Consider the following 115343-nt stretch of genomic DNA (forward strand, 5'->3'; position numbering starts at 1 on the left):
AATTAGAAGATGCGCAAGCTATTCGTGAAGGAAAGAAAAAAGCAACCGATTTATCAGAAGCGGAAAGAGATTATTTCTTAGAAAGAAGGTATCCTGCTTTTGGTAACTTAGTGCCTCGTGATGTAGCTTCTCGTGCTGCCAAAGAAAGATGTGATGCTGGTTTTGGAGTAAACAAAACAGGAGAAGCAGTTTATTTGGATTTTGCCGCAGCTATTCAACGTTACGGAAATGAGCAAGCTTATGTAAAAGGATTGGATACTAAGGACACTAAATTAGTAACTAAATTAGGTACTGAACTTGTAAAAAGTAAATACGGGAACTTGTTCCAAATGTATTATAAAATTGTAGATGAGGATCCTTATACTTCTCCAATGATGATTTACCCTGCGGTACATTATACAATGGGAGGTACTTGGGTTGATTATAACTTACAAACTACAATTCCGGGTTGTTTCTCTATTGGGGAATCAAACTTCTCAGATCACGGAGCTAACCGTTTAGGAGCTTCGGCTTTGATGCAAGGTTTAGCTGATGGCTATTTTGTATTGCCTTATACAATAGGTGATTATTTAGCTCCAGATATTAAAATGGGAACAATTTCTACAGATTTACCTGAGTTCGTAGCTGCTGAGAAAGCGGTTAAAGACCAGATTGATAAATTCATGAACAATAACGGAACACATTCAGTTGACTATTTTCATAAGAAATTAGGAAAAATTATGTGGGACAAAGTTGGAATGGCTCGTAATGAAAAAGGACTTAATGAAGCAATTGTAGAAATTGCTGCTTTACGTGAAGAGTTTTACAAAGATGTTAAAGTTCCTGGAACGGATAAAGGTTTCAATCAAGAATTGGAAAAAGCGACTCGTGTTGCCGATTTCCTTGAATTGGGTGAATTGTTCGCTAAAGATGCCTTACATCGTAACGAATCTTGTGGAGGACATTTCCGTGAAGAATACCAAACCGAAGAAGGTGAAGCGCAACGTGACGATGAAAATTTCGCTTACGTGGCAGCATGGGAATACACAGGAAAACCAAGTGAAGCTGTTTTGCATAAAGAGCCGTTGGTATTTGATAACGTGAAATTAGTTCAAAGAAGTTATAAATAATAGTCTATTGTCTAACGTCTAAAAGTCAAATGGCTCAATGTCAATCGACTTTCGACTTTCGACTTTATGATTTTCAAACTAAAAATATGAAACTTACATTAAAAATATGGCGTCAGAAAAATGCCGCTGCAGAAGGAAAAATAGTTGAATATCCGATAGATCATATTGAACCAGACATGTCGTTTCTTGAAATGCTTGACATTTTGAATGACGAACTAATCATGAAAGGGGATGAGCCAGTTGCATTTGATCACGATTGTCGCGAAGGAATTTGCGGAATGTGTTCTTTGTACATCAATGGTGAAGCTCACGGACCGGACAGAGGTGTTACAACGTGTCAATTGCACATGAGAATGTTCAAGGATGGTGATACTATTTTTATCGAGCCATTCAGAGCTAAAGCTTTTCCTGTAATTAAAGATTTAGTTGTTGACAGAAGTTCTTTTGACAGAATTCAACATGCGGGAGGATTTATATCTGTAAATACATCTGGAAATACAATTGATGCAAACACAATTCCAATTAACAAGAAAGATGCTGATACTGCTTTTGATTCAGCTGCTTGTATCGGTTGTGGAGCTTGTGTAGCGAGTTGTAAAAACTCATCGGCAATGTTATTTGTTGCTGCAAAAGTATCTCAATATGCTTTATTACCACAAGGACGAATTGAAGCTACCGACAGGGTTTTAAATATGGTTAGTCAAATGGATGCCGAAGGTTTTGGTAACTGTACCAATACTGGAGCTTGTGAAGTAGAATGTCCAAAAGGAATTTCTCTTGAAAATATTGCTCGTATGAACAGAGAGTATATGTCAGCAAGTTTGAAAGGATAATAAGCTAGTCTTAAGGTCCAAACTCTAAGGCCGAAAGATTAAAAAAAAAACGCATTCATTAAGTTGAATGCGTTTTTTTATGACTAAATGTTAGGTTTCAGCATTTTTTTAGTCTTTCCATCCCCAAGGTGCGGAAGGTGTTGGAACTGTTTTTGTAATGTCAAATTTTACGGTAAACAATCGGTCTGAACCGATACGTCTTAGGTTATAAGTAAAAGAAGTTTCGTCTAAAGTAATCCACCAGACATTTGCAGCGGCATTTGGGATTAAATCACAAGTTTGTTGATCTGCGGGGAAAAACTGAAGTGTAGATGAACCAGAATTAGAAGTTGTTCCGCCGTATTGTGTGACTTTATCCTCGGAACCATCTTCGTGGCGGTGGTCGTGTTTCAATTGAATACGGTCATTTTTGTATGATAATACCCAAGTTCTGGATTTATCCTCTCCTACAAAAAACGGAATCCGAATCGTGTTTTCGTCACAATTGCGAATGTGCATTATTAGTTTTTTATCTCGAAAAGTGTCATTGGCAGCGCCTTCTTTTACTTCACCTTCAAATGATTTGCCGCATTGTTTTTGTAAATTTTCCCAAAATTGTTTAGCTCCTGATTTTTCTTGTCCAAAAATCAGAATAGAACATAACAGTGAGCAGACAAGAAGTATTTTTTTCATAAAGTTGTTTTTTGCTAATATAATGAACTTATGGTATTGTGATATTTCTTATTTTTATAAAAAATAAAACAATGCAAGTCATCCTTATCCAAGCTCCTTTAATTTGGGAGAATCCAAAGTTAAATCGCGATTATTTTGAGACCAAAATAAATGAAATTGCTTCGGCAGTTGATTTAATTGTATTACCGGAAATGTTTACGAGCGGTTTTACAATGAGTCCTGAAAATGTAGCTGAAACAATGGAAGGGGAAACAATAACTTGGCTTAAAGGATTGGCGAAAGCCAGAAACTGTGCCATTACAGGAAGCTTAGTTATAGTGGAAAACGGAAATTTCTACAATCGATTAGTGTTTGTATTTCCTTCCGGAGAAATGCAATTTTATGATAAAAGGCATTTGTTTACTTTGGCTGGCGAAGACAAAGTCTATACAAGTGGGGACCAAAAAATAGTGGTGGATTATTTGGGTTGGAAAATTTGCCCATTGATTTGTTATGATTTACGATTTCCTGCTTTTTCAAGAAATTCAGAGGATTATGACGTGTTGATTTATGTGGCAAGTTGGCCAAAAATCAGAACGAATGCTTGGGATGCTTTATTGAAAGCCCGAGCGATAGAGAACATGAGTTATGCGATTGGTGTGAATAGAATAGGAACTGATGCGAATGATTATGAATATATTGGTCACTCGCAAGCAGTCGATTTTCTTGGAAACTATGTCTTGGCACCAGAAGAATCTGAAGGTTTATTTTCAGTGGTTTTAGACAAAGAAAAAATGCTGGAAACTAGACAAAAATTAGGTTTTTTGAACGACAGAGATGCTTTTGAAATAAAAAACAGGTAATTTTAGTTTCGCTTATCGGTTTTCTTGTCTGTTTTCTTTTTAGGTTCAGGAATGTAAGGAATGCTCAAATCAAAAACTTGATTTACATCCCAATTAGCACGAACATCAATTTCCTTGGAAAAATAAATCACTTCTTCGGCTTGGCGTTTTTCTAAAAAATTACCGGAATCCCATTCCTTATTTTTATTGGTGTCATAAATAGCACGTAATGTATAAAGCGCAGGTTCGATTAAATTAAATTCTAATGTGGTGTTTTTTTCGCTGTATTCAGTCGCTAAAACATCGCCTTTTAGATTCGTCAGTTCTACAATGACAGGAAATTGTTTTACATTTTCCAATACCACTGTTAGATTTCCATAATCGGAGTTGTTTCTCGTATTTAGTTTATAGGTCAACGTATCATTCGATTTTTCGAAAAAATCAGTTAACGCTCCAGGCAAAATTTCAAAAGTGTAATTTTCTGAGGGTTCCTTTTTAAAGTCAAAATACAATTTTTGATTAAATTCGTCATATTCAGTGGTAAAAGGCACTGCGGTTTTTGCATTATTGATTAAATTTATTTTAGAATTCTCAATGCGAATTAATGGAGTTGAGCTTTCTAAAGTAAAACGCTCTCGGGATTTTAAGTTCCCGATTTGTAAGGCAGAAATACTCAAAGTGTCTTTTTTCTGGTCTTTTATTTTAAAGGTGAAATTGGCTTCGTATTTGTCTTTGGCTACAGCCAAATTTAGCGAATCTACTTTGATGGGTTTGTACCAAACTTGAAGGGAATCCTTTTTTGGTAATTTAGTAATGATATTGGAAAGGACTTCCGTGTTGTTTTTTAAGATTAATTTTGGTCGGGCAGCAGCAGAATTTACAACGCCTTCATATCCTAAAAACAATCTGTTTCCAGATGCTTGAGTTGGTTTGAACGTTTTGAAAGGCAATATTTCCTTGAATAATTCTAACTCGTAAAGGGTGTCGTTTGGAATAGTGATAAACGCTTTGCTGAATCCAATTTTATCCGTTTTTGGATTGTATTTGTTGTTGCTGTTGTAGTCTTTCATAGCCACAAGAAGATACTTTCCGGCTTTTAGATTCTCAAAACGAAAGGTCTTCAAGCTGTCTAAAGTATTGGTCACATATCTTGGGTTCTCATTATAGACTACTGAATCTTTAAAAGTATCATTCACGTCATAAAGCATAACCGAAACGAATGATTCTACTTCTTTATCATAAGCGCTTTTTACAGTTCCGCCAAGGCTTAAAGAGTCAATATAATCGCCAGTTGAAAACACATATTTGAATTGATTTAACGGATTTCCTTCGTTATTGTCAGCGATACTTTGGCCAAAATTAAAGCTGTAAGTGGTATTAGGCTGTAATGTATCTTTGATTTTTATAGTAATCGTTTTGCTTGGAGTGGTAGGCAGAATTGACGGTTCGTATTTCATTGGTGGTGAAATAATCAATTGCTTGTTAAGATTTTTGAGTTTAATGTTCTCGTCAAAAACTAGTTTGATCTCGTTTCCTTTGAAATTTTTGTTGAAATTTTCAGGAAAACTTACTTTTAAAACAGGGGCAATGGTATCTTTCAAACCGCCAGTGATGGAGCCTCTTTTTGCGCATCCAACAATAATTAAAAGCAATAAAAAGAAGGAGTATTTTAAATTGTTTTTCAACATATCAAATCATAATTAGAATCTACAAAATAACAATTATAATTCATGCAATCGAAATTTTTTATAGAATTATTATGAGCGATTTAATTCCGCTTACTTTTTAGAATGCTTCCCTTTTTTTGTTTTTAATGTTTAATTTTACATCAAATAAGTTTTGTTACGGCTGGCTTACTGCTTAAATTTAAAACCAACGTTGAATTGATAGTATAAATAATGAGAAAAATAGAACATATAGGGATTGCTGTTAAAGATTTAGAAGTATCAAATTTAGTTTTCGAAAAGCTCTTCGGTGCTCCGGCTTATAAATTTGAAGATGTAGAAACCGAAGGGGTGACAACTTCTTTTTTTATGAACGGACCCAATAAAATTGAACTCCTTGCTGCAACCAATCCAGAAAGTCCCATTGCCAAGTTTATAGAAAAAAAAGGAGAAGGGATTCATCATATTGCTTTTGATGTTGAAGATATTGTTTCAGAAATAGCGCGTTTGAAAAAGGAAGGGTTTGTAGTCTTGAATGAAATTCCTAAAAAAGGAGCTGATAATAAGTTAGTTGCATTTTTGCACCCAAAAAGCACTAATGGTGTTTTGATTGAATTGTGTCAGGAAATAAAATAATTTAAGTCCATATAAATGAGTAGTATTCTAATATTCAGTTGGTTTCTGTTTGAAATAAGTTAATAATTGAACTATATTAAAATCTAAGTCAAAAATATTTGGAGCAAATGAAAAATAGTAGTAATATTGCACACTCTTAACCGGTCCTATAGCTCAGCTGGTTAGAGCACCTGACTCATAATCAGGTGGTCCCTGGTTCGAGCCCAGGTGGGACCACAAAACCCTTTAAAACATTTGTTTTAAAGGGTTTTCTTTTTTACTAAAAACCAAGTTGGACTAAAACACGTATCTTTGTTATGATGTTAGGGATAAGACTTTCTTATTTGTGATTTTATAGATTTTTTTATTTCAGTAAATTTACTATTTTTGAAGCCGATGAAAATTGAGTCAAACAAATTTTATTTTTTAATCATTTTCCTTTTTGGGATTATGGATGTTTTTGCTGGCCCTGGAGGTTCTGGTCCTCCTGCGCCGACGGCTAAAAAACCGCCACCACCACCTGGATTGTCTATTGATGAAAATAGTGTTATAATAATTGCAATTTCATTATTATTTGGAATTTATATCATTTACACCAATATATTAAAAACAAAAACCCCAATTTAAATTGGGGTTTTTGTTTTTAGTATGGTTACGAGTTATTTGTTAGCGTATAGTCTGGAAACGTATTTGCCAATTACATCGAATTCAAGATTTATTTTTGTGCCAACTTCAAAGGTTTTGAAATTAGTGTGCTCATACGTGTAAGGGATTATGGCTACGCTAAATTCATTTTTTTTAGAATTCACCACGGTTAAGCTTACACCATTTACGGTAATTGAACCTTTTTCGATGGTAATGTTGTTTAATTTTTCGTCGTATTCAAAGGTGTAAAGCCAGCTACCATCGGTTTGTTCTGCAGTAGTGCAGGTTCCCGTTTGGTCTACGTGTCCTTGAACAATGTGTCCGTCAAGTCTGTCGCCAAGTTTCATTGCTCTTTCTAAGTTAACGCTGTCTCCAACTTTCCAATCCGCTAGATTTGTTTTTTTTATCGTTTCGTCTATGGCGGTCACGGTATAGAAAGTATCATTGATAGCGACAACAGTAAGGCAAATTCCGTTATGAGCAACGCTTTGGTCAATTTGTAGTTCGCTCGTAATCGATGAATTCATCGTTATGTGAACATTACTGTTCTCTTTTTTTATTTCTTGGATGGTGCCAAGGGTTTCTATGATTCCTGTAAACATTTCTTGTTTTATTTTACTAAATTTGCACTTCAAAATTAGCAATAAATAACGTTAGGTCATGATGAAAAAAGCAGAAAATATAATCGTTGGGATTTCTATAGGAGATTTAAACGGTATTGGAAGCGAAGTTGTTTTAAAAACATTCGAGGATTCTCGTATGTTAGAGTTGTGTACTCCTGTTATCTTTGCTAATGTTAAGTTGTTGTCTTTTGTAAAGAAAAGTTTTCAATCGGCTTCTTTATTACATGGAATTGATAAACTGGATCAAATTGTTCCTGGAAAGATTAATGTTTTAAATGTTTGGAGAGAAGGAGTTGATTTGAATCTTGGAGTAAATGATCCTAAGGCAGGTGAATATGCTATAAAATCATTTGTTGCGGCTACCAAAGCTTTAAAGGATGGTCTTGTAGATGTATTGGTTACTGCGCCTATAAATAAGTATAATATCCAGTCAGAGGATTTTAAATTTCCTGGGCATACGGATTATTTAGACCAAGAGCTTGAGGGAAATGCACTTATGTTGATGGTTCAGGATAATTTAAGAGTAGGGCTCTTGACGGATCATATTCCGTTAAGTGAAGTGGCTTCTCATCTTACGGAAGAATTGATTAAAAGAAAAATCGAAACGGTAAAGCAATCATTGATACAGGATTTTAGTATTAATAAGCCTAAGATAGCTGTTTTGGGATTGAATCCGCATTGTGGTGATGGAGGTGTTATTGGTACCGAAGATGATTTGGTTATAAAGCCAACATTGAAAAAGATATTTGACAAAGGAACCTTGGTTTTTGGTCCTTTTGCTGCGGATGGTTTTTTTGGAAGTAGTCAATATGAGAAGTATGATGCTATTATAGCGGCCTATCACGATCAAGGATTAATTCCTTTTAAAACATTATCTTTTGGTAATGGCGTGAATTATACTGCGGGTTTGAATAAAATAAGAACCTCGCCGGATCATGGTACTGCATACGATATTGCTGGAAAAGGAGTGGCTGATTTTAACTCATTCAAAGAGGCTGTATATCTTGCAATTGATATTTATCATTCGAGAAATCAATATGCCGAAATCAGTGTGAAGCCATTGAAAACAAAAGAAAAACAGTTGTGAACAAAAAAAAGTGAATAACATTATTAGATTTGCAATAATTTTATATCTTTGCACTCCCGAAGTTTAGGGTCAAATTGTTGTTGAAATGAAGAAGACAAAAGATTTTTTAATACCTTTTATAGGATTAAAGCTAGGAAAACATCATTTTGAGTATCAAATAAATAATTCGTTCTTTGAAATCTTTGATTATAATGAATATCAAGATTCAAATATCAAAGTAAATGTAGTTTTAGAGAAAAAAAGTACGCTGTTAGAGTTAAGTTTTAAGCATAAAGGAGTCGTAAATGTACCTTGTGATTTGACAAGCGAAGATTTTGACTTACCGGTTAAAGGCAAAATGAAATTAATAGTTCGTTTTGGCGAGGAATATAATAATGACAATGAAGAATTGTTGATTTTACCTCATGGAGAGTTTGAAGTAGATATTGCACAATATATCTATGAAATGATAGTGTTGTCAGTGCCTCTAAGACGAGTTCATCCAGGAGTTAAAGATGGAAGTTTAAAAACCGAAGCTTTGACTAAACTTAATGAACTGATAGTAAAAGAAGAAAAAAAGAGAATAAACAAGAAGAAAATATTGACCCGCGTTGGGACAAATTAAAGCAACTATTAACGGATAAATAATATAGTAAAATGGCGCATCCTAAGAGAAAAATCTCCAAAACAAGAAGAGATAAAAGAAGAACACATTACAAAGCTACTGTAGCACAGATTGCTACTTGTCCTATTACAGGAGAAGCGCATTTATACCATAGAGCTTACTGGCACGAAGGTAAAATGTATTACAGAGGGCAAGTTGTTATAGATAAATCTGTAGCTGTTGCTTAATACATTTTTGTAAATGATATTCGAACTCTCACATCGTGAGAGTTTTTTTGTTGTTTATAATTTTCATTAAATAAGAAGTTCCAAATCAAATGAGAATGGAATTTTTTTTGTAATTTTCAAGTCTTTTAAAAATTTTTCAAATGGCAACATTTGACAAAAAATAATCGCATACAATGAATACAATTACAGCCGCAATAACCGCTGTTGGAGCCTATGTTCCAGACTTTGTTTTAACTAACAAAGCTCTTGAGACCATGGTTGACACCAATGACGAGTGGATAACCTCTCGTACAGGAATAAAGGAAAGAAGAATCCTCAAAGAAGAGGGTAAAGGAACTTCTTTTTTAGCAATAAAAGCTGCACAAGATTTATTAGCTAAAGCCAATATCGACCCTCTAGAAATAGACTTGTTGATAATGGCAACTGCAACGCCAGATATGCCAGTTGCTTCAACAGGTGTATATGTAGCAACCGAAATAGGAGCTTTAAATGCTTTTGCATATGATTTGCAAGCTGCATGTTCCAGTTTCTTATTTGGGATGTCAACTGCAGCAGCTTACATACAGTCCGGAAGATACAAGAAAGTGCTATTAATTGGTGCTGATAAAATGTCTTCTATCGTAGATTATACAGATAGATCAACTTGTATCATTTTTGGAGACGGAGCTGGAGCAGTATTGTTTGAACCTAATTATGAAGGATTAGGATTGCAAGACGAATACTTACGCAGTGATGGAATCGGAAGAGATTTTTTGAAAATTGATGCCGGTGGTTCTCTACTTCCTGCCTCTTACGAAACGGTAAGAGATAATAAACACAATATTATTCAAGACGGAAAAACAGTATTTAAATATGCTGTAACTAACATGGCTGATTCAAGTGAATTAATTCTGAAAAGAAATAATTTAACCAATGAAAATGTTGATTGGTTAGTTCCTCATCAAGCCAATAAACGTATTATCGATGCAACAGCAAATAGAATGAATTTAGAAGATTCTAAAGTGCTGATGAATATTGAAAAATACGGAAACACAACTTCTGCGACTTTACCATTAGTCCTTAATGATTTTGAACATTTATTCAAAAAAGGAGATACGATAATTTTGGCTGCTTTTGGAGGTGGATTCACTTGGGGATCTATATATCTAAAATGGGCATACGATAAAAAATAAATTTAAACTAAAAACAAATAATTATGGATTTAAAAGAAATTCAAAATCTAATCAAGTTTGTAGCAAATTCAGGAGTTGCAGAAGTTAAATTAGAGATGGATGATGTAAAAATTACCATCAGAACAACTTTAGAAGGGAATGTAACTGAGACCACGTATGTTCAACAAATGCCAGCTCAAGCTACACTTCCACAAGCAGCAGCACCGCAACAAATTGCTCCGGTTGCAGCAGCTCCAGAAGTTCCAGTAGTAGAAAATGCGCACTATATCACCATAAAATCTCCAATTATTGGAACTTTTTACAGAAAACCATCTCCAGATAAACCAATGTTTGTTGAAGTAGGTAAAACAATTTCTAAAGGTGACGTACTTTGTGTAATTGAAGCCATGAAATTATTTAATGAAATTGAATCTGAAGTTTCTGGTAAAATTGTAAAAATATTGGTTGACGATATGTCTCCAGTAGAATTTGACCAACCGTTGTTCTTAGTAGATCCATCATAAGAAATTATAAATTATAAATTATAAATTTTGAATGATGAGTTTTCGTTATTTGAAGTAATTTAAAATTTAAAATTCAACATTTAAAATTTCAAATAAAGATGTTTAAAAAAATATTGATTGCCAATAGAGGGGAAATTGCGTTACGCGTAATTAGAACATGCAAGGAAATGGGTATAAAAACAGTAGCCGTTTATTCTACTGCTGATGCCGAAAGTCTACATGTAAAGTTTGCTGATGAAGCGGTTTGTATTGGACCACCTCCAAGCAACTTGTCCTATTTAAAAATGTCAAATATTATTGCCGCTGCCGAAATTACAAATGCAGATGCAATACACCCAGGATACGGATTCCTTTCTGAAAATTCTAAATTTTCTAAAATTTGTCAAGAGCATGGTATCAAATTCATTGGAGCCTCTCCAGAAATGATTGATAGAATGGGAGATAAAGCTTCCGCAAAAGCTACGATGATTGAAGCAGGTGTTCCTTGTGTTCCAGGTTCAGTAGGAATTTTAGAATCGTATGAGCAAGCCTTACAATTATCAAGAGATTTTGGCTACCCAGTAATGCTTAAAGCAACTGCTGGTGGTGGTGGAAAAGGAATGAGAGCCGTTTGGAAAGAAGATGAATTGTTGAAAGCTTGGGAAGGTGCACGTCAGGAATCTGCGGCAGCTTTTGGAAATGACGGAATGTATCTTGAGAAATTAATCGAAGAGCCACGCCACATTGAAATTCAAGTAGTAGGCGATTCTTACGGAAAAGCCTGTCATCTTTCTGAAAGAGATTGTTCCGTTCAAAGACGTCATCAAAAATTAACCGAAGAGACTCCATCTCCATTTATGACAGATGAGTTGCGTGCAAAAATGGGTGAAGCAGCTGTAAAAGCAGCCGAATACATTAAATATGAAGGTGCTGGAACAGTAGAATTTTTGGTGGATAAACACCGTAATTTCTACTTTATGGAAATGAATACCCGTATTCAAGTAGAGCACCCAATTACAGAGCAGGTTATTGATTATGACTTAATCCGTGAGCAAATTATGGTTGCTGCTGGAATACCTATTTCGGGTAAAAATTACTTGCCACAATTACACGCGATCGAATGCAGAATTAATGCAGAAGATCCTTATAATGATTTCCGTCCGTCTCCGGGGAAAATCACAACATTACATATGCCGGGTGGACATGGAGTTCGTTTAGATACTCATGTGTATTCAGGCTATACTATTCCGCCAAATTACGATTCAATGATTGCAAAACTTATTACTACTGCTCAATCTCGTGAGGAAGCTATTAGTAAAATGAGAAGAGCCTTGGATGAATTTGTAATCGAAGGAATAAAAACGACAATTCCGTTTCATAGACAATTGATGGACGATCCTCGTTACATAGCAGGAGAGTACACAACTGCATTTATGGATACTTTCAAAATGAACGATCCAGAATAGTAAAATATTCAAAATATAAAAAAACCTCACTGAAAAGTGAGGTTTTTTGTTTTTCATCGATATATAAATCTACAAAGTTTCTTTCAACCATTTGAAAAATTCACTTTGCCAAACCTGAGCATTCTGAGGTTTTAATACCCAATGATTTTCTTCTGGGAAATACAAGAATCTACTTTTTACTCCTCGTAGTTGTGCCGCTTGAAAAGCTTCTTGTCCTTGTCCAGTTGGTACACGAAAATCTTTTCCGCCTTGAATAATTAAAATAGGTGTATTCCATTTTTGTACCAGCGTCATTGGATTGAATGTTGTGTAAGCTTTTTGCGCAACAGCATTGTCTTTTTCCCAATAAGCACCACCAAAATCCCAGTTAGTAAAGAAAACTTCTTCGGTAGTTCCATACATACTTTGAGTATTAAAAATACCGTCATGGGCAATAAAAGTTTTGAATCGGTTGTTGTGTATTCCAGCTAAATAGAAAACAGAATATCCGCCGTAACTAGCGCCAACACATCCTAAACGTGTTGCATCAACATATTTTTCCTTTGCTACATCATCAATTGCAGATAGGTAATCATCAATTACTTGTCCGCCCCAATCTTTACTGATTTGCTCATTCCATTCTACGCCATGACCTTGCATACCGCGTCGGTTTGGAGCAACAACAATATACCCATTGGCAGCCATCAACTGTAAATTCCATCGGTAAGAATAAAATTGTGTCAATGGAGATTGTGGTCCGCCTTGACAATATAAAAGTGTTGGATATTTTTTTGTGGCGTCAAAATTAGGCGGAAGTACCACCCAAACTAACATTTTTTTACCATCCGTAGTCGTTACATATCGTCTTTCTGTTTTGCTTAACGCCAAAGAATTATAGGTAGCTGTATTGACATTGGACAATTGTTTCCAAGTGCTTTTCTTTAAATTATACGAATAAATTTCCGCCGCATGATTCATGTCGGTTCTCGTTACAATAATGTTGTCACCAGAAAAACCAACTAAATCATTGACATCAAATTCTCCAGTGGTGATTTGGCGAACGTTGATTGCTCCCGAAGCTTCGGGATTGGTCAGAGCCGGAAAATTAACTTCAAATAACTGTTTTGTTCCGTCTATTGGCGCCACAAAATAGATTTTTTTCCCGTCAGGGCTCCAAATGAAATGATCGACTGTTCCATCCCAATTCGCCGTTAAGTTCATTTTCATGCCTTTGAAACTAACAATCAGGTCGTTTTTATCGGCTTCATAACCGTCTCGTTTCATTTGTAACCAAGTCAAATTTCCTGTAGGAGAAAATTGAGGAGCTGTATCATATCCGAGATTTTCTTCGGTTCGATTGCTAGTTTTTCCAGTTTCCAGATTGTATTCGAAGATATTGGTGTTGGTAGAAACTGCATAATCGGTCCCTGATTTTTTCTTACTTACATAAAGGATACTTTTGCTGTCTGGTGACCAAATATAATCTTCATCCCCACCAAAAGGTTTTTGTGGACTGTCGAAATTTTCTCCTTTTAGAATGTCAATTCCCACTGCGCCTTCTTTGTTTTCTTTGTAAAAAACATGATTGTATTTGCCTTCGTTCCAAGTATCCCAATGGCGATAATTCAAGCCATCGTAGATTTGAACATCTGATTTTTCCAGTTCAGGATAAAAATCTTTTCCGTGAATATTTTCGATTTTCACTTCTTCATTGTAAACAATATATTTCCCGTCTGGAGAAATGTTCTTGTCTTTTAATAGATCTTTAGTCTCTTTTACTTCGGTTGGATTTCCACCATTTACGGGTAAAATGTAGAATTTTGTTTCCGATTTGTTTTCTTGAACAGAAGGAGTTGCGACTTTATAAACTATATTTTTTCCATCTTTGGAAATACCTAAAGGAGTTACTCTTCCTAGTTTCCAAAGTAGTTCTGGAGTCATTACATTTTGTGCTATAGCATTTAAACTCATCATTAATAAGGGTATAAGCAGTATTTTTTTCATTTTAATAATTGATTTTTCAAGCTATAAAATTAGCCAATTTAATTTGATGTTTTTTCGTTTTTAACACTTGCTTTTTAGCCCTGATACTAGTGGAAATCCTTTTATTTTTTTCTTTAAAAAAATAAAAGATTACTTCACACTACTTTTATTTTAATTGGAGTTCAGTGAATTTATTTGCAACGGATAGCGGGATTAGCTCCTGAAATAAATTCAGAATAAATCCAAAAAATTATTATTTTTATGAAAAAAATTGAACATGGATTTGAGCTATTGGGAATTAAAAAACTGGTTTACTGATGTAGATTATACCATCGTAGGAAGCGGTATTGTAGGTTTACATGCTGCATTACGCTTGCGCGAAAGATTCCTTGAAAGCAAAATTCTAGTGTTGGAAAAAGGAATGTTACCGCAGGGAGCGAGTACGAAAAATGCTGGCTTTGCCTGTTTTGGAAGTCTTTCAGAAATCATAGACGATTTAAAATCCCATTCGGAAGAAGAAGTGATTCATCTTGTTCAAAAACGATGGAAAGGCTTGCAATTGTTGCGAAAAAGACTCGGTGATGACACGATAGATTTCAAACCGTATGGTGGATATGAGTTGTTTTTAAAAGACGATGAAAGTTGTTACAGTGAGTGTGTTGGGAAATTGCCCTTCATCAATGAAATTTTAAGACCACTATTTAAGGCGAATGTTTTTGCCAAAGAAGTAGACCGTTTTGGGTTCAACGGCATACAGGAATATTTAGTTTTCAATCCGTTTGAAGCACAAATAGATACCGGAAATATGATGCAGGCGTTGTTAAAAGAAGCAGTTTCTAAAAATATTTTAATTCTAAACCAGCAAACCGTTACTTCTTATTTCGATAAGGGAAATGGAGTAGAAGTGGCACTTGGTGATTTCAGTTTTAGTACCAAAAAAATATTGTTTGCGACTAACGGTTTTGCAAATACATTGACAACTGGAGCTGTTAACCCGGCCAGAGCGCAAGTTTTAATCACTGAACCTATTAAAAACTTAGATATAAAAGGAACTTTTCACTTGGATAGAGGGTATTATTATTTCAGGAATATTGGCGACAGAATATTATTGGGAGGTGGAAGAAATCTGGATTTTGAGACGGAGAACACAACCGAATTTGGACAAACAGAAATTGTCCAAAAAAAATTGGAACAATTATTAAAAGAAGTAATTTTGCCTCATCAGGATTTCCAAATTGCACACCGTTGGAGCGGCATCATGGGTATTGGTAACAGCAAAAGTCCCATTGTTTCACAATTATCTGATAATGTCTATTGTGGTGTACGATTGGGCGGAATGGGAGTAGCAATAGGAAGTTTAATTGGAACAGAATTAGCAGATTTAGTATAATGGCAACGAAAATAACACCAAGAAAATCAAGACAACCCGTTAAAAAAGAACCTACCTCTCTTATGAGCAAAATAACTCGTTTTTTATTCAAAGCATTGCTATGGTTCTTTGGACTCTCTTTGTTTTTTGTGGTACTATTTAAATTTGTTCCGGTTCCGTTTACGCCTTTAATGGTGATTCGGGCGATTGAAAACAAAACTGCCGGAAAAGAAGTTTTTTTCAGTCACGACTGGGAACCAATTGAAAACATCTCCATGAATCTTCAAAAAGCCGTTATTGCCAGTGAAGATGGAACGTTCCTGAAACACAATGGTTTTGATTTTGTCGCGATGCAAAAAGCATATAAAAGCAATGAAAGAGGACGAAGAATAAAAGGAGGAAGCACCATATCGCAACAAACCGCCAAAAATGTATTTCTTTGGCAAGGACGAAGTTATTTGAGAAAGGGACTTGAAGCGTATTTCACAGTTTTAATCGAAATCATTTGGGGAAAAGAACGCATTATGGAAGTGTATCTGAATAGTATCGAAATGGGAAATGGTGTTTATGGAGCACAAGCAGCCGCAGAACATTGGTACAGAAAAGGAGCTTCCAGTCTCACGCCGATGCAAGCAGCAGGAATTGCAGCCATTTTACCCAATCCAAGAAAATATTCGGCAACCAGTTCTTCTTCGTATATCAACAGACGAAAAGCTAAAATCGTTCGTGTGATGCGACAAGTGGGGAAAATAGATTATTCTAAATAGTTTTTAGCAGTCTTAAAAAGTAATCAAACAATTTCTAAAAATAAAAAACCGTAAACTCTTAATTAAAAGATTTTACGGTTTTGTTTTGTGGAGAATATCGGATTCGAACCGATCACCTTCCCGAATGCTTTCGGGACACTCTATTCAGATGATTCTTTTGATATTAAAAATTCAATATATTTTCTACTTTTCTTCTTTTTGATTTCCATTTCTCTTTGTACAGCCAATGAGCGTGAATCAAAACTTTCAAAATAAACCATTATCCAATCTTTAGCCACTTTTGTGTAAGTACTTCTGCTATTTAAATGGTCATTAAGTCTATTTTCAATATTTTCACAGGAACCAGTGTAATATTTGTCTAAAGTTTTAGAGAAAATGATATAAGTATAAAACATAGGATTTAAAATAAAAAAGCCTCACATCTCTGTAAGGCTTGATTTTACTGGTGGAGAATACCGGATTCGAACCGGTCACCTCTTGCCTGCCAGGCAAGCACTCTAGCCAAATGAGCTAATCCCCCCAATATTATTTATAAAGTAATTAAGAACTTCGAACTAATTGCCCTCCCGAAAGCTTTCGGGATACTCTAACCAAATGAGCTAATCCCCCAAACGTGTTCGCAAATATAACATATAAATTTTCCAAAAAGCAAATTTCAAAATACAAATCCATTCTATTTGAAAAAAAGCCAAATCCTCCTTTACTTTTTTTAACTTTACATCAAAATCCCCGCTATGGTATCAGAAAACCCAACAGGTTCGCTCTTCACAACAATCGAAAATAAAATTGCAACCGTTTCATTTGGTCATCCTTCGAGCAATTCTTTTCCAAGAGAATTATTGAATCGTTTAACAAATGAGTTCGCTATTTTAAGCACAAATCCAGCTGTTTCGGTGATTGTTATTCAAAGTGAAGGCTCGGGAGCTTTTTGTGCAGGCGCTTCTTTTGATGAACTTTTGGCTGTTTCTGATGAAGCAGCAGGAACCCATTTTTTCTCTGGATTTGCGCATTTAATCAATGCGATGCGTTCGTGTTCCAAGCTTATTGTGGGCCGCGTTCACGGAAAAGCAGTTGGCGGCGGCGTAGGAATTGCGTCAGCTTGTGATTATACATTGGCGACAAAAAATGCATCAATAAAACTATCAGAATTGGCAATCGGAATTGGTCCCTTTGTAATAGAACCTGTAGTTTCCAAGAAAATCGGAAAGACGGCAATGGCCGAAATGACGCTTGCAGCCCACGAATGGAAAACCGCTGATTGGGCTGCAGCCAAAGGATTGTACGCCAATACTTTTGAAACCGTCGAAGAACTGGATGCCGCAATAGCTGATTTCAGCGCTAAATTATCCAGTTATAACCCTGAAGCTTTACTGGAAATGAAAAAAGTGTTGTGGGAAGGAACGCAACATTGGGATACATTGTTGCTGGAACGCGCCGCGATTTCGGGTAAATTGGTGCTGTCTGATTTTACCAGAAAAGCGTTGTCCCAATTCAAAAAGTAATTTTTTCAGGATTTATTCTGTCCCGACGCTTCGGGATATTTCAGGAGCTATTTCCTGCTATCCGTTGCAATCTTTTAGTACCCTGTCAGGGTTCGAAACCCTGACAGGGTAACAAAAGGATTTTCACTCCTATCAGGGCTAGGTCTCAGTGGAATCCGAATATTTTTTTGACTAATTTTTGTTTTGTTTACCATTAAGAAATTAAGTTTCATCAAGATCTTAACTTAATTTTTCTTAATTTCTTAATGGTTTAATTATTATATTTTTTATGCTTCTTTGTAAAACTACGTGTAATAATTCCTTAAAATCGTTTGCCCTACATTTACATCCCATTTCTCATATCAATTTGCTAAATTTGCATCAAAATTAAACTCCGATGAGCAATATCAGAATTACAAAACAATTTAGTTTCGAAACCGGACACGCTTTATACGGTTATGACGGGAAATGTAAAAATGTTCACGGACATAGTTATAAATTGTCAGTAACGGTAATTGGAACTCCAATTACAGATCGTTCCAATGTGAAATTTGGAATGGTGATTGACTTCACGGATTTAAAGAAAATTGTAAAAGAAGAAATTGTAGATCAATTTGACCATGCAACTGTTTTCAACGGAACGACTCCGCATATCGAATTGGCAAACGAATTAATGAGCCGCGGACACCACGTTATTTTGGTAGATTACCAACCAACAAGCGAAAATATGGTAGTCGATTTTTCTCAAAGAATCATCAGCCGATTACCGGAAGGAATCACTCTTTTCTCTTTGAAATTACAAGAAACCGAATCTTCTTTTGCAGAATGGTTTGCTAGTGATAATATGAAATCCATACTGTAACTTCATGCAATTACCCAATAACAAAAAAATATATTTCGCCTCCGACCAGCATTTTGGCGCACCAACACCTGAATTGAGTTTTCCGAGAGAACAAAAATTTGTGGCTTGGCTCGATGAGGTAAAAGGCGATGCCGAAGCTATTTTTCTATTGGGCGATTTATTTGATTTTTGGTTCGAATACAAAACTGTAGTCCCAAAAGGATTTATTCGTGTTTTAGGCAAACTCGCCGAAATCCGAGACAGTGGAATCCCTATTTATTTTTTCGTGGGAAACCATGATTTATGGATGGAAGATTATTTCCAGAAAGAACTGAATATTCCCGTGTTTCATGACAATCAAGAATACACTTTTGCAGATAAAACATTCCTTATTGGTCACGGTGACGGAAAAGGTCCTGGAGATTTAGGATACAAACGCATGAAAAAGATATTTACAAATCCGTTTTTCAAATGGCTTTTTAGATGGCTTCATCCGGATATTGGCGTGAAACTGGCGCAATACCTTTCCGTAAAAAACAAATTGATTTCTGGTGATGAAGATGTGACTTTTCTTGGCGAAGACAACGAATGGCTAATTCTCTATTCCAAAAGAAAACTGGAAACCAAACACTACAATTACCTTATTTTTGGCCACCGCCATTTGCCTATGAAAGTAACCGTAGGTGAAAATGCCGAGTACGTAAATCTAGGCGACTGGATTACGTATTTTACTTATGGCGTTTTTGATGGCGAGAATTTTGAGATTAAAAAGCATTAAACCCTAATTCATTCCCTCTCCATACAAATATTCATCTAGATTTATTTTAAACAAAGTACCTTCCACCAAGTCTTTTACGGCATCTAATTCTTCCATGGAAACAGCCAAATCAATTTGGGAACAAGGCGTTTTTAGTAAAAATTTGTGACATTTGTTTTTCAGTTCACAATCCTCGCAGCATTTATTTTGGAAATAGCTGTCCTCAATACAGCGCTTAAATAGTTGCAGTTCCTGTTGGGTAAAATAAAAACCCATTTCTCTAAAAACCAGTTGGACTTTGTCCAGTACAATGCCATTATCCTTTCTCCAGTAAAAAGAAGTACCTAAATTGTTATGATATATTTGTTTTATTTCTTGCATCTGTCATCAGTTTGAAACAAATATAAGTATTATTTATATTTATTCTAAATAATAAAACATAAAAAAGACATAAAAAAGTCGGTAAGTAATCTTGAGATTATTTTACCGACGAGCTATAGCAAGTGTTTTTTCTAAAAAACTATTTATTACTCGCTCTTTTCGTGTTCTTCAATATCTTTTTGTAAGTCTAGTTTTCTAAAAGTAGGCGATACGGCTCCGGTAAGAAATACGGTAATCAATGTCATGCTTCCGCCAAAGACCACTGCGCTAACAGTTCCCATTAGCTTTGCAGTTAAGCCGCTTTCAAAAGCTCCTAATTCATTAGAGGAACCTACAAATATAGAATTCACAGCTGCAACTCGGCCTCGCATGTGATCGGGAGTTTTCAATTGCAAAATAGTTTGGCGTATCACCACCGAAATCCCATCGAAAACACCGCTTAAAAATAAAGCAATAACTGATAACCAAAAAATCGACGAAAGTCCAAAAACGATAATACAAATCCCAAACGCAAAAATTGCCGACAGCAGTTTCATACCCGCATTTTTAGTAAAAGGAATATAAGCGGAGATTATCAGCATTAAAAAAGCTCCAACAGCAGGAGCGGCTCTCAAAACACCAAATCCCTGCGGTCCCACTTTTAAAATATCTTGTGCAAAAATGGGTAATAAAGCAACGGCTCCACCAAAAAGAACGGCAATCATATCTAATGATAAAGCGCCTAAAATCGTCTTATTGTTGAAAACAAATTTTACGCCTTCTTTCAAACTTTCCATAATAGGTTCCCCAATTTTTGGATTCAAAATAGGCTTCGTTGCTATTTGGGTTAAAGCGATTAAAGCAAAAAGTGAACATCCCAAAACGATAGACATTGACCAATGAACGCCAATCCAATTGATGGAGAAACCAGCTACTGCAGGTCCTAAAACCGAACTTATTTGCCATACGGAACTGCTCCATGTGGCAGCATTTGGATATATTTTTTTAGGAACAATCAATGCCAAAAGAGAAAATATCGTCGGGCCAAGAAAAGCACGGACCAATCCTCCTAGAAACACGAAAAAGTAAATGGAGTATAAAATAGTTTGGGTAGAAAAATCTTTGATAAACGGTGGCCACGTAAATAAAAACAAGCCCAAACTAATGATTGAAAACCCTAAAATACATTTGAAAAGCAATCCTTTTTTCTCCTTTTGATCAACAATGTGTCCGGCAAATAATGCCATCGAAATAGCTGGAATGACTTCCATTAATCCAATAATTCCTAATGATAACGGATTTTTAGTCAAACTGTATACTTCCCATTCAATCACGATAAACTGCATCGACCAACCAAAAACCATGGCAAAACGCAATAATAAAAAAATGTTGAATTCTTTATAACGCAGGGCTGAGTATGGGTCATTTTTTTTCATAGCAACAGAATCATTGTTTAATATCTCGCAATCGCAATTGCAAACTTAATTTACCTTTCCATTCGTTTTCATCAATGCAATACACGGCTTGAAAAGGTTTTTGATGGGTAGTCAGTTCGATTTTGTTACCCAAATTAAAACCAATTGCAGTGATGCCTTCGGTCCCGAGGCTACGGGATTGTTTGACAAAAAGTTTTAAGTGTTCGTCTTCTTGTCCAAGCGGTTTTCCATAACCGGTATCTTTGATGTTTTTAGTCAGGAAAATTGGAGTCATATTTTGTGGTCCGTACGGTTCAAATTGTTTCAGGATTCTAATTAATTTTGGGGTAATATCCGCAAAATCAATTTCGGCATCAACCGCAATTTCGGGCGTCAACATATCCGGATGAATGGTTCTTTCGACTTCTTTTTCGAAAGCATCTTTGAAAATTTGGTAGTTTTCTTCCTTTAAAGTCATTCCCGCAGCATACATGTGACCACCAAATTGTTCCAAATGTTCGGTACACGCTTCGAGCGCATTATACACATCAAATCCTTTTACGGATCGTGCCGAAGCCGCATATTTATCGCCACTTTTGGTAAAAACAAGTGTCGGACGATAATAGGTTTCTATCAATCGGGAAGCTACAATTCCAATCACACCTTTGTGCCAATCTTCTTGAAAAACTACCGAGGTAAAACGTTCTTTTTCATTGTTTTCCTCAATTTGTTTTAACGCTTCTTTGGTGATTAATTTGTCTAAATCCTTTCGCTCCGAATTATAGGCTTCAATTTCGGAAGCAAATTGTTGGGCTTGCTCAAAATCAAATTCGGTTAATAATTCCACCGCATGATTCCCGTGTTTAATGCGTCCGGCGGCGTTTATTCTGGGTGCGATGATGAAAACAACATCGGTAATATCTAAAGTTTGTTTTTTTATTTGGTGAATGATGGCTTTGATTCCCGGTCTTGGGTCAGAATTGATGACTTGCAATCCAAAATAAGCCAGTACCCGATTTTCTCCGGTCATCGGGACAATATCAGCAGCAATCGCAGCTGAAACCAAATCCAAATACGGAATCAAATCATCGATTGTCTGGTTTCTGTTTTTTCCCAATGCCTGAATCAATTTGAAACCGATTCCGCAACCGCATAATTCATCATAAGGATAAGTACAGTCGTCTCGTTTTGGGTCGAGAACGGCAACGGCTTCGGGTAAAAAATCTCCCGGTCTGTGGTGATCACAAATGATAAAATCGATGTTTCGTGCTTTGGCGTAAGCCACATGATCGATAGACTTTATACCGCAATCCAAAGCAATGATGAGTGAAAATCCATTGTCATCAGCAAAGTCAATTCCCTTAAAGGATATTCCATAACCTTCGTCATAACGATCGGGAATGTAGGTCGCCACGTTTGGATAATAGGTTTTTAAATAGGAAGAAACGAGTGAAACCGCAGTTGTTCCATCGACATCATAATCGCCGAAAACGAGAATATTTTCTTGATTGGCTATCGCTTTTTCAATTCGTTCCACTGCTTTTTCCATATCTTTCATCAAATATGGATCGTGCAAATGGTCTAATGAAGGTCTGAAAAAAGCCTTAGCTTCTTCGAATGTTTCAATACCGCGCTGCACTAATAACGTAGCCACAAAATCTTCCACATTCAAAGCTTTCGCCAAATTTTTCACGGTATCTTCGGAAGGTTTTGATTTGAGGGTCCAACGCATATTAGTTTAGGATTTTAGATTTTGGAATTAGGAATTTGAAAAAGGAATAACCGCAAATTCGCGGTTCAACTATTTTTATTTCAATACTAAAGCACTTCCGTAAAATGCAATTCCATCCCAACCGGTTTTCATGAAATTGCGAATATTCTGGTGATCGGTTCCTTCTGGGTTTTTCAAAACGTCCTCAAAATAATAGGCTCCAAAACAAGACAATGTTTCTTTCTCAGTTAAATCTTGCAATTGGGCAAAAGCAAATAATTTGCAAGAGCCGGAATTTTCTCCTGCGGCATTGTGTTGCAAACCGTTTTCAAATGCCGTTGGAGTAAAGTCGTAGTCTTGTTCAATGGTTGCAATAGTTTCTGTAAATGCTATTGCTTCTGGAGTTTGTTTTAATTTTTCTAAGAAAGATGCTGGACTCATAATTATTTTATTCTTCAGATGAGAATTTGGATTTTTTAGGTTCTTTTGTTATTGGTTTTCCGCCTACAACCACAACAATTTCTCCTCTTGGAGCTATTTTTTCAAAATGAGTCAAAACTTCTCGTACAGTTCCTCGAACATTTTCTTCGTGTAATTTTGATAATTCTCTGCAAACACAAATCGGTCTGTCTTCTCCAAAATAAGTAATAAACTCCATTAAAGTTTTTAGTAATTTATGAGGAGAAACATACAAAATCATCGTGCGTGTTTCTTCGGTTAAAGCCAAATAACGGGTTTGTTTCCCTTTTTTGTCAGGCAAAAAACCTTCAAAAACAAATTTATCATTAGGTAAACCACTATTCACTAATGCAGGTACAAATGCTGTTGCGCCTGGCAAACATTCTACTTCAACTCCATTTTCGACACAAGCGCGGGTTAATAAAAAACCAGGATCCGAAATGGCAGGCGTTCCTGCATCTGAAATTAAGGCAATATTTTCTCCGGCTTTTAAACGGGAAATTAAATTCTCCACGGTTTTGTGCTCGTTGTGCATGTGATGGCTATACATGTGCGTGCCAATTTCGAAATGCTTCAGTAATTTACCGCTCGTCCGAGTATCTTCGGCGAGAATCAAATCGACTTCTTTAAGAATTCGAATGGCTCGAAAAGTCATGTCTTCGAGATTGCCAATTGGCGTAGGAACGATGTATAATTTTGACATAGATAAAATAATTAAATACAAATTCTATAGAAAATCTGTATTTGTTCAAATGTATATTCAGAAAGTTTAAGGAAGTTTACAAGAATTTCTTCTCTATAATATCCATAAAACGTTCCTCATATTCTTGTTTTCCTTCCCAGTTATTGTAGTCCGGTTTTACCATTTCCTGAATAAAATCTCTGGTTTCGTAGAACGTATCAAACGTGATTAATTGATTTAAAACGCGGTTGTAATCTTCGCTGCTGTTTCCAAAAAGGTGTTTTATAAAAGCAATGCGATCATTCAAATCGATGTTGATTCCTTTGGCTAATTTTTCGTTCAGCGAAACTGTTTTTGGTTCAACAGCTTCTTCTTTGACAGGTAATACTTTTTCTTCCTCCGCAACGATTTCTTTTGGAGTTTCGATTACTACTGCAGTGGGAATATTTTCAATTTGTTGCACTTTTACAAACTGGGTGTCATGGTAATTTCCGCCCAATAAATCTTCGAAAGAAATTTGTACCGGTTCCATTTTCTTTGGAGCTTCCACTTCCGTTTCTACTTCCTCCTCTTGAGATAATTCAAAAGCCGGAGTGAACGCTGTCGTTTCAGGTGCTGAAGTTTCTTTTTCCTCCACAACTATTTCTTCCTCAATAATGGCTTCTTCTTTTTCTTCTTCCGGAGTTACTTCTTCATTAGAAATTGTCTCTTCCAAAGGAACTTCAACAGTTTCTTCTTCCACAATATTTGTTTCAGATTCAGATTCATCAGCAGTTGTTGTTGCTTGTTCCAAAGGCGTTTCAGCAATTTCTTCGACAACAGTTTCTTCGATTACTGCTTTAGCTTCCGGTTGAACCGATTCTGTTTTATCAAAAATGGATTCAATTTTCTGCTCTATTTCAGCAGCGCCAATAGTTGGTTTCGCCTCACTAAAGTGCTCGTCTACAAATCGTAAGACAGAAAGTTTTTCATATAATTTCTGCGTTTCCAGATATAATTGATTGATGTCAGATTTATTTTTTAATTGTAATATTCTGTGTGCAATGCTGATTAAATCGGCTTCCAATTTTTTTTTCATAACTTTTGAAATTATAGTGTGTTAGGCGGGTCTTTTTAATAAATATCTTCCTATTTTTATTTAGCATAAGGAAGAAGGAACCTTTGCTCGCATGATTTTATTTTTTAAATAAGAGCTCGCGAATCTCCGATTCAATAAAAATGTTATACTTTTGAAACGACGTAAAAGTATAAAATTTTTAAGTCGGTTTTATCCATTACAAAGTAATAAAAACTATTCATTTTTTAAGTCAGAAAAATACAAAATGTTTCTCGAAAATACAGTAAATCATAAAGAACAATTTGGTTGGATCGAAGTCATTTGTGGCTCCATGTTTTCGGGTAAAACCGAGGAATTGATCCGTCGTTTGAAAAGAGCGCAGTTTGCCAAGCAAAAAGTAGAAATTTTCAAACCGGCAATCGATACGCGCTATGATGATGAAATGGTCGTATCGCACGATGCCAATGAAATCCGTTCTACGCCCGTTCCTGCTGCCGCAAATATTGCTATTTTGGCGCAAGGTTGTGATGTCGTAGGAATTGACGAAGCACAATTTTTTGATGACGAAATTGTCAAAATTTGTAATGATTTGGCCAATCAGGGAATACGAGTAATTGTTGCCGGATTAGATATGGATTTCAAAGGAAATCCTTTTGGTCCGATGCCCGCATTAATGGCAACTGCCGAATATGTTACCAAAGTACATGCCGTGTGTACCCGCACCGGAAATTTGGCGAATTACAGTTTCCGAAAAACTGACAATGATAAACTGGTCATGTTAGGCGAAACCGAAGAATACGAGCCGTTAAGCCGTGCCGCTTATTATCATGCGATGAAGAAGGATCAGGAGAAAAAATAGAAATCCTCTCCTCTCCCGACGCTTCGGGACTCTCCGAAGGAAAGGGAGCTGAGACAGGATTGAAATATTAAAGTTTTGAAAATTAAAAACCCTTTCAGAGTTTAGAACTCCGAAAGGGTTTGTCTTTTTATAAAATCATTTTTTAGCAACACTAAATCTTAAATCGTTAATCAGCATTCTAAAATCAACATTCTTACATTTTCTTCCTCATTCTCGCTACCGGAATATCGAGTTGTTCCCTGTATTTTGCAATGGTTCTTCTCGCGATTGGATAGCCTTTTTCTTTAAGAATTTCGGCTAGTTGATCGTCTGGAAGTGGTTTTTTCTTGTCTTCTTCCTCAATAGTGTTCTGGAGAATTTTTTTGATTTCCAATGTCGAAACATCTTCACCTTGGTCATTTTTCATCGCTTCCGAGAAGAATTCTTTAATCAGTTTCGTGCCATAAGGCGTTTCTACATATTTGCTGTTCGCAACACGTGAAATTGTCGAAATATCAAGACCCACCATATCGGCAATGTCTTTCAGAATCATCGGTTTCAACTTGGTTTCATCACCATCCAGAAAATATTCTTCCTGATAATGCATAATCGCATTCATGGTTACATAAAGTGTTTCCTGACGTTGGCGAATCGCATCGATAAACCATTTAGCCGAATCCAGTTTTTGTTTGATAAACTGCACCGCATCTTTTTGCTGCGCTGATTTATCTCTGGAATCCTTATAGGTTTGCATCATTTCCTGATAATCTTTGGAAACGTGCAGGGAAGGAGCATTTCGCCCGTTTAAGGTAAGTTCCAGTTCGCCGTCCACAATTCTGATGGCAAAATCAGGAACTACATTTTCCGTTACTTTGTTGTTTCCGGTAAACGACCCGCCTGGTTTTGGATTCAGTTTTTCTATTTCGTGAATCGCTTTTTTAAGTTGCTCATTCGAAACATTGTATTTTTGTAACAGCTTGTCGTAATGTTTTTTGGTAAACGCATCAAACTGATTTTCGATAATATCAGTGGCTAGCTCTACGTATTCCGTTGGTGTTTTGTGTTTCAATTGCAACAATAAACATTCTTGCAAATCACGCGCTCCCACACCGGATGGTTCCAGTTCATGAATCACCTGCAGCATTTTCTCCACCATTTTTTCATCGGTGTAAATGCCTTGTGTAAACGCCATGTCGTCTACCATATCTGGAACGCTTCTGCGGATATAGCCCATGTCATCAATACTTCCTACCAGAAATTCGGCAATTTCCCGCTCTTCATCATTCAGGATAAAAGTATTCAACTGATTGATTAAATCCTGATGAAAACTTACTGGCGCAGCAAAAGGCGTTTCGCGATCTTCATCGTCGTCACTGTAATTGTTGGCCTGTGTTTTATAATCTGGAGTTTCGTCGTTGCTTAAATATTCGTCAATGTTGATGTCTTCGGCTTCAATTCTATCTGATTCCGAATCATCATAATCGTCATAATCTTCGTTTTCGAACTCGTCCTTTTCATACTCATCTTCTTCTTTTCCGGCTTCCAAAGCTGGATTCTCGTTCATTTCTTCCAATAAACGTTGTTCGAAAGCTTGCGTAGGCAATTGAATTAACTTCATCAACTGAATTTGTTGAGGAGATAATTTCTGTGATAATTTTAAATTTAGAAATTGCTTTAGCATTAAGTTTAATCGTTTATTTGTTTAATCGTTTATTCGGGATGATCGGTTAAACAAATAAACGATTAACCGAATAAACCTTTTTAGAATTCCGCATTCATTGGTGTTCTAGGGAAAGGAATTACGTCACGAATGTTTGTCATTCCTGTTACAAATAATACCAATCTTTCGAATCCAAGTCCAAACCCTGAGTGAACCGCTGAACCGAATCGTCGAGTATCAAGATACCACCACAATTCTTCTTCATCAATTCCTAAGGCTTTCATTTTTTCAACCAAAACATCAAAACGCTCTTCTCTTTGAGATCCTCCCACGATTTCTCCAATTCCTGGGAAAAGGATATCCATCGCACGAACCGTTTTTCCGTCTTCGTTCAAACGCATGTAAAATGCTTTGATATTTGCCGGGTAATCAAACAAGATTACTGGACATTTAAAGTGTTTCTCCACCAAATAACGTTCGTGTTCTGATTGTAAATCAGCACCCCATTCGTTAATGATATAGTTGAATTTTTTCTTTTTATTTGGCGTACAATCTCTTAAAATATCAATTGCTTCGGTGTATGAAACACGCTTGAAATTGTTTTCCAAAACAAAGTTTAATTTGTCAAGCAAAGCCATTTCGCTTCTTTCAGCAACTGGTTTTGATTTCTCTTCGTCCAATAATCGCGTTTCTAAGAATTTCAAATCTTCCGGACATTTGTCCATCGTATATTTGATTACATACTGAATAAAATCTTCGGCCAAATCCATGTTGTCATTCAAATCATTGAAAGCCACTTCTGGCTCAATCATCCAAAATTCCGCAAGGTGGCGCGAAGTATTCGAGTTTTCCGCTCTAAAGGTTGGCCCAAAAGTATAAATCTGACCCAAAGCCATGGCGAAAGTTTCTCCTTCTAATTGTCCCGAAACCGTAAGGTTCGTTTCTTTCCCAAAGAAATCTTCTTTGTAATTCACTTTTCCGTCTTCTGTTCTTGGCGTTCCGTCAAATGGCAAAGCGGTAACTTTAAACATTTCACCAGCACCTTCAGCATCCGAACCCGTGATGATTGGCGTATTCACATACACAAAACCTTTCTCTTGAAAATAACTGTGAACCGCATACGACAATACCGAACGTACTCTCATAATTGCTCCAAACATATTGGTACGAACTCTTAAATGCGCATTTTCACGCAAGAAATCCAAGCTCGGTTTATTTTTTGGTTGTATCGGGAATTTCTCTGCATCTGAATCTCCAAGGATTTCTAGTTTAGCTACCTGAATTTCAAATTTTTGTCCGGCACCTTTACTTTCTACCAAAGTTCCTGTTACTGAAATCGCAGCTCCAGTTGTAATTCTCTTCAAGGTTTCGTCTGGCGTGTTCTCAAAATCGACAACACATTGTATATTATCAATGGTTGAACCATCGTTTAAGGCAATAAATTGATTGTTTCTAAAAGTTCTCACCCATCCTTTTGCATTCACTTCATGAAGCGTTGTTGTGCTGTTTAGTAAGTCTTTAACTTTTGTATGTCTCATTTTATGTATATAATTGATATTAAAAATTGTCTCGTGACTGAACTGCAAATATAAATGATTTGTTTGAAAAGTCATTGTAAGAAATAGGGTAATCAGGAGCTATTTCCCGCTATTCGCTATATCTTTTACTTTTTAAAGGAAAAAGTAAAAGGATGTCGCTATTATCGGGGCTAGGGAATAGTGGAATTATATTTTTTAAACGGATTTATTACTCATGCAAGTTTTTTAGGCACAATAATCAAGCTAGGTAATGTTGAAAATATTCTCTAGAATCATTTATGTGAGTTTTTAGCTATATTTGCGGATATTAAAAATAAAACTGACTTTGGAAAAATTTGAAATAGATGTAAAATGGGCGAGCTATTTTGTTATAGTTAATGTAATAGTTTCAAATGTAGTAGCTTTATTTGCTGTAGTTTTCTTTTCGTTAAGTTTTGAAGACAGGTATAATACAAAATTTGTGTCTAGTGTTCTTATATTGTTTTTTGTAATTCAGCTGTTTTATTTTGTTCGAAAAGCAATTAAAGAAAACAAAAAACATCAAACAATTAGAGCTTTTATAAAGGTGTCAATTTTTTTTCGTGTTTTGGGTTTTTATCTATACATTATTTTTTTGATTAATTATTCTCCTGTTTCTAGTTGGGACACCAACTTTGTTAATTTACAATGTAGAAAAAATGATCTTTCAGAATTTTTAATAGATGAGGATGAAATAAAAGATAATAAAAGTAATTGGTTGAATGATGTAGTAATCGCAATTAATAGAAGATTTAGCAAATAGAACATTTTGAAGAAATTTGTAATATTTTGTTTTTAAAACATAAAAAAATCCCGCCTTACTAGACGGAATTTTCAATTTTAGTGTAATAAAAATGTAACCCTGACAAATTGGATTAGACAATTTACTCTTTCGTCAAAGCGTCAATTTCGGTATCGCTTGGTTCGATGTCAATTTTGGGTTTTTTAAGTAAAAGTAGATGCTTCCCCAACTACAAGCTGCATAAATATTTTAAAAACTTGACAAACCTAGTAACAGTTTGTATTTTTGCCCTATGAACGACAATTTTGTAACAGAGTATTTTGGTATTGGAATTCAAAACGGTAAAACTCCTGAGAACTTGGGTGTATTATGGCGTACGGCACAAAACTTAGGGGCAAGTTATATATTTACCATAGGCAATCGCTACGCTAAACAGGCTTGCGATACGCACAATGCTGTAAAGTCAATTCCTTATTTTCATTATGAGTCGTTCGAAGACTTTTATAAAAACTTGCCAAAAGGTGCCCGATTAGTAGGTGTCGAATTAGATGAAAACGCAACTGATTTAGAAACTTTTGAACATCCAAGACGATGCGTATATCTATTGGGCGCTGAGGATAACGGACTATCAAAAGCAGCCATTGCCAAATGTCATTACCTCGTAAAATTCAAATCCGAAAAAAGTTTAAATGTATCTGTTGCAGGCAGCATTGTCCTTTACGATCGAGGACTTAATAAACCCAGATCATAAAAAAAGCTGTTTTTATGTCTTATTTTATATCTACTTTACAACTAATTCTGTCAGGGTTTTGAACCCTGACAGGATTGAAAAAGATTGTAGTGTAAAGCGGGAACGAACGAAGTAAACAGCGTCTAATTTTCTTATTTATTTTTTTCGAAATTGTCAATCTCCTCATCGGTATGTTCGATGATGTCAATTTTTGGTTCGATGAATTCCTGTTCGTTTGCCAATGTTTTATTCAACGTCAATACCAAAGCCGGCAATAACATCAAATTCGACAGCATTCCGAACAATAATGTCAACGAAATCAATCCGCCAAGAGCAATTGTTCCTCCAAAACTGGACAACATAAATACCGAAAACCCGAAAAATAACACGATAGAAGTATAAAACATGCTCAAACCGGCATCTGTAAATGTGGCGTAAACAGACTTGCGGATTTTCCAGTTGTTTTTCTTTAATTCCTCGCGGTATTGCGCCAAAAATCGAATCGTATCATCTACCGAAAGTCCAAACGCAATCCCGAAAACCAAAATCGTTGATGGTTTCAGCGGAATATCCAGAAAGCCCATAATTCCTGCCGTTAGCAACAACGGCAATAAATTCGGGATAATAGAAACCAGTACCATTTTGAACGAACGGAACATAAACGCCACCAAAAGTGAGGTTAGGAAAAAGGCAAAAACCAAAGAGGAAAGCAAATTATCCAGCAGGTAACCGGTTCCTTTTTGGAAAACCAATGCTTTTCCGGTAATGCTAACGTTGTATTGACTTGGTGGAAAAAGCTTATCTGCTTTTTTACGAATTTCAGCTTCAATTTTGGCAATATTATCGCCGTTTTCATCGCGCATAAAAGTTGTGATTCGGGCAAATTGTCCAGTAGAATCCACATAACTTTTCATCAGATTGTCTTTCGAGTTTTTTGTGGCATTTTTAGCATATGACAAAATAAACGACTGTTCCTGTGACGTCGGCAATTCATAATATTCCGGATTTCCGTTGTAGTATGCTTGCTTGGAATATTTAACCAAATTGACAATGGAAATGGGTTTTGATAGTTCCGGGATTTCGTCAATGGTTTCCTCGAGTTCTTCCATTCGCCTCAGCGTAGACAATCTCATGACTCCTTTTTTACGTTTGGTGTCAATCATGATTTCCAGCGGCATAACACCATCAAATTCTTTTTCGAAGAAAACAATATCTTCAAAAAAGGCTTCTTTTTTAGGCATGTCTTCAATCAAACTGCCGGAAATACGCATTTCATAGATTCCGATAATACTAATTACTAAAAGTAGAATTGCAACGACGTAAATCGAAAAGCGATTGTATTTTACGTTTCTCAGAATCCAATCCATGAAAACCTTAACATAATTTCGGTCTAAATGCTCAATGTGGCGCTCTTTTGGCGCTGGAATATAACTGTGAAAAATAGGGATAACAATGATACACAAAAAGAAAAGTGCCATAATATTGATGGAAGTCACCACCCCAAATTCTAATAACAATTGATTATTTGAAGCGACAAACGTAGCAAAACCAATAGCTGTGGTAAGATTTGTCATTAGTGTTGCCATTCCCACTTTGGTAGTAACACGCTGTAAGGCTTTGGCTTTATTGTGGTGAACTTTGTATTCCTGATGGTATTTATTGGTCAGGAAAATACAATTCGGAATTCCGATTACGATGATTAATGAAGGAACTAAAGCCGTTAAAACCGTGATTTCGTAATTCAATAATCCTAAAAATCCAAAGGACCACATCACGCCGATAATAACAATTACCATTGATATTAAGGTGGCTCTAAAACTTCTAAAAAAGAAGAAGAAAAGCAATGAAGTGACTAATAATGAGGCGCCAATGAAGATGCTTATTTCATCTGTAATGGTTTTTGCATTCAGCGTTCGGATGTAAGGCATTCCCGAAACACGCAGGTCGATTCCGGTTTCTTTTTCGAATGTTTCGACTGCAGGAACTAATTTATCAAGAACAAAATCTTTTCGGGCCGCCGTGTTTACAATTTTTTTATCCATGTAAACGGCTGAACGTATGCTTCCCGATCTTTTGTTGAAAAGCAATCCTTCGTAAAACGGTAAATCATTGAAAAGTTCTTTCCTTATTTTTTGAAGATAGGCTGGATCAACGGTTTTGCTTTGGTCCACAAAAGGAACCAATTCAAAGGTTGCCAACGAATCATTTTTTTGTAATTTCTTTAAGTCATTTAATGAAATTACTAAATCTACCGCTTGGTCTCCTTTCAGGGTATTCATCAGTTTACTCCAGGAAGCATAAGCTTTTGGGGTAAATATGGCATTGTCTTTTACACCTATGATGACTAGATTTCCTTCTTCACCAAATTTATTTAAAAAGGCATTGTACTGAATGTTTACAATATTGTCATCCGGTAATAAATTGGCTTCGGTAAAGGTGAAGTGGATATTCTTCCATTGCATTGCTAAAAGAGCTGTTATCGCTACAATAATGGATAACATCAAAATTCTATTTCTAAGGACAATTCGGGCTATTAATTCCCAAAATCCTAAACTAAACCACTTAATCATAATTCATATTTAACGGCGGTAAAGGTAGTCAAAACCGCTATAAATCATTTGTTTTAACTAAAACTTTTTGTTGTTGTATGGGACTGATTATGCCGGTTTTTTATTTTACAATTAAATAATTTTGTGGGATATAAATTATACATTTGAATTTCTCATCTTTGTTTTTTTAGAGTTGAGCATGAATACATAAAAATGGATATGAAGAATTATAAAAATACATTGTTTTATTTAGGTGTAACAGGCGGTTTCACTGCATTAATGTATTGGATTATTAGTAAAGGAAAAAAATTAGAAGCAAGTGAAGTTATTGTAATGCCTGAAAGCGGAAACGGTTCTTGGGGTGATTTTATAGCTTCTATGCAACACAATTTTCAGGATCCTTTAGCCATCCTTTTGGCACAAATTATAACGATAATACTTGTTGCCCGAGTTTTTGGTTGGATTTTCAAGAAAATTGGACAACCATCAGTAATTGGGGAGATTATTGCGGGAATTGTTCTTGGACCGTCCTTATTGGGATTGTATTTTCCTGAATTTTCCGGGGCATTATTCCCGGCTGAATCCTTAGGAAATTTAAAATTTTTGAGTCAGATAGGATTGATACTTTTTATGTTCGTCATAGGAATGGAACTCGATTTGAAAGTGCTGAAAAACAAAGCTAATGAAGCGGTGGTAATCAGTCATGCCAGTATCGTTATCCCTTTTGCACTTGGGATTGGATTGGCTTATTTTGTTTACAATCGATTTGCTCCCGAAGGAGTCAAATTTCTTGCTTTCAGTTTGTTTATGGGAATAGCCTTGAGTATTACTGCTTTCCCGGTTTTAGCAAGAATTGTTCAGGAACGAGGAATTCATAAAACAAAATTAGGTGCTATTGTCATTACGTGCGCCGCTGCCGATGATATTACCGCTTGGTGTATTCTGGCCGTGGTAATTGCAATTGTAAAAGCGGGAACTTTCGTCAGTTCATTATACATTATTATGTTGGCAGTACTTTATGTTGTTGCCATGATTTTTATTGTAAAACCATTTTTGAAAAGAATTGGGGATTTGTATGGTTCAAAAGATACTATAATTAAACCAGTTGTAGCTATCTTTTTTCTGGTACTGATTCTTTCGTCCTATGCTACTGAAGTTATTGGGATTCATGCACTTTTTGGAGCGTTTATGGCGGGAGCTATTATGCCGGATGTTCCAAAATTCAGAACGATATTCATAGAAAAAGTAGAGGATGTTGCGTTAATACTTTTACTGCCTTTGTTTTTTGTTTTCACGGGTTTGAAAACCGAAATTGGCCTTATTAATGATCCTTACTTATGGAAAGTTACCGGTTTTATTATTTTGGTAGCCGTAGTGGGAAAATTTTTAGGAAGTGCTTTAGCAGCCAAATTTGTAGGTCAGAATTGGCGAGACAGTTTGACTATTGGCGCCTTGATGAACACCAGAGGATTGATGGAATTGATTGTTTTAAACATCGGTTTAGAACTTAAAGTTTTAACTCCCGAAGTGTTTACAATGATGGTAATCATGGCTTTGGTTACTACTTTTATGACGGGACCTGCTTTGGATTTAATCAATTATATTTTTAAGACTAAAGATGGTGTTGAAATTATAGAACAAACAAACCATAATAAATATCGAATTTTAATTTCATTCGGGAACAACGAAAAAGGAAAATCCTTGTTGCGATTGGCCAATAGTTTAATAAAAAGGCAAAAAAATACTTCCAGTATTACCGTGATGCATTTATCTTTAAGTGATGAGGTGCATACTTTTAACATGGAAGACAAAGAAAAAAATAGTTTTTACCCTATTGTTGAAGAATCCCACCTACTTAAACAGGATATTACCACCATTTTTAAAGCAACGATGGATATTGAAACCGAGATTGCCGATGTTGCCAATCAAGGGGATTATGATTTACTGCTGATAGGTTTGGGAAAATCAATATTTGAAGGAACCATTCTTGGAAAAGTAATTGGTTTTACCACAAGAATAATCAATCCGGATCGATTGATTGATAAGTTCACCGGAAAAGAAGGGTTGTTTGAAAATTCCCCTTTTGACGAAAGAACCAGACAGATTATTTCTAAAACCAAGATGCCAATAGGGATTTTGATCGATAAAGATTTGCAGCAAGTAAACCATGTTTTTATTCCAATTTTCAGCCCAGAAGATTCTTTTTTGATTGATTATGTGCAAAAATTAATTTACAACAACAATTCTAAAATTATTCTTTTGGATGTAAATGGACATCTTACGACTAATTTTGTGATGAATAGCGCTATAGATTCTTTGGAACAAAAACATCCAAACAACATTAGTTTGATAACCAATAAAATAATTAAAAAGGAATTTTTGGATCAACAGGATTTAATGTTAATCAGTCTTGAAAGCTGGAAAGAACTCGTTGATTCCAGAAGTACTTGGTTGAGCGGCGTTCCTTCGGTATTAATTATAAAGCATTAACATGAACTGGATTTTATTAATTATAGGTGGTCTTTTTGAAGTGGGTTTCGCGACATGTTTGGGCAAAGCCAAAGAAAGTTCAGGAACGACAGCAACATTATGGTTGGGAGGATTCTTAATATGCTTGGTAATAAGTATGGTGTTGCTTTACAAAGCCACACAAACATTGCCTATTGGAACGGCTTATGCGGTTTGGACAGGAATTGGGGCAGTAGGAACAGTTCTTGTTGGAATTTTTGTATTTAAAGAACCGGCCGATTTCTGGCGAATATTTTTCATTACCACTTTAATCAGTTCGATTATTGGTTTGAAATTCGTTTCGAGTCATTAAAGTCCCAGATTAAGGACGAAACTTATTTTTACCGCAATATTATCTTGAAATTTACTCAGCTGGTTTGGACCGTATCGGTAAAATCCGCCTAATCCCAAGCCATTGTAAATTTGGTTTAGCTCTATTCCAGATTCGAAATAACCTTTGTCCAAGGTTTTGTAATCCAATCCGACATGTTGTTCCGGTTTTCGTAAATTTCCCCAAGCCATTCTGGAAACAAGAACTAATGAAGGTTTTACTTTTTTGAATAATGTTACGCGGCTAAAGCCATGTTTAAATTGAAAATAGGCATATTCACTGGAGAAAAATTCATTGAAAAACATGGTTTCAAAACTGTTTTTTCCTGCAAAAGTGATTCTCTGCATAATAGTTTCTTTGGTGATATTATTAGGAGACGTATTGTACAAATGTGTCAGCGGTACATCGCCAAGTGCATAACCGGCTTCGAAAAGTAGACTTGTTTTTTGCCCGTTTAAATATTTCTTTTCATACTCTGTTTTGAAATCAAATTTGCTGAATTCAAAATCATTTTGCATAACCTTAGGCAGGGATTGTGTGTATTGAAAAGTGAATTTCGGGAAACGTTTTTCTACTTCAATTCGTCCCGTAGGCGTTTGCATGTAATCGCTGAATGGATTCCATCGTAAAGAAACCATTGCGGTTGTCATTACATAACTCGAGTATAATTTATCGTTTAGGTTAAATATATAATTGAATTTTGGTTCTATTGCGGCACGGGAAAGTTCCCAGAAACTTTCTGTTTTCGGAATGATTTTGGTTTCTATAAATGTTTTCCAACTCACATAATTGTAAAATGTACTGATGTTTATTGGTCTTGGATCATAGATTTTGAACGCTTTTTTATCAATTGTAAACACGGTGCTTGCAATTTCCCGAACATCATCGGTATAAGAAACGCCAATCCAGGAATTAGAAAATTTGCCAACCCGAGTCGCCATTCCCAAATTGTATTTGAAATTCCCATCCTTAGTTCCATAAGCGGTGTAGCCTTCGATTCTGAATTTTTTTGAAAATTGTTCATTGGTGACTCCGCCAATTCCCAATCTGAATCCTTCGTAATTATTATAACTGAATAATTTACGTAAGTCTAAATCGAATTTTCCTATTGGTAAATATCCGTTGATGATTTTTCGACCAAAACGAATGCGGCTTTCAATTCGTTTTTTGGAAGAAATACTGTCCAATGCCAAATACGTTTTTTGGCTTCGACTGTCTAAGCTGTCTTTTCTGTAAGTGTTCCAAAAATGTTCTGGTTTGTTAATTGCATCGTCTTTGATTTCGATGTAAATCGCCGATTTTTTAATTTGTATCGGAATGTTATATTGAATTTCAAAATTATTCGTGTGCGAAAGCAAATAAGTAAAATCTGAAGCAACCTTTTTTCTTTCTTTAAAATCTTGTTCTACATCGCCATCAAATTGAATCGTTCCGCCAAGAATTTTTATATCGTCATCATTCTTGCCCTTTACAATTTTAAACGTTTTGTCTGTTGGAAACCATAATTTTTCATTGGGAATGTACTTGAAATCATGAATTCCGCTAATGTCAAGAACGCCTTTTATGCGCATTACCGCTTTGGCAACAGCAAAATTATTTTGGTCAATATAAAGTACACCTTCCAGTCCTGATGCTTTTCTTTTTTTCTTGTTTTTGAAGTAAATCATATAGGTGTTTCTGCCGTCAATGATAAGTGAATCCAAGAGTTTATAGTTGTAATCGTTTAGCGCATCATTGGCAATAGGACTGTTGTATTTGGTTTCAAAAAGTTCGTAACTGGAATCGTAAATAGAGAATGACTGTAAATTGAAAGCAATGATTTCATAAACAGGTTGCTTGAAACCAGCCATTTTGGTACCTAATATCGTTTCTTTTAATGTACTATTGGCAAATTGATATTGTGACACTTTTTCGGTTTGAAAAAGATGCTGTTGGCGTATGACGTCTTTAAATTTATAATCGGAAGAGTCAATTTTTGAGAATTGTTTCCCAATAGATTTTTGGACAAAAACAGAATCGATTCTTCCGTCAATAGAGTCAGGATTTGCGGTTACAATGAGTTTATTGTAGGATTTAAATTCAAAACTGCGGAGCTTTTTCTGTGGATTATTGTTATTCTTATTTTTGATTGTCTTCCTGATAATTGCCAAAGCCGGGTTTTCATTTGAAATTCTCACTTCATTCAAATTATCCGTTTTTTGGGAAAGAACAACCACATAATAATTTTTGTTTTTTTCAATGGCAATCCTAGCCTTGGTGAAACCAATATAAGAAATATCAAAAGCTGTAAAGGGAATTGCTGTTGCGATACTAAACTTTCCATCTACATCAGAGATGGTATTTAGGCCATTATTTGTAGTAATGGTGGCAAACGGCAACGGTTTGTTGGTGTTAGATTCTTTCACAATTCCATTTACCTGAAATTGCGCCTGTAGCGAAAGCGTTAAAAAAAAGAAGAACAAACACAATTGCTTCATAAATAGGGTTTACTGCAAAACGGGTATAATCTCGTTTTGGTATCGCAAAAATAACAATAAAAAAATCCGTCTCGCAAAACTAACGAGGCGGATTTTTAATATAATTTGAAAAGGAATTACACCTTCATGATTTCAGCTTCTTTCACCACTAAAAGTTCATCAATTTTACGAATAAACGTATTAGTTAAGTTTTTAACTTCTTCTTCGGCACTTTTACAAATGTCCCCAAGCTGGCGCGAGCGTCCCACTCGTCAACACAATTTATACCGAAACATACTTCAAAAGAAAGCTAAATACTAGCACAAACCTCAATACTATTATTCATTAAGAATTATCACGAGCGGGACGCTCGCGCCAGCAGGGGACGCTAGCGCTAGCGGGGGCAATTTTTATATACCCAGCAAGAGCTTGCATGAAGCTCTTGTCAAAAGGTACATTTTTAATAATTTATTCCATTACATACACTAAAGAATTAACCTCGGTTAATTTAATCTTATTTTTTCTGAAATCAGCCATGTCAATAATGTAGTAAATTTGAGGTTTGGACCACTCCCCGAATTCCTCCATATTTTTTTCTAATTTTAGAAAAAAATTAATATCGATAATTTCTTTTTTATGCTTTTTTAAAAAAGACTTCTTTTCATATCGGTCATTAGCAGGCCTATAGATTCTGTTAAAATCCTTATCATACGTAAAAATTCCCAAAGTGTCTTTTTGTAGAAAAAAACCCTGCAAAAAATAGTATCCTCGGCATGTGATACATTCATTTTCAAAATATTTTGTTTGATTTTTGTCTGCTTTAAACAGTATATATATCGTATCTAGTTTTCTGACTTCTGCAATTTCTTGCGCTTGTAATAAATTTACAAATAAATAGAAGAATAATAATGTGACTTTCATAATTAATTTTTAAGGTGTTTGTGGCCAAAAAAGTTGTATTCAAGAAGTAATTCAAATTGATCGGTATTAGCAGGAAAGCTTATTTTAAAAGCTTCGGTATCTTGCAGACCGTTTAAACTTAGATAATAGAAATAATCATTCCAATTCCAAAGTGTTGTTTTTATTGGGTTAGAGTAAAAATTAGGTTGTAGCCTTATAGATTCTACAGTTGCTCTTGTCGTACTAGAAGTAACTGAATCTCTAATTTCAGCAAGAATTTTTTGCATAGTTGGCACCATGTTTTTGTACATAAAATCGTGTTGAGCGCCAGTGCCAGGTCTTGTGGCTTTCAATACCTCTGCAAATGTCATGTTTTCTATACCTGGTATAGTGCTGCCGCCAGCATCAGGATATTTGCCTTTGATTGCTAAATAAGCATGTATACACTCGTGTAATATGGTTTTAGCAATTTCAATATTTGTCATAGGCCTTAATCCCGTAGAGGTCAATATTTGTTTGTTAATTTGAATCAGAGTTGGTCTGCCTTCAAGTACTGGAGGCGTTGTAAATCCATCTATTTTCCTTGTGATGTTATCTAGATTTTCAATGATTTCAAATTTCACATTGAATCGCTTGTTGTTATTATCAAATAAAGCTAAAAATAAGTTTTTAAATGCGGGGGAATCAGTTAAAGATTTATATACTGAATTAAACTTTTTATCCTCTTCGGTAACATCTTTTATTGATGATTTATCAATATTAAATGGTGACTTAAAAGATGATTCTACATCAAGCTTTAATGATGGATCATCAATCATTTGTAATAGCATCTCTCTAGCAAATTCTATTTCATCAGGATATGCAATTAAAAAATTACTTATTTCAGCTTTTTTATCAGAATTCCTGCTGCTATTCCACCAGTTTTGTTGATTTAGGTCAAGGTATTGCTCAAACTCAAGTAGCGCAATATCAACATTAGCACCACCACCTCCAATACCATTTGAAAGATTCATTAATTCATTTGGTACTGGTGCGCTGTTGTCGTATCCGCTAGAGGTACAAATTTCGCTTATTGAGGTATATTCATTGTATGCGTCGTTAATTAAATTCCCGCCACATGATTCCCCGAGACTGTGATCGCCTCCGTTAGTACAATAATGTGCTATGTACATTACTTTTATAGTACAATTTTCTGCTGTTTTTGCTGTTACAGTATTAGCTTGTTTTTTAGGTTGGCCGTTTAGAAAGCTACTTTCTGTTCTAATATTTTTTTTGAGGTCCAGTATCTGGATTTTTCCTGAAAAGGTGTTTATGTCAATGAAAGGTATGGCAGTATCAGGGATGTATTTTAAGTATCCTACTTTTTCAGTAGTGGCGTCTTGTGTTATCACATAATACATGAAATAAGGATTTTTAGTAGAGTAACTGTTTAGTAACAAGAGATAAGTGGTATATTCATTACCTTTTACTATTTTAGTGAAATATACATTTGGTTTTTCACCGCTTTTCTGGGTGATGCCTTCTGGGGTGCTGGTTTTGAAAGTTTCCGTTCGGCTAAGTATTGCAGGGTTCTTAAGTACCGAAAGTACATTTTCTATACTCACTTTCTCAGAAGTAATATAGTTTTTTTTATTTGCTTCACGTTCAAGTACTACCTCTTCCGTAGTGCAGGATTGCAAAAAGCATAGGACTAACCCAATAAAAAGGACATGGACTTTCCGCTTTAATTCAAACGTTTGTTTGTTTGTTTGTTTGTTTTCATAAAATGTTTAGTTCGTTTATATTTCATAAAAATAGGAAATATTTCACAAGCCACAATACCCATTTTTAGTGATATTTAAGCATAAAAAAACCGTCTCGTAAATCAACAAGACGGTTTTGATATAAGTAGAGATGGTTTTACACCTTCATAATTTCAGCTTCTTTCACCACTAAAAGTTCATCAATTTTACGGATATAACTATTGGTTAAGTTTTGAACTTCTTCTTCGGCACTTTTACAAATGTCCTCGGAAGTTCCTTCTTTTTCTAATTTTTTGATATCTGTATTCGCATCTTTACGAGCATTTCGAATTCCAACTTTAGCATCTTCAGCTTCCACTTTGGCTTGTTTGGCAAGATCGCGTCTTCTTTCCTCAGTTAGTGCGGGAACGCTAATGATAATTACATCACCGTTATTCATTGGATTAAAACCAATGTTTGCCACCATAATTGCTTTTTCAATTACTTGCAGCATATTTTTTTCAAAAGGTTGCAATGTGATTGTTCTGGCATCAGGAACACTAATTTTTGATACTTGAGAAAGCGGTGTCGCAGATCCGTAATAATCCACAAAAACACTTCCTAACATTGCGGGAGATGCTTTTCCTGCACGAATATTCAAAAATTCTTTTTCTAAATGCGCAATAGAACCTGTCATAGATTCTTTAGTACTATCTAATATAAATTCAATTTCTTCAGTCATAATTTAGATCTTTGGATTTTTAGATTTTTAGATCTTTAGACTGTCTGACAATCTAAAAGTCTAACAATCTAATTTGTCTATTTATATATTTACTACGGTTCCTATATTTTCTCCATCGCAGATTTTCAATAAGTTTCCTACTTTGTTCATGTCGAAAACTACGATTGGTAATTTGTTTTCTTGGCTTAATGTAAATGCAGTCGTGTCCATTACATTCAATCCTTTTTTAAGGACATCTTCAAAAGTAATATGATCAAATTTCACTGCTGAAGCATTTTTCTCCGGATCAGAATCATAGATACCATCAACACGGGTTCCTTTTAGGATTACATCGGCATTGATTTCCACTCCACGCAAAACGGCAGCTGTATCAGTTGTAAAATATGGGTTTCCAGTTCCAGCTCCAAAAATCACAATTCTTCCTTTTTCAAGGTGACGTACTGCTCTTCTCTTGATATATGGCTCAGCAATCGCTTCAATTTTTAAGGCAGTTTGTAAGCGGGTAAGCATCCCTTTATCTTCCAGTGCGCCTTGTAGAGCCATTCCGTTGATAATTGTAGCCAGCATTCCCATATAATCACCTTGCACTCTGTCCATTCCTGCGCTCGCTCCGGCAACTCCTCTAAAAATATTTCCACCACCTATTACAATGGCTATTTCTACTCCTTTTTCATGAATTTGCTTGATCTCATCGGCATATTCAGCTAATCTTTTTGGGTCAATTCCGTATTGTAAGTCGCCCATTAAAGCTTCTCCACTTAGTTTTAGAAGAATTCTTTTGTATTTCATGTGTGTGTTGAGTTGATTGGTGCAAATATAGAATATTCTTTTTTTTTAAAATAATGTTGCTGAAATTTTATAAATTAAGTTTTTCGTACGATTTTTTGGCGGCTTCGTAGCCAATGTTGAAAACAGCATTCATCTTCACTTTATTGGTTTCAAAGGTGCTGTAAAGACACAAATCCTTTGGTTCAATAACCCAATCACAAATATTGAATTTATGCAGATTTGAATTTGCCGAAAGGATATCAAAGGCTCGTGTAGTTACTGCTTTGATTGAACTTAAATCTTTGGCTTCAATTTTTTGAATCGGACTCACATAAACACCTATTAATGTGTCGCATTGTCCTTGTAAAATATCAGTGGGAAAATGATTCAATATCCCGCCGTCACTGTATATTTTTCCTTTAATTTCATACGGAGACAAAATCCCGGGAAATGCAGAAGAAGCTAAAATGGCATCGATGATCTTTGTTTCCGGGCCAAATATTTTTAATTTTCCACGAACCATATCAGTAGCCGTGATTTGAATCGGGATTTTCAAATCACCTAATGTAGCATCCTTAAAAATACTGTGAAAATAGGATTTGAAGGATTCAGAATCAATTAATCCGGCTTTTTTGAACGTTAAATGCTTCCAGTGAAAAAGGTATATCGATTTGAAAAATTCCAGAATTTCTTCGGGAGTTTTTCCCCAAGCATACATGGCACCAACAATTGAGCCTGCGCTTGTTCCTGCCATTTGAGACGGACGAATGTTTTTCTCTTCTAAAAATTTAATCACACCAGCATGGGCTATACCTTTAGAACCTCCACCGGAAAGTACTAATCCTATCGATTTTGTTTTTAAATCCATCTTTTTTATTTGTGATAAAATTACTCTTTTTGTGGAATTGAAAGTGACATATGTCATATTTATGCTCCAATTTTATGGTAACTTTGTAAAAACAAATAATTCATTATGAAAATTCCAGTAGCTAAAGCGTTGTTTAATAGTCACTCTTATGCGGAGTATAGAAAGCTAGTTTCAGATTTATTACTTGAAGGAAAATCAACAGGTAATGAACAATCGGAAAATTTAACCCATTACAGTGAGTTGAATGAAACCCGAATGAATCGTTTGGACAAAACGATGAAAATTACCGATGAAAATAGTCTGAAATTAAAGAGCTTAAAAAACGAATATATTTGGTTAGTAATTTCCGAAGGTTGGTGTGGTGATGCTGCCCAACTCCTGCCAATTATCAATAAAATGGCAATCGATTCCGGTAAAATAGAATTGAAGATTGTTCTGCGTGATGAAAATGAGGAGTTGATGAAGTTGTTTTTGACCAATAAAAAGAAATCAATTCCAATAGTGATTGTCGTAGAGAAAGCAACAGGAAGTGTTCTTGGAAAGTGGGGCCCAAGGCCCATAGGCGCAACCAATTTAATTACTGATTATAAAAAAGAATTTGGGGTTATTGATGAAACGGCAAAAACCAACTTGCAATTGTGGTATTTGCATGATAAAGGAATCAGTACCCAAAATGAGTTGGTTAACTTGATGCTTGATTTGGAACAATAGAATTTTAAAAAGCGGCAATATTCATAACTTTGGATGCATTATAATTGCCGAAAAATGCTTTAGTATAGAGCAAGAAATCATTGTTTTGAAGTAAAATTTTCAATGCAAAGTCACCTGAGGTTCAGTATTTATTGGGGTAAAATAATTAAGTTTATTTTTTGTTAATTTTTTTGTGTATCGAAAAAAAATTTGTAAATTGGTGACTGCCAACCAGGTCTATTGTTAATTTACTTTTTTAATGGTGTTTAAATATTGTTTCACAACTTAAAAAACATCATCATGAAAAATCGATTTGAAAAGTTTTATGATTATTTGTCACATTTACTATTTGGGGGTAAAAAAGCAACTAATTATTAAACAATCGGCGTGAGCCTAGACAAAAGAGTATGGATTAAAACTACTTTAACTTTAGAAAAAATACATCGCAAATTCAATTTTAATATTGGATTTGTCATGTGTTTTTGCTTTTGGTATTATTCTGAAGTAAGACTATCCTCAAATAAAGTAACGTCCATTGCATCGGCCACATTATAATCTCCAATTTTTGTTCGGCGCAAAACGGTTAAATGAGAACCTGAATTCATGGCTTTTCCAAAATCAAAAGCCAGGGAACGAATGTAAGTTCCTTTGCTGCAAACGACTCTGAAATCTATTTCCGGAAGTGCAATTCGAGTGATTTCAAATTCGTGAATGGTTGTTTTTCTACTCGCAATTTCTATTGTTTCTCCAGCGCGAGCATGTTCGTATAAGCGTACGCCATCTTTTTTTATAGCCGAAAAAATGGGTGGTTTCTGGTCTATTTCTCCTAAAAATTGTTTTACGGTTTCTTGAATTAAAGCTTCGTCAATATGTTCTGTTGGGAAAGTTTGGTCGATTTCGGTTTCTAAATCATAGGAAGGCGTTGTGGCTCCAATATAGAACGTTCCTGTATATTCTTTGGCTTGACCTTGAAGCTCGGTGATTCTTTTGGTGAATTTTCCGGTACAAACTAACAATAATCCGCTTGCCAAAGGATCCAAAGTTCCAGCATGACCAATCTTGAATTTTTTTGGAAGATTAACTTTACTGATTAAAGCCCATTTCATTTTATTTACCGCCTGAAAAGAAGTCCAATTCAAGGGTTTGTCAATGAGTAAAATTTGTCCGTTTTGGAAATCTTCGGCTGTCTTCAATGGGAATTATTTTAAGTATGAAAAGTAGATCAATAAAAAAACACCTACTATTATTCGGTACCATCCCCAAGGTTTGAAACCGTATTTTTTGATGATTTCAATGAAGAATTTAATGGCAATAACGGCAACAATAAAAGCAACAACATTTCCTATTAAGAACAATTGAATGTTTTCGTTTGACTTTAAAATTAATTCGTAGCCTTTCATTTGTGACGTTTCGTAGGTTTTCAAGAATACAGAGTAGCATGTTACTGCCATCATCGTTGGAACCGCTAAAAAGAAGGAGAATTCTGCTGCAGCGTGACGCGTTAACCCTTGTTGCATGCCGCCAATTATGGAAGCAGCAGAACGACTTGTTCCGGGCATCATCGCTAAACATTGCCAAAAACCAATAGTTACTGCTTTTTTAATGGTAATGTCCTCTTCCTGAAGAACCGTTGGACTTTGAAAACGACTGTCTATAAATAATAAAATGATTCCGCCTAAAATTAATACAATCGCAATAGGAATAGGGTCTCCAAGAACCGCTTCGATTTTATCATCGAATAATTTCCCTAAAACCAAAGCTGGAATTACGGCGCAAATAAGTTTTATATAAAAATTGATGGCAACACTTTTTGAAGAGAAATCGAAAAATTTCTTCCAATACAAAGCGACAACAGCCAGAATGGCTCCAAATTGAATCGAAACCTGGAATAGTTTCACAAAATCATCTTCTTGGATTCCAAAATATGAACTTAGAAAAACCATGTGAGCTGTTGAAGAAACAGGAAGATATTCTGTTAATCCTTCGATAACAGCAATTAAAAATGCTTGTAATGTATTCATTATATAGTGATCGGTGTTCAGTTTTTAGTGTTCAGTTGATATAGTTTGCTTTATACTGCAACTTATTACTAGTCACTGTTTACTATTTTTTTGGATTCTTAAGGATGGCATAAACGGTAATTCCAAAACCGATTAAAACGGTAGTTGGCGCCAATCGAATTCTTCTGAAATTGAAGATGTCTTCATTGAAAACATTTGGGTCATCACTTCCTCCGCCAGCCATTAGAATAAATCCTAAGGCAATTACTCCAATTCCAAGTAATAGAATTTTATAATTTATTTTGTCAAAAAGAAATTCTGGTTGCTGTTCGTTATTTTTCATTGATGCTGAATTTATTTCAGCATCTAAAAATGCTGAATGATAATGCTTTTTTTTATCTTCAATTAATAAAGGTCGTCCGTTCTTAAATTCAAGAAACGTTGTGTTGCAAAATACGTGCTTAACCAGGTAATCAATATTCCAATTCCTAAAACAGCTAATAATACCAATGCAATTAAAGCTTTATCGTCAAGTATGCCAAGATTTGGAAAATTAGTTTGAACGTAAATCAAAACGCCAATTAATGCAATAATTGCAAGTCCTGCGCCAATCATTCCCAGTTTTATACTTCTTACCACAAATGGTTTTCTGATAAAAGCTTTGGTTGCGCCTACCATTTGCATGGTTTTAATGATAAATCGGTTGGAGTGTATCGATAAACGCAATGAACTATTAATTAACAATACAGCAATCACGGCCAAGAATCCGCTGATTACAAGAATCCACATACTTACTTTTTTGATGTTGTCATTTACTAGATTCACTAATTGCTTGTCATACACAATATCCGAAACCATAGCATTTTTGCGCAAGCGGGTTTCTATTTTTGCAATACTGTCCTTGATTACATAATCGGCTTTCAGGTGAATATCGTAAGAGTTTTGAAGTGGATTTTCACCAAGAAATTCCATGAAATCTTCTCCAATAATATCCGTATGTTGTTTTGCGGCAGCTTCTTTAGTTACATAATCGTATGATTTTGCAAAACGGCTCGATTTTAATTCAGTTCCAAAAGCCTTTAAAATACTGTCATTCGCTTCGTTCTTGAAAAAAACGGTCATGGCAATATTTTCTTTGAAATCGTCAGCCAGTTTTTTAGAATTTATGATAAAAAGACCCAATACACCCAATAAAAATAAAACTAAGAATACACTTAGCACTACTGAAAAATAAGAGGAAATTAATCTGCGTTTTTGAAATTTATCAAAGGAAGAACTCATAGTTTACTGAAATTATTGGGTAAAAATAATAAAGAATTTCTTTATTTAAAGTTAATAACGCTCAAAGTTTCAACTTTCGTACAATAAACGTAAATTTGGCACCTTGAAATAATCATTTCTCCAAATATAATACAGCAACTTAGTAACCGAGTTACTTTGAATCTAACAATATGACTTGAGTGTGCGACAGCATGACTCCATTAAAAAAATAATAAAAAAAGGAATGAAATACAATCCGAACGAAATAGAGGCCAAATGGCAGAAATATTGGTTAGACAACGCAACGTTTAAAGCCGAAAATAACTCAGAAAAACCTAAATATTACGTACTTGATATGTTTCCTTATCCATCTGGAGCGGGATTACACGTAGGACATCCGCTGGGATATATCGCCTCTGATGTGTATTCAAGATACAAAAGGCACCAAGGTTTTAATGTGTTGCACCCAATGGGCTATGACAGTTTTGGATTGCCTGCGGAACAATACGCCATTCAAACAGGGCAACGTCCTGAAGATACTACTTCGGTAAATATTGACGGTGGAACAGATAAAGAAGGAAATAAAATTGCCGGTTATAGAAAGCAATTGGACAAAATTGGATTTTCTTTTGATTGGAGTAGAGAAGTGCGTACTTCAAATCCCGATTATTACAAACATACCCAATGGATTTTTATCCAATTATTCAATTCTTGGTACAATAAAAACAGCGATAAAGCCGAAGATATTTCGACTTTGGTTTCCATTTTTTCAACAGAAGGAAATGCTAATGTCAATGCGGTTTGCGATGAAAATATAGAAGCTTTTTCAGCAAATGAATGGAACGCTTTCGCAAAAGAACAGCAGGAGAAAATTTTGCTGCAATACAGATTGACTTATTTAGCCGAGACTGAGGTGAACTGGTGTCCGGGATTAGGAACCGTTTTAGCTAATGACGAAATCGTAAATGGTGTTTCTGAGCGTGGTGGTTTTACGGTTGTTCGTAAAAAAATGACGCAATGGAGCATGCGAATTTCGGCTTATGCAGAACGTTTGTTACAAGGATTGAATGATATTGACTGGAGTGAAAGCATCAAAGAAAGTCAAAGAAACTGGATTGGAAAATCCGTTGGAGCAACGGTGGAATTCAATGTTCAGAATTCAGAAGCTAAAATTGCGGTTTTCACAACACGTCCCGATACAATTTTTGGAGTTACGTTCATGACATTGGCTCCGGAACACGAATTAGTTTCTCAAATTACAACTGCAGAACAAAAAGCAGAAGTAGATGCTTATATAGAAAAAACGTCAAAACGTTCCGAAAGAGAACGTATGGCTGATGTAAAAACCATTTCAGGTGTGTTTACGGGTGCGTATGCGGAACATCCGTTTACGAAAGAGCCAATTCCGGTTTGGATTGGGGATTATGTTTTGGCGGGTTACGGAACAGGCGCTGTTATGGCGGTTCCTTGTGGCGACGAAAGAGATTATGCTTTTGCGAATTTCTTCAAAGGTCAACAAGGTATGTCAGACATTAAAAATATTTTTGATAAAGATATATCTGAAGCTGCTTTTGGAGCCAAAGAAGGTTTTCAATTGGTAGATTCTGATTTTCTAAATGGATTAGATTATAAAAAAGGAACTCAAAAAGTAATTGAGGAATTAGAAAAATTAAACCAAGGAAAAGGAAAAACGAATTACCGTTTGCGTGATGCTGTTTTCTCTCGCCAGCGTTATTGGGGAGAACCGTTTCCGGTGTATTATGTGAATGGTTTGCCACAAATGATTGATGCGAAACATTTGCCAATCATCTTGCCGGAAGTAGAAAAATATTTGCCAACCGAAGAAGGTTTACCGCCTTTAGGAAATGCAACTACGTGGGCTTGGGATAGTGTTAAATGTTCAGTTGTTAGTACTCAGTTAGTAGATAATTTGACGATTTTCCCACTAGAATTGAACACGATGCCAGGTTGGGCGGGAAGTTCATGGTATTGGATGCGGTATATGGATGCGCACAATGAAAATGAATTTGCGAGCAAAGACGCATTGGCGTATTGGGAAAGCGTTGATTTATACATTGGCGGAAGCGAACACGCAACTGGCCACTTATTGTATTCTCGTTTTTGGAATAAATTCTTAAAAGACAAAGGTTTTGCACCAACTGAAGAACCATTCAAAAAACTGATTAATCAGGGAATGATTTTGGGGGAAAGTGCTTTTATATTTGTTTTACAAACAAAATTGGGTGATGAAAATGCCTTTGAACAAGTTTTGTTAAATTTCGACACATATAAGAAATATATAAATGGAGGTTCAATAAATAACTTACCTGAAAAATTATTTAAATTTCTTGATGAAAGATTATCTACTTTTGAGAGTTCTAATAAGAGGTTAGCAGGATTAGAAAGAAGTTTTGTCTGTTTTAAGTCAGCAATAGATGTTAAATATGTCAATTTAAAAAATGAAATAGACTTAACAGATTTATCCGAAGATGAAAGATATAAAAGATTATTTAATGCATCATATTTTGATGGGAATGAAGTTATAGAGAATAAAAATATTACTGTTGTTCGCGAAATCGAAAAAATGTCGAAATCCAAATACAATGTAGTTACTCCGGATGATATTTGTAATGAATACGGAGCGGATACCTTGCGTTTGTATGAAATGTTCTTAGGGCCATTGGAACAAGCCAAGCCTTGGAACACTGCAGGAATTTCGGGCGTTTTTGGATTCTTGAAAAAACTGTGTCGTTTGTATTTTGATGATAATGGTTTGATTGTGACCAATGACGCGCCAACCAAAGACAACTTAAAATCATTGCACAAAACCATCAAAAAAGTAGCGGAAGATATTGAAGGTTTCTCTTTCAATACTTCGGTTTCTCAGTTTATGATTTGTGTGAATGAATTGTCAACTCAAAACTGTCATTCTCGTGCAATTTTGGAACCATTAGCAATTGTAATTTCGCCGTATGCGCCACACATCGCCGAAGAATTATGGTCGTTGTTAGGAAATACAGGTTCTATTGCAACAGTTGCTTTTCCAATATTCGAACCAGCACATTTGGTAGAAAGCAGTAAAGAATATCCGGTTTCTTTCAACGGAAAAATGCGTTTCACAATGGTTTTACCTTTGGATTTAACCAAGGAACAAATCGAGGAAATTGTAATGAACGACGAAAGAACCATCAAACAATTAGAAGGAAAAACGCCAAACAAGGTGATTATTGTTCCGGGAAAAATTATCAATTTGGTGGGGTAAATACAGAACGTCATATTGTAGAGGCGCACTGCAGTGCGTCTCTACGGTGCGTCTCTACAAAATATATTAAAATCCAAATTCCAAAATCATTTTTGGGATTTGGATTTTTTTTTAAAATTTATTAAAATCCTTGCCAATCAGTTTAATCGGTGTAATCCGTGTTCCATTTCAAGAATGCCAAATTGACATTGTAAAAAATTGGTTCAGATTTTGATGATTCTTTTTATAGCTTTAACAATACAATTAAAAAACAAAAATATGGGAATGGGTTATTTGATTCTTGCCGGAGCAATTATGCTTTTCAGCTGGTTAGTTAGTTCAAGACTAAAAAGTAAATTTGAACATTATTCTAAATTACAATTACAAAACGGAATGTCAGGCGCTGAAATCGCTGAGAAAATGCTTGCCGATAATGGAATTCGTGATGTGAGAGTTATCTCTACGCCAGGACGTTTGACGGATCATTACAATCCGGTAGATAAAACCGTGAATCTAAGTGAGGCGGTTTACAACCAACGCAATGCCGCTGCGGCGGCTGTTGCAGCGCACGAATGTGGGCACGCCGTGCAACACGCTGTAGGATATCAATGGCTTACGATGCGTTCTAAATTAGTGCCCGTAGTGAATGTGGCGTCAACGTACATGCAATGGATTTTGCTTGCCGGAATCTTGATGATGAAAACTTTTCCACAGTTATTATTGGTAGGGATTATCATTTTTGCGGCAACCACCTTATTTTCGATTGTTACTTTGCCGGTCGAATATGATGCAAGTAATCGTGCATTGGCTTGGTTAGAAAACAAAAGAATGCTGACGCAACAAGAACAGGCTGGAGCCAAAGATTCCTTGAAATGGGCTGCCAGAACGTATGTCGTAGCTGCTTTGGGATCTATCGCAACGCTGTTGTATTACGTTTCCATTTATATGGGCGGAAGCAGAAGAGATTAGATTGTTAGAAAACTAGATCTTTAGAGAATTATAGAAAAAGCCGTCTTGTTATCTTAACGAGACGGCTTTTTTGTGTTCATATAAATCTAACCTTCTAACCATCTATAGTTGTATCTGCCTATCGATTTGTTGGTCTAAAGAAATGAAGGTTTCTGTTCTGGAAACGCCTTCTATCGCTTGGATTTTGGTGTTGAGTAAATGCATTAAATGTTCGTTATCCCGACAAATAATTTTGATTAGAATCGACCAGTTTCCTGTGGTGTAATGGCATTCCAATACTTCAGGTATTTTCTTTAAATCCCTTACGGCTTCTGGATTTCGGGCGGCTTTGTCCAAATAGATTCCAACAAAAGCCATTGTATTATAACCCAGAATTTTATTGTTTACCGTAAATTTTGATCCCGAAATAACGCCGGATTGCTCCAGTTTTCGCAAACGTTGGTGAATTGCCGCTCCTGAAATTCCTATTTTATTGGCGATTTGAAGAATTGGTTTTCGGGCATCTTCCATCAGGTCGCGTAAAATCTCTTTATCGATACCGTCAATTTCTACTATTAGGGAATTGATTTTCATGAGTTGTTGTTTTAAACTAAAATGTGAAATTTAGTTTGAATTGAAAATCAAATTTAAGTAAAAAACGATTAGTAAAAAGAATATGAGGCAATTTTCGTGATTTACATCACAAAAAAAGCCATTCGGGTTGCGAATGGCTTTTTGATTTTATTTTGAAAAGTAATTTTTTATTTTCCTTTATTAGCTTCAATAATGTATTTTTCCAAAGCCATTGTCATAGAAGGTGTTGCTGGTGTTGGTGCAAGAATATCTACTCTTAATCCATGGTCCAACGCTTCTTTTTGAGTAGTGCTTCCAAAAACTGCAATTCGAGTATTGTTTTGTTCGAAATCTGGGAAATTCATAAACAATGATTTTATTCCGGTTGGGCTAAAGAAAGCCAAAACATCATAATATACATCGGCTAAATCAGATAAATCACTCATTACCGTTCTGTAAAAAACAGCTGGAGTCCAGTCTACTTTTAATGCATTCAGCGTTATTGGCGCATCGGCATTTAGTTGGTCTGAAGCAGGCAATAAGAATTTTTCGTCTTTGTATTTTTTTATCAGCGGAGATAAATCAGCAAAATCTTTTGGTCCAACGTAGATTTTACGTTTTCTATACACTACGTATTTTTGCAGGTAAAAAGCAATAGCTTCTGATTGGCAGAAATATTTTAATCCTTCTGGAACTTTATAACGCATTTCATCAGCCACTCTGAAAAAATGATCTACGGCATTTTTACTCGTTAAAATAATTGCGGTGTAATGATTAAGATCGATTTTTTGAAGTCTAATCTCTTTTGCATTAACTCCTTCTACATGAATAAAAGGTCTGAAATCAATTTTTACTTTATGCTTTTGTTGAAGTTCAAAGTAAGGGGAATTCTCCACTTTAGGCTCAGGCTGTGACACCAAAATTGTTTTCACTTTCATATTTAACGGTTTCTAAGCACTCCCTTTTGTAAACCAATAATACATAAAATAATAGGGTGCTATTTCAAGAGCGCAAAGATATAAAATAAAATAAAACAACTTACCGAATATTATATTTTGATAATTTTTTATTGAAATCAAATAAGTTAAAATATTCATTATCAATATTATAGCAATAATTAGCAATGGAATATTTCTTGAAAATGAGTCGTAATAAAACAAAATAATATTCAACGGCAGTATGATTAGTCCAATATAGGTTCTATAAGTCACCTTTTGGAGGTTAAATTGCTCCATAAATTCTTCAATATTGAAGGATGTTGCTATTATTTTCTCAATCAAATATTTAGATAAAACAAAGAAAGTTAGGAAAGTAAAAATTTGAATGTAAAGGATCCAATCTGTCTTTGAAGCATGGCCAAAATAACTTAGCGAAATTTGGATGAAGAAAGCAAGTGAAATGACTTGGACAAAAAACAAGGAAATGGTAAAACCGCTTTTTAGGTGGCTGTTGTCTCTGTACACTTTGTTGTATTTGTTGGAAAAAATTAAATTAGCAAAATCACCAAATCTGTTTTCGAAAACAGATTTTGTAACAGCAATAATAGCAAATGACAGAACAAAAAGCACGGTTGCCCAGTCTTTGCTCTCAGTTATTCTTGGATGAAGTATATTTTCGATCATAACGCTGCAAAATTACTAATTTTTATATCATTCTTTTTATTATAATTTTATTAAGGATGAAATGGCATAAAAAGTTTACTTTTGCGGTGAAATTAGTCAAAAATATGAATGATTGTATTGTTATAATTCCTACCTATAACGAAATTGAAAATATAGAAAGCATTATTCGATCGGTGTTTTCGCTGCATAAATCTTTTCATGTTCTTATTATTGATGATAATTCACCGGATCATACTGCTGATAAGGTTGTTTTACTTCAGTCTGAATTTGGAGGGAGATTGTTTCTGGAAAAAAGAGAAAAAAAATCGGGTCTGGGAACGGCTTATGTTCATGGATTTAGATGGGCATTAGCGCATCAATATGATTTCATTTTTGAAATGGATGCTGATTTCTCCCATAATCCAAATGATTTAGAGAAATTATACAATGCGTGTCATTTTGGCGATGCTGATTTAGCGATTGGTTCGCGTTATGTTACCGGAGTAAATGTGGTAAACTGGCCGTTGAGCCGTGTATTGATGTCTTATTTTGCATCAGTTTATGTACGAATGATTACCGGAATGAAAATTCATGATGCTACAGCAGGTTTTGTTTGTTACAAAAGACAAGTGCTCGAAGAGATCAATTTAGATAAAATAAAATTTGTTGGATATGCTTTTCAAATTGAAATGAAATACAGAACGTATTGTAAAAAATTTCAAATTGCTGAGGTTCCCATCATTTTTACCGATAGAACAAGAGGGCAATCAAAAATGAGTAATTCGATAATTATTGAAGCCGTTTTTGGAGTTATTGCACTTAGATTAAAAAGATTAGTCAACACATTATAAGAAAAAGACAGGATGAACAGGGTTTTAATTAAGAATGCCAAAATAGTAAATGAAGGGGTGATTTTTGAGGGCGATGTATTAATTGAAAATGACTTAATTGTTGAGATTTCAGAAAGTATTAGTGCAAAATCCTCTCAATGTAAAATCATTGATGCCGAAGGGAATTATTTGATTCCGGGTGCAATTGATGATCAAGTGCATTTTAGAGAACCAGGACTGACACACAAAGGAGACATCGAATCAGAATCCAGAGCAGCGGTTGCAGGAGGAATTACTTCATATATCGAGCAACCCAACACGGTTCCAAATGCGGTTACCCAAGAAATATTAGAGCAAAAATACGAGTTGGCTGCCGAAAAATCGTATGCGAATTATTCTTTTATGATGGGCGCAACCAACGATAACTTGGAAGAAGTTTTAAAAACAAATCCAAAGAATGTTGCCGGAATAAAAATATTTTTAGGTTCCTCAACAGGGAATATGTTGGTGGATAATGAAGCTACTTTAGAGAAAATATTTTCGAGTACACCCATGCTTATTGCGGTACATTGTGAAGATGAAGCTACTATCAAAAATAATTTAGAGAAATACAAAGCAGAGTTTGGAGAGGACGTTCCCGTTACGGTTCATCACCTTATCCGAAGCGAGGAAGCGTGTTATATTTCGTCTTCCAAAGCGGTTGCGCTGGCTAAAAAAACAGGGGCTCGCTTGCATATTTTTCATCTTTCGACTGCCAAAGAAATGGATTTGTTTACAAACAAAATTCCTTTGGAAGATAAGAAAATCACTGCCGAAGTTTGCGTGCATCATTTATGGTTTACCAATGATGATTATGCTACTAAAGGCAATCTTATAAAATGGAATCCAGCTGTAAAAACGGCGAATGACAGAAAAGCACTTTGGGAAGCATTGCTGGATGACAGAATTGATGTGGTTGCAACGGATCACGCGCCACATACTTTAGAAGAAAAAAAACAATCGTATTTGAATGCGCCTTCCGGTGGGCCATTAGTGCAACATGCTGTTGTGGCTATGTTTGAAGCGCACCACCAAGGAAAAATAAGCATTGAAAAAATTGTGGAGAAGATGTGCCACAATCCAGCGAAAATTTTCAAAATAGAAAAACGTGGTTTTATCAAAGAAGGCTACTATGCGGATTTGGTAATTGTAAATTCAGGTTTGCCTTGGAGCGTAAAAAAAGAAAATATTTTGGCTAAATGTGGTTGGTCTCCATTTGAAGGTTTTACTTTTAAATCCAGAATTACCCATACTTTTGTAAACGGGCAATTGGTTTATACCGCTTTTAAAGTAAAAGATATTCGTGCAGGAAAACGTTTATTATTTGATAGATAAAATTTCATAAATGAGAAAAATCATAACATTTTTAACGATTGTAGCACTGTTTGTAAGCTGTAAAGAAGAAGTGGTGAACAAGCCGGAACGACTTATAGAGAAAGACGTTATGGTGGATATTATGTATGATTTATCTATTTTGGAAGCCATAAGAAATCAAAATCCGGCTTCTTTGGATACCTTTAAAATAAATTCGAGAGACTATATTTTTAAAAAATATAAAATTGACAGTGTTCAATTTGCTAAAAGCAATGTTTATTATGCCTCTGATTATAATGAATACAAGAGCATGTTTGAACAAATTAGAAAGCGATTGGAAGCAAATACAAAGAGTGTGGATTCTTTGGTCAAATTGAAAAAAAAGAAAAAGAATCCTATTGTTGACAAAAAGCAAAAACAAGCTGCAATCAGCAGAGATACTACAAAATTAGACTAAGAAAAGAACTTATAGATTAGAGATTTCTTTGATGTATTGGTGAATATTTATAAAATCAGTTTTCAAGGTATCTTTAATCTTTTGGTTCGAAAATATAGTTGTCGAGTACGAAGCTTTAGCAGTTGTTTGAGAGAGTTTTCTCTTTTGTTGCAACACATTCGAAACAAACCAATCCAATCTCCAAAGCATTTCCATAAAAAAGGGTTTTGCGTGAATTTCAGGTTTTTTAACACCCAATGTATCAGCCATAGAATTCAGAATGTCACGGAAAACACTATTTTCGGCAATCAAGGTGAAGCGTTCATTCTTAATTTCGCTTTGCATTAATTGATGTGCCATTCTAACAACATCACTAACGGCAACAAATCCTGTTGAGCCCAGCGTGTAAAATTTTAATCCGTTTTTTACTTTCGTAAAAAGTTGTCCACTTCCTTGCTCTCTAAAACCGGGACCAAGAATAACGCCTGGATTTACAATTATTACATCTAAACCTTCTTGTTGCCCACGCCAAATTTCCATTTCGGCACCATATTTAGAAATGGCATAATCATTATGTGGTTTTTCTGGATTCCATTCGGTTTCTTCCGTGATGAATTTTTCATGAGGCAGTAAATTGCCCAAAGTAGCAATAGAACTTACAAAACACAGTTTTTTTATTTCATAAGCAATGCAGAAATTCACAATATTCGCTGTGCCTTCAATGTTTGTTTTTCGCAATGCATCTTCATCTTTTGGGTCAAAAGAAATCAAAGCGGCACAATGATACACGGTGTCAATATTTTGAAAAGCGATTTCTAATGAAGGAACTTCGGTAATATCTGCGGGAATCCATTCAATTTGGTCGAACAACGATTCCTTTTTATAGGTAGCGAATAGGGACTTAGTTTTCTCCATCGAAGCGATACTTCGATAAATAGCGCGTACTTTTTCACTCCCGATACTTTGGGATTCAATTAAATGAAGTAATAAATGTGCGCCTACTAAACCGGTTCCTCCTGTGACTAAAATCATTTTGTAAAGATAATTAGATTGTTCGATTTTTAGACCGATAGATTTTCAAATTATGCAATTAAAGCTATCTTTGTGAAAATTGATTTTTATAAAATGAAAAATATTATTTCCGAATTACAATGGCGCGGTCTAGTTCACGACATTATGCCTGGAACTGAAGAGCAACTTCTAAAAGAAATGACAACGACTTATATAGGATTTGATCCAACATCGGATTCCTTACATATTGGAAGCTTAGTGCCTATAATTCTTTTGGTCCACTTGAAAAATTTTGGACATAAGCCTATCGCATTGGTTGGTGGAGCTACAGGAATGATTGGTGATCCATCTGGGAAATCGGATGAGAGAAATCTCTTGGATGAAGCGACTTTGAATCATAATGTAGAGGGAATAAAAAGTGTTTTATCTCGTTTTTTAGATTTTAATTCGAATGAAATAAATGCGCCAGTTTTGGTAAATAATTACGATTGGATGAAGAATTTGTCATTCATTAATTTTGCTCGTGATGTGGGTAAACGAATCACCGTGAATTATATGATGGCCAAAGATTCTGTAAAGAAAAGATTGTCTGGTGAAGGCGAAGGAATGTCTTTTACTGAGTTTACGTACCAATTAATTCAAGGGTATGATTTTTACCATTTGCACAAAGAATACAATTGTTTGTTGCAAATGGGAGGTTCTGACCAATGGGGAAATATTACAACAGGAACTGAATTAGTTCGTCGTATGAATGTAGGTGAAGAGGCTAAAGCATACGCGATGACTTGTCCTTTGATAACAAAAGCGGATGGTTCTAAATTTGGAAAATCTGAAGGAGGAAATGTTTGGTTGACTGCTGATAAAACTTCGGTTTATAAATTTTACCAGTTTTGGTTGAATACGACCGATGTTGATGCAGAAAAATACATTAAGATTTTTACTTTCTTAGATGCGGCAACAATAGATGCGTTAATAGAAGAGCATAAAACGGCCCCACATTTAAGAGCTTTACAAAGAAAATTGGCCGAAGAGCTTACGGTTTTTGTTCATTCAAAAGAAGATTTAGAAAATGCGATAAAAGCATCAAATATTTTGTTTGGGAATTCGACTTCAGATGATTTGAAACAATTGGGTGAAGCAACTTTCTTAGATGTTTTTGATGGTGTTCCTCAAGCGGAAATCAGCAGAACCGAAATCGAAGCAGGAATTGATATCGTTACTGTTTTGAATGAAAAAACAGGTTTTATGAAATCCAATGGAGAAGCAAGACGCGCTTTGACAGCTAATTCTATTTCAGTAAATAAAGAAAAAGTTGCTGAGGATTTTGTGCTTTCAACAAAAGATTTAATCAATAATCAATTTGTATTGTTGCAAAGTGGAAAGAAAAATTATTTTGTGGTGAGAGTGGTGTAATAGCTTATTTGTTTATTCGTTGATTTGGTTAACCGAATCAACAAATTACCAAATAAACTTTAAATAACCATCAAGTTACAACCTCTAATATCAGAATTATCAAAACGTCCCAATACCTCGAAAGAGTTGTTGGGATTTTTTTTGCCCAAATCCTGCGTAGCAATAAACGAACAAGAATTAATGTTGGCCAAATCAATAACGTTGATTCCGCCTGTTTTTCCGTCTTGAATATAGGTTAAAGCATCTTCAGTGTCGCGAACAAGGATTTGTATCCAGGAAGGGCATTCAAATACGCCGTTTCCTAAAGAATAGGCTTGCGAAAGCAATTCGGTCATTCCATATTCAGAATGTATGGCAGAAACACCAAATCCTTTGCACAATTGTTCGTGTAATTCTTCGCGAATCATTTCTTTGCGTTTGCCTTTCATACCGCCGGTTTCCATGATTATGGTATGCTGCAGTTGAAACTGGTGTTTTTCTATTAAATCCAATAAAGCAAAAGTAACACCAATCAGAATGACATTTTGACCGGCTTGGTCTAAAGCTATGAGTTTGGCAATCAGTTCGTCATGATTGTGCAGGTAAAAACCACTATCAGGATGATTGGACAGTTCAATTAAATCCTTGACCATGTAAATTAAGGAAGAACCTTCTCGTTCTAGATAGGATGGAAGCAAGGCTAAAACGACATAATCTTCGATATTGCCATAGAATTCTGAAAATCCTTTGCGGTAGCTTTCTTCATATAAGGTAACATCAGTAACCAGATGTTTGCTGGTAATCATTCCGGTTGTTCCGCTGCTGGTAAAGGTTTCCTGAATTGGATTGGTATTGGAAACTACTTCATGACTCTTAAAGAACTGAATCGGTAAAAAGGGAATCTGCTGTAATGATTTTACTTTATGAGGATCTGTTTTTAAAAAATTGCAAAATTCTTGATAGACCAAGTTGTTTTCGTATTGGAAACGAAACACTTTCAAGGCGATTTTCTCAAACTGTTTTTGACTGGAAATAGCAAATATATCGGAGGATGTAATCAAGAATTTTTTTTGCAAAAGTAATCAAAAATTTTAAGGGAAGCTCATTTACAAAAGTGCAATAGTCTGTTTTTGGAATCTCTTATATTAGAATTCTGTATAAAAAAAGCCCCAATAGGAATTGGAGCTTTTGTATTTAAATGTTGACGTATTATCTTATAATTAGTTTTCTGGTCGCAGATGCCTCTTTTTCATTAATCTTTATGATGTAAACACCGGAAGTTAGATTAGAGACATTAAGCTCTCTGGAACTAAGCATTGTTTGAAGCACTTTTTTTCCTAAAACATCAAAGATAATGATTTCTTTATCTAAGTCATTTTTTGAAGTAATGTAGACTTTTCCATTACTCACAGGGTTCGGGTACAAGTTTAAACCTTCGATAACGGCGGTTTCTTGTGTTTTTGGTTGTTGCTTAGTTTCCTGAGCATTAGTGCTCATAGAAAATAAAAAAACCAATAAAAGGGTAGTATAAAAGTAGTTTTTTGCCATCGGATTAGATTGAATAGTAAATATACAAAAAATAATTCAAAAAGCGTACCAAAAAAAAACATCCTGAAAACTCAGGATGTTTGATATAAATATATGCGGGTGTTTTTTATAAATTCGATAGTAAATTAACACCATCTACAATAGCCCATGCTCCAGGAGTCAATACTGCTCCAGATGCTGTTGTGCTTGTTGTGAAGTTTGCAGGTAAGAATGAAACTGTAAAAGCTGCACCAGCGCCCCATTGAGCTGTATTAGTGTCTGAAATTTTTACATTTAACATTTTTATTTTACCAGTAAGAACTTGATTCGTGTTTGTAGCAGCATCTTGTATTCTAACGGCAACCGCATTTACTGTTGTAGTTCCTGAAACTGCAGTATTTGTGTATCCTGAAATTACTACATTAGAATATTCTCCATTTCCTTCTTTTTTGAATTGGATTGCATCTATTTCAAGTGGGTTACCTGCTTCAGTTGCTGTACCGGCAGCTCTTCTTAAAGTAATGTTAGATACTTTTGGGAAGAAAGTATTGTTCACACTTTTTGCTTCGATTTCCATTCCAAAATTTCCAGCTCCAGTTTGATAAGCATACCAGTTAGTGTTTGCTTGACCTTGCCATCCATCTTGCCAGTCAAAAGAATCATCTGTGTTTCCGTAAGAAATAAGGTTTTTAGCACTTACAGTTCCTCCGTAAAATTCAAAACCGTCATCAGCTCCTTTGTAAGCAACAAGATTTTCTAATACTGTTCCAGAACCTACTGAATAGAATGAGAAACCATTCATCTCAGAATTTCCGTCAAGGATTTTTTTACCTGCATATTCTACTCGTACATATTTCAAAGAACCACCATTATGAGCAGCATTTGTACCACCATAAACAATATTTGTTCCGTCTTCAGAAGTTGCAGTTGTAATAGCACTTCCGTCAGCTGCTTTTGCAGAAACGATAGGAGCATCACCAAACATGATTATACCTCCCCAAGAACCTGCAGTTTTAGATTTTTCAGTAAATACAACAGGTTCTGCTGCAGTTCCTGAAATATTTAATTTTCCGCCTTTTTCTACTAATAAAGCATCTGTACCGTCAGCTACATCAGCAGTAATTACTGAACCAGCTTCAAAAGTTAATGTAACATCGCTTTTTACTCTTACTGTACCTTTAATAGTATAAACACCTTTTGTGTAGGTTTTTGTTGCTGTGATATCTCCTGTGATTTCACCCGTTGCAGTTGGTGGAGTTGTTACTACATCGTCATCACTTGAAGTACAACTTGTAAAAACCAAGCTCAATAATGCAAGACTGAATACTAATTTTTTCATTTTTAATGATTTTAAAATTATAAGTTTTTTTGTTAATTATTTATTTCAAAAGTACTTCCGAGCTTCTGAAATTTAGTTATGTAATTGTTATTAAAGTATTATATAACAATGAATTTGATGTAAAGTTTATGTTACTTATGTAAACAAAAAAAGAGCTGTTAAAGCTCTTTTTTTTTGTTGTTTTTAAAACGTGTATCCTATGTTAAAGGAGAACCCGACACCTTTTTTGAATTCTCTTAAAATTAGCGAGTCTTCAGTAATGTTTAAAGTGCTTTTGCTTCCCAACTCTTTTTTATAACTTGGATTTAAGATGTTGTCTACTCCAAATTTAAGTTCGATACTTTTTGAAATTGAGTTAGTCCAAACAAAATCTAATTTACTGAAAGATTTCTCGTAGATATGATCAATTCCTGAAGAACCTACAGCGAAAATACGATCTCCATAAACATTATATACTAAGGTCATAGAGTTTTTCCAATCTTTATTAAGGATGAAGTCATACTTTAAATCAGAATTGATTAACCAGTTTGAAGCACCTTGCAGCTTACGATTTGTACTGTTTTCTAATTCATTCCCTTGTTTCTTAATGTCAATTTTAACATCAGTACTCATCAATGACGTATTGAAACCTAAAGAGAAATTAGAAAGAGATTTGCTGATTCTGCTCAATTGGAAAAGCATTTCTATTTCGGCACCATAAATAACCGCTTGCTCTGAATTTTTGAAAGTTGTGATTTGTCCACCGCTATTTGCAGTTGGTTTGAAAACTCTTTCAATAGGATCGTTAATCATTTTTCCAAATACTCCTACAGCAAATAATTCTTTATTGTTAGGAAACAATTCATATTTGAAATCAACATTATAGTTTTCACTGTCTTTCAAATCTGGGTTTCCACTTTCTGAAGTTCCATCGGCATTGATGTAATTTATTGGTAACAACTCCATCGCAACTGGACGAGTTATTGTTTTTGCCAATGATACTCTCAAATTACTGTTTTCATTCAAAATACGTTTCGCATTTATAGATGGTAAGATATCAAGTTTGTCATCTGTCTTTTTGCGGTAAGCGCTTCCAAAAGGATCACCTTGTTGTCTGTATTTTATGGTACGAGTTGAACTTTCACCTCTAATACCAGCATTCAAATCCCATTTTTCTCCAAGATTCATGAACAAATTGAAGTAACCTGCATTAACAAACTGATTCAATTTTACTTTATAATCTCCGTTAGATTCTTCCTGAACATAAACAATTCCGTTGTTGATATCTTCGTTGATGTTTTGGCTTATAGTACTTAAATCAGCAGTATAGTTTTTCTCCAAATTTCTTCTTCCTGAGAAGAAACGGTAAGAAGATTCCATGTCGTTCAGCGAACTGTTGTATCCAATAGATAATTTATTAGAATCTTCCTTGTCTCCAAATTTTAAATTATATTCTAAAAGTGAAGAGTAATAGAAGTTTCCTTTTACATCAAGAAATTGACGGTTCAAGTTATTACCACCATAAGACATATTTATTTGGCTATCACTTACTTTTACACCAGTGATAAATTTTCTGTCAGGTTGTTGAAAAGAAGTTTTCACATAAGAACCTCCAGCTTTTATGCTGTGTTTTCCGTCTTCGGTTAATTTATAATCACCGTACAATTGTGAGTTCCAATAGTTAGATTCTTCGTATTGATTTAATCTAATAAGGTTGTTTGTCTGATTTGCCAAACTGTTTGTGTAACCTACTTGGTCTTGAATTTTGCTTTCAGTCGCTTTAATCAAGAACGTATTGAAGCTTAAATTAAAACGATCTGTCTTGTACTTCAATCCTGCTAAACCAGAAAAAGTAGTTTGGTAGCTGTATTGCGTATTGTATAAATTATTGTCGTAGTTCCCTTGTCCAAGATTGAAAGTTCTGTCAACACCTTCTCTATAAGAGTATTTGTTGTCAAAGTTGAAAGACATGATGTAGCTAATGTTTCTTTCGTTTTTAAGATTGAATTTTTGTGCATGTAAAAATCCAATACTAGAATTCAAAGGACTTTTTGTATTGTTAACATCCCATGATTTTTTACCAAATCCATTTTCGTATTCAGCAGGAGAAAGTTTTTGTCCACTTGGAACTGATCCAAAAATACCAGGAAGCGCTCTGTCATTACCAATCAGTCCTAAAGTTCCCTTTGTAGAATTTGCATCATCAGAAAGTAAAAAGTCTTGAAGATTATTGTTAGTCGTATATCCAAAACCAATATTCAATTTAGTGATATTTTTTGGTTGAGGTGTTTCGATATTAACGGTTGCTCCGGCAAAATCTCCAGAAATGTTAGTATTGAAAGTTTTGTAGATATTTAATACTCCCACAACATCAGTAGGAAATAAATCTAATGGAATAATTTTTTTGAAAGGACTGTTTGATGGTGATTGTAAGTCGTTTATCAATAAGTTATTGTAACGGTCTTCTAATCCTCTGATGAATAAACCTCTTCCGTCAACTTTAGTGATTCCGGTAATTTTTGTCAAACCTTCCTCAACATCGCTAACTCCTTTACGAGCCATTTCTTGGGCACCGATACTTTGTTTAATTACGACCGCTTGTTTTTGGTCTAATAAAAGAGCTGTTTCCTTTTCTCTGCTTGCTGTGTTTCTTACAACAACATCTTTCAGGGTATAGCTACCAGAACCTAGTGCTCTGTTAATAGTTACTGTTTCATCAGCAACCACTGTCACAGGAATTTCTACAGATTCATACCCTACAAAACTAAGTTGTAAAGTATAGCTTCCAGGTAGTATAGTTATGGTATATTTACCATCAATATCAGTATTAGTTCCTATATTTGTTCCTTTAATAAGAACGTTAGCAAAAGGTAAAGACTGATTATTAGCATCTTTGTCTGTTAAGATTCCAGAAATCGTTCCTTTATTCTGTGAAAAAGAAATAACTGTTATTAATAACGTGAAAAATAGTAACTTGAATTTCATTTGGTTTTAATTTTTTTGCAAAGTAACGCCTGAAATGTAAAATGTAAGTTACTGGCTTGTTATGGTTATGTTTTGTTTTGGGTCCTAAAATCACCCCAATATTAAATTATGGTTAACACCATTTGAATATCCCATTTATTATTACATTTACAATTCAAAAACAATTTTTGGCGCTTTATGAAGAAGAAAAACACGAAGATTTTATTAGTAGATGATGAACCGGATATCCTGGAAATAGTAGGGTATAACCTCTCTCAAGAGGGGTATCAAATCGTTACGGCAGCAAATGGTAGAGAGGCAATAGCGAAAGCTAAAAAAGAAATGCCAGACCTTATTATAATGGATGTAATGATGCCGGAAATGGATGGAATGGAAGCTTGCGAAAACATTAGAAAGATTCCTGAACTCAGTAATGTAATCATCACTTTTTTGACAGCCAGAAGTGAAGACTATTCTCAAGTTGCAGGTTTTGATGCCGGTGCAGATGATTACATCACAAAGCCTATTAAACCTAAATTATTAGTCAGTAAAGTAAAAGCACTATTACGCCGATTAAAAGAAAAGGAGCAAAACAGCGAAACACTTAATGTAGGCGGAATAGAAATAAATCGCGAAGAATATAAAATCGTTAAGGATAATATTGAAATTGCATTGCCTAGAAAAGAGTTTGAATTATTCTACCTGCTTGCTTCAAAACCTGGAAAAGTATTCAAACGTGACGAGATTCTCGACAAAGTCTGGGGAAATGAAGTAGTTGTTGGTGGAAGAACAATTGATGTTCACATCAGAAAACTAAGAGAGAAAATAGGAGAAGAATTGTTTAAAACAATAAAAGGAGTAGGCTATAAGTTTGAAGTGTAAATGACAATAAATTTTAAAAAAACATATCGTTTTGCCGTAAAGTCAGCGCTTTACATCACTCTTTTTTCTACAGGATTAGTTGGTTTCCTCACGTATTTATTTTTCACTTTCTCGTATCGCTTTTGTTTGATTTTTGCCATTGCGATTGCTGCATTTTCATTTCTTGTCATACAGTATCGAGTAGAGCGATTTATCTATAAAAAAGTTAAAAAAATATACGATGACGTTTCTTTATTAGAGTCAAGTACTTTTAGAAACCAGCCCATTACAACTGATATGGCGACGCTTACACGCGAAGTGAAAAAGTTTGCCACCGATAAAAAGTTAGAAATCGAAACTTTAAAAGTTCGTGAAGAATATAGAAGAGAGTTTCTTGGGAATGTTTCTCATGAGCTCAAAACGCCACTTTTTATGGTTCAAGGATATTTGTCAACCTTGCTCGACGGAGCAATGAGCGATAAAACAATCCGAAAAAAATATTTAGAACGCGCCGAAAAAGGAGTAGAACGATTGATTTATATCGTACAAGATTTAGACATGATTTCTAAACTGGAAATTGGAGATTTGAACTTGGAAATTGCCGAATTTGACATTGTGAAATTAGTTCAAAATGTCTTTGATTTGCTCGAAATGAAAGCTTCCAAGAAAGATATCCTGTTGATGTTTGACATGAAATACAACAAACCGGTCATGGTGGTTGGGGATCAGGAAAAAATACAACAAGTAGTGATGAATCTTGTTGTAAACTCAATCAAATACGGAAAAGTAAAAGGTTCTACCGAGGTAAGTATTGAAGATTTGACAGATGAAAAAGTCATTGTTCGAATCACGGATAACGGAGAAGGAATAGAGAAAAAAAATATCCCAAGACTTTTTGAGCGTTTTTACAGAGTTGATAAGAGCGGAGCAAGAACCGAAGGCGGTTCAGGTTTAGGTTTATCTATTGTAAAACATATTATTGAAGCGCATGATGAGAAAATTTATGTAGACAGTACGTATGGCGTGGGTTCTGAATTTTCTTTTACACTTGAAAAAACAAAAACAAGTAAGAAAACAACATAAAACCTACGATTAATAATATTTATAAAAAACCGATTCATAAGAATCGGTTTTTTTATTTTTATGTATCAAAGGTTCATTATTTTTGAAAAACTTGGAACAAATTTGCCCATTCAATTTTAGAGTCTAATCGAGGCAATCCTTTATATTCCTCAATCTCTAGAATATTTTCCATTCTAAAATCATCTTGTGTTGCATAAGGAACCAGACCTTCTTTCTTCAATTTTTTGGCTAAATATTCTTGTTCATATTGCCCTGGTGTTGGAATAAAAAAAGCTTTTTTTCTCAGTTGCGCTAAATCCATGATTGTAGTATAACCCGAACGGCAAAGAACCATTTCACTTTCGTTAAAAGCCTGCTCCAGTTCAGTTGAATTCATGAAGTTGTAATAGGTGACATTTCCAATTATTCTTGTTTTTTGCTCCTTTTCTATATTTCCCTCAATGAAAATTGCATTACCACTGTAGTTAACAATTTCTTCTTTTAAATGTTTTTCTAACATGCCACGTTGAGGTTCAGGACCAGAGAGAATTACCAGTAAATCATATTTTTTTGGTAACAATTTCTTTTGGAGTCTGCTCAAAGGACCAATGTATTTTGTTTTGAGATTTGGATTGTCAACATGACCTAGTTTGCCGGTTAAATTTGGAGTTCCGGATAGATCGGGAACCCAGCATTCCGTATATTTTTTTATAATTGATTGATGAATTTTACTGGTTATCCAAGTGGTATTTCCAGTCATCACATTCAATTGATGGGTAATAAATACAGAGGGTACTTTTTTGCTGAAAACACCTAATCTGTTGTCTGAAATAATGCCGTCTATTGCATGTTTTTCAATCCAATTTTGAATTATTTTTTTTTCTTCCAGAATGGCTCTAATCATTTTTGGGCCATTCTTTATTAGTTTCCATTTAAAATTGGCACCATTTTTAGCATATTCAATTTGATAGGATGGGAGTTCCAAAGTTTGTACGTTGGGAAACTCTTTTCGGAGTAATTCAAGAGCAATACCATCAGAGGCAATTATGGGAATATAGTTGTTCTCTTGTAAAGCTCTAATAATTGGAATGCAACGGGTGGCATGACCTAAACCCCAGTTTAAAGGCGCAATCAAAATAGTTTTAGGGGCGGTTTTTATATCCATTTCTAATTGTATCAAATGTTTTTTATAGTTGAAAGATACATAAGTTAAGCCCTTTTTTGTATTTGCAAAATATTACTAAACTATTAAATTATCCAATTATTGAATAGTATTTCAGATTGTTTTTCTCCTTTTTTTAGACTAAAATAAAGAAAGGCTATCTTTTACAGACAGCCTTTCCAATATATTTTCTATAAAAAGATTATTCTTGTATGTAGGTTTTATTTCCGTTTGAGTTAATGTAATATTTTCCGCCACGAGGACCAGTATATACTTTTTTACCATTGTACTCACCTGTTATTTTGTCGGCTACTTTAGGTGCTTTTTCATTGGTTTCCTTGATTTTTTTTACTGATTTGCTGCTTGTAGCTTTTTCTTTTATCGCAGTTTTAGCCGTCGCTGCTTTATCTTTGGCAGTTTCTGCTTTTTTTGTAGCTGTCTTTTTAGATGCTGTTGCTTTTTCTTTAGCTATGGCAGCTTTATCTTTTGCGGTTTCAGCTTTATCTTTGACTACTTTGTCTTTAGCAGTTTCCGCTTTTTCTTTAGCTGTAGTCGCTTTGTCTTTGGCAGCTTCCGCTTTGTCTTTTGCTATTTTTTTAGAAGTAGCAGCTTTATCTTTTGCAGTTTCGGCTTTGTCTTTTGTTGTTTTTTCTTTAGCTGTAGTTGCTTTGTCTTTGGCAGCTTCTGCTTTGTCCTTAGCTGTTTTTTTAGCCGTGGCTGCTTTTTCTTTGGCTATAGCCGCTTTATCTTTAGCCGCTTCCGCTTTTTCTTTTTTGGCTTTAGCCAATTTTTCAGTTTTAGCTTTTGCTGCTTTCTTTTCGGCTGCAGTTTCTTGTGCTTGCAAGTTTGCTGACAAAATAATTACAAAACATAACAACAGTAATTTTTTCATAATAATTTGATTTTAAATTTTATATAATAAAAATAATAAAAAATAATCATAGTTTATAAATTCAATCAATGAAATTATTCCAAATTCCAGCATTAAAAATAAGCTCTCAATTGAACATTTCCAGTATGAATGGTTTGGCTTGATTCGCTTTTTCGCCCTTGATAATTGAAATTAATGTCTAAAAACTGTGTGATGTTTTTTTGTAAAAGCAATCTCCAAGTGAGGTTCTGTCCAGTTTGTAATCCTTCCAGCATTTGAAATCCAACCGAAGAAAATTCATTTCCTTCAAATTTATTTTGGTAAAAAGAGACTTCTCCATTCAGCGTTATTTTTTTATCGCTGGCGTAGGAAAAGGAAGTTCCAAAGCGGTTTTGTAACAACGTTTCGAAAACTCCAATTTGGTTTTCTTTGATTTGCAATTCATAAAAGAGATCCCAGCTGGTATTTTTAGAAAATAAATAACTGATTTTTGGTGCCAATTGATATCCGTTTATGTCATAATTTTTTTCTGGGAAATTCTCGGATTGAATAGTTGTCTGGATTGTTTTGGCAAAAAAACCGAACAGCCAACTTTTTTGGTATAAATGTCCATACTGCAATTGATGCGAACTGTTGGTGGCTTCTTGTGAACCTATCGATAACAAGTTTTTCGTTTTATTCTGAAGATAAGAATAGGTAACCGAATGGTTTTGCTTTCCCCGATTGTAGAACAAGCTATTTCTCAAGCTGGAATTCAATCCGAGGACATTTTCATTAGAACCGCTAAACGGGTTTAATTCAAAATTAGCCCCGTCACTTCTCGTTTTTCGGTCAATTATAAATGCGGTTTGATTATAGAAATAGGAAAGTAATTTTTTTAATCCTTTTTCATTTTGCCATTGATTCGGGTTTAAGGTCACGGATTGTGAGAACTTATTTTGATGTGTTTTTATATAAATCCGATTGGGCAAAAACACTCTGATGAATTTTGCCTGATCGATAAACGGAGCGACTTCAAACTCCTGTAATTCCTGAATTCCATTGCCGTTATAATCATTCCAGGTATAAACGCCCTGACCTGCGGAAACTTCCAGATACGTAAATTCCTGTTGCGGAATGGTTCCTGAATTCGTTTCATAAACGGTTGTGCTTTGGATTAATTGATTGAAAAAACGATCCGTGTACACTATTCTGGAATTTAATGTAGGTTCTCTTTTTCTCGTTGCATCCACAAAATCCAAGATTCTATAATTGGCATAAATAGATAAATCACTTCTGTTGGTTTGTATCAATTTAGATTTTAACATGAAAGTCTGGGAGGAATTTACCCGCTGCAGCAGCCCCCCGACACTTTGGGATTGAAGGCTGTCATTGGTTCTTCTTAAATAGCCCAATTCTACAAAAACTTTTGTGCTGTCGCCACGACCGGTAAAAAAACCATACTCCGTAAATTTTTGGCTTAGAGCCGAAAACTGATTTGTTGCTTTGTCTTTTTCTTGATTGTCTTCTAAACGCAAGCTGGAGCCAACCCAATTTTTATCGAAATGAAAACGCATTTGAGATTGGTTTCGTAAAAATTTCGACGATAAAACACTGCCATCACTTTTCAGGAAACTGCCTTGGTTTTGAAAAGTCCATTTTTTTATTCGAAACAAACCATTTAAAATATGTCTGCTACCCGAAAAATTTTCAGAGAAATCCAGTTTTTCAAACTGATACAACAACAGTCCTTTAGTAGTAGATTTTGGTTCTGGATTTAAGTCCAATTGCAAACCGGAAACCAATAAACTTTGATTTCCAATGGCAGCGGTTCCTAAATTCCAGTCTCTGTCAAATTCTATATTGTACAGTCGTTCCACGGATCTGAAATCTTTCTGTATAAATTGATAATTGGCAAAAGCATCAACCTGCCATTTTCTAGAAAAAAGCCTTTGCTTGGCATTGATTTTTCCTGCTAAGCCTTGATTATTGCGGTCATCAATGGATGAAAATAAATTTTGATCATTGTTACTCAGGCCAATTTCAAAATCCACAGCCGTTTTTTCGCTGGGTTTGTATTTTCCTAAAAAGGTGGCAACTTGAATTTTTGTTGGTGCAATGAGCTGAATTATGGGTTCATAATTTCCTTGAGGAATACCGTTTATGGGTTCAATATATTCATAAACCCGAGTAATGGTAGCCGAATTTGTCACGATATAATTCCCATTATTGGTTCCGACTAAAGTGAAACGGACGTTGAATAATTCCTGTTGAGCATCATTTGAATATTCAAAAATTTCAATGGCATTAACTATCGTTTTTCGATACAGTACTTTGTTTTCGGAATAGGAATCAGCATAGGCAGAAGGTGCTGTCATTAAATCAGGATTGTCTCCTGAATTGACTAATATCTGGGCTTGTTCTTGTGATAAATTTTGTTGTAGCGGCTGATTTTTCAAGTCGTTTTCCGAATATAAATAGCCTCCAAAACTCCATTTTTCATTTTCATGCGTGGCACCGGCATAGGTTACAAAACGGGTGTAATTCCTGTCGGAATATTGATATTCTATGGCAATTCGCATTTCGGAAGTGATTGTAAAAAGTGGCGTAAATACAATTTCACCGGCATTGTAATCTATCGTATAATCATTGTTTTCGCCTCGTTTCAGTAAAACACCATTTACATAAACCCGCTCTGAGCCCGAAACCACCAGAACATACAATTCTCCATTTTGTCCCTTTAATTTGTAAGGTCCTTGATTGCCTTCCTGTCCCACAAAATTACTTTTGGCATATTGCCCTCGAACTAATGCCGCTGATGCAAATACATTCGTTTTGTTTTCTTCGGTTCCAAAGTTGAAATTAGTCGACAGTCCCTGTACTTTTTTATTGAAATTCAAGAATTGGGTTTTCTTGTTTTCTAGAAAAATATCTCCTGCTCGAATGTTCCATTGGTCACTGAATAATTCCATGAAAACATTGTCAAACTGATCCAGTTTTTGAGAATAGCCGCCATCCTGCAATGGAATATTACTGTCTTGAATGGAAGCTCTTAAACTTACTTTTTCGGAAATCTTACCAGTAATTTGTAAATCTAAATTAGAATTCAAAACCGCATTTTGATTGTTTCCTATAGTAATGCCACGGGTAATGCTTCCGGAAGTATTCAAGCCGTCAAAAGGCACGTTTTTCTTTAGGTTTTTTGCTTCAATTTTATATAAATTCCCATTCCCAGCTTCATTGCTGACGACTCTGCTGGGGTCGTAAATGCGGTATTCCTTGGTTAGTATTTCAGGGAATTTAAGATACTGTACTGTAAGTGAATCGGAGGTAAAAGAGCTGTTTTCCTTTAAAATCAAAGTTCCCTTTTTGAAATTTATTTTGAATAAAGTACTATCGATAAGTTTGCCATTGGCGTCAAGCAATTTGAAAAAACTGGAATTAATACTTTCTTTTTCAATATAAATTGTGTCGCGGGAAGGAAGGATTTTTTTGGTTTTGTACAGCGAATTAATTTCCTGAGCATGGAGCCCAGAAAAACAGCCTATTACAATCCAAAAAAGTAATTTTTTCAACATAAATACTATAACTCGAAAGTACCAAAAGTAGTATTTATAATTCGATAATTAGAAAATGTGCCAATCAGAAAATTGATGAATAGACAAATCGACATATTCTGGTTTAGAGTGCTTGATTGTTTGCTTTGGAATGACAAAAAATGGGAATCAAAATTAAATTTCGATTCCCATTTTAATATTGTTGAAATAGCTTTAAACTTCTTTAGTGATCACTTGCATGGTTTCACGGCTGACTTGTTTCAATAAAACTACTTTATTTTCTTCGACAGTTTGCGCTGCTTTGTCGTTGAAATGTCGGATAGTGTATAAGGTTACATTTTCGTCAAATTCTACTTTGAATTTTTTAGATAAAATAGCATTCAGCGCTTTAAAATTATCAAATTTATCTTCAACACATACAGAGAAACTAATGGCAGAATTCTGAATTAAGTTTACTTTTATTTTGAATTGGTGAAACAACGCAAAAATCTCACTGATGTTTTCTTCCATGATGAAAGAGAAATCTATTGACGAAAGAGAAATTAAAAGTTGGTTTCTTTTGACAATAAAACAAGGTAAATACGGTTCTAAATCGACACCTTTAGAAACACTTGTCCCTTTTAACAATGGGTTTATAAATGATTTTACATACAAAGGGATTTCCTTTTTTTGTAATGGTTGCAGCGTTTTTGGGTGAATAACCGTTGCGCCGTAAAAAGCTAATTCAATGGCTTCGCGATACGAAATTTGATTTAATAAACTTGCGTTTTCAAAATATCTTGGGTCGGCATTCATTACTCCGGGAACATCTTTCCAGATGGTTACGCTTTCGGCATTTAGGCAATAGGCAAAAATCGCAGCAGTATAATCTGAACCTTCACGGCCTAGAGTTGTGGTGAAATTATTTTCATCAGAACCCAAGAACCCTTGTGTAATATTTAAGATTTTTCGTTTTACGTTCTTGGCAATGTTTTTCTGTGTCAATTCCCAATCTACTTCCGCATCTCTGTAATTTGCGTCTGTTTTTATGAAATTACGAACATCCAGCCATTGCGTTTTTATTTCCATGAAATTCATGAAATGACTAAGAATAGTTGTCGAAATTAATTCGCCATAGCTTACAATTTGGTCGTAAACAAAATTATAATTAGGAGATTTATTATGTGTCAAGAAATATTCTAAATCAGCAAATTGAGTATTTACAGCAGCAAAAACTTCGTTTTTGTCATCTTCAAATAAATCCATCAAAATTTGATTGTGGTATTTTTTTACTTCTTGGACTGATGAATTCAACTCAGCCGATTTGTCGAAATAGTTTTTTATGACAATTTCCAATGCATTCGTCGTTTTTCCCATTGCAGAAACAACTAACAATACATCTTCGTAACCCACTTTTTGTAAAACGTCATATACGTTTTTAATTCCTGCGGCATCTTTTACAGAAGCTCCTCCAAATTTGAATACTCTCATACTTTTAAACAAAAATTGTTCTTTATACTTTATTTCAATTTATTCTCTACAAAATGGTTGATTCCTATTTCATCCATTTGTACTACATACCAATCTTTTAAGACTTTTGCACCTGATTTTTCGTAAAATTCAATAGCTGGAGCGTTCCAGTCCAGAACATTCCATTCCACTCTTCGAACCTGATCTTTTTTACCCTGTTTTATAATTTCAGAATATAAAGCATATCCAAGTCCGGTTCCACGCATTTTGTCTTTTACCACTAAATCTTCTAAATGAATTGTTTTTCCTTTCCAAGTTGAAAAGCGGTAATACCATAATGCGATACCAACGATTTCGTCATCAACTTCGGCAACAAAAACATGAAATAAAGGAACAGGACCAAAACCATCACGAACTAAATCGTCAACAGTTACAAGAACTGCATCCGGCTCCTTTTCAAAATCGGCTAATTCTTGAATAAGGCCTAAAACAGCCTGCATGTCTTCAGGTTTTCCTTTTCTAATATTCATAAATTTTTATTTTAATGATTCAAAAATGCAATAAAATAGCATTTTTACGTACTAATTTTGTGTTTTATTCAGCAAATATACAATACTGTCAAACTAAATAAATAGTATTCAAATTGTTTTCACAAAAAAAACGATATTTGTGACTTCAAAATAACTACATCGATTTCGTAATGGAAGAACGCAACAAAACACTAGGAGAATTTATCATTGAAAACCAAAATGCTTTTCAATATTCGTCAGGCGAATTATCCCGAATCATTAACTCCATCCGATTGGCTGCCAAAGTAGTCAATTATAAAGTAAACAAAGCAGGATTAGTTGATATTGTTGGGGCTGCCGGAGAACAAAACATACAAGGTGAAGATCAGCAAAAACTCGACGTTTATGCCAATGAAATTTTCATTCAAACTTTAATCAATCGTGAAATTGTTTGCGGTATTGCCTCTGAAGAGAATGATGATTTTATCACTGTAGAAGGAAGTGACAACAGCCATAATAACAAATATGTGGTTTTAATGGATCCGCTTGACGGCTCATCAAATATTGATGTGAATGTTTCCGTAGGAACTATATTTTCGGTTTATAGAAGAGTTACTCCAATAGGAACTCCAGTTACCATAGAAGATTTTTTACAGCCGGGAATCAATCAGGTTGCGGCAGGTTATGTTATTTACGGAACATCGACGATGTTGGTTTACACTACGGGACATGGAGTAAACGGATTTACATTGAATCCGGCCATTGGAACTTTTTATTTATCGCATCCAAAAATGCAATTCCCAACAGACGGTCATATTTATTCCATCAACGAAGGGAATTATGTTCATTTTCCGCAAGGAGTAAAAGATTATATAAAATATTGCCAGTTAGAAGAAGGAGACAGACCGTATACTTCAAGATATATAGGAAGTCTGGTTTCTGATATTCATAGAAATATGATTAAAGGCGGAATTTATTTGTATCCTACAAGTTCCAAAGCACCAAAAGGGAAATTACGTTTGCTTTACGAATGCAATCCGTTAGCTTTTATTGCTGAACAAGCCGGAGGAAAAGCTTCTGATGGATTTAATAGAATCATGGAAATTGAACCAACAGAATTACATGAAAGGGTGCCGTTCTTTTGCGGAAGCTACAATATGGTGGAAAAAGCAGAAGAATTTATGCATAAAGCGAAATTAAGCAAATACTAAAATATAGGTTTAATAAAAAAGCTCCCAGATTTCTGGGAGCTTTTTTTATACTTTACAATTACTTGTTCATGTTTTGCATTTCGAAAAGGAAAGTGTCTAAATCTACTTTTCTATCTACTAATTTAAGTGCTTTATGTATAATATAATCTACATTTTCAGCATTAAAGCCTAGTGCTACTCCAATTTTTCTTAATAATAATTCTTGTGTGTCACCTAACTGATGATCAACGTGAACCATTCTTGCTAAATCAAACAAACGCTCCAGTCTTTGCTCATGTAAATAAGGAGGGTTTATAGGATATTTTAATGGGTTTTCTAAAATTTCTTCATATTCTGCTTGAGAAATTTCTAATCGAACAGCCAGTTTGTCTAAAAATAGTTTTTCTTCCGGAGCAAACTTATCGTCAGCAAGTGCTACACGAACAATAGCTGAAAAATGACCTTTATTTCTTTGTTTGAATTCGCTATCAAATAAATCTGAAAATGACATAATTATTGTTTTTTTATCTTACAAAGATAAATCTATTTTTAAATTAATGATTTTAATTTTTTTATATTTTTTCTTTGAATTTGATCTCTTTTGAATTGCATTTATTTAAATAATCAAATCAATCATTTTCAAAATTAATCGTAAGTTTACAACCCCTTTATCAACCTAATAAATTACCTATGTCAGAATTTTGGATTTACTTTCAAATAGGATTAAAACACGTTTTAGATATTCATGCTTATGATCATGTTTTATTTTTAATAGCATTAGCAATTCCTTTCTCTTTTAAGGATTGGAAGCGAATTGTGCTTTTGGTAACGCTTTTTACCATTGGACATACGGTGGCTTTATTGCTTTCCGTTTTTGGTATAATTGCGATTAAAGTTAATGTTGTTGAATTATTAATTCCAATAACGATATTAATAACGGCGTTGTTTAATCTTTTTACGGCGGGAAAATCAAGCAAAAAAGAAAGTATAAATTTGGTGTTTTTCATCACACTTTTCTTTGGGATAATTCATGGATTGGGCTTTTCAAATTATTTCAAATCGATTCTTGGAGGTGATGCCACTTCTAAAATATTGCCATTGTCAGAGTTTGCATTAGGAATAGAAGCGGCCCAGATTGTAGTGGTTTTTGTGGTTTTGATTTTGTCGTATATTGTTCAAACCGTTTTTAGATTCTCAAAACGCGATTGGACTTTAGTGATGTCGGCATTTATTATTGGGGTAGTGATACCATTGATTGTTGAAAGTGAAATCTGGATTAGATAAAAAATGAACGAAAAAAAATTAAATAAATACGATAAAGCGTATCTTAGAATTGCCAAAGAATGGAGTTTGCTGTCCTATTGTAAACGCAAGCAAGTTGGTGCGATTATTGTGCGAGATAGAATGATAATCTCTGATGGTTATAACGGAACTCCAACTGGTTTTGAAAATTGTTGTGAAGATGATGAAGGATTGACGCGTTGGGATGTTTTACATGCCGAAGCAAATGCGATTCTGAAAGTGGCACGATCAACACAATCGTGTGAAGGTGCAACCTTGTATATTACGCTTTCGCCTTGTAAAGAGTGCAGCAAATTGATTCATCAATCCGGAATAAAAAGAGTAGTGTATCACAATGGATATCGCGATGATTCAGGAATTCAGTTCCTTATAAAAGCAGGAGTAGAAGTAGAACACATCCCAGTATTAGAAGAATAATTATTGTCTTCGTATGAAATATAACGTAAAATATTTGCCCATTATTATTTTCTCAACACTCGCTCTGGGAGTTGTGCTGGGCGGAATGTTGAATTTTCCTAACGCAGCTGATTTTGCAGACAGAAATAATTCTAGAAGCAAACTCAACAAATTAATTGATTTTATAGATAATGAATATGTCGATGATATCAATACGGATTCTATAGTAAACCTTACCGTAGATAATATTCTGGCGCAACTCGATCCGCATTCGGTTTATATTCCGCCTAGCGATCAGCTGGAAGTGGTAGAAAGCATGAAAGGGAATTTCGTGGGAATAGGCGTGAATTTCTATATGTATAATGATTCAGTTGCAGTTATAAGACCGGTTGAAAATGGCCCTTCGGCAAAAGCTGGAATAAAGGCTGGCGACCGAATTTTGTATGCTGATAAAACAAAATTATTTGGTCGAAAATTACCAAGTGACAGTTTGTATTCTAAATTAAAAGGAACAGTAGGTTCTGATATTGAGCTTACTATATACAGAAAATCGGAAGGTAAAAAACTTAAAGTAAAAATAAAACGGGATGTTATTCCTCTAAAAAGTGTCGATGCCGCTTTACTTTTGAGTGATAAAACCGGTTATATAAAAATAAATAGATTTGCCGAAACTACTTACAGAGAGTTTATGGCGGGTTTAACTAAACTGAAACAGCAAGGTGCAAAATCACTTGTAATTGATGTTCGCGATAATGGTGGCGGTTATATGGAAGAAGCCATTGCTATTGCCGATGAATTATTGACAGACAAGCAACTTATTGTTTTTACCAAAAATAAAAATGGGAATATAGACAAGACATTTGCAACCAAAAAAGGGAGTTTCGAAAACGGAAATGTATTTGTTTTAATCAATGAAAACAGCGCTTCTGCCAGTGAGATTCTAGCGGGCGCCATTCAGGATAATGACAGAGGAACTATTGTGGGGCGTCGTTCTTTTGGAAAAGGATTGGTGCAACGTGAAATGGATTTTGCCGATGGTTCGGCCGTTCGATTGACTATTGCCAGATATTACACGCCTACGGGTCGCTCGATTCAAAAACCATATTCGAAAGGAAATGAGGCGTATTTTAAAGAATCAGAAGCTCGTTTTGGAAATGGAGAATTGTATGAAAAAGACAGTATAAAAGTTTCGGATACTTTAAAATTCAAAACTAAAAAAGGTAAAATTGTATACGGTGGCGGCGGAATTGTCCCTGACGTTTTTGTACCGCTAGAAGTAGAGCATGGAAATGAAAGTACGGCTTATTTATTGCAATCCGGAATCGTGGGCAATTTTGTTTTCGAACAATTAGATAAAAATCGAAGTGCTTTTAAAGGAATTAACTTTGAACAATTCAAAACTAAAATGAATGAAACGGATTTGTATTTTAATTCGTTTCAAAAATTTATTTTCGAAAACGGATTGGATTTGAATTTTGGGAAAAGCAAGTCATTGGTAAAAAGATACTTGGCTGCTGAATTTGCCCGACAATTGTATGGGGAAAGCTATTATTATGAGATAGTATTGAAAGAAGATGCAATGATTAAGGCAATTTCCAAGAAGTAATTGTGAAGAGAAATATTGTTTAAAAATAACTAATTTTCATTGTCCCAATCTTTCCTGTACCGAATGAGTTCATCGTCTATCATTTTCTTAGACGTGTTTAATAAATAGGTTGCATCTTCAGAATAAATAGGAGGAAAAAAAGTCATTTTAATTTCAGTAGTCCATTTTCCAAAGCACTTTAAAAAATGCGGAATGAAAGTGTCGTCTCCAACAAAAGCATCCGTTTTTTCTTTATAATCAATGGCAATAGGAATAACGGCAGATTTAATCTTCGTGGCCATCACAAACGAGCCATAATTGAAATCTACAGTCGTTGGCAAAACATCGGTAGTACCTTCCGGAAAATTAATGATAGAATATCCTTTGGCCAGAACTTCACGAATATTTTCGGCAGTTTCTTGTCTGCTCTTTTGGCATTTTCTATCTACAAATAAAACACCCGATATTTTACAGATATAGCCAATCATAGGCCATGACGCAACTTCTTTCTTCCCTACAGGAAAAGCATGCATTTGATTTACAATAACAATTGGGTCGAAATAAGAACGGTGATTGGCTACAATCAGTCCTTGTATCGTGGGTTTTTCTCCATAAATAATGGTGCGAATACCTAAAATGTGATTGGACACCCGAATTAAAAAATCGCGTAGATGAAGTGCTCTTTTGGAATTAATTTCTTCGCTGCAAAAGAAACTCGTCAAATAGAAAAGAATCGAAAAAAAGGAAACGAATACTATAAAAACAATTAGCCTGGTCAAGCCCAATAATAGTGATAACATAAAAAGTATATTGAAAATGTAAACCTACCACTATTTTTCTTGAGATTTTCCAGAATGAAAATCTATTTACCTGATACTGTCGTGTGCATGAGTCTGTACGCCATCATTCCATAACGTAAGAATATCCGTTGCAACGGCAGCGCCACTACCGGCAGCAATGGCCAGTTGGCTTCTCCAACCCGCTAAAGTTCCTATGGCATAAATTCCTTCAGCCACTTTGTGGTCGCTGTTCTTGAGTTGAATTCGTTGTTTTTCGGGAAGGGATTTTTGATGGGGTTCCACATAATGCATCAATCCATCTATTGCAAAAGAATTTGCGGATCCTATGCCTATGACAATTGTTTTTGTTTGGTAGGAATTCTTGTTTGTGATGACTGTAAATTCAGGAAATTGTCCTTCAATTTTAAGTACTTTTTCCCCTGGAATTTGAGTGATATGGGGATACGCTTTCGAAAGATGTTCGGTGCTTTCCTCTAATAATTCAGAACCTAATTTCCCTGGAGGGATTCCGTAAGCATTATTAAACAGGGCTTCTTGAAGAGATGATGTTTTTTGATGGGTGAAAATGCCAATTCTTTTGTCACTGACAAATGATTTGTTTTTTGCAGAACCCAAAACGAGTGCGCATGAAATTCCAGAAACGCCACCGCCAACGATGAGAACATCAAACATTATTACAGTTGGTCATTTGATTTCTCTTCAATCTTTTTTGCCATTTTAAAAATCAGAAGAATCAAAACGGCACAGAAAGAAGCGGCAATTCCAATAAAAGCAACTACGCTATCTCCTTGAAATGGATTTCTAAAATCCAACAAAGTAACATTAAATATGATTAGCGCTATTGCTAAAAACACCAAGATGTTAGTGAAAATTTTCATAATACGTTTTTGTTTTTGATATAAAAGAAACAGATTTTTTATTTTAGAAACACATGTCAGCTTAAAATCAGATTATCTTTTAAAATTATCTTAGGGGGTAAATTTATGAAAATTTATTTTAGACGAACAAACCTTTAACATTCGCAGCGAATAATTTAACAGCAATCGCAAGAAGTACAACGCCAAAAGTCTTTCGAATGACGCCAAGCCCATTTTCTCCTAGTATTTTTTCAATTTTAGACGATGATTTCAAAACGATATATACCAGAATAATATTCAAAATTATTGCGATAACAATATTTATAGTAGAAAACTGGGAACGTAAAGATAGTAAAGTAGTCATTGTTCCGGCTCCGGCTATCAAAGGAAACGCCAAAGGAACAATAGATGCTGAACTCGCTTCTTCATCGCGATAAATCCGAATCCCTAAAATCATTTCTAATGCTAAAAAGAATAATACAAATGAACCTGCAACCGCAAAAGAGTTTACATCAATCCCAATTAAATTCAATAATTCTTCCCCCACAAAAAGGAAAACAATCATGATTATACCAGCTACTATTGAAGCTTTTTCAGATTCTATGTGTCCATGTTTTGATCTTAAATCAACAATAATAGGAATGGTTCCCACGATATCAATTACGGCAAAAAGGACCATTCCAACCGTAATTATTTCTCTAAAATCGATTTCAAACATAATTTTTTTGTTTGCAAAGTTAAACTTTTCGGTAGATTTTTGATTAAAATTAAATTTTATTACAACAATTCTGATTCATTTTTTTATATACTGGTTTTCAATTGATTTCTTGTTTGTTTTAATTCTATATTGTTTAATGTTAGTTTGTTAGGGTGTTCAAAGAGTCAGTTGTTTCGTTGGTTTTCCGAAAAGTTAACCCAACTTGCAGACTTTAGCTTGTAAACCTTTGTTTAAAAAGGAAATCTTGTTTTAGGATTTCAGATTTGGGGACTACAAATTTTTTCCTGGTAAAGGGACATTTTTTATAGTTTAGGGCTAAGTAAATTTCCTTTAGTTTAGGGCTTGGCTCTGAACATTTCTTAATTTCGATTGTGTTTTCAAGTACATCTTTTATCTCTGTTGTAACTAACTTTTGAGTATTTGCAATTCTCATAATTTCTTGCCAATCGTGATTTATTTTTTTTACTTTTAGTTGATATCTAATCGTATTTACGATCCAATAGGCTAACAATCCAAGGTTTAAATGTGCCATAGTTGACTCATCGTTCTGATGATAAATAGGTCGTAAATCCAAGTCTGTTTTTAACGTTCTAAAAGTACTTTCAATTTCTCGTATGCAATTGTATATTCTCCAAATTGTTTGCTCATCCCTTTCTTTTAGAGACGTTTTTATAAAATAAACGCCATGTTCTTTTTTCTGATTTATTTGACTTTCTTTGACCTCCCATTTCATAGAAGTTACCTTGCTCGTTTTTTGGTCAACCAATAAATCAATTTGGTAATGCTTGGCTATTGAGGGATATTTTTGTTGCAATCGCCCTATTTTTTGATTTATAATTTCTTGCTTTTTTATCCCCGATTTTTTGGCTAATCCATTGGCAAGTTTGGTTAATGTGTCTTCATAAAGGGTTTTAAATTTGCGATTCATTGAACGTTCTTTCATTGCTTTCATGTCGCTTTTCACCTTGAAAACACACTGATTTTGTTCTTCACCTTCAATTTCATTCAGCTCTATTTTCTGATTTTTTTTGTCATAAACTATTGTAGGGATTTCATTTTTTAAGGCATATTTTTTGGGTTTAGTACGGCTTACACATAAATAATCATATCCTTTTTCTGTCACCAATTTCAAGTTTTCGTCAGTGGCAATACCAGCATCCATAATCACCAAAGCCTTTTTTGTGGACTCACTCGTAGCCTCACGAAGGCTATCAATCATATCGGACAAGGTCTTGCAATCGGCCATATTCCCTTGGTAGATATTGGAATATTTCAAAAAGCCTTCTACATTTACAACAGCTGCCAAAACAACTAGTTTGGCATCGGTTCGCTTTTCCTTGCTACGTCCGTACTGAGCTAAATCACTGTTCTTTTTCTGACCTTCAAAATAGGTATTGGTTAGGTCATACAAATAAAATTTATCTTCAATATCAAATAATTCATTGGTCTTTTGAGACAAATATTTTTCCATCTCATCTTTAACTTGATACAAATTTAAGGCAGATTGATATAATTTATCCTTTGTTATTTTTTTGATAGGATAAGCGGTTAATTCACAAATAGCCGAATTTTCTTTTATCCATTTACTGGTTCTGTTTTCGCTCGCGGGATAAACGGCTCTGCTTATAATTTGAGTGAGTGCCAATTGAACTTGTTCTTCCGGCCAATTTTTATCCAATAAAAACTGGTCTATTTTTAGTTGCTTCAATGTTTGCAAACTCATCCATTCACCTCCTAGTTCACGTGCTTCAGTGTGTTTTAGTGTGTTCAAATCTACACTGTGAATGTCTTTTTGGGAAGAATGAGAATTATCTATTTTGTTTGATTTTAGTATTTTGGAATACAATTCATCAATATACTCCCAAAGATGTTCTTGAAAATCATCTTCAAACAAGCTGTTTTTTCCATTGAGTTTTTCAGTCAATTTTTTCTGGATATAATTCAATTCCTCAGCCGTTAAATGGTCTATAAATCCAGCAGTTACAATAGTTCTGTTTCTAACAATATCGTTTTGATCACGAAAACTCTCTACCAATCGGTAGTAGGATTCCATTTTGCCTGTTTCAGGATTTCGACGAAAAGTAGATTTGAAATACATTTAGTAAAAATCGGAAATATCCCCATTAAAGACAAGATTTGCTGGGGACTACAAAACGGAATTTACCTAAAAAACACCTGTTTTGAATACAAAAAATACCAATTTTTAAATAAAAACTTACAGAAATGATTGTTAAAATGATGTAATTAACAATTAATTAACTTTTATCGTCATTCAACCCTGCAAGTTGGGTTAAAGTTGGTTTTTATCTAAAAAATTACAATTTACTTTGACTACCTTTGCGCTTTATAATCTCAGTACCCCAAAATAATGTTTCAATTAGGAAAAACCATCGTCTCAGAAGACATACTCGAAAAAGATTTTGTTTGCAATTTGTCAGCCTGTAAAGGGGCTTGTTGTGTTGATGGCGATGCGGGAGCTCCATTGAGCGTTGAGGAAACTAAGATATTAGAAGAAATCTATCCCAAAGTAAAACCATTTTTACGTAAACAAGGAATTGCGGCTATTGAAGCGCAAGGAACTTGGACAAAAGGAACTGATGGTGATCTTGAAACGCCACTGATTGATAATAAAGATTGTGCTTACGTAATGTTTGACGGTAAAACGGCTTTGTGCGGTATCGAGCAAGCGTATAATCAAGGTGTGATTGACTGGAAAAAACCTGTTTCTTGTCATTTATATCCTATTCGTGTGAAGGATTTCACGGAGTTTGCTGCCGTTAATTATGACAAATGGGATATTTGTGATCCGGCCTGTTCCTTAGGTCAGGAACTTGAAGTGCCAGTGTATAAATTTGTCAAAGAAGCTTTGGTTAGAAAGTTTGGTGAAGACTGGTATGCGGAGCTTGAGATTGTCGCACAGGAACTCAAAAAATAAATCTAAAATAAATGCAAATTTTCTTGTTTGCTGTTTTTAAAATCCTATATTTTACGGTGCTTCAACTCTTTTTTTAAATTTTAAAATACTGATTTTTAAGCGTTTAAAATCCACATGAAAAATGCCTCAATTTTTTTCGTTTGTTAAAAACTATGGCCGATTGTGAATAAGTTTGACTTTTAATTTCGGCAATATTTCACAATCTTTGTAATCCACAGAAAGCATAAAATTTCGTTAAAATCTCAAAAAAACAAACTACTATAATGGCACAACTTGAACCAATTTTACAAGAAAATAAAAATCGTTTCGTGATTTTTCCAATTAAACACCATGATATTTGGGAATTTTATAAAAGTATGGAAGCTAGTTTCTGGACTGCTGAAGAAATCGATTTGTCACAAGATTTAAATGACTGGAATAACAAACTTTCTGATGAGGAACGTTATTTTGTAAAACACATTCTTGCTTTTTTTGCTGCTTCTGACGGAATTGTAAATGAGAATTTAGCTGAAAATTTTGTGAACGAAGTGCAATATGCTGAAGCAAAATTCTTTTACGGTTTTCAAATCATGATGGAAAACATTCACAGTGAAACGTATTCATTATTGATTGATACCTATGTGAAAGACGAAGCGGAGAAAGATGAATTGTTCAATGCTTTAGAAGTTTTTCCTGCGATTAAGAAAAAAGCGGATTGGGCTTTGAAATGGATTGAATCTGATTCATTTGCTGAGCGACTAATTGCTTTTGCAGCTGTGGAAGGAATCTTCTTTTCGGGAGCATTTTGTTCTATTTATTGGTTGAAAAAACGTGGATTAATGCCAGGATTGACGTTTTCTAACGAATTGATTTCTCGCGACGAAGGAGTGCACTGTGATTTTGCAGTACACTTGCACAACCACCATTTAGTAAATAAAGTTCCAAAAGAAAGAATCAGAAGTATTATTGTGGATGCTTTGAATATTGAAAGAGAATTTATTACTGAATCCCTTCCTGTGAGTTTAATAGGAATGAATGCAGCGTTAATGACACAATATTTAGAATTTGTTGCGGACAGATTATTAGTTGAATTAGGTTGCGAGAGAGAATACAACACTTCAAATCCTTTTGATTTTATGGACATGATTTCGCTTCAAGGGAAAACAAACTTCTTTGAAAAGAAAGTTGCCGAATATCAAAAAGCAGGTGTTATGAATACCGATGAAGATGCTCAGAAAATTAGTTTTGACGCTGATTTTTAGAAAGTCGTTATCGCATCACGGGCTGTTTTAGCCCCGATGGAAGGGAATATCCTTTCTAGTCCTGAACTTTTTTCAGGACTAGAAAGATTGGAATGACAGCGGGATTAGCTTCCCAAAAAAATGAAACAAATACTCAAAAACGGGAAAGGGATTTTCTGTTTTTTAAAACAATTAAGCGTATGTATGTAGTTAAAAGAGATGGGCACAAAGAGCCTGTAATGTTCGACAAAATCACTGACAGAATTAAAAAATTATGTTATGGTTTGAATGATTTGGTTGATGCTGTGAAAGTGGCAATGCGCGTAATTGAAGGACTTTATGATGGTGTTTCGACATCTGAATTGGATAATCTTGCTGCCGAAACTGCGGCTTCGATGACTATTGCGCATCCGGATTATGCACAATTAGCAGCTCGTATTGCAATCTCAAATTTACATTCGAATACAAAAAAATCATTCTCGGAAACGATGAATGATATGTTTAATTATGTAAACCCAAGAAACGGTCAATATGCTCCGTTGCTTTCTGAGGAAGTACATAAAGTGATTATGGACAATGCGGAGTTTTTAGACTCGCATATTATATACAATAGAGATTTCAACTACGATTATTTTGGTTTTAAAACCTTGGAAAGATCGTATTTGCTAAAAATAAACGGTAAAATCGTAGAGCGTCCGCAACACATGTTGATGCGTGTGTCTGTTGGGATTCACTTAGACGATTTGAAATCAGTAATAGAAACCTACGACTTAATGTCGAAAAAGTTCTTTACACATGCAACGCCAACTTTATTTAATGCCGGAACTCCAAAACCTCAAATGTCCTCTTGCTTCCTTTTGGCGATGCAAGACGATAGTATTGATGGGATTTATGACACGTTGAAACAAACGGCTAAAATCTCGCAATCAGCAGGTGGAATTGGACTTTCTATTCACAATGTAAGAGCAACAGGCTCTTATATTCGTGGTACTAACGGAACGTCTAACGGAATTGTTCCTATGTTGCGTGTTTTCAATGATACAGCGCGTTATGTAGATCAAGGAGGAGGAAAACGTAAAGGAAGTTTTGCTATTTATATCGAAACTTGGCATGCGGATATCTTTGAATTCCTAGACTTGAAAAAGAATACTGGAAAAGAAGAAATGCGTGCAAGAGATTTATTCTTTGCAATGTGGACTTCAGATTTGTTTATGAAAAGAGTACAAGAAGACAGTTATTGGACGTTAATGTGTCCTAATGAATGTCCTGGATTGTATGACGTTTATGGAGACGATTTTGAAAAAATGTACACGGATTACGAAAAAGCCGGAAAAGGTAGAAAAACCATCAAAGCGCATGAATTGTGGGAGAAAATTCTGGAATCGCAAATCGAAACTGGAACACCTTACATGTTGTACAAAGATGCTGCCAACAGAAAATCAAACCAAAAAAATCTAGGTACAATTCGTTCTTCGAATTTGTGTACGGAGATTATGGAATATACTTCTAAAGATGAAATCGCGGTTTGTAACCTGGCTTCACTTTCGTTGCCAATGTTTGTGGAAAACAAAAAATTCAATCACGATTTGTTGTTCACCGTTACCAAACGTGTAACCAGAAACTTGAATAAAGTTATTGACAGAAATTATTATCCGGTAAAAGAAGCTGAAAACTCAAATATGCGTCACAGGCCAGTTGGTCTTGGAGTACAAGGGCTAGCCGATGCTTTTATTATGTTGCGTTTGCCGTTTACGAGTGACGAAGCAAAAAAAATGAACCAGGATATTTTTGAAACTTTATATTTTGCAGCTGTTACCGCTTCTATGGAAATGGCCAAAGAAGAAGGGCCGTATTCTACTTTTGAAGGTTCACCAATGTCACAAGGAGAATTTCAGTTCAATTTGTGGGGAATGAAAGATGAGGAATTATCTGGTCGTTGGGATTGGGCTTCCTTGCGAAAAGAAGTGATGAAGCATGGTGTTAGAAACTCATTATTAGTAGCGCCAATGCCTACGGCTTCGACTTCTCAAATTTTAGGTAACAACGAAGCATTCGAACCATATACTTCTAATATTTACACCAGAAGAGTACTTTCGGGTGAGTTTATTGTGGTAAACAAACACTTGTTACACGATTTAGTAGAACGCGGTTTGTGGAACGAAACCTTGAAACAAGAATTAATGCGAAATAACGGTTCAGTTCAAGCGCTTGATATTCCGCAAGACTTGAAAGAATTGTACAAAACTGTTTGGGAAATGTCCATGAAAGACATTATCGATATGTCACGTCAACGTGGTTATTTTGTGGATCAATCACAATCGTTGAACTTATTCATGCAAAATGCCAATTATTCTAAATTGACATCGATGCATTTCTATGCTTGGCAATCCGGACTGAAAACGGGAATGTATTATTTAAGAACAAAAGCTGCGGTGGATGCAATTAAATTTACATTGAACAATGATAAAAAAGCAGATCCAATTGAAGTGAAAGAACAACCAATCGCTGTTCCTGTTGTCGCTGAAGCAGTAGAAATGACTGCCGAAGAATACAGAGCAATGATTGAATTATCTAAAAATGCCGGTCCAGACGAATGTGAAATGTGTGGTTCTTAAGTCATTACGAGGAACGAAGCAATCTTATACAAATCATATTGTTGATGTCAACAAGAGGTTTTAATACAAAAGCAGTTATTGTAATGATAACTGCTTTTTTTGGAGCTATTTACTTCGTCAGTTCGCTTCGCTCGTGTCCCGCTTTCGTTACAATATTTTTATTTTTTATTTAAAAATAAAAAGGATTTCCACTGTAATTAGTGGCTAAAATATCAGGAAATTACTTCTGAAATTTGTAAATAATTCACTATATTTGAGATAGTTATCATTATAAGTAATCATTTTTTATACGAACTACTATGGAAAATAAAAAATTTACTGTTACAGATGATTTATTAGCTTCCAAAAGCCAACGTTTCCTTAATTTCATTATCGATGTATTGATTATTTATATCATTGAAATCACCATTGGCACCACCATCATTATAATAGGAGATTTGACTCATAGTTATGCTGCGTCGAATTGGGTTACATCATTAAGCCTAATTGAAAGCTTCTTTTTTGGACTTGTTATCCTGTTTTTTTATTACTCAATTACCGAAATGTATTTCTCCAGAACCTTCGCTAAATATTTTACAAAAACACTAGTTGTAAAAAACGACGGTTCAAAACCCAATATGAAAAGCATTATTATACGAACAGTCTCCAGATTAATTCCTTTAGAGCCTTTTTCTTTTTTAATGACTGAGAAAGGATGGCATGATACATTGTCCGTTACGTATGTGGTGAAAAAGCATGAATTTGTAGAAAAAAAGAAATTGTTTTCTGGGGAGTAAGAAAGTAGAAAAGATAAAAATTGCAGTCATTTTAGGCTGCTTTTTTGTTTTTAAACACATCCTTTTCTTTATATTCGCTCCTTGTAAATACCAAAAATAAAATCATGAACTGGGAACAACTTTTATCACTAAGACGACAAGGCGACAAAGGCAAAAGATTGCGTGTAGAACAAGACGATACCCGTTTGGGTTTTGAAGTTGACTATGACCGTATTATCTTCTCCTCCGCTTTTAGAAGTTTACAGGATAAAACACAGGTTATTCCTTTATCAAAAACTGATTTTGTACATACCAGATTGACACACAGTTTAGAAGTTTCGGTTGTAGGGCGTTCTTTAGGACGATTAGTCGGTAAAAAAATCATCGAAAAATATCCACACTTAAAAGAAGTTCACGGATATCATATGAATGATTTTGGGGCTATTGTTGCCGCGGCATCCTTGGCACATGATATTGGAAATCCACCTTTTGGACATTCTGGTGAAAAAGCTATTGGAGAATATTTTTCGATTGGAAAAGGACAGCAATACAAAGATCAGCTTACCGCAAAAGAATGGCAGGATTTAATTGATTTTGAAGGGAATGCCAATGGGTTTTCAGTACTGACGGCTAGTCGCCCCGGAATTGAAGGCGGACTTCGAATTTCCTATGCGACTCTTGGTGCTTTTATGAAGTATCCAAAAGAAAGCTTGCCTAAAAAACCAACTAAAGACATAGCCGATAAAAAATACGGTTTCTTTCAAACCGAAAAAGCTTTTTTTCAAGATGTGGCTTCTGATATGGGTTTGATTCCAAATAAATCCGGAGATAATATAGGTTTCGAAAGACATCCTTTGGCATATTTAGTCGAAGCTGCGGATGATATTTGTTACACCATTATTGATTTTGAAGACGGTATTAATTTAGGATTAGTTTCTGAAGATTTTGCTTTAGAATATTTGATAAAATTGGTAAAAGACAGTATTGACACCTCTAAATACAAGACTTTAGAAACCAAAGAAGATAGAATCAGTTATTTGCGTGCTTTGGCAATTGGTAGTTTAATTAATGATGCTGTGAAAGTTTTTATCGAAAATGAAGCATTAATTATGGATGGTAAATTCCCGTTTGCCATCATGGATAAAAGTAAGTATAAAGCGCAGATGGATGATATCATTAAAATCAGCGTTAAAAACATTTACCAAAGCCGTGAAGTCATCGAGAAAGAAATTGTCGGGTACCAAATTATACAAACCTTGTTAGATAAATTCATAACGGCTTTCAATAATAAATTCAACGGAAATGCGTCCAACTATGATTCCTTAATCATGAAAATGTTGCCTGAGAAACACCATTTAGAAAAAGAGAATCTATATGGTAGATTACTCCATATTTGCCATTATGTGTCGCTTTTGACAGATGGGAATGCGCTCGAATTATTTGAAACTATTAATGGTAGAAAGAAGAATTAATTTTTAAAAAATATATTCAATCCCAACACCAATCGCTTGGCGGACCTGAGTTTTTGGACCTTCAGTTACTTGTATTCCAGCAATTTCTCTTTTAGATTTGATGTCATCGTCATAGATAACATGTGCTCCAATATTGGCTTTTACATATTGATTCACCACTAGTTCTACTAGAAAGTCACAATCTACATCTATGTTTCCAAAACGATTTACATAATCAGAATATAAGCTTAGACGATTTTCCAGATTGATATTTTTGAAGATTTCTTTTTTGTATTTATTGGTTATTAAAAAACCAAGTTCCATTTTTGATCTTTCTCCTTCGGTGAGTAGATTTCCTTCCAGGTCATAGGTAGCCTTGGCAACACCAAAAGCACCTTGATCTGCCAATCTTTGATCTAAAACTAAGGTTGTTTTAAATGTAAATGGCGAGATATAAAATGTTCTTTTTTTATCCTTATCAATATTTTCAGCACCTACACCCATAAAAATATAAGCTGGAGCAAAAGGTTTTGAGATAGCTTTTTCAGTATTTGGATACGCATAACCATTCGTGAATTGCGTGTTAAAATTGAATTTAGCCGAATGATACCAGTTAGAAAGAGTGTCTTTTCTATAGCCAAATGTGGAGTTTAATTGTATCGCATCTTCTGTTTTTCGTATGTCGATTCCGTCTTGTTTATTCAAACCGTATTTAACTATTAGTTCATTCGACCAGTTGTAATTGCTCCTGGCGTAAACTCTATGGAATTTTCCTTTAAACAATCCTGAAATCGAACTTGTTCCCCCTGCACTCCAGTTGACAAAGGCTACTTCAGAGATGTCAAAACCTAAACTGTTTTTTTTACTCCAATGGGATAATGGAAGATAATACGTCAGAGTTTGTATTTTAAATGCTACTTTCAACGGTTTGTTTGCTGTAGAAAGCGTCGTTATAGGCCTAAGTGTGTCAGATAACGGTGTGATTCTTATTTCTTGGGAGAAACTATTAAATGAGATTGTAAAGGTAAGTACAAGGAGTGTGTAGGTTAATAATTTCATTTTGGACTAGTTGTGTTTAAGGTTGCAAAATAATTATTTTAATAACTCGAAAAAAGTATTTCAAGACTTTTAACGTCAATTTTGCAATATTGTTGTAATTCAGCTACAGTTCCATGTTCAATAAACGCATCTGGAATGCCAAGAGTCGTTATTTTTGAGGTATAATTATGCTCTGAGACGAACTCGAGAATTGCACTTCCAAAACCTCCTTTTACGGCACCATCTTCTATAGTAATGATTGTTGCGAATTCTGTAAAAATGGTGTGTAATGCATTTTCGTCTAATGGTTTAACAAATGGAAAGTCGTAATGAGCAATGGTTTCTGGATGCTTTATTTTGGCTATAGCCAAAGTGACATTATTGCCAATAGTTCCATTGGATAAAACGGCTACTTTTGAACCTTTTTTTATACAAGCACTTTTTCCAATTTCTATTTTTTTGTACGTTCCAAGATGTTGCGTCTGCCAATCGGCAATAACACCGCGTCCTCTTGGATAACGGATAGCGATAGGATGATCTAATCCCAATTGTGCGGTGTATAAAATATTTTGTAATGCTATTTCGTTGCGAGGCGCATAAACAATCATATTAGGAATGCAACGTAAATAAGCCAAATCGAAAACACCGTGATGCGTTGCGCCGTCTTCTCCCACTAAACCGGCTCTATCCAAACAAAAAATCACTGGCAGATTTTGTAAAGCCACATCGTGAATCACCTGATCGTATCCTCTTTGTAAAAAAGTGGAGTAAATGTTACAAAAAACGACCATTCCTTGAGTTGCCATTCCGGCTGCTAAAGTCACAGCGTGTTGCTCGGCGATTCCTACATCAAAAGCACGTTTTGGAAAAGCCTCCATCATAAATTTCAACGAGCTTCCAGATGGCATTGCAGGTGTAATTCCTATAATTTTTTCATTTTTTATGGCTAAATCCAATACGGTCAAGCCAAAAACATCCTGATATTTTGGAGGTAGATTTTCTTCGGATTTGATGTGAATTTCTCCTGTTGCAGCGTCAAATTTTCCGGGGGCATGATATTTTACCTGATTTTCTTCGGCTTGTTGCAGTCCTTTTCCTTTGGTGGTAATGATATGAAGGAATTTTGGTCCTTTGGTTTTTTGTAAACGTTTCAATTCTTTGATAACAGCAAAAATATCATGACCGTCTATTGGACCTGAATAATTAAAATTCAAAGATTTAATCATGTTGTTTTGCCTCGGATTTTTCCCTGCTTTTACGGCAGTGAGGTATTGTTTCAAAGCACCTACACTTGGGTCAATTCCAATAGCATTATCATTAAGAATAACCAATAAATTAGCATCGGTAACTCCGGCGTGATTTAATCCTTCAAAAGCCATTCCTGATGCGATAGAAGCATCTCCAATCACCGCAATGTGTTGTTTATTGAAATCGCCTTTCAAATTAGAAGCAATTGCCATTCCTAAAGCTGCCGAAATGGAAGTAGAGGAGTGGCCTACGCCAAAAGCATCGTAAATACTCTCACTTCTTTTTGGGAAACCGGAAATACCGCCCAATTGTCTGTTAGTATGAAAACTTTCTCTTCTTCCTGTCAGTATTTTATGTCCGTAGGCTTGATGACCTACATCCCAAATCAATAAATCATTGGGCGTGTCAAACACATAATGCAAGGCAATGGTCAATTCTATAACGCCAAGACTGGCGCCAAGATGTCCTTCCTTTACAGCCACAATATCGATAATGAAATCACGTAATTCCTGCGCCACTTGAGGAAGTTGAGCTTCATCAAGCAGTCTTAAATCGGTTGGGTTATTGATGTTTGAAAGTAAATTATCTGACATAAAGCAAATGTACGAATTGAATTCTTATTTTTGTAGCTATGATAAATCCTTTCACCGACGAATATTTTATGAAAAAAGCTTTGCAGGAAGCCGAAATGGCTTTTGAAAAGGGCGAGATTCCTGTTGGTGCTATTGTTGTAATTGATAATAAAGTGATTGCCAGAGGTCATAATCTTACTGAAATGCTGGTTGATGTTACGGCTCATGCCGAAATGCAGGCTATTACTGCAGCAGCTAATTTTCTTGGAGGTAAATATTTAATTGGGTGCACGCTTTATGTCACACTGGAACCTTGCCAGATGTGTGCCGGCGCTTTGTATTGGAGTCAGATTTCTAAAATTGTTTTTGGTGCCAGCGATGAAAATCGGGGTTTTGTAAAAATGGGAACACAATTACATCCTAAAACTACTGTTGTTTCTGGAATTCTGGCAAATGAGGCTTCGCAGTTGATGAAGCGATTTTTTGCCGAAAGGAGGAAGTAAAAAAACAATCCTAAATTAGAAAAAACTACAGCTTTTTAAAATCGCTGGGCTTCATGTTTTTTTGTTTTTTAAAATAATTAGACAGATGACTTTCATCTGTAAAGCCAAATTCATAGGCAATTTGTTTGATGGGCACTTGGTTGTTGAAAAATCTTTTTTCGATTAATTTGGTTCGCAGGTTGTTAGTATAATCTCTATAAGTTATTGAAAAACTTCGTTTAAAATACGTGCCAAAGTAGGTAGTGGCTATATTAAAATGCGTCGAAATTGATTTTATTTGAACCAGTTTTGGATTATAAATGTTTTGATGAATATAAGATATGATTTGCTCGTTATCAATACCAGTTCCTGTAATTTGCATATTCATGCAGCGCATGGTTTCCTTTATTAATCCGAAAATTGACAAAACTTGGTAAAAAATAATTGGCGATGTAGAAACATTTGTTTTGCTATTGTAAGCAGTAATGTTTTCTATCGTATTTTTTAAAATGGTCTTGCAAGGTTCATCTAGTTTTAAGACATTTTCTTTTAGTGATTTATCCCTCATAAAATTTTCCGGTGTGTTCAACAGAAATTCATCACAGGATAGCTTTTTATTGGAATTAAAATAATTGTCGGTAAATTTTATAAAGACAAAACGCGTACTTTTTTTAATGTCAAAATAGTGCTCATCGTCAGGTGAAATCACAAATAAATCTCCCGTTTTATAGGATAATAAATTATTGTTCAGGTGATGAATCCCGTTTCCTTTTACTATGTAGATGATTTCATAATACGTATGACTGTGAGTGGGAAGGTGAAATTTGTCTTCTTCGAATTCATCAATAACTAATGTTTCAAATTGATTTAATTTAGGCATAGCGTATAATTACAATTTTATATTGCAAATATACAACTTGTTTGAATTTGTTATAAATAAATTTGTCCGATGAAAAAACAATCGATTTCAAAACACTCATATTAATATTTTTATAAAACAAAATGAAGAAAAGTCTCATCGCGCTCTCATTGGGCGGTTTAACTATAGGAATAACTGAATTTGTGATGATGGGTTTATTGCCCGACATTGCATCAGATTTAAAGATTTCAATACAGGTAGCCGGACATTTAATTTCTGCCTATGCTTTAGGAGTTGTAATTGGCGCGCCCTTATTGGTCATCATTGCGAGAAATTACCCTCCTAAAAAAATACTTTTGATTTTAGCAGCTATGCTGGCCTTTTTCAATGCGCTTTCGATTATTGCACCCAATTATGAATTTTTATTCGCTACAAGATTGCTTTCCGGATTGCCTCACGGAGCCTTTTTTGGAGTTGGAGCTGTTGTTGCCAGCAGTCTGGCTGACAAAGGAAAAGAAGCACAAGCTATCTCTATCATGTTTTCGGGATTGACAATTGCAAACCTTGCGGGAGTGCCAATAGGAACCTATATTGGACATCATTATACGTGGCGTTATACGTTTATAATAATTGCAATTGTTGGATTTTTAACTTTTGTTTCTCTTTATTTTTGGATGCCAAATCTAAAAGCTGGCGCCAAAGAAACAATTAAAAGTCAGTTGCAGTTTTTCAAAAAAACAGAAGCCTGGCTAATCATTTCAATTACTGCTTTTGGTTTTGGGGGGTTATTTTGCTGGATTAGTTATATTGCCCCGTTACTCACAGATATTTCTAGATTTTCAGCCGGAGATGTGCCTTATATCCTAATCCTAGCTGGTTTAGGAATGGTTTTTGGAAATTTTATCGGAGGAAAATTAGCAGATAGATTTTCTCCTGCAAAAACAATTGTGATGTTGCTTTTTATAATGGCCTTGGATTTATTATTAGTGTATTTCTTTTCTTCAAACCAGTATATGACTCTGGCATTAGTTTTTTCTACGGGTTGTATTTCTTTTGCGGTTGTGGCTCCAATACAGGTGCTTATGATTCAGACGGCTGTAGGTGCAGAAATGATTGCTTCGGCTGCGATACAAGCTGCATTTAATATAGGAAATGCTTTAGGAGCTTTTCTTGGCGGATTGCCTTTGGTGTTTGGATTTAGTTATGCGTCTCCCAACTTAGTTGGTGTTGGCATGTCTATAGTAGGAGTTCTAATTACTTTTATATTTCTTCAAATAAAGAGAAGTGCCTTGAAACTGCAAGCTGTTTAAATCTACGGTTTTATCAGTAATAAAAAGACATAAAAAAACCGCCAATCTCACGAAAGGCGGTTTTAATTTATTCTATGACAGCATTTTCTTTTTTGTCGTAGAAATGATATTCTAAATACGTGTAAGCATCACGAGGTATAATTTTCACCCATTTTTTATGTTCAAGAAACCATTTTGAACGTAATGATGGAAAACCTTTGGTAAGGTATGCGGCCACAAAAGGGTGTACATTAAGCACAACATCTTTGTGGTTTTTTAATACTCTTTCCAGATCAAAAGCGATTTTATCAATGATTTGAATTGGCGCTTCAATTTCGCCACTTTCATTGTTTGGATCTTCTTCTCTAGTTTTAATATTTACTTCTGGTCTTACTCTTTGTCTTGTAATTTGAACTAATCCAAATTTGCTCGGAGGTAAGATCTTATGTTTCGCTTTATCGTCGCTCATTTCTTCTTTCAAGAAATCGAACAAAACTTTACGATTTTCAGGATTTGACATATCGATAAAATCAACTACGATGATTCCGCCCATATCACGAAGACGTAATTGTCTTGCGATTTCGGCTGCTGCAATCATATTGACTTCCATGGCGGTATCTTCCTGGTTGGTAGCTTTATTAGAACGGTTTCCGCTGTTTACGTCTATAACGTGCAAAGCTTCAGTATGTTCGATAATAAGATAAGCTCCTTTACTCATGGATACTGTTTTTCCAAAAGAAGTTTTGATTTGTCTCTCTATGTTGTATTTCTCAAAAATAGGTGTGTCTTTTGATTGATAAAACTTAACAATTGATTGTTTTGAAGGTGCAATTTCTTGCAAATAATCCTTTGTTTGGTTGTACAACTCTTCATCATCAATTTGAATACCGCTGAAGGTATCATTAAATACATCTCTTAATATCGAAGAGGCTCTGTTGAGTTCTCCTAATACTTTGGACGGATGATGAGCAGTTGGTAATTTTTTACACATTGCAGTCCATCTGCTGAGCAGGTTCTGCAAATCTTTTTCTAATTCGGCTGTATTTTTGCCTTCGGCTACTGTGCGAACAATAACACCAAATCCTTTTGGTTTGATGGATTGTACTAATCGTTTCAAGCGTTCTTTTTCTTTTTTGTCTTCTATTTTTTGTGAAATAGAAACGCGGTCAGAAAACGGAACCAAAACTATAAATCTTCCGGCTAGAGAAAGCTCAGCGCTAATTCTTGGTCCTTTTGTAGATATAGGTTCTTTGACGACTTGTACTAAAACAGATTGATTGGCACTTAATATATCAGTGATAGTACCATCTTTATCTATTTCTTTTTCAAACTGAAAGGTTTTTAGGGAGAAATCTTTTAATTTACCTGTGCTTACAAGTTTTATGAATTTCAGTTGGGAAGATAAGTTAGGACCTAAATCGTGATAATGTAAAAAGGCATCTTTTTCGAAGCCTACATTTACAAAAGCAGCGTTCAATCCGGCAACTGGTTTCCTGATTTTGGCAATAAAAATATCACCAACCTGGAAGTTGCTTTTTTCTTCTTCTTTGTGTAATTCAATTAGTTTTCCATCTTTTAATAAGGCAAAATCTACGGCTTCAGAACTAGATCTAATGATTAATTCTTTATTCACACTGTAAATTTTTTATCTATTCGCCAAGGCGAACAAATGGATTAAACAATATTTTAACAGGTATTGAACCCGGGGAAAATTAGCTGGCAGTTTGCAGTGGTAAGTACGCAGTTAACTGAATACTAAAAACAGGATACTGATTACTAATTCTCAATTTCAATGAACGTTTAAAAAGAAAAAAGTAGTTTAAAACTACTTTTTCTTTTTGTGACGGTTAGCTCTCGCTCTTTTCTTGCGTTTGTGCGTTGCTACCTTATGTCTCTTTCTTTTTTTACCACTTGGCATATCTTGTAGATTTTATGATTAATTAATATTGTTATTTTGCTTCGTTATTTGTTTTCACTCCTTCTACAAATACTTTTGCAGGTTTAAATGCAGGAATGTTGTGTGCAGGAATTTTTATTGTTGTATTCTTAGAAATATTTCTTCCTGTTTTCTCAGCTCTAGTCTTCACTATAAAACTTCCAAAACCTCTTAAATAAACATTGTCTCCAGTTTCTAATGAATTTTTTACTTCATTCATAAAAGTCTCTACAGTTGCCTGTACATCTCCTTTTTCAAGACCTAATTTTTCTGAAATTTTTGCTACGATATCTGCTTTCGTCATTTTCTTTCCTATTTATAATGTTGTACTATTTTTTTGAGTTTGCAAATATAGGAATTTAAAAAACAATTATTCAAGCTAATTCATTAAATTTTAATCACATAAACTTTTACTTTTGCTAACAAATAATTAAAACATGATTTTTTCTAACTTGCTAATACAATGGTATTTACAAAATAAACGCGATTTGCCATGGAGGAATACCACTAATCCATACCCTATTTGGCTCTCTGAAATCATGTTACAACAGACGCGTGTTGCACAAGGAATGCCTTATTTTTTATCTTTTACAACCGCTTTTCCTACCGTTTTTGATTTGGCGAAAGCCAATGAAGAACAAGTTTTGAAACTTTGGCAGGGATTAGGATATTATTCCAGAGCTCGAAACTTACATAAAACAGCACAGCATATCGCTTTTGATTTATCGGGAGTTTTCCCAGGAACTTATAATGACTTATTGAAATTAAAAGGAGTAGGAGAATATACAGCAGCGGCGATTGCTTCTTTCTCCTATAATGAAGTCGTTCCGGTGGTTGATGGGAACGTGTTCCGGGTTTTGTCCCGTTATTTCGACATGGATACGGATATTGCTCAGGCTTCCGCCAAAAAAAAATTCGCTGCTTTGGCTTTCGAACTCATGCCAAAAGATAATCCGGCAACGTTCAATCAAGCGATTATGGAGTTTGGTGCGTTGCAATGTGTTCCTAAAAGTCCAAATTGCGGCATTTGTGTTTTTAACGAAAGTTGCGCCGCTTTGCAAAAAAACAAAGTCGATCAGTTGCCTGTAAAGTCCAAAAAACTAAAAGTTAGGAACCGATATTTTAATTATTTGGTTCTTGAAGACGAAACGGGAAATACAATTATCCAGAAACGAACGGACAAAGGAATTTGGCACAACTTATATGAATTCCCTTTGATAGAAACCGATGCGACAGAAGATTTTGATAGTGTTGTTGCTATGGTTCAAAAGGATTTTGGCAACCAATACGAAATTATAAGCATGTTAGAATACAACGAAAAAAGTATCATTCATAAATTGTCACACCAACATTTACATATCAAGTTTTGGAAAGTATCTGTAAAAGGGACAATTGAAAACGGAATTGATGGGGAAACTTTGAGAACTTTTCCTTTCCCAATTGTGATTCATAATTTTATTGAAAATAATCGATTTTAAAAACGGTATTTTGTTGTGAATAAAAAATATCGAGGCACTAAATCTATTGTAGTTTTGAAATAGGAATAGGAGCTAATTGACTGTGTTGAATATGTATTTTCATTGGCTAGATTATTCAATATTATGGAATATGAAAAATGACTTTCTCTAGGAAGGTATGATAATGATGCATTTATAAAAGTATAGTCTTTTGAATCTAAATTATAAAAATTGTATTTTAATTCTGCTATCCAAATTCCTTTAAATGTATGATTAATGTTTACAAAATAATCAGAAGTTTTGTTTTTTGAAATATTTGATTTGTAATTGGATTGGAAAAAATTATAATTATATCCAAAATCGAAATTAATAAATTTTTTAAAAAATGTAGTCCCTGATATTTTATAGCTACTATAATAGTTTTTTATGATCTCCGTCGTATTAGAATTGATTTTTATTGGATTGTTTGACCAATTTTGATTTGATTCGATTTTTGTTGCCAATTTTAACTTTCTAAAGTAATTTGTTAAACCAAAGTTGCTCATTGTGTTCTCGCCTCCTCTTGCTATGAAGTAATTGGATTGAGTGAAATTTTGGTCAATGGTGCTTTCTATGTTATAGTCTAACGTTGTATTAAAATAGAGTAATGAAGCTTCTATAGAATATCTTTTTGGAGTATTGAACAATGAATAGTTTACTGAAAAAACTTTTCCGTACATTTTTTGAATTTCTTGTTCGCCTTTTAAAAAGCTTCTGTATGAATTAAGTTGATTGTTTGGGGACAATATATTATTCTCAGGTAATTTAGAGTTATAATCAAAGCTAAATCCTAATCGACCTATTCTTTTTAGTGAAAATTCAAGTTTTAAACTAGGATTTAATAAAAAGAAATCTTGGTCATTAATGCTGTTTTTTGAAATATTAATATTTGATGAAAATTGAATTTGTTTGCTGATAAAATATTTTACATTTTGGTTTAAGCTGATAATTTTTTGACTGAAAATCGTATTATTATTCAAGAATTCAAAATTTTCGGGATTCTTTAAAATGCTTTTAAGCCTCTCTTTATTGCTTTCCAAGGTTAAAGTAGAGTTACTCTCTAAATGGTTTTTCTTTATAATCAAAGTCGTTTTGTATCCAAAATAAGTGAGTTTGTTATTTACTTCTTGTAACACGTTTTGATTTAAATCGTTGTCAAGGTAATTGTTCAATAAATCAGATTTTATAGTTGCATTCTGGTTTATTTTATTATTTCCAAAATAAAAATAATTGGTTAATATTTTATTTTCGGCTATTGAATATGTGTTTTGAAGATGATTATAAAAAGATTCATTTTTATTTTTTAAATCTTGATTGATTATGTTCTGATTAAATACTAAATCATCAAACACTTTTTCAGGGTTATTTTGATAAGAAAAATAATTTGTGAAATAGCTTTTTTTAGTTGCTAAAAGCTTTAATTCTAGTTCTGTCGACGCTAATGTTTTAGTATTTCTGTAGGTATTGCTTTCAGAAAAAATAATCGGATTTGGGTCAATATTGTATTCCGTTAAAGCACTGGAATTTTGATTTTGTTTGTCGTTTAAATAATACCCAACAGCTCTAAGTTTAATTTTATCAGTTATTTTTGAACTTACGCTTATTGAGTTTAAAAGTGCTTTGTTAAATAAACTTTGAGTGGTGTTAAATTGTGTGTTTTCGTTGCTATTGATTTTAAATAGCATTTTTGTCTTTTTTTCTATTCTCCCGTTGAAATCAGAAAAATCTATAGACTCTTGATTACCAGTAATTAAGTTTGTTGATTTTTCGCCAATATTGTTGTAATCACCAAAATAAAAAAATTTTATTTTTTTTCTCAACAGTCCTAAGTTTAGACTTTGTTTGGATCTATTCTTGGTTCCAAGACCTAAAGAAGTGTTTCCAAACCAGATATTTGAATACCCTTTTTTAAACTTAATGTTTAAGGCTACTTTGTCGGAATTTGATAGGTTTTTCAAAATTGGATTTTCTTCGAAATTGTCTAAAATTTGTACTTCATCTAGAACTTTTGCATCCAGGTTTTTTGATAATATTTTGTAATTTTTATCAAAAAGGTCATCGCCATCAATAAGTAATTTGTCTATTGCTTTACCATGAGCTTTAATACTACCATCAACTTCCACTTTTATTCCAGGTAATTTTTTCAGAACATCTTCCAAGGTTTGTTCTGTCTTATTTAAAAATTTATCTACTTTTATGAATGTAGTATCCTGATTTATTCGGATTTTCTGATCTGATTGAATGATGACTTCTTTTAATGTTTCTACGTCTTCCTGCATAGAAATAGTAAACGTAAATGATTTATCTGTTTTCAAATCAAATTTTAGTTCTTTTTTTACAAAGCCTAAATTTGTAATTTCAATCCTAATGGATTCTAATGTCCCTTTTTCAAGGCTTAAATTAACGATTCCTTTTTCATCGCTGTATTTAAAACCTAAAATATTTTCAGACGTATCAAAAACAACAATAGAAGCATTTTCAAGGCCTCTGTTGTTGTTGTCTAAAATAGTCCCGTTTATTTTTATTTGTTGAGAAAAACAGTAAATTGGTAAAATAAGGAACAGTAAAATTATTTTTTTCATTTATTCAAATTCTACAAATAATTCGGATAATTTTGGATCAATAAAAATTACTCCTTTAAAGTTTTTTTGATTCATTCTATTTACATCAATGGCTTCTTCCTGTCTGTCTAAACGAAATTTATTGAAGGCTGTCTGATTTACAAATTGTATGGGTTTTCCTCCTTTTGCTTTCCTGATGGAGTTTACATTTTCTTTAGTATTTGATGGGTATTCAGCGCTCTTGAAATACCAATAAACATTTTTTTCCGTGTCGTAGGCTTCTAAAATTAGTCCAGGTAATCCATGCAATTTCCATGGTCCAAAAGGTATTGCAATCTTAGAGGTATACCACGCGGTATAGTTACGACCTCTAAAAAAAGTAGTTGCTTTTTTGCATAAAAAATTACCAATTTTTTTTGACTCTGTACTTAGTTTCCAATTTAGTTTAGTGGCTTCATCCTTAACGTAAATTTGTTTGTCAAAATATAAATTCGACCACATGGTATTTGCTTTTATATTATAGACTACCTGATCTCCTTGGGCACTTCGTTTACCCGTATATTCCCTTTTTCCTTCGTAATTTTTTTTGTAAACAGTCATTGAGTTAATTTTAGCCGTTTTTTCTAAACTATCTTTGGCCGTGACATAATAAGACTGTTCTTTATTGAAAACAAGATAAGCATTGCTATCAGCCCCTTTTGCATTGCCATCAAGTAAGGCTTCTATGTAACCATAATATACTAATCCTTTGTTTTGTGAAAAAACAATAGTGGTAAAAAAAAGCAGAGAAAAAAGAATCTTTATTTTCATTTTGAATTATTTAATATTAAAAAATGCTTTATACTGTTTTAAAAATTTATGAAGGCTTTATATCTTCGTTTTAAAATTCATTAAGGTTCTAAACCTTCAGTTTTTCTATCTGAACAAATTTTTGTTGCTATAACTAGTGCGTCTTCCTGCGAAGTTGTTGATGATGCAAGGAATGATCCTGTATGACCAGTTCCATCATTACATTGGTAGTTCCATCTAACTAATTTTATTTCTTCTTCAAATTTATTTACTGTGTTTTCTTTTGTTGCAAAAGAGCTTAGCGTTACTAAAATAATAGCTGCTAAAAATAATGTTTTTTTCATAATAATAGTTTTAATGGTTATAAAATTGTTTTACAGTGTAAAGCCTTACAAATATAAAAAAAATATGAAAATTCCTATTTTTTATATTTTTCATAATATAATTAGAAAATGATTTTTTTAAACTATTTCCAAAAAAATGTATCTTTGATAGAAATACCAAATCCTACAATGAACGGAACATTAAATAAAGTTATGCTTATCGGTTTTCTTGGCGATGATGTCAAAATGCATTATTTCGACGGAGGCAATTGTATCGGAAGATTTCAGTTGGCAACAAACGAAGTGTATATCAACAAAACCACCAATGAAAAAATCACTTCTACTGAGTGGCATAATTTGGTAGTACGCAATAAAGCGGCTGAACTTTGTGAAAAATACCTTTCTAAAGGAGATAAAATATATGTGGAAGGACGCATAAAGTCCCGTCAATGGCAATCAGAGGATGGAAGTACAAAACACACCACCGAAATTCAGGTAACCGAATTCACTTTTCTTTCCACAAAAAAAGACAGTGAAAACAACAAACAAATTCCTGTAGCTGATGTCTCGAAAAACACTAATTTTGACTCGGAAAATAATGTCTTGCCTATTAATGACTTGCCATTTTGATTGTTTAATTAATCTTAACTAGTTTGGACCCAGAGCCCAGTTTGTTTTTTTCTTACGCTATTGATGCTAATGTAGTATTTGGCTTTACAGGAATTGCCATTTTGCTGTTTTGTTCAGCATTAATCTCAGGCGCTGAAGTAGCCTTGTTTTCGTTGTCACAAAAAGACATCGATGAAACGGTACAAGAAAATAACTCCAAAGGCAAAATTATTTCGGAACTTTTAGAAAAACCAAAAAAACTGGTAGCGACACTTCTTGTTGCTAATAATTTCATCAATATTTCCATAGTGTTATTGTTTTCGTTTGTTGGAAAAACAATTTTTTCCGGAGTAACAGCACCACTTTTAAAATTTATTCTGGAAGTAGTGACCGCAGCCTTTTTAATTTTATTATTCGGTCAGGTCTTGCCAAAAGTATATGCCAGCAGAAACAATACAAAATTTGCTAAACTGATTGTCTATCCAATTGCTTTTTTGGACAAATTGCTTTCGCCAATAAGTTTGCCCATGCGCGCAGCCACGATTTATTTGCACAATAAATTAGGAAAGCAAAAAACAAATTTCTCTGTCGATCAATTGTCTCAAGCCTTAGAATTAACCGCTTCGGATGAAACTTCTACCGAAGAGCAAAAAATATTGGAAGGAATAGTAAGTTTTGGAAATACCGATACAAGACAAGTGATGAGTCCCCGAATCGATATTTTCGCTTTAGAAATAGACGAATCTTTTGCTGTTATTTGTCCTAAAATCATAGAAAAAGGATATTCCAGAATTCCCGTGTATCGAGACAATATAGACCAGATAGAAGGCGTTTTGTATGTCAAAGATTTACTTCCGCACATTAATACTAATGAATTTGACTGGAAATCATTGTTACGGGAACCTTTCTTTGTTCCTGAAAATAAAAAACTGGACAATTTGCTAAAAGATTTCCAGAGTATGAAAAGCCATCTTGCAATTGTAGTCGATGAATATGGTGGAACGTCAGGATTAGTGTCGCTTGAAGATGTGATCGAAGAAATAGTAGGTGATATCAGCGATGAATTTGACGATGAGAATATTAATTTCTCCCAAATTGACGATAGAAATTACCTTTTTGAAGGAAAAATAAACCTCAAGGATTTTTACAGAATAATTGATGTCGATGAAGAATTATTCGAAATCAAAAAAGGAGAAGCTGAAACGCTGGCTGGTTTTATTCTTGAGATTTTGGGAAATTTTCCGAAAAAAAATCAAAAAATTTCATTCGAAAATTGTCTGTTTACAGTAGAAGCTGTGGATCAAAAAAGGGTGAAACAAATAAAAGTAACAATTGAATAAGTAAAAATGTTAAAAAAAATAATCGCTTTTTCGGCAATAATTGCAGTCTCATTCTTGAGTTTTAGTTGTAAAGATGATGTCTTACCAAAACCATCAAGCTATTTGCGATTGGATTATCCGGAAGCCAAATATGTGAATTTTCAAAACGAATGCCCTTTTGCTTTCGAAATGAATTCAGATGCCATTATTAAAAAAGAGGCCGATTGTAGTTTTACGATTACGTATCCAAAAATGAAAGCGACTATTTATCTTACCTATAAGCCAGTGGCGAAAAATATTAATGAACTGTTGCGTGATGCACAAACATTGACTTATAAACACGTGATAAAAGCGGATGATATATTAGAACAACCGTATTTGAATTCAGACAAAAAGGTCTATGGAATGTTTTATCAGGTAGAAGGAAATGCGGCAACTAATTCCCAGTTTTATGCTACGGACAGTACCAAACATTTTGTAACAGGCTCTGTTTATTTCTATGCAAAACCTAATTATGATTCCATTATGCCAGCAGCAAGTTATATCAAAAATGACATGCAGCGACTGCTGGAAACCTTGAAATGGAAATAGTATTGTATAAAAAAAGCATTCGCCAGTAACGAATGCTTTTTTTGTGAAATGTAAAAGTCAATTTATGACTTCATATTCGAAACTTTGTATGTTTTACCGTCAGCGGCGGCTTCGACAACTTTAGTCAATTTTTCTGGAGTTTGAACCGTTTTGTCAAAAGTTACGGTGGCTAATTTTGTATCAAAATCTACCGTTGCTTTTTGAACACCATCCAGTCCGGTTAAATCTTCTTGAATCGTTTTGGCACAACCTATAGCGCAAGTCATTCCTTCTACAGAAAAACTCGCTGTTTGAATATTGGCAGCTGCGATTTCTTTTTTAACTTTTGGAGCTTCTGTTGTTGCAGTTTCTTTCGAAACTATTTCAGTTGATTTTTCTTTACAGCCTACAAATAAAACACTTGTAAGTAGTAGTGTTACGATTGATTTTTTGAAATTCATTATGATGTAAATTTTAAAGATTAAAAGCGTGTTTCTAAGTTGCAAAATTAATTAAAAAAAGGAGGAGTAATTCATAAAATAATTACAATTTTGGGGCAAAATAATCTTTATGGAATCGAAGCAGTTAAAATGGGTGTACTTGATGGTTCTTGCCTTGGTTTGGGGAAGTTCATTTATATTAATAAAAAAAGGGCTTATTGGTTTAACAGCTTTACAATTGGGATCGTTGCGAATCATTTTTGCAGCTGTTTTTTTAGTGCTGATAGGATTTAAAAGTTTATCCAAAATTCCGGCGCACAAATGGAAATATATTGCCTTGACTTCCATGTTTGGGACATTTATACCAGCGTATCTGTTTGCGATTGCACAGACGGAAATTGATAGTTCCGTGAGTTCTATTTTGAATTCTCTGACTCCTTTGAATACTTTGATTTTAGGAGCTTTGGTTTTTGGGTTACAATTCAAAAGAAATCAGATTTTTGGAATTCTAATTGGTTTAATAGGAAGTGCTTTGTTGATTTTGAATGGTGCTATTCATCATCCGGAACAAAATTATTATTATGCTATTTTGGTTTTAATAGCGTCAATATGTTATGCTGTCAATGTGAATCTGATTAAGAAATATTTGCATGATTTGAGTCCGTTGAGTATTACTACCGGTAATTTTATGGTGTTGTTTTTTCCGGCATTCATCATCTTATTTTTCTCTGGTTTCTTTGAAGTGGTACATGATGTAAAAGTGCAGGAATCCGTTTTGTTTATCATGGTTCTTGGAGTTGTAGGAACTGGAATTGCAAATATTCTGTTCTTTAAACTTATCCAAATGTCCTCACCGGTTTTTGCTACATCAGTAACGTATTTGATTCCTGTTGTTGCTTTTTGTTGGGGATTATTAGACAATGAAATGCTTACTCCTGTTCAGTTTTTTGGTGCTTTTATTATTTTAATCGGAGTGTATTTATCGGCTAAGAAATAGATTCGGAAACTTTGTAAAACAATAAAGGCTGCCTAAAAAGACAGCCTTTATTCACTAATTCAAGTTTTGATTATTGAAAATCAGCATCTGAAACACCTTCGTTGATTTTTACATCAGACATTTTAATGTCCAATTCAAATCCTACATTTTGAATGATGTTAAAAGGAATCTTAACTCCTTTTACATCCTTATAATCTCCATAATTTGTAGTTTGCGTTATGGTTTGACCGCCTTGTTCTATTACTTTAGATTCAGCCAGTTTTAATCCTGAAGTCACATCATAATAGAATGTTGTTTTTCCATTTTTTACAGCATAAGCCTCTTTTCCGTTGATTGTTTCAATACCGCCCAAAGCCAATCCTTCTTTTTTAGAAAGCAATAATTCTTCAAAAGTAGTTGCGCTAGCTTTCATGTCAGTAAGCATCGTTCCTTCGATATTTTGGCGTTGCCCTTGTTGCATTACGTAAGCTCCTTTTTCATTTACCACTTGTTTCATCAGGCTCATGGTTCCCATCGCTAATTCAACCATTAATTTTCCTTTTGCATCTATCTTAGAAGTAAAACTTAAAGGAGAAGGTGCTTGTGGAATAGTAGTTGTTCCGTTCATTACAATCGTTTTTACAGCAGAAACCGCTTTTTCACCACCAATAGCTTTGATGTAATTATCAATAACGCTTTTCGCAGTTATGCCAGCAGGAATGTCTTTTTTGAAAACTGGTTTTTCCAATGGATTACCGTATTTGTCAAAATAAAACATTGGAATTTTTAGTTTTTCCAAAGCTGGAATTACTTCCGATCCTTTTCCGGCAATAATGATTCGTTTGTTGTCTAAAAGGAAATATTTGTTGGCTGCACGAAGTACATCATCAGCAGTTACCGCATTGATCGTTTTGATGTAGTTTTCATAAAAATCTTTTGGAAGGTCTTCCGTCTCAATATTCAAGGCATATCGTGCAATTGATTGCGGTTTTTCTACCTGCATAACAAATCTTCCTATGTAGCCGGCTTTAGTGTCACTCAGTAATTCTTCGCTTACTTTTTCGGTACGTATTTTTTTGATTTCTTTGATAAATTCAACTACTGCACTATCTGTAACTACGTTTCTTACCGCCGAAGTCGATCTTAATTTAGTCACGTATTTTCCGCTTCCTATTACGGAACTGGCACCGTAAGTCCATGCGTGTTGTTCTCTTAAATTCATATTAAGGTAACTGTTGAAGTCACCACCAAGAATAGAAGTCGCAATTACTGCAGGAAAGAAATCAGGATCACTCATTTTTAAATTCACTGTATTCACTAATGAAATCTCCGATTGTACTGCATTGGGAACATCAACAAAATTGATTTGAGTGAACGGTACATTTTCCGGTGCTGCGTACGTTAGTTTTGGTGTGCTTCTTTTTTGCCATGACCCAAATAGTTTCTCTACAATTGGTTTTACTTCTTTGTATTTAATGTCTCCAATAATTACCAAATAAGCGTTTTCGGGAACAAAATAATTAGTATAATTGGCTTGAATGTCTGCAAGAGTTACGTTTTTAATCGTCTCTTCGGTCATGTATTCTCCAGAAGGGTGGTTCTTTCCAAAAGCAAGCGCGTCAACAACTCTGTTTGCAATTGCTGGGACACTTTTTTCCTGGGATTTAAGTCCTTCCAGTAATTTTGCTTTCTCTTTGTCGAATTCTTCTTGAGTGAAATTTGGATGTAAAGCTCCTTCGGCCATCAATTCTAAAATTCGTTTAGAATATTTAGAAAGAGTACTTGCATAAGCGCCTTGAGAATTAAAATTAAGATCAGCTCCCAGAAAATCAATCTCTTCATTGAAAGCATCTTTTGCTAATTTTTTACTTCCGTTTCCTATCATGCTGCTCGTCAAGTCATCAACTCCTTTTTTATTGCCTTCGGCATAAGGGGCATTGTCTAATGAAAGACTGAAGCTGACTTTTGGCAGCTTGTGATTTTCAACAATCATAACCTTCAAACCATTTGACATAACAAAAGTTTGTGGTTTTTTGATGTTTACTACTGGCGAAGCTCCAGGTTTTGGTTGTGTGCGATCTTGTGCTTGCATAATTCCTGTTACCAACAAAATGAATAATAATATATTTGTTTTTTTCATGATTTAGAATGTCTTAGTTTTTAGCCTGTTCTGTAGAAGGAATATAATCCAAAAGCAATCTTTGGTTTGGATTCAAATATTTTTTCGCTATGTCTCTAATTTCCTCACGAGTAATAGAATGTAAAAGTTCTATCTCGGTGTTGATTAAATTGATATCGCCGTAAAGCATATAATAGGTTGCTAAATTTTCAGCAATTCCCTCTACATTTGAATTGGCATTCACAAAATTATTGTCAAATTTATTTTGTAATTTTTGGAAGTCTTTCTCCGAAATTAATTCAGTTTGAATTTTTACAATTTCTTCGTCAATTTCTTTTAATACATCAGCAGCTGTATTAGTTCCCATTGGCAAACCATACAAAATATACATTCCGTAATCTTCCTGACTAAAACCAACGGCACCTATTTGCAATGCCATTTTTTTATCATCAACGATTTTTTTGTACAATTTTGAACTTTTTCCATCACTTAAGTAGGAAGAGATGAAATCCAAAACTCTGGCATCTCTTGTTTTCATTGATGGTGTTCTGTACGAAGCAACTAACATTGGAATCTGAATGTTAGCGTCCTGGTACGTCGCTTTTATCGTTTGAGTGATTGGCTCTTCAACAAAAGTTTGTTTCGTTACAGCGGTTCCTTTTTTTATTGGTCCAAAATATTTCTGAATCCATTCTTTGGCCTGATTTTTTTCGAAATCACCGGCAACAACTAAAACAGCGTTATTTGGAATGTAGAATTTTTTATTAAATGCCTGAAATTCTTCTAAGGTTGCAGCATCCAAATCTTTCATTGAACCAATGGTGTTCCATCGATACGGATGTTTCTTGAACATGTTTTCTTTTACAACTGTAAGAATATTTCCGTAAGGGCGATTGTCAAAACTGGTTCTTTTCTCCTCTTTTACAACTTCATTTTGAGTATCAACACCAATTTGGTTTATTACAGGATGCATCAATCTTTCGGATTCCATCCAAAGTGCTAATTCTAAATTATTAGAAGGAAATACTTCGTAATAATACGTTCTGTCATCCGAAGTGTTCGCATTGTTCGTTCCTCCGTTTGAACTTACAATTTTCATCCATTCACCGCGTTTGATGTTTTCAGTTCCTTCAAATAATAAATGTTCAAAGAAATGGGCAAAACCAGTTCGGTCCGGTTTCTCGTCTTTGGAGCCCACATGATACATCACAGAAGTTACAACTACAGGAGCAGAAGGATCGTTATGTAAAATGACATGCATGCCATTGTCTAAATTATATTCTTCGAAAACTACTTTTTGAGCCGAAGCTACTCCACCAAGCATGAGCGCTGTACTTAAGGCCATTATTGATTTTTTCATATTGGATTAATAATTTTGTATTCTCTATAAGTAACTGAAAAAGGGGTATTGTTACACCAAAAATACTACGGAATAAAACTTTAACAACTGTTCATTTGAATTTTTTATCAAATTGCGTCAAAAGTATAATAAATCAGGGTGTTAGGTGCAGTAAATATTTTTTGTTTTACTAATTGCAGGTTAAATATTTAATTGTATATTTGCAACCTTAAAAATTATTAAAACAATTCAGTATGTATGCAATCGTAGAGATAGCAGGGCAACAGTTCAAAGTAAGCAAAGACTTAAAGGTTTATGTTCACCGTTTGACTAATGAAGAAGGTTCAAAAGTTTCTTTTGACAAAGTTCTTTTATTAGATGATAACGGAACTATCACTTTAGGCGCCCCAGCTATAGAAGGTGCTTCAGTAGAAGCTAAAGTGTTACAACACTTAAAAGGAGATAAAGTTATCGTTTTCAAAAAGAAAAGAAGAAAAGGATACAAAAAAAGAAACGGTCACAGACAGTATCTTACTCAAATTGTAATTGAAGGTATTTCTGCATCAGGTACAAAAAAAGCAGCTCCAAAAGCTGAAAAAGTAGCTGAAGCAAAAGCTCCAAAAGCAGCAAAAAAAGCTGATGATTTGAAAATAATTGAAGGAGTTGGTCCTAAAGCAGCAGAAGCGTTAGTTGAAGCTGGGATTACTACCTTTTCTAAATTAGCAAAAACAAGTGCTGACGCGGTAAAAGCAATTTTAGAAGCATCAGAATCTAAATTATCTCATTTAGATCCAACTACTTGGGCTCAACAAGCACAATTAGCTGCAGATGGTAAAATGGATGAATTAAAAAAATTACAAGATGAATTAAACGGTGGTAAAGCTGTTTAATTAATTTATTAACAAATATAAAACTAATACGTCATGGCTCACAAGAAAGGTGTCGGTAGTTCTAAGAATGGTAGAGAATCAGAATCAAAACGTTTAGGCGTTAAGATATTTGGTGGTCAAGCTGCTATTGCTGGGAACATCATCGTAAGACAAAGAGGTTCAAAACATAATCCAGGTGCAAACGTTTACATTAGTAAAGATCACACACTACACGCAAGAGTAGATGGAGTTGTTTTCTTCCAAAAGAAAAGAGATAACAAATCTTATGTTTCTATCCTTCCATTCGAAGTTGAAGCATAATTGATTTTCTCAATTATTTTAAAAACCCGTCTCGTTTGAAAAACGAGACGGGTTTTTTGTTTTCCATCGATTCCGAAGTCTCAAATTTTCTTTTTTAATCTTGTATTTTATTTCTTACTTGTTTTATTTTAAATATAAATAAAAACCTATATTTGATTAAAACTTACCCTAAAGAGCAACTGATGGAAGTTGGCTAATTAAACTAAATAACCAAATTTATATGACAACAACTGTAATACCAAAACAAGCTATTAGTCAGTTAAAAAAAATGCTCGATAATTTTAAATTAACCGAAGCAATTGAAATAAGTTCTAATGAAGCACAAACTAGAAAGTTTTTAATTGAACCATTTTTCTTTATGCTTAATTATGTGTCAACTGATTTAATACCAGAATATAATGCTGATTTCGGTGACAGGGTAAGTCAAAAAATTGATTATGCAATTGTATTAAATAAAAAAGATACTATTCTGATTGAAGCAAAAAAACAAAATAGCAAGTTAACAGACAAAGAAGCGGGACAATTGAATGGCTATTTTAATAACACCAAGAATTCAAAGATTGCAATATTAACAAATGGGGTTGAATACAGGTTTTATTCTGATGTTGTTGAACCAAATATCATTGATAATAAACCTTTCTTTTTATTCAATTTAAGTAGTTATACTGAAAATGATATTGAAGGATTATTAAAATTTGATAAACGATTTATTAAAATAAAAGAAATCGTTGAGTCAGCCCAAGAAATTGTTTTTGCTGAAAGTTTTGAAGATTCCCTATTTAAAGAATTGCTAGCGCCATCAAAAGACCTTCTGAAGATTATACACAGAAATATGTTATTCAAAACAAAGTTTAACGAAGAAACTCAGGGTAAAATGATAAACCTAATTAATTCATCTTTACTAAAATGTTTGTACGATAAAAAAGTAATTGAAGAATCTAATTCAAATTCACAAGGCGTTATTACTACAGAACTTGAAATACAAGCATACCACATAATTAGAACTTTATTAATCCAAAATAAAAAAATTCCAAATGAAAGAATTTCATATAAAGATTTCAAAAGTTTCTTCAATATAAGTATTGATGATAGTTCTAAAAAAGTAATCTGTAAACTTGGATTCAATAATGGTAAAATGAAAATCAGCATTGAAAACAATGAATATATTCTAGAACATATTGATGATTTAGTGAAATATAAGAATGAATTGACCAATAGAACATTGGCGCTTGTTGACTAGTTCTGTAATCTATAAGAGATGTTATTTGGTAAAACAAAAACCCTTGCTTCCGAAATCGGGAATACAAGGGTTTTAAAAATCCAATAATCTAAAAATCTAATTTCAGACTAGTATCTGTAATATTCTGGTTTGAATGGACCTTCAACTGGAACACCAATATAATCAGCCTGATCAACACGTAACGTTTCTAATTCAACACCTAATTTAGCTAAGTGCAACATTGCTACTTTTTCGTCAAGGTGTTTTGGTAACATGTACACGTCATTGTTGTATGCCGCGCTGTTTTTCCATAATTCGATTTGAGCTAAAGTTTGGTTAGTAAATGAGTTACTCATTACAAAACTTGGGTGACCTGTAGCGCAACCAAGGTTTACTAAACGACCTTCAGCCAAAATGATGATGTCATTTCCGGCAATAGTATATTTGTCAACTTGAGGTTTGATTTCGATTTTTGAATCACCGTGGTTTTCGTTCAACCAAGCCATATCAATTTCGTTATCAAAATGCCCAATGTTACAAACGATAGTTTTGTCTTTCATTTTTTCGAAATGAGAACCTAAAACGATATCTTTATTTCCAGTAGTAGTAATGATAATATCAGCAGTTGCGATAACGGTATCTAATTTTTTTACTTCAAAACCGTCCATTGCAGCTTGTAAAGCACAAATTGGGTCAATTTCAGTAACAGTAACAATAGAACCAGCACCTCTAAAAGAAGCTGCAGTTCCTTTACCTACGTCACCGTAACCACAAACGATTACTCTTTTTGCAGCAAGCATAATATCAGTAGCACGACGAACAGCATCAACTGCTGATTCTTTACAACCGTATTTGTTATCAAATTTCGATTTAGTAACCGAGTCATTTACATTGATAGCAGGCATTGGCAATGTTCCCGCTTTTACTCTTTCGTACAATCTGTGAACTCCTGTTGTAGTTTCTTCAGATAATCCTTTGATTCCAGAAACTAATTCCGGGTAACGATCAATAACCATATTGGTCAAATCTCCACCGTCATCAAGAATCATGTTCAATGGTTTTCTGTCTTCACCAAAGAATAAAGTTTGCTCAATACACCAGTCAAAATCTTCTTCGTTCAAACCTTTCCAAGCATAAACTTGAATTCCTGCAGCAGCAATCGCAGCAGCAGCCTGATCTTGAGTAGAGAAAATGTTACAAGAACTCCAAGTCACTTCAGCACCAAGAGCAATTAAAGTTTCAATCAAAACCGCAGTTTGGATTGTCATGTGCAAACATCCTGCAATACGAGCACCAGCAAGTGGTTGTTCGTTTTTGTATTCCGCACGAAGGGCCATTAAACCTGGCATTTCAGCTTCAGCTAGTTCAATTTCTTTTCTTCCCCAAGCCGCTAGAGAAATGTCTTTAACTTTGAAAGCCACAAAAGGCATAGTTGTAGTACTCATTTATAGTATATTTGTAATTACTTCGTCCGTTCGCCTTTAGGCTCGGGCGTAAAATTTTTTGCAAATTTACGTAATAACTTTAGAATTTAACTGTTTTCTAAAAGATTTATGAATTGTTTAATTCGCTAATCTTTTGAACATTAACTAAATAATTTCTTCATGCTGAACTTGTTTCAGTTTCTGGAGCTATTTCCCGTTATTCGCTATATCTTTTTCCACGCAAAAAAGCGTGAAAAAAGGATGCCGCTGCTACCGGGGCTAAAAAACCAAGAACACAATACGATGCCACTTTACAAAACGATACATTTCTCCCGAAGCGTCGGGACCACTACTCAAATCCTCGTTTGGAAAGTAACCGAATCCTATGCCGAATTATTAAAACAAGTGGTCTTAAACGACAGCAATCGCCTCCGCCTCGACGGAATGAAATCAGAAATGCACCAACGCGCCTTTCTGAGTGTTCGCAAGCTATTACAGGAAACGGGCCACACGGATTTGGATTTGTATTATGATGAATTCGGGAAACCACATCTACATGGAGAGAACCATATTTCCATAACACATTCCCATAATTTTTCGGCAATTATCATCAGTGACGAAACCGTAGGAATCGATATCGAATTGCAGCGAGACAAAATCCTCCGAATCGCCGATAAATTCTGTGACTCCGAATTTCAATTTTTGGATATGGACAGTGACGAATACATTCGAAAATTGACTGTTATTTGGGGAGCCAAAGAAGCCATTTTTAAAATTAGAAACGAAAAAGGGATTAGTTTCAAAGATCATATAAATGTTCAGTCATTTGAATTAAACATTAAACAAAATAAAGCTAAGCTTCATTTTAATAATTTGACTATAGATTTCAATATTCATTTTGAAGAAATAGAGGATTTTACGTTAGTTTACGCTTTCGAAAATTAGTGAATTAGCGGTAAAACTTATGGAGAACCTATACAGCCAAATAATAAAAGCCAAAACGAATAACCAAAAATTACTCGCTATCCTTCTTGATCCTGACAAATTGGTTTTAGAAAACTTGGATCTTTTAATTTCAAAAATTAACCAATCGCCGGCGTCTCATATTTTCATTGGCGGAAGCCTAGTTACAACTACTATTATTGATGAATTAATTGTGAAAATTAAACAAAACTGCAATCTACCAATCGTTCTTTTCCCAGGAAATCCATCTCAGATTTCAGATAAAGCCGATGCGATTTTATTTTTGTCTTTAATCTCTGGTCGCAATCCAGATTTTCTAATTGAACACCAAGTAAAAGCTGCACCAATTTTAAAACAAACCCAACTCGAAATCATTTCTACGGGTTATATTTTAATTGAAAGTGGAAATGAAACCGCCGTAGAACGCATTAGTAAAACAAAGCCTTTAGATAGAAATAATCTGGATTTAGCATTGGCAACAGCACAAGCGGGCGAAATGTTAGGCAATAAATTGATTTATCTAGAGGCGGGAAGTGGAGCAAAACAAGCTGTTCCGTTAGAAATGATTGAATTAGTTTCTCAAAATATTGAAATTCCGTTACTTGTTGGAGGCGGAATTGTAGATTTGCATGGAATTCAAAACGCTTATTATGCCGGTGCCGATTTAGTAATTATAGGAACAGCCTTTGAAAACGACATGAATTTTTTTAATCAATAATTTAATTTTTGCAATGATAGAATACTTTTTTTCTCAATACGCAGATTATCCAACCTTAGATATAGTTTTAGAAATTGTGGCAGTCGTTTTTGGTTTGTTAAGTGTTTGGTATGCTAAAAAAGACAATATTTTAGTTTTTCCAACGGGATTAGTAAGTACATCTATTTATGTTTACTTGCTTTGGAAATGGACTTTA

General features: G+C 34.6%; 106 protein-coding genes, 2 tRNA genes and 2 pseudogenes (2 of these 110 only partly in view). 53 read left to right on the top strand and 57 right to left on the bottom strand.

What is annotated here, in order from left to right:
- Nucleotides 1-1109: the 3' portion of a fumarate reductase/succinate dehydrogenase flavoprotein subunit gene (locus Q1W72_RS09760; protein ID WP_099714166.1), read on the top strand. Its footprint begins 892 nt before the window's first position; the window shows 1109 of its 2001 coding nt (coding positions 893-2001); its start codon lies off the left edge, out of view; the stop codon is at nucleotides 1107-1109.
- Between the two features lie 86 nt (nucleotides 1110-1195).
- A complete protein-coding gene (locus tag Q1W72_RS09765) occupies nucleotides 1196-1942 on the top strand; it encodes a succinate dehydrogenase/fumarate reductase iron-sulfur subunit (RefSeq protein WP_099714167.1) in 747 nt (248 codons plus the stop codon).
- Nucleotides 1943-2050: 108 nt separating this feature from the next.
- Here Q1W72_RS09765 and Q1W72_RS09770 read toward each other — a convergent pair whose 3' ends face one another.
- The gene (locus tag Q1W72_RS09770) at nucleotides 2051-2614 is read right to left on the bottom strand and encodes a hypothetical protein (RefSeq protein ID WP_099714168.1); all 564 of its coding nucleotides are present in this window, start codon (nucleotides 2612-2614) and stop codon (nucleotides 2051-2053) included.
- 71 nt (nucleotides 2615-2685) lie between these two features.
- Between Q1W72_RS09770 and Q1W72_RS09775 the strand changes: the two genes are divergently transcribed.
- Nucleotides 2686-3456 (top strand): nitrilase family protein, encoded by a 771-nt coding sequence (locus Q1W72_RS09775; RefSeq protein ID WP_099714169.1) that lies wholly within the window; start codon nucleotides 2686-2688, stop codon nucleotides 3454-3456.
- A 2-nt stretch (nucleotides 3457-3458) separates the two neighbouring features.
- On the opposite strand, the gene Q1W72_RS09780 is transcribed toward Q1W72_RS09775, so the two are convergent.
- Entirely contained in the window at nucleotides 3459-5123 is a 1665-nt protein-coding gene (locus Q1W72_RS09780; protein ID WP_302134981.1) for an Ig-like domain-containing protein, read from the bottom strand.
- Between the two features lie 210 nt (nucleotides 5124-5333).
- Here Q1W72_RS09780 and mce point away from each other — a divergent pair, with 210 nt between their 5' ends.
- The 3 genes from mce (at nucleotide 5334) to Q1W72_RS09795 (ending at nucleotide 6341) form a co-directional block, all read left to right on the top strand.
- Nucleotides 5334-5735, top strand: coding sequence for a methylmalonyl-CoA epimerase (mce, locus tag Q1W72_RS09785; protein ID WP_099714171.1), 402 nt, complete (start codon nucleotides 5334-5336; stop codon nucleotides 5733-5735).
- 142 nt (nucleotides 5736-5877) lie between these two features.
- Nucleotides 5878-5951: transfer RNA gene (locus tag Q1W72_RS09790), tRNA-Ile, on the top strand.
- Between the two features lie 150 nt (nucleotides 5952-6101).
- Nucleotides 6102-6341, top strand: coding sequence for a hypothetical protein (locus tag Q1W72_RS09795; protein WP_302134983.1), 240 nt, complete (start codon nucleotides 6102-6104; stop codon nucleotides 6339-6341).
- Between the two features lie 32 nt (nucleotides 6342-6373).
- Here Q1W72_RS09795 and Q1W72_RS09800 read toward each other — a convergent pair whose 3' ends face one another.
- Complete coding sequence (locus Q1W72_RS09800; RefSeq protein ID WP_099714173.1) at nucleotides 6374-6961, bottom strand: riboflavin synthase; 588 nt, start codon at nucleotides 6959-6961, stop codon at nucleotides 6374-6376.
- Between the two features lie 58 nt (nucleotides 6962-7019).
- Here Q1W72_RS09800 and pdxA point away from each other — a divergent pair, with 58 nt between their 5' ends.
- The 6 genes and pseudogenes from pdxA (at nucleotide 7020) to accC (ending at nucleotide 12020) form a co-directional block, all read left to right on the top strand.
- Nucleotides 7020-8069 carry a 4-hydroxythreonine-4-phosphate dehydrogenase PdxA gene (gene pdxA / locus Q1W72_RS09805; protein WP_099714174.1) on the top strand — a complete coding sequence of 350 codons (1050 nt, stop codon included), beginning with the start codon at nucleotides 7020-7022 and terminating at the stop codon, nucleotides 8067-8069.
- Nucleotides 8070-8154: 85 nt separating this feature from the next.
- Nucleotides 8155-8696, top strand: a pseudogene (locus tag Q1W72_RS09810) (DUF177 domain-containing protein).
- A 9-nt stretch (nucleotides 8697-8705) separates the two neighbouring features.
- Nucleotides 8706-8900 (top strand): 50S ribosomal protein L32, encoded by a 195-nt coding sequence (gene rpmF / locus Q1W72_RS09815; RefSeq protein ID WP_007137315.1) that lies wholly within the window; start codon nucleotides 8706-8708, stop codon nucleotides 8898-8900.
- 173 nt (nucleotides 8901-9073) lie between these two features.
- Entirely contained in the window at nucleotides 9074-10072 is a 999-nt protein-coding gene (locus Q1W72_RS09820; RefSeq protein ID WP_099714176.1) for a beta-ketoacyl-ACP synthase III, read from the top strand.
- Nucleotides 10073-10095: 23 nt separating this feature from the next.
- The gene (accB, locus tag Q1W72_RS09825; RefSeq protein ID WP_099714177.1) at nucleotides 10096-10575 is read left to right on the top strand and encodes an acetyl-CoA carboxylase biotin carboxyl carrier protein; all 480 of its coding nucleotides are present in this window, start codon (nucleotides 10096-10098) and stop codon (nucleotides 10573-10575) included.
- A gap of 98 nt (nucleotides 10576-10673) precedes the next feature.
- The gene (gene accC / locus Q1W72_RS09830; protein ID WP_099714178.1) at nucleotides 10674-12020 is read left to right on the top strand and encodes an acetyl-CoA carboxylase biotin carboxylase subunit; all 1347 of its coding nucleotides are present in this window, start codon (nucleotides 10674-10676) and stop codon (nucleotides 12018-12020) included.
- Between the two features lie 69 nt (nucleotides 12021-12089).
- Here accC and Q1W72_RS09835 read toward each other — a convergent pair whose 3' ends face one another.
- Entirely contained in the window at nucleotides 12090-14003 is a 1914-nt protein-coding gene (locus tag Q1W72_RS09835; RefSeq protein WP_302135005.1) for a S9 family peptidase, read from the bottom strand.
- Nucleotides 14004-14259: 256 nt separating this feature from the next.
- Between Q1W72_RS09835 and Q1W72_RS09840 the strand changes: the two genes are divergently transcribed.
- Both Q1W72_RS09840 and mtgA read left to right on the top strand, forming a co-directional pair.
- Nucleotides 14260-15372 (top strand): FAD-binding oxidoreductase, encoded by a 1113-nt coding sequence (locus tag Q1W72_RS09840; RefSeq protein ID WP_302135007.1) that lies wholly within the window; start codon nucleotides 14260-14262, stop codon nucleotides 15370-15372.
- Complete coding sequence (mtgA, locus tag Q1W72_RS09845; RefSeq protein ID WP_282710971.1) at nucleotides 15372-16118, top strand: monofunctional biosynthetic peptidoglycan transglycosylase; 747 nt, start codon at nucleotides 15372-15374, stop codon at nucleotides 16116-16118. The genes Q1W72_RS09840 and mtgA overlap by 1 nt, the downstream gene beginning before the upstream one ends.
- A 140-nt stretch (nucleotides 16119-16258) precedes the next feature.
- On the opposite strand, the gene Q1W72_RS09850 is transcribed toward mtgA, so the two are convergent.
- Nucleotides 16259-16513 (bottom strand): GIY-YIG nuclease family protein, encoded by a 255-nt coding sequence (locus Q1W72_RS09850; RefSeq protein WP_099714182.1) that lies wholly within the window; start codon nucleotides 16511-16513, stop codon nucleotides 16259-16261.
- Between the two features lie 48 nt (nucleotides 16514-16561).
- Nucleotides 16562-16638, bottom strand: a tRNA-Ala gene (locus tag Q1W72_RS09855).
- A 214-nt stretch (nucleotides 16639-16852) separates the two neighbouring features.
- Here Q1W72_RS09855 and Q1W72_RS09860 point away from each other — a divergent pair.
- The 3 genes from Q1W72_RS09860 (at nucleotide 16853) to Q1W72_RS09870 (ending at nucleotide 19218) form a co-directional block, all read left to right on the top strand.
- A complete protein-coding gene (locus Q1W72_RS09860; protein WP_302135010.1) occupies nucleotides 16853-17620 on the top strand; it encodes an enoyl-CoA hydratase/isomerase family protein in 768 nt (255 codons plus the stop codon).
- A 376-nt stretch (nucleotides 17621-17996) separates the two neighbouring features.
- The gene (locus Q1W72_RS09865) at nucleotides 17997-18461 is read left to right on the top strand and encodes a 6-carboxytetrahydropterin synthase (RefSeq protein ID WP_099714184.1); all 465 of its coding nucleotides are present in this window, start codon (nucleotides 17997-17999) and stop codon (nucleotides 18459-18461) included.
- Between the two features lie 4 nt (nucleotides 18462-18465).
- A complete protein-coding gene (locus Q1W72_RS09870; RefSeq protein WP_302135012.1) occupies nucleotides 18466-19218 on the top strand; it encodes a UDP-2,3-diacylglucosamine diphosphatase in 753 nt (250 codons plus the stop codon).
- 3 nt (nucleotides 19219-19221) lie between these two features.
- Here Q1W72_RS09870 and Q1W72_RS09875 read toward each other — a convergent pair whose 3' ends face one another.
- The 6 genes from Q1W72_RS09875 to Q1W72_RS09900 form a co-directional block, all read right to left on the bottom strand.
- Nucleotides 19222-19578, bottom strand: a complete 357-nt coding sequence (locus tag Q1W72_RS09875) for a hypothetical protein (RefSeq protein WP_282715140.1) — start codon at nucleotides 19576-19578, stop codon at nucleotides 19222-19224.
- A gap of 146 nt (nucleotides 19579-19724) precedes the next feature.
- Nucleotides 19725-20993: an MFS transporter gene (locus tag Q1W72_RS09880; protein WP_099714187.1), complete on the bottom strand. Its 1269-nt coding sequence runs from the start codon at nucleotides 20991-20993 to the stop codon at nucleotides 19725-19727.
- Between the two features lie 10 nt (nucleotides 20994-21003).
- On the bottom strand, nucleotides 21004-22704 hold the full coding sequence (gene recJ, locus Q1W72_RS09885; RefSeq protein ID WP_302135016.1) for a single-stranded-DNA-specific exonuclease RecJ: 1701 nt from the start codon (nucleotides 22702-22704) through the stop codon (nucleotides 21004-21006).
- Nucleotides 22705-22779: 75 nt separating this feature from the next.
- Nucleotides 22780-23124: a HopJ type III effector protein gene (locus Q1W72_RS09890; protein WP_302135018.1), complete on the bottom strand. Its 345-nt coding sequence runs from the start codon at nucleotides 23122-23124 to the stop codon at nucleotides 22780-22782.
- A 7-nt stretch (nucleotides 23125-23131) separates the two neighbouring features.
- Nucleotides 23132-23845 carry a 16S rRNA (cytidine(1402)-2'-O)-methyltransferase gene (gene rsmI / locus Q1W72_RS09895; protein ID WP_302135020.1) on the bottom strand — a complete coding sequence of 238 codons (714 nt, stop codon included), beginning with the start codon at nucleotides 23843-23845 and terminating at the stop codon, nucleotides 23132-23134.
- A gap of 76 nt (nucleotides 23846-23921) precedes the next feature.
- Nucleotides 23922-24902 carry a hypothetical protein gene (locus Q1W72_RS09900; RefSeq protein ID WP_099714191.1) on the bottom strand — a complete coding sequence of 327 codons (981 nt, stop codon included), beginning with the start codon at nucleotides 24900-24902 and terminating at the stop codon, nucleotides 23922-23924.
- A gap of 244 nt (nucleotides 24903-25146) precedes the next feature.
- Here Q1W72_RS09900 and Q1W72_RS09905 point away from each other — a divergent pair, with 244 nt between their 5' ends.
- Nucleotides 25147-25740: a thymidine kinase gene (locus Q1W72_RS09905; RefSeq protein WP_099714192.1), complete on the top strand. Its 594-nt coding sequence runs from the start codon at nucleotides 25147-25149 to the stop codon at nucleotides 25738-25740.
- 193 nt (nucleotides 25741-25933) lie between these two features.
- Here Q1W72_RS09905 and rpoN read toward each other — a convergent pair whose 3' ends face one another.
- Entirely contained in the window at nucleotides 25934-27400 is a 1467-nt protein-coding gene (rpoN, locus tag Q1W72_RS09910; protein WP_099714193.1) for an RNA polymerase factor sigma-54, read from the bottom strand.
- 80 nt (nucleotides 27401-27480) lie between these two features.
- On the bottom strand, nucleotides 27481-28917 hold the full coding sequence (gene asnS, locus Q1W72_RS09915; RefSeq protein WP_099714194.1) for an asparagine--tRNA ligase: 1437 nt from the start codon (nucleotides 28915-28917) through the stop codon (nucleotides 27481-27483).
- A gap of 325 nt (nucleotides 28918-29242) precedes the next feature.
- Between asnS and Q1W72_RS09920 the strand changes: the two genes are divergently transcribed.
- Complete coding sequence (locus Q1W72_RS09920; RefSeq protein ID WP_099714195.1) at nucleotides 29243-29698, top strand: hypothetical protein; 456 nt, start codon at nucleotides 29243-29245, stop codon at nucleotides 29696-29698.
- A 271-nt stretch (nucleotides 29699-29969) separates the two neighbouring features.
- Entirely contained in the window at nucleotides 29970-30428 is a 459-nt protein-coding gene (locus Q1W72_RS09925) for an RNA methyltransferase (protein WP_091166166.1), read from the top strand.
- A gap of 131 nt (nucleotides 30429-30559) precedes the next feature.
- On the opposite strand, the gene Q1W72_RS09930 is transcribed toward Q1W72_RS09925, so the two are convergent.
- A complete protein-coding gene (locus Q1W72_RS09930) occupies nucleotides 30560-32977 on the bottom strand; it encodes an RND family transporter (RefSeq protein ID WP_099714196.1) in 2418 nt (805 codons plus the stop codon).
- A gap of 198 nt (nucleotides 32978-33175) precedes the next feature.
- On the opposite strand from Q1W72_RS09930, the gene Q1W72_RS09935 reads away from it, so the two are divergent.
- Complete coding sequence (locus Q1W72_RS09935) at nucleotides 33176-35446, top strand: cation:proton antiporter (RefSeq protein ID WP_302135024.1); 2271 nt, start codon at nucleotides 33176-33178, stop codon at nucleotides 35444-35446.
- A gap of 1 nt (nucleotide 35447) precedes the next feature.
- Nucleotides 35448-35777, top strand: coding sequence for a multidrug efflux SMR transporter (locus Q1W72_RS09940; RefSeq protein WP_282710959.1), 330 nt, complete (start codon nucleotides 35448-35450; stop codon nucleotides 35775-35777).
- On the opposite strand, the gene Q1W72_RS09945 is transcribed toward Q1W72_RS09940, so the two are convergent.
- The 7 genes and pseudogenes from Q1W72_RS09945 to Q1W72_RS09975 all read right to left on the bottom strand — a co-directional run bounded on the left by Q1W72_RS09945 (nucleotide 35774) and on the right by Q1W72_RS09975 (nucleotide 43250).
- A complete protein-coding gene (locus Q1W72_RS09945) occupies nucleotides 35774-38272 on the bottom strand; it encodes a DUF5686 family protein (RefSeq protein WP_302135027.1) in 2499 nt (832 codons plus the stop codon). The two genes, Q1W72_RS09940 and Q1W72_RS09945, sit on opposite strands and share 4 nt — an antisense overlap.
- Nucleotides 38273-38388: 116 nt before the next feature.
- Nucleotides 38389-38496: pseudogene (locus Q1W72_RS09950) on the bottom strand (ribosome recycling factor); the annotation flags it as partial.
- A gap of 223 nt (nucleotides 38497-38719) precedes the next feature.
- Entirely contained in the window at nucleotides 38720-39172 is a 453-nt protein-coding gene (locus Q1W72_RS09955; protein WP_099714199.1) for a hypothetical protein, read from the bottom strand.
- 2 nt (nucleotides 39173-39174) lie between these two features.
- Complete coding sequence (locus Q1W72_RS09960; protein WP_302135028.1) at nucleotides 39175-40830, bottom strand: hypothetical protein; 1656 nt, start codon at nucleotides 40828-40830, stop codon at nucleotides 39175-39177.
- Between the two features lie 220 nt (nucleotides 40831-41050).
- A complete protein-coding gene (gene frr, locus Q1W72_RS09965) occupies nucleotides 41051-41614 on the bottom strand; it encodes a ribosome recycling factor (protein ID WP_099714201.1) in 564 nt (187 codons plus the stop codon).
- An 81-nt stretch (nucleotides 41615-41695) separates the two neighbouring features.
- A complete protein-coding gene (gene pyrH / locus Q1W72_RS09970; protein ID WP_099714202.1) occupies nucleotides 41696-42403 on the bottom strand; it encodes a UMP kinase in 708 nt (235 codons plus the stop codon).
- 67 nt (nucleotides 42404-42470) lie between these two features.
- On the bottom strand, nucleotides 42471-43250 hold the full coding sequence (locus Q1W72_RS09975; protein ID WP_099716245.1) for a patatin-like phospholipase family protein: 780 nt from the start codon (nucleotides 43248-43250) through the stop codon (nucleotides 42471-42473).
- 105 nt (nucleotides 43251-43355) lie between these two features.
- Here Q1W72_RS09975 and Q1W72_RS09980 point away from each other — a divergent pair, with 105 nt between their 5' ends.
- Nucleotides 43356-43961, top strand: coding sequence for a thioredoxin family protein (locus tag Q1W72_RS09980; protein WP_099714203.1), 606 nt, complete (start codon nucleotides 43356-43358; stop codon nucleotides 43959-43961).
- 473 nt (nucleotides 43962-44434) lie between these two features.
- Here the strand turns inward: Q1W72_RS09980 and truB are convergent, their stop codons facing one another.
- The 4 genes from truB to Q1W72_RS10000 form a co-directional block, all read right to left on the bottom strand.
- Nucleotides 44435-45133 carry a tRNA pseudouridine(55) synthase TruB gene (truB, locus tag Q1W72_RS09985; protein ID WP_099714204.1) on the bottom strand — a complete coding sequence of 233 codons (699 nt, stop codon included), beginning with the start codon at nucleotides 45131-45133 and terminating at the stop codon, nucleotides 44435-44437.
- A gap of 6 nt (nucleotides 45134-45139) precedes the next feature.
- On the bottom strand, nucleotides 45140-45961 hold the full coding sequence (locus Q1W72_RS09990; RefSeq protein WP_099714205.1) for an undecaprenyl-diphosphate phosphatase: 822 nt from the start codon (nucleotides 45959-45961) through the stop codon (nucleotides 45140-45142).
- Between the two features lie 82 nt (nucleotides 45962-46043).
- The gene (locus Q1W72_RS09995; RefSeq protein WP_099714206.1) at nucleotides 46044-46283 is read right to left on the bottom strand and encodes a DUF3098 domain-containing protein; all 240 of its coding nucleotides are present in this window, start codon (nucleotides 46281-46283) and stop codon (nucleotides 46044-46046) included.
- Nucleotides 46284-46345: 62 nt separating this feature from the next.
- On the bottom strand, nucleotides 46346-47221 hold the full coding sequence (locus Q1W72_RS10000; protein WP_099714207.1) for an ABC transporter permease: 876 nt from the start codon (nucleotides 47219-47221) through the stop codon (nucleotides 46346-46348).
- 223 nt (nucleotides 47222-47444) lie between these two features.
- Between Q1W72_RS10000 and Q1W72_RS10005 the strand changes: the two genes are divergently transcribed.
- Together Q1W72_RS10005 and Q1W72_RS10010 are read left to right on the top strand one after the other, a co-directional pair.
- Nucleotides 47445-50462 carry a leucine--tRNA ligase gene (locus Q1W72_RS10005; RefSeq protein WP_302135038.1) on the top strand — a complete coding sequence of 1006 codons (3018 nt, stop codon included), beginning with the start codon at nucleotides 47445-47447 and terminating at the stop codon, nucleotides 50460-50462.
- Nucleotides 50463-50720: 258 nt separating this feature from the next.
- A complete protein-coding gene (locus Q1W72_RS10010) occupies nucleotides 50721-51410 on the top strand; it encodes a zinc metallopeptidase (protein ID WP_196852946.1) in 690 nt (229 codons plus the stop codon).
- Nucleotides 51411-51512: 102 nt separating this feature from the next.
- Here the strand turns inward: Q1W72_RS10010 and Q1W72_RS10015 are convergent, their stop codons facing one another.
- The 3 genes from Q1W72_RS10015 to Q1W72_RS10025 all read right to left on the bottom strand — a co-directional run bounded on the left by Q1W72_RS10015 (nucleotide 51513) and on the right by Q1W72_RS10025 (nucleotide 53584).
- On the bottom strand, nucleotides 51513-51983 hold the full coding sequence (locus Q1W72_RS10015) for an Lrp/AsnC ligand binding domain-containing protein (RefSeq protein WP_099714208.1): 471 nt from the start codon (nucleotides 51981-51983) through the stop codon (nucleotides 51513-51515).
- Nucleotides 51984-52150: 167 nt separating this feature from the next.
- Nucleotides 52151-52900: a uroporphyrinogen-III synthase gene (locus tag Q1W72_RS10020; RefSeq protein WP_099714209.1), complete on the bottom strand. Its 750-nt coding sequence runs from the start codon at nucleotides 52898-52900 to the stop codon at nucleotides 52151-52153.
- Between the two features lie 12 nt (nucleotides 52901-52912).
- Nucleotides 52913-53584, bottom strand: a complete 672-nt coding sequence (locus Q1W72_RS10025; RefSeq protein WP_302135043.1) for a DUF4271 domain-containing protein — start codon at nucleotides 53582-53584, stop codon at nucleotides 52913-52915.
- A gap of 104 nt (nucleotides 53585-53688) precedes the next feature.
- Here Q1W72_RS10025 and Q1W72_RS10030 point away from each other — a divergent pair, with 104 nt between their 5' ends.
- From Q1W72_RS10030 to Q1W72_RS10040, 3 genes are read left to right on the top strand one after another with little or no spacing between them, the layout of a single operon-like run.
- Complete coding sequence (locus Q1W72_RS10030; protein WP_302135045.1) at nucleotides 53689-54414, top strand: polyprenol monophosphomannose synthase; 726 nt, start codon at nucleotides 53689-53691, stop codon at nucleotides 54412-54414.
- Between the two features lie 12 nt (nucleotides 54415-54426).
- Nucleotides 54427-55767: a dihydroorotase gene (locus Q1W72_RS10035; protein ID WP_099714211.1), complete on the top strand. Its 1341-nt coding sequence runs from the start codon at nucleotides 54427-54429 to the stop codon at nucleotides 55765-55767.
- A 10-nt stretch (nucleotides 55768-55777) separates the two neighbouring features.
- Nucleotides 55778-56203 carry a DUF4296 domain-containing protein gene (locus Q1W72_RS10040; protein WP_302135048.1) on the top strand — a complete coding sequence of 142 codons (426 nt, stop codon included), beginning with the start codon at nucleotides 55778-55780 and terminating at the stop codon, nucleotides 56201-56203.
- Nucleotides 56204-56212: 9 nt separating this feature from the next.
- On the opposite strand, the gene Q1W72_RS10045 is transcribed toward Q1W72_RS10040, so the two are convergent.
- Nucleotides 56213-57214, bottom strand: a complete 1002-nt coding sequence (locus Q1W72_RS10045; protein WP_302135050.1) for an NAD-dependent epimerase/dehydratase family protein — start codon at nucleotides 57212-57214, stop codon at nucleotides 56213-56215.
- Nucleotides 57215-57307: 93 nt separating this feature from the next.
- On the opposite strand from Q1W72_RS10045, the gene tyrS reads away from it, so the two are divergent.
- Entirely contained in the window at nucleotides 57308-58606 is a 1299-nt protein-coding gene (gene tyrS, locus Q1W72_RS10050; protein WP_282715113.1) for a tyrosine--tRNA ligase, read from the top strand.
- Nucleotides 58607-58665: 59 nt separating this feature from the next.
- Here tyrS and Q1W72_RS10055 read toward each other — a convergent pair whose 3' ends face one another.
- From Q1W72_RS10055 to Q1W72_RS10070, 4 genes are all read right to left on the bottom strand, one after another.
- Entirely contained in the window at nucleotides 58666-59646 is a 981-nt protein-coding gene (locus tag Q1W72_RS10055; RefSeq protein ID WP_099716249.1) for an acyl transferase, read from the bottom strand.
- A 148-nt stretch (nucleotides 59647-59794) separates the two neighbouring features.
- Nucleotides 59795-60133 (bottom strand): T9SS type A sorting domain-containing protein, encoded by a 339-nt coding sequence (locus tag Q1W72_RS10060; protein ID WP_099714215.1) that lies wholly within the window; start codon nucleotides 60131-60133, stop codon nucleotides 59795-59797.
- 106 nt (nucleotides 60134-60239) lie between these two features.
- Complete coding sequence (locus Q1W72_RS10065; RefSeq protein WP_099714216.1) at nucleotides 60240-61451, bottom strand: hypothetical protein; 1212 nt, start codon at nucleotides 61449-61451, stop codon at nucleotides 60240-60242.
- Between the two features lie 183 nt (nucleotides 61452-61634).
- Nucleotides 61635-64415 carry a TonB-dependent receptor gene (locus Q1W72_RS10070; RefSeq protein WP_099714217.1) on the bottom strand — a complete coding sequence of 927 codons (2781 nt, stop codon included), beginning with the start codon at nucleotides 64413-64415 and terminating at the stop codon, nucleotides 61635-61637.
- 177 nt (nucleotides 64416-64592) lie between these two features.
- Here Q1W72_RS10070 and Q1W72_RS10075 point away from each other — a divergent pair, with 177 nt between their 5' ends.
- Together Q1W72_RS10075 and Q1W72_RS10080 are read left to right on the top strand one after the other, a co-directional pair.
- Nucleotides 64593-65276, top strand: a complete 684-nt coding sequence (locus Q1W72_RS10075; RefSeq protein ID WP_099714218.1) for a response regulator transcription factor — start codon at nucleotides 64593-64595, stop codon at nucleotides 65274-65276.
- A complete protein-coding gene (locus Q1W72_RS10080; RefSeq protein ID WP_099714219.1) occupies nucleotides 65277-66338 on the top strand; it encodes a cell wall metabolism sensor histidine kinase WalK in 1062 nt (353 codons plus the stop codon).
- Between the two features lie 76 nt (nucleotides 66339-66414).
- Here the strand turns inward: Q1W72_RS10080 and Q1W72_RS10085 are convergent, their stop codons facing one another.
- The 5 genes from Q1W72_RS10085 to Q1W72_RS10105 form a co-directional block, all read right to left on the bottom strand.
- On the bottom strand, nucleotides 66415-67482 hold the full coding sequence (locus Q1W72_RS10085) for a glycosyltransferase (protein ID WP_099714220.1): 1068 nt from the start codon (nucleotides 67480-67482) through the stop codon (nucleotides 66415-66417).
- 199 nt (nucleotides 67483-67681) lie between these two features.
- Nucleotides 67682-68371 (bottom strand): hypothetical protein, encoded by a 690-nt coding sequence (locus Q1W72_RS10090; protein ID WP_099714221.1) that lies wholly within the window; start codon nucleotides 68369-68371, stop codon nucleotides 67682-67684.
- A gap of 92 nt (nucleotides 68372-68463) precedes the next feature.
- The gene (locus Q1W72_RS10095) at nucleotides 68464-71907 is read right to left on the bottom strand and encodes a hypothetical protein (RefSeq protein ID WP_302135059.1); all 3444 of its coding nucleotides are present in this window, start codon (nucleotides 71905-71907) and stop codon (nucleotides 68464-68466) included.
- A gap of 192 nt (nucleotides 71908-72099) precedes the next feature.
- A complete protein-coding gene (locus Q1W72_RS10100; protein ID WP_099714223.1) occupies nucleotides 72100-73356 on the bottom strand; it encodes an aspartate kinase in 1257 nt (418 codons plus the stop codon).
- A 29-nt stretch (nucleotides 73357-73385) separates the two neighbouring features.
- Nucleotides 73386-73865 (bottom strand): GNAT family N-acetyltransferase, encoded by a 480-nt coding sequence (locus Q1W72_RS10105; RefSeq protein ID WP_302135063.1) that lies wholly within the window; start codon nucleotides 73863-73865, stop codon nucleotides 73386-73388.
- 170 nt (nucleotides 73866-74035) lie between these two features.
- Between Q1W72_RS10105 and fbp the strand changes: the two genes are divergently transcribed.
- Complete coding sequence (gene fbp / locus Q1W72_RS10110; RefSeq protein WP_099714225.1) at nucleotides 74036-75055, top strand: class 1 fructose-bisphosphatase; 1020 nt, start codon at nucleotides 74036-74038, stop codon at nucleotides 75053-75055.
- Between the two features lie 58 nt (nucleotides 75056-75113).
- On the opposite strand, the gene Q1W72_RS10115 is transcribed toward fbp, so the two are convergent.
- Nucleotides 75114-75545, bottom strand: a complete 432-nt coding sequence (locus Q1W72_RS10115; protein ID WP_099714226.1) for a TerB family tellurite resistance protein — start codon at nucleotides 75543-75545, stop codon at nucleotides 75114-75116.
- A 179-nt stretch (nucleotides 75546-75724) separates the two neighbouring features.
- On the opposite strand from Q1W72_RS10115, the gene Q1W72_RS10120 reads away from it, so the two are divergent.
- The 3 genes from Q1W72_RS10120 to Q1W72_RS10130 are packed head-to-tail and all read left to right on the top strand — an operon-like array spanning nucleotide 75725 to nucleotide 78338.
- Nucleotides 75725-76318 (top strand): HupE/UreJ family protein, encoded by a 594-nt coding sequence (locus Q1W72_RS10120; RefSeq protein ID WP_282710932.1) that lies wholly within the window; start codon nucleotides 75725-75727, stop codon nucleotides 76316-76318.
- Nucleotides 76319-76321: 3 nt separating this feature from the next.
- Nucleotides 76322-76753 (top strand): dCMP deaminase family protein, encoded by a 432-nt coding sequence (locus Q1W72_RS10125; RefSeq protein ID WP_099714228.1) that lies wholly within the window; start codon nucleotides 76322-76324, stop codon nucleotides 76751-76753.
- A 13-nt stretch (nucleotides 76754-76766) separates the two neighbouring features.
- Entirely contained in the window at nucleotides 76767-78338 is a 1572-nt protein-coding gene (locus Q1W72_RS10130) for a S41 family peptidase (protein ID WP_302135067.1), read from the top strand.
- 29 nt (nucleotides 78339-78367) lie between these two features.
- Here the strand turns inward: Q1W72_RS10130 and Q1W72_RS10135 are convergent, their stop codons facing one another.
- From Q1W72_RS10135 to Q1W72_RS10155, 5 genes are all read right to left on the bottom strand, one after another.
- Nucleotides 78368-79117 (bottom strand): 1-acyl-sn-glycerol-3-phosphate acyltransferase, encoded by a 750-nt coding sequence (locus Q1W72_RS10135; RefSeq protein ID WP_099714230.1) that lies wholly within the window; start codon nucleotides 79115-79117, stop codon nucleotides 78368-78370.
- Nucleotides 79118-79183: 66 nt separating this feature from the next.
- Nucleotides 79184-79789 carry an FAD-dependent oxidoreductase gene (locus Q1W72_RS10140; protein WP_099714231.1) on the bottom strand — a complete coding sequence of 202 codons (606 nt, stop codon included), beginning with the start codon at nucleotides 79787-79789 and terminating at the stop codon, nucleotides 79184-79186.
- 2 nt (nucleotides 79790-79791) lie between these two features.
- A complete protein-coding gene (locus tag Q1W72_RS10145) occupies nucleotides 79792-79995 on the bottom strand; it encodes a hypothetical protein (protein WP_099714232.1) in 204 nt (67 codons plus the stop codon).
- Between the two features lie 118 nt (nucleotides 79996-80113).
- On the bottom strand, nucleotides 80114-80692 hold the full coding sequence (locus tag Q1W72_RS10150) for a MarC family protein (RefSeq protein ID WP_099714233.1): 579 nt from the start codon (nucleotides 80690-80692) through the stop codon (nucleotides 80114-80116).
- A gap of 211 nt (nucleotides 80693-80903) precedes the next feature.
- The gene (locus Q1W72_RS10155; RefSeq protein ID WP_302134830.1) at nucleotides 80904-82790 is read right to left on the bottom strand and encodes an IS1634 family transposase; all 1887 of its coding nucleotides are present in this window, start codon (nucleotides 82788-82790) and stop codon (nucleotides 80904-80906) included.
- 270 nt (nucleotides 82791-83060) lie between these two features.
- On the opposite strand from Q1W72_RS10155, the gene Q1W72_RS10160 reads away from it, so the two are divergent.
- The 5 genes from Q1W72_RS10160 (at nucleotide 83061) to Q1W72_RS10180 (ending at nucleotide 89689) form a co-directional block, all read left to right on the top strand.
- A complete protein-coding gene (locus Q1W72_RS10160; RefSeq protein WP_099714234.1) occupies nucleotides 83061-83627 on the top strand; it encodes a DUF3109 family protein in 567 nt (188 codons plus the stop codon).
- 263 nt (nucleotides 83628-83890) lie between these two features.
- Nucleotides 83891-84868: a ribonucleotide-diphosphate reductase subunit beta gene (locus tag Q1W72_RS10165; RefSeq protein WP_099714235.1), complete on the top strand. Its 978-nt coding sequence runs from the start codon at nucleotides 83891-83893 to the stop codon at nucleotides 84866-84868.
- A 179-nt stretch (nucleotides 84869-85047) separates the two neighbouring features.
- A complete protein-coding gene (locus Q1W72_RS10170; RefSeq protein WP_099716250.1) occupies nucleotides 85048-87462 on the top strand; it encodes a ribonucleoside-diphosphate reductase subunit alpha in 2415 nt (804 codons plus the stop codon).
- 299 nt (nucleotides 87463-87761) lie between these two features.
- Complete coding sequence (locus tag Q1W72_RS10175) at nucleotides 87762-88238, top strand: RDD family protein (protein WP_099714236.1); 477 nt, start codon at nucleotides 87762-87764, stop codon at nucleotides 88236-88238.
- Nucleotides 88239-88342: 104 nt separating this feature from the next.
- The gene (locus Q1W72_RS10180) at nucleotides 88343-89689 is read left to right on the top strand and encodes a deoxyguanosinetriphosphate triphosphohydrolase (RefSeq protein ID WP_099714237.1); all 1347 of its coding nucleotides are present in this window, start codon (nucleotides 88343-88345) and stop codon (nucleotides 89687-89689) included.
- Between the two features lie 3 nt (nucleotides 89690-89692).
- Here Q1W72_RS10180 and Q1W72_RS10185 read toward each other — a convergent pair whose 3' ends face one another.
- Nucleotides 89693-90727, bottom strand: a complete 1035-nt coding sequence (locus Q1W72_RS10185; RefSeq protein ID WP_099714238.1) for a DUF3078 domain-containing protein — start codon at nucleotides 90725-90727, stop codon at nucleotides 89693-89695.
- Between the two features lie 38 nt (nucleotides 90728-90765).
- The gene (locus Q1W72_RS10190; RefSeq protein WP_302135079.1) at nucleotides 90766-92547 is read right to left on the bottom strand and encodes a 1-deoxy-D-xylulose-5-phosphate synthase; all 1782 of its coding nucleotides are present in this window, start codon (nucleotides 92545-92547) and stop codon (nucleotides 90766-90768) included.
- Nucleotides 92548-92585: 38 nt separating this feature from the next.
- Here Q1W72_RS10190 and Q1W72_RS10195 point away from each other — a divergent pair, with 38 nt between their 5' ends.
- Complete coding sequence (locus tag Q1W72_RS10195) at nucleotides 92586-93029, top strand: nucleoside deaminase (protein WP_302135080.1); 444 nt, start codon at nucleotides 92586-92588, stop codon at nucleotides 93027-93029.
- Between the two features lie 25 nt (nucleotides 93030-93054).
- Here Q1W72_RS10195 and Q1W72_RS10200 read toward each other — a convergent pair whose 3' ends face one another.
- Entirely contained in the window at nucleotides 93055-93888 is an 834-nt protein-coding gene (locus tag Q1W72_RS10200) for an AraC family transcriptional regulator (RefSeq protein ID WP_302135082.1), read from the bottom strand.
- Between the two features lie 122 nt (nucleotides 93889-94010).
- Here Q1W72_RS10200 and Q1W72_RS10205 point away from each other — a divergent pair, with 122 nt between their 5' ends.
- Nucleotides 94011-95177: an MFS transporter gene (locus Q1W72_RS10205; RefSeq protein WP_302135083.1), complete on the top strand. Its 1167-nt coding sequence runs from the start codon at nucleotides 94011-94013 to the stop codon at nucleotides 95175-95177.
- 67 nt (nucleotides 95178-95244) lie between these two features.
- Here the strand turns inward: Q1W72_RS10205 and Q1W72_RS10210 are convergent, their stop codons facing one another.
- Nucleotides 95245-96789, bottom strand: a complete 1545-nt coding sequence (locus tag Q1W72_RS10210; protein ID WP_282710914.1) for a ribonuclease E/G — start codon at nucleotides 96787-96789, stop codon at nucleotides 95245-95247.
- 316 nt (nucleotides 96790-97105) lie between these two features.
- Nucleotides 97106-97396, bottom strand: a complete 291-nt coding sequence (locus tag Q1W72_RS10215) for an HU family DNA-binding protein (RefSeq protein WP_066080765.1) — start codon at nucleotides 97394-97396, stop codon at nucleotides 97106-97108.
- A gap of 133 nt (nucleotides 97397-97529) precedes the next feature.
- Here Q1W72_RS10215 and mutY point away from each other — a divergent pair, with 133 nt between their 5' ends.
- Complete coding sequence (gene mutY, locus Q1W72_RS10220; protein ID WP_302135086.1) at nucleotides 97530-98570, top strand: A/G-specific adenine glycosylase; 1041 nt, start codon at nucleotides 97530-97532, stop codon at nucleotides 98568-98570.
- Here mutY and Q1W72_RS10225 read toward each other — a convergent pair.
- From Q1W72_RS10225 to Q1W72_RS10235, 3 genes are all read right to left on the bottom strand, one after another.
- Nucleotides 98567-101170, bottom strand: coding sequence for a hypothetical protein (locus Q1W72_RS10225; protein WP_099714245.1), 2604 nt, complete (start codon nucleotides 101168-101170; stop codon nucleotides 98567-98569). The genes mutY and Q1W72_RS10225 overlap by 4 nt on opposite strands.
- The gene (locus Q1W72_RS10230; RefSeq protein WP_099714246.1) at nucleotides 101171-101959 is read right to left on the bottom strand and encodes a GLPGLI family protein; all 789 of its coding nucleotides are present in this window, start codon (nucleotides 101957-101959) and stop codon (nucleotides 101171-101173) included.
- An 80-nt stretch (nucleotides 101960-102039) separates the two neighbouring features.
- Nucleotides 102040-102282 carry a hypothetical protein gene (locus tag Q1W72_RS10235; RefSeq protein ID WP_121342916.1) on the bottom strand — a complete coding sequence of 81 codons (243 nt, stop codon included), beginning with the start codon at nucleotides 102280-102282 and terminating at the stop codon, nucleotides 102040-102042.
- 168 nt (nucleotides 102283-102450) lie between these two features.
- Between Q1W72_RS10235 and Q1W72_RS10240 the strand changes: the two genes are divergently transcribed.
- From Q1W72_RS10240 to gldD, 3 genes are read left to right on the top strand one after another with little or no spacing between them, the layout of a single operon-like run.
- Nucleotides 102451-102891, top strand: coding sequence for a single-stranded DNA-binding protein (locus tag Q1W72_RS10240; RefSeq protein ID WP_099714247.1), 441 nt, complete (start codon nucleotides 102451-102453; stop codon nucleotides 102889-102891).
- Nucleotides 102892-102914: 23 nt separating this feature from the next.
- Nucleotides 102915-104210, top strand: a complete 1296-nt coding sequence (locus tag Q1W72_RS10245; protein WP_121342915.1) for a gliding motility-associated protein GldE — start codon at nucleotides 102915-102917, stop codon at nucleotides 104208-104210.
- A 6-nt stretch (nucleotides 104211-104216) separates the two neighbouring features.
- Nucleotides 104217-104780 carry a gliding motility lipoprotein GldD gene (gldD, locus tag Q1W72_RS10250; protein WP_302135091.1) on the top strand — a complete coding sequence of 188 codons (564 nt, stop codon included), beginning with the start codon at nucleotides 104217-104219 and terminating at the stop codon, nucleotides 104778-104780.
- Between the two features lie 62 nt (nucleotides 104781-104842).
- Here the strand turns inward: gldD and Q1W72_RS10255 are convergent, their stop codons facing one another.
- Nucleotides 104843-105220 carry a heavy-metal-associated domain-containing protein gene (locus Q1W72_RS10255; protein WP_302135093.1) on the bottom strand — a complete coding sequence of 126 codons (378 nt, stop codon included), beginning with the start codon at nucleotides 105218-105220 and terminating at the stop codon, nucleotides 104843-104845.
- A gap of 109 nt (nucleotides 105221-105329) precedes the next feature.
- Here Q1W72_RS10255 and Q1W72_RS10260 point away from each other — a divergent pair, with 109 nt between their 5' ends.
- Entirely contained in the window at nucleotides 105330-106196 is an 867-nt protein-coding gene (locus Q1W72_RS10260) for a DMT family transporter (RefSeq protein WP_302135094.1), read from the top strand.
- A 70-nt stretch (nucleotides 106197-106266) separates the two neighbouring features.
- Here Q1W72_RS10260 and Q1W72_RS10265 read toward each other — a convergent pair whose 3' ends face one another.
- Both Q1W72_RS10265 and Q1W72_RS10270 read right to left on the bottom strand, forming a co-directional pair.
- Nucleotides 106267-108315, bottom strand: a complete 2049-nt coding sequence (locus tag Q1W72_RS10265; RefSeq protein WP_302135096.1) for a pitrilysin family protein — start codon at nucleotides 108313-108315, stop codon at nucleotides 106267-106269.
- A 13-nt stretch (nucleotides 108316-108328) separates the two neighbouring features.
- The gene (locus Q1W72_RS10270) at nucleotides 108329-109654 is read right to left on the bottom strand and encodes a pitrilysin family protein (RefSeq protein ID WP_302135097.1); all 1326 of its coding nucleotides are present in this window, start codon (nucleotides 109652-109654) and stop codon (nucleotides 108329-108331) included.
- Between the two features lie 233 nt (nucleotides 109655-109887).
- On the opposite strand from Q1W72_RS10270, the gene rplU reads away from it, so the two are divergent.
- The 3 genes from rplU (at nucleotide 109888) to Q1W72_RS10285 (ending at nucleotide 112063) form a co-directional block, all read left to right on the top strand.
- On the top strand, nucleotides 109888-110523 hold the full coding sequence (gene rplU, locus Q1W72_RS10275; RefSeq protein ID WP_302135098.1) for a 50S ribosomal protein L21: 636 nt from the start codon (nucleotides 109888-109890) through the stop codon (nucleotides 110521-110523).
- A 33-nt stretch (nucleotides 110524-110556) separates the two neighbouring features.
- The gene (gene rpmA, locus Q1W72_RS10280; protein ID WP_086453627.1) at nucleotides 110557-110823 is read left to right on the top strand and encodes a 50S ribosomal protein L27; all 267 of its coding nucleotides are present in this window, start codon (nucleotides 110557-110559) and stop codon (nucleotides 110821-110823) included.
- A gap of 220 nt (nucleotides 110824-111043) precedes the next feature.
- Nucleotides 111044-112063, top strand: coding sequence for a type I restriction enzyme HsdR N-terminal domain-containing protein (locus Q1W72_RS10285; protein WP_099714253.1), 1020 nt, complete (start codon nucleotides 111044-111046; stop codon nucleotides 112061-112063).
- Between the two features lie 107 nt (nucleotides 112064-112170).
- Here the strand turns inward: Q1W72_RS10285 and ahcY are convergent, their stop codons facing one another.
- Nucleotides 112171-113487 carry an adenosylhomocysteinase gene (ahcY, locus tag Q1W72_RS10290; protein ID WP_099714254.1) on the bottom strand — a complete coding sequence of 439 codons (1317 nt, stop codon included), beginning with the start codon at nucleotides 113485-113487 and terminating at the stop codon, nucleotides 112171-112173.
- 282 nt (nucleotides 113488-113769) lie between these two features.
- Here ahcY and Q1W72_RS10295 point away from each other — a divergent pair, with 282 nt between their 5' ends.
- The 3 genes in view from Q1W72_RS10295 to pnuC are tightly spaced (at most 19 nt apart) and all read left to right on the top strand, a layout consistent with a single transcriptional unit that may run on beyond the window.
- Nucleotides 113770-114411, top strand: a complete 642-nt coding sequence (locus tag Q1W72_RS10295) for a 4'-phosphopantetheinyl transferase superfamily protein (RefSeq protein WP_302135106.1) — start codon at nucleotides 113770-113772, stop codon at nucleotides 114409-114411.
- A gap of 19 nt (nucleotides 114412-114430) precedes the next feature.
- Nucleotides 114431-115147 carry a geranylgeranylglyceryl/heptaprenylglyceryl phosphate synthase gene (locus Q1W72_RS10300; protein WP_302135107.1) on the top strand — a complete coding sequence of 239 codons (717 nt, stop codon included), beginning with the start codon at nucleotides 114431-114433 and terminating at the stop codon, nucleotides 115145-115147.
- A gap of 13 nt (nucleotides 115148-115160) precedes the next feature.
- Nucleotides 115161-115343, top strand: partial view of a nicotinamide riboside transporter PnuC gene (pnuC, locus tag Q1W72_RS10305; RefSeq protein WP_302135108.1) — the beginning only. The gene runs 447 nt beyond the window's last position; only the first 183 of its 630 coding nucleotides appear in the window; it begins with the start codon at nucleotides 115161-115163; its stop codon lies off the right edge, out of view.

It is taken from the genome of Flavobacterium sp. ZE23DGlu08, from assembly GCF_030505335.1.
Lineage (GTDB): Bacteria > Bacteroidota > Bacteroidia > Flavobacteriales > Flavobacteriaceae > Flavobacterium > Flavobacterium algoritolerans.

Bases quoted from the DNA above. Each gene is read 5' to 3' on its own strand.
- Q1W72_RS09860 (WP_302135010.1), top strand. From the start codon at position 16,853: ATGGTATCAGAAAACCCAACAGGTTCGCTCTTCACAACAATCGAAAAT.
- Q1W72_RS10270 (WP_302135097.1), bottom strand. From the start codon at position 109,654: ATGAAAAAATCAATAATGGCCTTAAGTACAGCGCTCATGCTTGGTGGA.
- Q1W72_RS10030 (WP_302135045.1), top strand. From the start codon at position 53,689: ATGAATGATTGTATTGTTATAATTCCTACCTATAACGAAATTGAAAAT.
- Q1W72_RS09995 (WP_099714206.1), bottom strand. From the start codon at position 46,283: ATGAAAAATAACGAACAGCAACCAGAATTTCTTTTTGACAAAATAAAT.
- recJ (WP_302135016.1), bottom strand. From the start codon at position 22,704: ATGCGTTGGACCCTCAAATCAAAACCTTCCGAAGATACCGTGAAAAAT.
- Q1W72_RS10130 (WP_302135067.1), top strand. From the start codon at position 76,767: ATGAAATATAACGTAAAATATTTGCCCATTATTATTTTCTCAACACTC.
- Q1W72_RS09935 (WP_302135024.1), top strand. From the start codon at position 33,176: ATGAAGAATTATAAAAATACATTGTTTTATTTAGGTGTAACAGGCGGT.
- Q1W72_RS09945 (WP_302135027.1), bottom strand. From the start codon at position 38,272: ATGAAGCAATTGTGTTTGTTCTTCTTTTTTTTAACGCTTTCGCTACAG.
- Q1W72_RS10180 (WP_099714237.1), top strand. From the start codon at position 88,343: ATGAACTGGGAACAACTTTTATCACTAAGACGACAAGGCGACAAAGGC.
- Q1W72_RS10100 (WP_099714223.1), bottom strand. From the start codon at position 73,356: ATGAGAGTATTCAAATTTGGAGGAGCTTCTGTAAAAGATGCCGCAGGA.
- rpmF (WP_007137315.1), top strand. From the start codon at position 8,706: ATGGCGCATCCTAAGAGAAAAATCTCCAAAACAAGAAGAGATAAAAGA.
- rpoN (WP_099714193.1), bottom strand. From the start codon at position 27,400: ATGCTAAAGCAATTTCTAAATTTAAAATTATCACAGAAATTATCTCCT.
- Q1W72_RS10255 (WP_302135093.1), bottom strand. From the start codon at position 105,220: ATGAATTTCAAAAAATCAATCGTAACACTACTACTTACAAGTGTTTTA.
- Q1W72_RS10045 (WP_302135050.1), bottom strand. From the start codon at position 57,214: ATGATTTTAGTCACAGGAGGAACCGGTTTAGTAGGCGCACATTTATTA.
- Q1W72_RS09990 (WP_099714205.1), bottom strand. From the start codon at position 45,961: ATGAATACATTACAAGCATTTTTAATTGCTGTTATCGAAGGATTAACA.
- Q1W72_RS10190 (WP_302135079.1), bottom strand. From the start codon at position 92,547: ATGTCAGATAATTTACTTTCAAACATCAATAACCCAACCGATTTAAGA.
- Q1W72_RS10070 (WP_099714217.1), bottom strand. From the start codon at position 64,415: ATGAAATTCAAGTTACTATTTTTCACGTTATTAATAACAGTTATTTCT.
- Q1W72_RS09765 (WP_099714167.1), top strand. From the start codon at position 1,196: ATGAAACTTACATTAAAAATATGGCGTCAGAAAAATGCCGCTGCAGAA.
- Q1W72_RS10135 (WP_099714230.1), bottom strand. From the start codon at position 79,117: ATGTTATCACTATTATTGGGCTTGACCAGGCTAATTGTTTTTATAGTA.
- Q1W72_RS10285 (WP_099714253.1), top strand. From the start codon at position 111,044: ATGACAACAACTGTAATACCAAAACAAGCTATTAGTCAGTTAAAAAAA.
- Q1W72_RS10085 (WP_099714220.1), bottom strand. From the start codon at position 67,482: ATGGATATAAAAACCGCCCCTAAAACTATTTTGATTGCGCCTTTAAAC.
- rpmA (WP_086453627.1), top strand. From the start codon at position 110,557: ATGGCTCACAAGAAAGGTGTCGGTAGTTCTAAGAATGGTAGAGAATCA.
- Q1W72_RS10200 (WP_302135082.1), bottom strand. From the start codon at position 93,888: ATGCCTAAATTAAATCAATTTGAAACATTAGTTATTGATGAATTCGAA.
- Q1W72_RS09905 (WP_099714192.1), top strand. From the start codon at position 25,147: ATGTTTCTCGAAAATACAGTAAATCATAAAGAACAATTTGGTTGGATC.
- Q1W72_RS10015 (WP_099714208.1), bottom strand. From the start codon at position 51,983: ATGAAAATCAATTCCCTAATAGTAGAAATTGACGGTATCGATAAAGAG.
- Q1W72_RS10215 (WP_066080765.1), bottom strand. From the start codon at position 97,396: ATGACGAAAGCAGATATCGTAGCAAAAATTTCAGAAAAATTAGGTCTT.
- Q1W72_RS10295 (WP_302135106.1), top strand. From the start codon at position 113,770: ATGCCACTTTACAAAACGATACATTTCTCCCGAAGCGTCGGGACCACT.
- Q1W72_RS10105 (WP_302135063.1), bottom strand. From the start codon at position 73,865: ATGAATATTAGAAAAGGAAAACCTGAAGACATGCAGGCTGTTTTAGGC.
- Q1W72_RS10090 (WP_099714221.1), bottom strand. From the start codon at position 68,371: ATGAAAAAATTACTGTTGTTATGTTTTGTAATTATTTTGTCAGCAAAC.
- tyrS (WP_282715113.1), top strand. From the start codon at position 57,308: ATGAAAAATATTATTTCCGAATTACAATGGCGCGGTCTAGTTCACGAC.
- Q1W72_RS10160 (WP_099714234.1), top strand. From the start codon at position 83,061: ATGTTTCAATTAGGAAAAACCATCGTCTCAGAAGACATACTCGAAAAA.
- Q1W72_RS10225 (WP_099714245.1), bottom strand. From the start codon at position 101,170: ATGAAAAAAATAATTTTACTGTTCCTTATTTTACCAATTTACTGTTTT.
- Q1W72_RS10075 (WP_099714218.1), top strand. From the start codon at position 64,593: ATGAAGAAGAAAAACACGAAGATTTTATTAGTAGATGATGAACCGGAT.
- gldD (WP_302135091.1), top strand. From the start codon at position 104,217: ATGTTAAAAAAAATAATCGCTTTTTCGGCAATAATTGCAGTCTCATTC.
- Q1W72_RS09770 (WP_099714168.1), bottom strand. From the start codon at position 2,614: ATGAAAAAAATACTTCTTGTCTGCTCACTGTTATGTTCTATTCTGATT.
- Q1W72_RS09940 (WP_282710959.1), top strand. From the start codon at position 35,448: ATGAACTGGATTTTATTAATTATAGGTGGTCTTTTTGAAGTGGGTTTC.
- accB (WP_099714177.1), top strand. From the start codon at position 10,096: ATGGATTTAAAAGAAATTCAAAATCTAATCAAGTTTGTAGCAAATTCA.
- pdxA (WP_099714174.1), top strand. From the start codon at position 7,020: ATGATGAAAAAAGCAGAAAATATAATCGTTGGGATTTCTATAGGAGAT.
- Q1W72_RS10000 (WP_099714207.1), bottom strand. From the start codon at position 47,221: ATGAGTTCTTCCTTTGATAAATTTCAAAAACGCAGATTAATTTCCTCT.
- Q1W72_RS10010 (WP_196852946.1), top strand. From the start codon at position 50,721: ATGGGAATGGGTTATTTGATTCTTGCCGGAGCAATTATGCTTTTCAGC.
- Q1W72_RS10265 (WP_302135096.1), bottom strand. From the start codon at position 108,315: ATGAAAAAAACAAATATATTATTATTCATTTTGTTGGTAACAGGAATT.
- Q1W72_RS10095 (WP_302135059.1), bottom strand. From the start codon at position 71,907: ATGTTGAAAAAATTACTTTTTTGGATTGTAATAGGCTGTTTTTCTGGG.
- Q1W72_RS09980 (WP_099714203.1), top strand. From the start codon at position 43,356: ATGAAAATTCCAGTAGCTAAAGCGTTGTTTAATAGTCACTCTTATGCG.
- Q1W72_RS10170 (WP_099716250.1), top strand. From the start codon at position 85,048: ATGTATGTAGTTAAAAGAGATGGGCACAAAGAGCCTGTAATGTTCGAC.
- rplU (WP_302135098.1), top strand. From the start codon at position 109,888: ATGTATGCAATCGTAGAGATAGCAGGGCAACAGTTCAAAGTAAGCAAA.
- Q1W72_RS10240 (WP_099714247.1), top strand. From the start codon at position 102,451: ATGAACGGAACATTAAATAAAGTTATGCTTATCGGTTTTCTTGGCGAT.
- Q1W72_RS10235 (WP_121342916.1), bottom strand. From the start codon at position 102,282: ATGAAAAAAACATTATTTTTAGCAGCTATTATTTTAGTAACGCTAAGC.
- Q1W72_RS09820 (WP_099714176.1), top strand. From the start codon at position 9,074: ATGAATACAATTACAGCCGCAATAACCGCTGTTGGAGCCTATGTTCCA.
- Q1W72_RS09775 (WP_099714169.1), top strand. From the start codon at position 2,686: ATGCAAGTCATCCTTATCCAAGCTCCTTTAATTTGGGAGAATCCAAAG.
- Q1W72_RS09900 (WP_099714191.1), bottom strand. From the start codon at position 24,902: ATGAAAAAAAAATTGGAAGCCGATTTAATCAGCATTGCACACAGAATA.
- accC (WP_099714178.1), top strand. From the start codon at position 10,674: ATGTTTAAAAAAATATTGATTGCCAATAGAGGGGAAATTGCGTTACGC.
- frr (WP_099714201.1), bottom strand. From the start codon at position 41,614: ATGACTGAAGAAATTGAATTTATATTAGATAGTACTAAAGAATCTATG.
- ahcY (WP_099714254.1), bottom strand. From the start codon at position 113,487: ATGAGTACTACAACTATGCCTTTTGTGGCTTTCAAAGTTAAAGACATT.
- Q1W72_RS10155 (WP_302134830.1), bottom strand. From the start codon at position 82,790: ATGTATTTCAAATCTACTTTTCGTCGAAATCCTGAAACAGGCAAAATG.
- Q1W72_RS09850 (WP_099714182.1), bottom strand. From the start codon at position 16,513: ATGTTTTATACTTATATCATTTTCTCTAAAACTTTAGACAAATATTAC.
- Q1W72_RS10040 (WP_302135048.1), top strand. From the start codon at position 55,778: ATGAGAAAAATCATAACATTTTTAACGATTGTAGCACTGTTTGTAAGC.
- Q1W72_RS10150 (WP_099714233.1), bottom strand. From the start codon at position 80,692: ATGTTTGAAATCGATTTTAGAGAAATAATTACGGTTGGAATGGTCCTT.
- Q1W72_RS09840 (WP_302135007.1), top strand. From the start codon at position 14,260: ATGGATTTGAGCTATTGGGAATTAAAAAACTGGTTTACTGATGTAGAT.
- mutY (WP_302135086.1), top strand. From the start codon at position 97,530: ATGATTTTTTCTAACTTGCTAATACAATGGTATTTACAAAATAAACGC.
- mce (WP_099714171.1), top strand. From the start codon at position 5,334: ATGAGAAAAATAGAACATATAGGGATTGCTGTTAAAGATTTAGAAGTA.
- Q1W72_RS10195 (WP_302135080.1), top strand. From the start codon at position 92,586: ATGATAAATCCTTTCACCGACGAATATTTTATGAAAAAAGCTTTGCAG.
- Q1W72_RS09955 (WP_099714199.1), bottom strand. From the start codon at position 39,172: ATGAAAGTCACATTATTATTCTTCTATTTATTTGTAAATTTATTACAA.
- Q1W72_RS09975 (WP_099716245.1), bottom strand. From the start codon at position 43,250: ATGGATTTAAAAACAAAATCGATAGGATTAGTACTTTCCGGTGGAGGT.
- Q1W72_RS10005 (WP_302135038.1), top strand. From the start codon at position 47,445: ATGAAATACAATCCGAACGAAATAGAGGCCAAATGGCAGAAATATTGG.
- Q1W72_RS09880 (WP_099714187.1), bottom strand. From the start codon at position 20,993: ATGAAAAAAAATGACCCATACTCAGCCCTGCGTTATAAAGAATTCAAC.
- Q1W72_RS10060 (WP_099714215.1), bottom strand. From the start codon at position 60,133: ATGGCAAAAAACTACTTTTATACTACCCTTTTATTGGTTTTTTTATTT.
- Q1W72_RS09835 (WP_302135005.1), bottom strand. From the start codon at position 14,003: ATGAAAAAAATACTGCTTATACCCTTATTAATGATGAGTTTAAATGCT.
- Q1W72_RS10025 (WP_302135043.1), bottom strand. From the start codon at position 53,584: ATGATCGAAAATATACTTCATCCAAGAATAACTGAGAGCAAAGACTGG.
- Q1W72_RS10260 (WP_302135094.1), top strand. From the start codon at position 105,330: ATGGAATCGAAGCAGTTAAAATGGGTGTACTTGATGGTTCTTGCCTTG.
- Q1W72_RS10115 (WP_099714226.1), bottom strand. From the start codon at position 75,545: ATGTCATTTTCAGATTTATTTGATAGCGAATTCAAACAAAGAAATAAA.
- Q1W72_RS10300 (WP_302135107.1), top strand. From the start codon at position 114,431: ATGGAGAACCTATACAGCCAAATAATAAAAGCCAAAACGAATAACCAA.
- Q1W72_RS10230 (WP_099714246.1), bottom strand. From the start codon at position 101,959: ATGAAAATAAAGATTCTTTTTTCTCTGCTTTTTTTTACCACTATTGTT.
- Q1W72_RS09800 (WP_099714173.1), bottom strand. From the start codon at position 6,961: ATGTTTACAGGAATCATAGAAACCCTTGGCACCATCCAAGAAATAAAA.
- Q1W72_RS10205 (WP_302135083.1), top strand. From the start codon at position 94,011: ATGAAGAAAAGTCTCATCGCGCTCTCATTGGGCGGTTTAACTATAGGA.
- Q1W72_RS09870 (WP_302135012.1), top strand. From the start codon at position 18,466: ATGCAATTACCCAATAACAAAAAAATATATTTCGCCTCCGACCAGCAT.
- pyrH (WP_099714202.1), bottom strand. From the start codon at position 42,403: ATGAAATACAAAAGAATTCTTCTAAAACTAAGTGGAGAAGCTTTAATG.
- Q1W72_RS10120 (WP_282710932.1), top strand. From the start codon at position 75,725: ATGTCAGAATTTTGGATTTACTTTCAAATAGGATTAAAACACGTTTTA.
- Q1W72_RS10185 (WP_099714238.1), bottom strand. From the start codon at position 90,727: ATGAAATTATTAACCTACACACTCCTTGTACTTACCTTTACAATCTCA.
- Q1W72_RS10065 (WP_099714216.1), bottom strand. From the start codon at position 61,451: ATGAAAAAATTAGTATTCAGTCTTGCATTATTGAGCTTGGTTTTTACA.
- Q1W72_RS09925 (WP_091166166.1), top strand. From the start codon at position 29,970: ATGAACGACAATTTTGTAACAGAGTATTTTGGTATTGGAATTCAAAAC.
- mtgA (WP_282710971.1), top strand. From the start codon at position 15,372: ATGGCAACGAAAATAACACCAAGAAAATCAAGACAACCCGTTAAAAAA.
- Q1W72_RS09875 (WP_282715140.1), bottom strand. From the start codon at position 19,578: ATGCAAGAAATAAAACAAATATATCATAACAATTTAGGTACTTCTTTT.
- Q1W72_RS09780 (WP_302134981.1), bottom strand. From the start codon at position 5,123: ATGTTGAAAAACAATTTAAAATACTCCTTCTTTTTATTGCTTTTAATT.
- Q1W72_RS10165 (WP_099714235.1), top strand. From the start codon at position 83,891: ATGGCACAACTTGAACCAATTTTACAAGAAAATAAAAATCGTTTCGTG.
- Q1W72_RS10175 (WP_099714236.1), top strand. From the start codon at position 87,762: ATGGAAAATAAAAAATTTACTGTTACAGATGATTTATTAGCTTCCAAA.
- fbp (WP_099714225.1), top strand. From the start codon at position 74,036: ATGGAAGAACGCAACAAAACACTAGGAGAATTTATCATTGAAAACCAA.
- Q1W72_RS10125 (WP_099714228.1), top strand. From the start codon at position 76,322: ATGAACGAAAAAAAATTAAATAAATACGATAAAGCGTATCTTAGAATT.
- Q1W72_RS10035 (WP_099714211.1), top strand. From the start codon at position 54,427: ATGAACAGGGTTTTAATTAAGAATGCCAAAATAGTAAATGAAGGGGTG.
- Q1W72_RS09930 (WP_099714196.1), bottom strand. From the start codon at position 32,977: ATGATTAAGTGGTTTAGTTTAGGATTTTGGGAATTAATAGCCCGAATT.
- rsmI (WP_302135020.1), bottom strand. From the start codon at position 23,845: ATGTCAAAATTATACATCGTTCCTACGCCAATTGGCAATCTCGAAGAC.
- Q1W72_RS09865 (WP_099714184.1), top strand. From the start codon at position 17,997: ATGAGCAATATCAGAATTACAAAACAATTTAGTTTCGAAACCGGACAC.
- Q1W72_RS10080 (WP_099714219.1), top strand. From the start codon at position 65,277: ATGACAATAAATTTTAAAAAAACATATCGTTTTGCCGTAAAGTCAGCG.
- Q1W72_RS10140 (WP_099714231.1), bottom strand. From the start codon at position 79,789: ATGTTTGATGTTCTCATCGTTGGCGGTGGCGTTTCTGGAATTTCATGC.
- Q1W72_RS10145 (WP_099714232.1), bottom strand. From the start codon at position 79,995: ATGAAAATTTTCACTAACATCTTGGTGTTTTTAGCAATAGCGCTAATC.
- Q1W72_RS10020 (WP_099714209.1), bottom strand. From the start codon at position 52,900: ATGAAAGTGAAAACAATTTTGGTGTCACAGCCTGAGCCTAAAGTGGAG.
- asnS (WP_099714194.1), bottom strand. From the start codon at position 28,917: ATGAGACATACAAAAGTTAAAGACTTACTAAACAGCACAACAACGCTT.
- Q1W72_RS09890 (WP_302135018.1), bottom strand. From the start codon at position 23,124: ATGAGTCCAGCATCTTTCTTAGAAAAATTAAAACAAACTCCAGAAGCA.